The organism is Calditrichota bacterium, assembly GCA_020637445.1.
Classification (GTDB): Bacteria; Electryoneota; RPQS01; order RPQS01; family RPQS01; genus JABWCQ01.
Map to the genome: position 1 here is coordinate 1,268,774 of JACJVZ010000001.1, position 115,343 is coordinate 1,384,116.

The window sequence follows — 115,343 nt, forward strand, 5'->3', positions numbered from 1 at the left end:
GCGAAGTCGATGCTTTTCGATTCGAGCAGGCTCGCCGGAACGGCTGTCATCAACGCAGATGATCCGGAAGCGGACTACTTTCTTCGCCACACAACTCGCCCTTCTTTGTCATATGGATTGAATGATGCCTGCGAGTTCTGCGCCAGTGAAATTCAGCTTCGCGCCGATGGGACGAGCTTTCTCTTACGCACACCAGAAAGCAGCTTTGAAATAAGTTCTCGGTTGATTGGCAAATTCAACGTGTACAATACGCTCGCGGTCGTCGCAGGAGCATATGCGCTGGGAGTCCCGCTTGCGAAAATAGTCGAAGTTCTTCCCGGACTGACTCCTGTTCGAGGTCGCGCTGAAGTGGTTCCTTCATCAGCTTCTTTTGCCGTATTGGTCGACTACGCGCATACACCGGACGCGTTGGAAAAGATTCTCTCGACCATGCGCGATCTAACAAAAGGCAAATTACATTGCGTAATCGGCGCAGGCGGGGATCGGGACAAAGGCAAACGTCCACTTATGGCGCAGGCCGCAGAGAAGTACAGCAACGTTGTTTACTTGACTTCGGACAATCCACGCAGCGAAGACCCGCAAGCTATTCTGGACGATATGTTAGCGGGGGTGGCGTCGTCAAACAAGATTCGCTCCAATCCTGATCGTCGCGCGGCGATTTGTGCAGCCCTTCAGTCGGCGAAAGCAGGCGACGTCGTGGTGGTCGCGGGTAAGGGGCACGAGACTTATCAGGAAATTCGGGGCATCAAGCATACCTTCGACGACGCGGACGTGATTCGCGAGTGGCTTCGCCAGAGCGGCTTTTTGACATGATGCTTCCGACGTTAGGTTGGCTCAAGGCTGAAACGAGCAGTGAATCGGAACTTCCCGAGAATGCTCCGCTTCATGTCTCAATAGACAGTCGAAAAATTCAGCCCGGGGAAACATTTTGGGCATTGAGCGGTACGCGGGACGGGCACGAATTTGTGGAACAAGCAATTCGCGCCGGAGCCGCCGCTGCGGTAGTCAAGCGTTCTTTTTCAGCCGGTGATCCCGACATCGACAGCAAGTTAATCGCGGTCGATGATCCAATGTGCGCGTTAACGGAACTCGCCCGGCGTTGGAGACAAGCACTGAAGTGTCGCGCACTCGGTCTAACAGGATCGGTAGGCAAAACGACGACCAAGGATTTCACTCTTGCCGCGTTTGCAAATGAACAGGGAGTATTCGCGACACACGGAAACTTCAACAACGAGATCGGCGTTCCCTTAACCATTCTTCGAACTCCCCGCGATGCCGCGTTGCTGATATGCGAAATGGGAGCCGCGCGAATTGGAGATATTGCTCATTTGTGTTCAGTAGCTTTGCCGGACAGCGGATTAGTCACGGCGATTGCCGATGCGCATACGGAAAGTTTTGGATCAATTGAAAACGTAATGCGCGGCAAAGGCGAGTTGTATGATTTTGTCGCCAGGCGCGGTACCGCGTTTGTTCCAACTGAAGACATGCGTTGCGTTCAAGCGAGTACTGCTTGCACGAAGAAGATAGGGTACGGGTTTCACTCACAACCTAATGACTGGGAGAGCGGCTATGTACAAGGCAAGGAATTGCTGTTTGACGATGAAGCCTGCGCGAACTTCGTTGCACTGGGTGAACGAATCAAGCTGTGCGTGCCCGGCAGGCCCGCAGCGAAAGCCGCACTTGCCGCAATGACAATCGCATTACATCACGGCATCGCGCCGCACGTAGCAGCTCAGAACATTTCCGCTGCGAGACCGGCAAGCGGACGCGCAAGTGTCAAGAAAGCCGGCGACGTCACGATCATCGACGATTCTTATAACGCCAATCCGGCCAGCATGCGTGCCGCGCTTGAGACTCTCTCGCTCCGACGTGCTGGACGAAAGGTCGTAATTCTCGGCGACATGCTCGAATTAGGTGAAATCAGCGATATCGCACATCGCGAAGTCGTCGAAGAACTTGATCACGCCGGAGTATCGCTGGCCGTGTTAATTGGCCCACGCATGTCTCATGTCGCCGCAGCCAGCATCGTAATGACACAATTAAGAATTTATCCCACGGTCGAGCAAGCGCTACCGACTCTTTCTCAGCTTGTGAAACCGGGCGACCTTGTGCTGGTGAAGGCGTCGCGCGGAATGGCGCTTGACCGCGCTGTAAAACGGATCGAAGAACAATTTAGCTGATGCTTTATCATTTACTGGTACCGCTGCGCGATCACATCATCGGGGCGAATCTCTTTCGTTACCTGACGTTTCGCTCCGCTCTCGCGGCCGTACTTGGTTTAGTGATATCTTTTTGGATTGGTCCCTGGTTGATCCGCCAGCTTAAGTCACATCAGCTTGGCGAAGAAATTCGCGCAGATGGTCCGGCAACGCACTTCAGCAAAGCAGGAACGCCTACGATGGGCGGCCTGATGATTCTTGCTGCCGTCGCGATTCCTACTCTACTGCTTGCGAACCTGAAGAACTTCTACGTGCTGCTCACTTTGCTCGCGTTCTTATGGATGGGAGCCATCGGGTTCTTTGACGACTATCTCAAGACCGTCAAGAAGAAAAAAGCAGGCCTTGTTGCGCGGCAGAAACTCGTTGCGCAAGTCGGGCTTGGTTTAGTGGTCGGAGTTTTTCTCCTCCTCTACTCGCACCTTTTCGGTCAGAATTTTCATCACAGCGTCACTCAGACGACCGTTCCGTTCGTGAAGCACGTCATGTTTGATTTTGGGTGGTTTTATCCGATCGTGGTAATGGTGGTGATCACGGGCACATCAAACGGCACAAATTTGACGGATGGTCTTGACGGCCTCGCGATCGGCGTAACGTCCATTGCTGCCGCTGCGTTCGCTGTAATCAGTTACGTAACGGGCAATGTCAATTTCTCCAGCTACCTTAATATTATTTATCTCGACGGTGCTGGCGAGCTGACGATCTTTTGTTCCGCGCTGCTTGGAGCGGGCCTCGGTTTTCTTTGGTACAATTCGTATCCGGCACAAGTTTTCATGGGTGACACCGGCGCGCTCGCACTCGGAGCGGCACTCGGTACGATGGCGGTCCTCCTCAAGAAGGAGTTTTTTCTCGTTGTGATCGGCGGCATATTTGTCGCGGAAGCGATCAGCGTGATGCTTCAACGCGGGTACTTCAAATACACGAAGAAGAAGTTTGGAGAAGGCCGGCGGATCTTTCGAATGGCGCCGCTGCATCATCATTTTGAACAATTGGGAATGCACGAAACCAAAGTAGTCGTGCGCTTCTGGATCGTGCAAGTGCTGCTTGTATTGATCAGCCTGACAATGTTCAAGGTCCGTTAATGATCACGACATTTTCCGGTATTCGTTTTGGAATACTTGGGCTTGGTAGAAGTGGAATTGGTGCTGCGGGACTTATAAAACGGCTCGGCGGGACTGCACTAATTTCAGACAAGAAAGATGCGGCTCATTTCACCGAGTTGCTTCCGAAACTTGCGGCGCAAGGTATCGACGTCGAAACCGGTGGACATGACCGGTTGTTCTCCGAGTTCTTTGACTTTCTAATCGTCTCGCCCGGAGCAGTTCTCAATGACGATCGGATAAAGCTGCTTCGAGCGAACGGGACGCGGATATGGTCGGAACTTGAGTTGGCGTCACGCTGTTTCGACGGCAAGTGGATCGCGGTCACGGGAAGCAACGGAAAAACGACAACGGTTACTTTGATCGACAGCATACTCCGCGAGGCGGGTCTCAAGTCCGAAGCCGTGGGCAACATCGGCACGGCATGGAGCGAACGCTTGCCGTCCAGCGATACGGACGTGTTCGTCGTCGAAGTTTCGAGTTTCCAGATGGAACATACATTTACCGCGAAACCGACCGTCTGCGTTTTGCTCAATGTACTTGAAAACCATTTGGACCGCCACGGTGACATCGAAACCTACGGCGCGTTGAAGCTAAAACTTGCGGCAAAGCAATCGAGTGAAGAGTTCTTAGTCTTGAATCGCGACGACCGTTTTCTCATGTCTCACGGCAGTGAAATCGCTGCAACGAAGAAGTACTTTGGCAGACAACCAGCCGAATGGAATGTCAAAGGCGATTCCCTTTTCTTAAGAAACAGCGAATCCGAAGAACTTGTGCTTTCGACGAGTGAATGGCCTTTGGTCGGACGGCATAACCTTTTAAATGCCGGTGCGGCGGGAGCTGCCGCACATTGTCTCAGTGTCTCAGTTGCAACAATCCGCGCAGGGTTACGAAAAGCAAAGGCAGTTGAACACCGAATCGAAGTTGTCGCAACGATTAACGGTATTCGATACGTCAACGACTCAAAGAGCACCAATCTTACGGCAACTTTGACGGCTCTGGATGCAATTGACGGCAGTGTTGTACTTTTGTTTGGCGGACGCCCAAAGCGCGAGAGTTTTTCTCCATTGGCAGCGCAGCTTGGCACGAAGATCCGCCGATTGATTGTTTTCGGCGAGGCTCGGGAAAAGATCAAAAGCGACCTCGGATCATCGAAAAATATTGAGTATTGTGATGACATGACAAGTGCGTTGGAAGCTGCGAACCGCGTCGCAAATTACGAAGACACGGTCTTGCTTTCTCCCGGCTGCGCATCATTTGATCAATTTGAAAATTTTGAAGAACGCGGCAAGCAATTCAAGAAGTTGGTTATAGAAAGATGAATCGACAACAAACTTCGGCATACTCTCCTTTCGGACAGGGCAAGTCTCCACTCGACATTCCGTTGATCGGAGCCGTGATGATGTTGTGCATTGCCGGAGTTGTTTTCGTGTTCACTTCATCGGCTGCTCATTCGTGGCAAACGACCAACGGCGATTCGATTACTTTTCTTACGAACCACTTGCAGCGTTTGGCCGCGGGCATAGTTGTGCTCGTGTTTTTCTATCACTTTCGCTATCAACTGATCGAAAAACTCGCACGTCCCGTGCTTCTTGCGGCATTTGTCGGATTGATTGCGGTTTTGATACTTCCAAAATTGCCGGGCACAACCGCGAAGAGGTGGATTGTGCTTTTTGGTTTGAGTATTCAGCCCGCTGAACTTGCAAAGTACGCTCTGATCGCCTATTTGTCGAAAAGGCTCTCAGAGATTGACGACTCCTCCTTCCCCGCCGACCGGAAACGAAAACTGTATGCGTTACTCGGGCTTGTAATCCTAACTCTCGGATTGATCATCATTGAACCGAACTTGTCGATGGTAATTTTGATCAGCGGCGTGACGATGACATTACTTCTTCTGCACGGACTTGAGTGGAAGAAGATCCTGTTATTGCTCCCGATCGGAGGACTCGGCGTCGGCGGAATTCTCATGATCAAACCATACATGGTCGAACGAATTGACGCGTTCGTCAAAGGGATTTCCGATCCGCTCCATGCGAGCTACCACATCCGCCAATCGCTCATCGCCATTGGCCAAGGAGGAGTTACAGGGCTCGGACTCGGACAATCCACTCAAAAACACTATTATCTTCCTGAACCATACAATGATTCGATATTTAGCATCATCGGCGAAGAGACGGGCCTGATCGGCGCATTGTTGTTATTGAGCGCGTTTCTTGTCGTCATCGTGCGCGGCTGGAAGATCGCCATGAATGCGCAGGACAGGTTCTCATATTATCTCGCCGCGGGAATTACATCGTCGCTTGCATGCTCAATGATCGTAAACATTGGAGTAAATTTGGCACTTCTTCCCGCAACAGGTCAGCCGTTGCCGTTTGTGAGTTATGGCGGCACGTCGCTGGTGATGTCAATGGCGGCGGTTGGAGTGTTGATGAATATTGCGAAGCAACAAAACACGTCGACCGCATGGAAAGGCGCGGCGCGACCGCTGTCGCTCTGAGTCATGCGAGTCGTGCTTACCGGCGGCGGAACCGGCGGTCACGTATATCCGGCGTTGGCGATTGCGGAAGCAATTCGAGAAATCGATCACGACGTCGACGTCCATTTTCTTGGGACTCCGACAGGATTCGAAAGCAAGGCAGTACCTCGCGCGGGCGAAACACTTCATCAAATATCCTCCGGTGGAATCGTCGGCAAAGGGATGGCGGCAAAACTCCGTGGGGCTGCCAAGGCGGGACTTGGTGTCGTTCAATCATTGTCCATACTACGAAGTCTAAAGCCCGACGTCATTGTAGGAACAGGTGGTTTTGTGATGGCACCTGTGCTTGTTGCAGCAAGAATTTTGCGCATTCCGTTTTACATTCAAGAGCAAAACTCCTTTCCGGGTCTAACGACCCGCAAGTTTGCCAAAAACGCTCGCACGGTCTTTACTGCATATAGCGAGGCAGGGCAATTTCTCCCCGGTGCAAATGTCGAATTGACCGGGAACCCTTTGCGCAAGTCAATCGTTGATTGCGCGGAAGAGTCTGTCAGCGCCGATTCGTCCGAAGCGCAACTTCTCATAACCGGCGGTTCTCTTGGTGCGCAATCGATTAACAACGCCGTTTCCGGTGCTCTAATGGAGCTTTGCGAATTGGCACAAGTGACTTGGCAGTTTGGCCGCAGCGGAATTCCAAGTTCAACTCCAAATGAATTGGTAAATGAGTTAACAAATTCCGGGAAGTTGATATCTGCGTCCTTTTTCGAGGATATGCCGCAGCGTTACGCGAAGGCAAATCTGATCGTCTGCCGCTCCGGAGCGATGACACTTTCCGAAGTCGCACTGTTTGGATTGCCGGCGGTGCTTGTTCCTTATCCGCATGCGGCACATAACCATCAGGCAACCAATGCAGCGGCATACGTCCGCAGCGGTGCTGCAACGGCCATCGAAGATCGCGTCTTGACTCCAACGACTTTGCTAGAAGCCTGTGCAACGATTGTCGGAAGCAAAGCAAAACAAACCGAGATGCGTTCTGCAATGAGAACGCATTCAAAGCCCGACGCAGCTTTTAGAATCGTCCGGGCAATACTAAAATAGCTCAACTCAATGACAGGATCACTTACGACATTCCGACACGTTCGCCGCGTTCACATGGTGGGAATCGGCGGAGCGGGCATGTGCGGAATCGCGGAAGTACTGTCATCCATGGGATTCGAAGTCAGCGGGTCTGATCTTGCTCGCAGCGACGTGACGGACCGACTGAAATCACTCGGAATTCGCGTGTTTCACGAGCACACGGGCGACCAGGCAGAGGGAGCTGACGTCGTGGTATTTTCTTCGGCGGTAAGACCAGAAAACGCGGAAGTGCGTTATGCTCGCGAACATCACATACCGACAATTCCACGCAGTGAAATGCTCGGCGAGTTGATGCGTTTGAAGCGGGGCATCGCCGTGTCAGGCACGCACGGCAAGACGACGACGACCTCTATCATCGGATCAATTTTCGCACACGCGAATCTCTCGCCGACGGTCATTGTCGGTGGGAAAGTGCGCGCTTTAGGAACGGGTGCTTCGACCGGAGGAGGAGAGTTCCTTGTGGCCGAAGCTGACGAATTTGACAGGTCATTTCTCCGGCTCTCCCCCACTCTTGCGGTTATCACGACTATCGAAGCCGAGCATCTCGATACGTATCTCGATCTCGAGAATATCAAAGATGCATTCGTTGAGTTCGCGAACAAAGTGCCGTTTTACGGGTTGGTCGTCGCGTGCGCGGATGATCCGCACACGATGGAAATTTTGCCACGCATCAAACGTCCGTCGCTTACCTACGGAAGAAGTGAGTCTGCGGCCTTTCGCGTAATTGACGAGAAGTACTCGGGACTTAGCTCGTTGTTCACTCTCAAGACACCTGAAGGCGAATCCATCGATTTCACACTTCAGATTCCAGGCAGGCACAATGTACTGAACGCCGCAGCTTCGGCCGTAATTGCGCTTGAAACGGGAATTTCGCCACACCTGATCCAAGAAGCACTGCAGAGCTTCTCGGGCGTGCATCGCAGATTCGAACGAAAAGGTGAAGTGAAAGGCGCGCTTTTCTTTGACGACTACGCGCATCACCCGACCGAAGTACGCGTGACGCTTGAGGCCGCGCGACGGTGCTGGCCGAACCGCCAGTTGGTGGCCGTTTTTCAACCTCATCTTTATTCCCGCACACGTGATTTCGCGGCGGAGTTCGCATCTTCATTGAGCCTTGCTGACAAAGTTGTTCTGCTCGACATTTATCCCGCACGCGAAAGACCGATTGAAGGCGTAACGTCGAAGCTAATCTTAGAATCGCTGCCTCTTTCGAAAGACAAAGCCATTCATCTCGAAGGCAACGAGAATCTCGACACCCGGATATTGCGAGAGGTCGCGGGCGGCGACATCGTCATTGCGATGGGTGCGGGATCTATCACAAACCACATTGACAAATTGATCCGTGAGCACGGAGTTTGATCAAAAACTCGAGCGGCTAAAATCCGTCGCTACTTGTTCTGTTCGCGAAGATGTTTTGCTTGCACCGCTTACGACGTTTCGAGTTGGTGGCAAAGCGGACATCCTTGCGGAGCCGAAGAACGAAATTGAGTTGCTTGAATTAGTGAATCATCTCAACGAGATTGGGATTCCCTATTTCTATTTGGGACTTGGATCGAATTTATTAGTTTCGGACGCCGGAATTCGTGGAGTAGTGATTCGTTCTCGCGGCGATCTTGCGTCCATGTCAATCGACGATACCATAGTGACGGCGGGACCTGCCGCGAGGCTGCTTTTACTGACGACTTTCGCAGCCCGGCACTCTCTTTCTGGGCTTGAACAGCTCTCGGGAATACCGGGAACGGTCGGGGGCGGTTTGTTTATGAATGCAGGCGCATACGGCGGCGAGATTTCCGACACTTTGATTGATGTGCGCGTGATGACGCCCTCCCTTGAGATTAAAACCTTTTCGAAGAACGACATTTCGTTCGGCTACCGCAGCGCGCCGGAGCTTCGCGACGTCATCGTACTGGCCAGCAGATATCAATTGAAGCGTGCGGAGCAATCTGACATCTTCTCCGAAATGCGGCGGGTGTGGCGCTTGCGCAGGGAAAAGCAACCGATTGAGTTTCCAAGCGCAGGTTCTATTTTCAAGCGCCCCCCCGGGGATTTTGCAGGCAGGCTTATCGAAGCCGCGGGATGCAAGGGCTTGCGCATTGGCGGCGCAACCGTGCCGACGACCCACGCAGGAATCTTCATCAACGATCGCGCGGGAACAGCGACTGAGATTGCAGAACTAATCAGAACAGTACGCACTCGAGTGCGCGATCAATTCTCAGTCATTTTGGAAAACGAGATACTCCCAGTAGGATTCGATGCCGATCCCTTCGAACTCAAAACTTAAGAAACGCAAGCGGAAAGCGCGCCTAAAAGCAGCTCTGTGGCTGATCGGAGTCTGTCTCGCTGTTGTGTTGGTAGTCTTTGCTAACCGCTTTATCAAGCGCGGCGTTGAATCACTGGCAATTCGTACGGTGTCGTGGACATGCGATGAAATCCAAATAATCGGCGGAGTTGAACTCTCGTCTGATTCAATTCTCGTTCTGTCCGGGTGTGAAACCAATCATCCTCTCACGAGCTACTCGACCCAGACAATAAAGGAACGTTTGGAGCTCAATCCGTGGATTCAAAGCGCAACCGTCGAGCGGCGGATTCCAAATGTCCTGTATATCGCAGTAAAAGAGCGAACGGGCGTTGCTTTGGTTAATGATGGCTCCAATCTCGCTGTCAGCGAAGACTTGGTCCTCCTTCCGGCTGAAGACAAATTGTGGAAAACGTCGTTGCCTTGGCTCTCTGTGAGCTCACCGTATTCAAGACAAGCAGGCAAAATGACCGAGCTTGATCCGCTACTTCCAGTTGCCAAAGAATTCATGCGCGTCAAGTCGCTCGCGCCGGACCTTGTCGAAAATTTCGCGGAGCTTTACCGCATCGAAGGGAATTGGGGAGCGGTACTGATGAATCCGGTTTTGTCAGTGACGCTTTCGTCCGACATTTCGACAGAAAATTGGCTCGCGCTTGATGAATTGCTCAGAACTTCATCCTTTCAAGATAGACTGGATTCGAACGCCGTAGTGGATTTGCGGCTTCCCGGATTTGTGACACTTCACTTGCCTGCGCGACAGGCGGAGGAATCTTAACAACATGAAACACTCGCTTTCGCATTCTGAGATTTTGTGCGGTCTCGATATCGGCACGACGAAAATCGCAGTGATCATTGCAGCGCCGAACCCTGACGGTGAGCCGCACCTGCTTGGCATGGGTTGCGTGCCATCGCGCGGCCTAAGGCGCGGCGTCGTAGTCAATCTTGAACAAACTGCGCATGACATCGCCGAAGCGATTGGCATCGCGCAGGAAAAAGCAGGTCTCGAAGTCGAAACTGTTTGGGCGGGCATCGCGGGCGAACACGTCAAGAGTTTGAACTCACGCGGTGTGATTCCGATTACGCGTTGGCGCGGCGAACAAACGGGCGAAGTGACAACAGGCGACGTCGACAAGGTCGTTGAAGCCGCGCGCACGATATTGCTTCCCCCCGACCGCCGAGTGCTGCACGTGCTTCCGCAGGAATACATGGTCGACGCCGAAGGCGGCATTCGCATGCCGATAGGTATGGCCGGTGTTCGTTTGGAGGCGGACGTCCACATTGTCCATTGCGCGGTTTCATCAGCTCAAAACATTATCGCTTGTTGTAAGCGCGCGGGCGTAGCGGTCCACGACTTAATTTTGGAGCCGCTGGCGTCGGCCGAGAGTGTGTTGACGGACGACGAAAAGGAATTGGGCGTCATACTTCTCGACTTCGGCGGCGGCACGACGGACGTCGCTGCGTTTCAAGGCGGGGCGATTCGTCACACGGCAGTAATTGGTTACGGCGGAGATTACATCACGCGCGACATTGCGATGGGTCTGCGCACGCCGATGGATTCGGCGGAAGAAATCAAGATTGAACATGGCGCGGCACATCATCGCGCAATCAGTCAAAACGATTTCCTCGAGATTCCCGGAATCGGAGGACGCGAGCCGCGCGAAATGAGCCGATCCATGCTCGTGTCAATCATCGGACCGCGAGTCGAGGAGATTCTAACGATAGCGCGCGACGAATTAAAGAAGACGCGCGTGCTCGAGCAAATTGGCGCCGGAATCGTATTGACCGGCGGAGGCGCATCCATGTCAGGTATGGCCGAGATCGCGGAAGAAATTTTCGCACTTCCCGTACGAATCGGTGCACCGCAGGAAATGCTCGACGCTAACGATCTCGGGCTCGGCCCCAAGTTCGCGACGGCGGTCGGCCTCGTTCGCCACGGCAACCGCCAGTACGCGGAAATGATTGCCTTAGGCAACAACGCCGAATCGTGGACGGCGCGCACGTCCAACAAAGTGCGCAAGTTTTTCTCAGAAATTTTCTAATAGCTTCACATATTCGAAGGAGTACATCAATGGCAGCCATGCAATTCATGTTCGCGGACAATACTCTTGGCGCAAAGATGAAGGTCGTCGGCGTCGGAGGCGCCGGTGGCAACGCACTGAATTGGATGATCGAAACGGGTTTGAAGAGCGTTGACTTCATTGCCGTGAATACAGACGCGCAAGCGCTCGATACGAACTCGGCGCCCCGCAAGATTCAAATTGGAACGGACTCGACGCGCGGCCTTGGAGCAGGTGCAAATCCCGAGGTTGGACGTGAAGCCGTAGAAGAAAACCGCGAAGAGCTTAAGCAAGCTCTGTCCGGAGCCGACATGGTTTTTGTGACTGCGGGCATGGGCGGTGGAACGGGCACAGGCGCGGCTCCCGTAGTTGCTCAAATCGCCCGTGAGATCGGCGCACTGACCGTTGGAATCGTGACGAAGCCGTTTTCATTTGAAGGCAAGAAGCGAATGACGCACGCGCTTGAAGGCATCGAAAAATTGCGCGAGCAAGTCGACACGTTGATCGTGATTCCAAATCAACGGTTGATTTCGTTGGTTGACCGCAATACGTCCTTGGTCGATGCATTCAAACTTGCCGACAATGTGCTCTTGCACGCGACCCGTGGTATTTCCGACCTGATTACCGAACCGGGAATGGTGAACCTCGATTTCGCCGACGTGCGTACGGTGATGGCTGCCAAGGGCGACGCACTGATGGGCGTTGGCGTTGGCGTCGGAGAACATCGCGCGGTCGAAGCGGCGCAGCAGGCGATCTCGTCTCCCCTGCTCGAAGAAGTTTCCATTGACGGCGCCCGTTCCGTTCTCGTGAATATCACGGGCGGCAGCGACTTAACGCTCATGGACGTCGCAGATGCAACGACAGTGATTACGGAAGCCGCCGGTGAAGAGGCTGAGGTGATTTTTGGAGCCGTTATTGATTCGAACATCCAAGACGAAGTACGCGTCACTGTGATTGCGACGGGATTTAACCATGCGTCGACAAATCAAAAGCCGAATATTTACCGCGCACCGATGGTCACCCGCCAGCAGCAGACTGTCGTCGAAATCCCGACTCCCCTTCGCCGCGAGCCGGTGAAACAAGACCGCTTTGAAGAGTCTTTTCCCGTAAACGTTCAGCCTCTGACTCGCGAAGTCAACGGCCGTATTGAACCAATCGTTGTGGGCGACGACGGCGAAGGATCAATCGACGATTTCGAAGTGCCGACATTTTTGCGCCGCCAGATGGACTGAGCGGTCTGCCTCGATTACAAAAGGCTCCGGGTGACCGGAGCCTTTTTTTCTTGCGTCTGTGCGCTAATTTGACTATTTTCATGAAACGGTGTTAAATACACTAACCACTTTGAGGACTACAATGGATTTCAAACTCCTGAAAAAACTGTGCGAATGCCACGCCGTCTCTGGGCGTGAAGAGGGTATTCGTGCGCTGATCCGCTCTGAATTTGAGAAGCTCGGACTAACCGTCTCCGTCGACGCGATGGGAAATCTCACGGGCCTTAAAAAAGGAACTGGAAAGAAGAAAGTTATGCTTGCCGGGCACATGGACGAAATCGGATTTATCGTGTCCCATATCGAAAAAGAGGGATTTCTCCGTTTTCAGCCGTTGGGCGGCTTCGATCCGCGCACGCTGATGAGCCAACGCGTCTACGTGCACACCGACAAGAAGAGATTGCTTGGCGTAATGGGCACGCGTCCGGTTCACGTTTTGAAGGACGAAGAGAAAAAGAAGAGCCTCGAAGTCACGGACTACTTTATTGATTTGGGAATGTCGGCTAAGGAAGTCGAGAAGCTCGTCGAGATCGGCAATCCGATCACGATGGCGCGCGAGCTTGACGAAATTGGAGATTGCTTCACGGGCAAGTCTATTGACAACCGATTCGGCGTATGGCTGATGATCGAGGCGCTGAAACTTGTCAAGAAGAACTCGGTGAACATCTATGCCGTGTCGACGACGCAGGAAGAAGTCGGCATTCGCGGTGCAATTGCTGCGGCGCGCGACGTGATGCCTGACGTGGGAATCGCGTTGGACGTCACGATTGCCTCGGATATTCCGGGATCATCGGAGAAAGACTACGTGACTCGTGTCGGCGGAGGGGCGTGCATCAAGGTAATGGACGGATCGATGATCTCCAATCCAAAGATCGTGCGCGAACTGAAGGACATTGCCACCAAGAAGAAAATACCGTGGCAATACGAAATTCTTCCGCGCGGAGGCACGGATGGCGGCGGCATGCGGATGGTGTCCGGCAACACGGCCGTCGGCGCGATTTCGGTGGCGCTTCGCTACGTTCACTCAACTGTGGAAACCGTCAGCAAAGAAGACCTTGAGTCGTGCGTGAAACTGCTTGCCGCGTATTTGGAATCGACGTCAGGTACAGGCTACGAGTTGGACGATAAACTGTAATTCCCCAATTCTCAGTAAATGAAAAACCCCGCTGTGAAGCGGGGTTTTTCGATTTCAAGGGCCGACCTATTTCAACAATATGACTCTCTGTGTATTCATATGATGATCCACGGAGACACTCAACCAATAGGAACCGCTGGGCAAACTCTCACCGTTGATTTCAAGTGTGTGCACGCCGGCATTCACGTCGCGGTCTGCAATGACCTGCACCTGACGGCCCAACAAATCATGCAGTGTCGCGCGAACGTGGGAGCGATGTTGAAGTTCGACACTGACCGCAGCACTCGGATTAAACGGGTTGGGATATGCTGGCGAAATCTTGTAATTCGCAGGAATCACTTCAGGATCATCCTCGACACCGGACACAGCACCGAACCAGTCCAAAACACGGCGCACGACGACACGATGATGCTCCGTTCCAGCAGCTCCGCAAGCGGCCTCCAGTGCAAAGCCGAAGTACGCGGATTTGTACGTGCCGTTGTCGTAGCGTACCGCGCCGCCCAAACTATTGGACGCGTACGTATAGAAGACAACTCCGCCATCGACCGCATCCAGAACCGACGGGCTGATGTTTCCGTTGCCTCCGCAGCCGCCGCCTATCAAAATCAGGCTTGATCCATTCGAGACAACGTCGCCGCTGACTCCGTTGACTTGCGTGCCGCCGGACGCTCCTCCGCTTGCCGTGTGGAGGTAGTTTGAATAGAATGGGCTTCCCACGACGTCGGGATCTTCGTCAATACCTTGTCCGACCAACATCAGATTTCCTCCGTTGTTCATGAAGGTTTGAAGCAGGTCACGATCCGATTGAGTCAAAGTACTCGAATCCTCGTTTCCGCACGCCCAGATGACATGGTCATACTCCATCAAGTCCGTCGACGTCAGAGGCGCATCAAGCGTCGAGAACTCGTCGAAGTTGTAGCCGTCTGCGTTCAGTGCCGTGGCAAAAAAGTTAGCATAGTTAGTGCCGTTGTCGTCATCCACGACAAGTGTCGCAGCGCGCCCAACTCTGAGCGCCGCCGTGCGAGTCAGAAATGCTCCGTTTCCCAGATTGAAAACGACTTCCAGCGTCGACGTGTAGGCGAGCGGCACATTTGAACCGCAAGTGACCGTGGCTGACCCGTTCGTCAACTCAACGGATTGACCTCCCGAGAGATTGTCAATCGTATAGGTCGTACCATTCAGAGAAAGATTCGGGTCATCCGACGCAACGGTCACTCCAACGCCGACCGCGGGGAACCAACCGTCGAGATTGCTTACACGCAACGACAAAGTCCCGGTCTCATTGGCTTCCAGCCGCCCGTCACCGTCATTATCGCCGGATATGGCCGTCGCTTCGACGCTGAGATTGGGCAGCAAGCCCGAAATTGCTTTGGCAGCATTCACCCGGCCGAAACCGAGATAGGAAGGATTGATATCGGAATTCAGCTCGGTAAGATCGTCACAATTCTGCAAGACAATGTCGCGCAACTGCCCATTGTTCAAATCCGGGAAAACAGACCACACGAGCGCGAAGACTCCCGTCGCATTCGGACTTGCCATCGACGTGCCGTCGAGCGACGCGTAGCCGTTGTTTACGCTCAAGGAACGGATGTTGACGCCGGGCGCGTAGCATGACACGTGTGTTCCGCGGTTGGAAAAGTCAGCAACAACGTCATTGCAATCCGTTGCGCCAACGCATACGACGTTGCTGTACCCGCACGGATACTGAATCGTGGTTACTCCTTCATTGCCCGAGGCCGCGCAAAGCAAAGCACCGCTGGCCCACGCGGCCTGCACCGCGTTGTTGGTGACATTGCTGAACGTCGGTCCGCCATAAGACATGTTGATCAGATTTACACCGTGCGCGACGGCCCAATTGATACAAGCCGCCGCCGCCGAAGTCACGACCACACCTCCATCCGGAGTCAGATAGCCCGCCCGGCTGGCCATGATCGTCAGATTCCAACAAACGCCGGCAATCCCAATTTCGTTGTTGCCGACGGCGCCGATGATACCCAAGACATGCGATCCGTGGTTGTCGAGGCTGGTGGGATCATTGTCTTGCACGGAAACATCCTCTCCCTGCACTCCCCCGCTGCCGACGTCGACGAAATCCCAAGCAATGAAATCATCCGGCAGTCCATTGCCGTCGTCATCAACTGCATTCAGATCTTCAAGGTCCCCCGGGTAATCGTCGAACGAGTACGGTAATCCGTCGTGATTTAAGTCTTCACCCGGATTCACCCACAGATTGTCATATGCATCCGGATGAGGCCACCAGAATCCGATATCCACAGCGACAGCCAAGAGTTCGCGGCTGCCGTGGCTGTAGTCCCATGCGACCGGACAACCCATGACTTCCTTGTCACACTGTTGATTCCACATGATATCATTGGGCACGGTATCATAGGACTTCATCAGCATGTCAGGTTCTGCGTCCACGACTTCAGGCAGCGTCAGAAAGGCATCGAGCACCGTAAGCACGTCGAAGGATTCCGGGAACGACACGACGACCAAACGCTCAGCGTCCGGCGCAACCGGCATTTTCCGCAGCACTCCGTCCGGAGACACACGCTTAATAGACAAAACGTCGAAGCGCTCAAAGAGCGCATCGACGTTTGTATTTTTCAGACTCAATTTACCGTCAAGCCGGTCCATCGACTGGACTTCGCCAACCGATTCCGCAAAATTGACCAACAGTCTTCCGGGCAGCCATTGGGCACCCTCAGGATACTCACTTGCCGGGAAAGCCGCCAAAGGCAGCAGCAATGCGGCAAGGAACAGGAGTTTTCGTTTCACATTTTTCCCTTTCGGAATCAATAACTCCCCGGGAAAGCAAGAAAGTGAGAGTCTATTTCAGAAGTACCATTTTCGCAGTTTGCGCGAAGTTGGGACCGGAGAGCCGGGCAAAGTAAACTCCGCTCGCCAAGGCCGTGCCGTCGAAACGTGCCGCATGGACACCCGGCTGCACAACGTCATCGACGAGAGTTTCAACCAAGCGGCCCTGGACGTCAAATACGTTGAGCTGAACTTTGGCCGCAGCATTCAGTTCGTAGCGAATTTCGCTGGACGGGTTGAAAGGATTCGGATAGTTGCCCAGCAAGCGAATCGAACTCGGGAGCTCTGCCATGCCGTTTTCTTCGACGCCGGAGGTCGAAACGCCCCACCAGTCCAACGTGCGATCCAGCACAACCGAGAAGTGGTCTGTACCGGCCAAGCCGCACGCGGCCTCAAGCGAGAAAGCGCAGAACAGCATCTTGTAGGTTCCGTCGTACATGACGGCGCCAGTGCCGCCCACGGTCGTGTATTCGAACGCGGCTTCACCGCCGTTTACCGCCGTAATACGGTCGGGACCGACCGTGCCGTTGCCCGCGCAGCTTCCGCCCTGCAGAAGCAGGCTCAGGTCACCAAACAGCGTATTAGACTCAACGCCGCGAACCTGTCTGTCGCCGGGCAAATCGTCATCACTTGCGGAATGCAAGTAATCTCCAAAGAACGACTCGGACGAGATATTGTTGCGCACACCTTGACCGCTAAGCAACAATTTTCCGCCGCCATCCAAGTAGGCCGCGAGAACTTCTTGTTCAGCAATGTTCAGGGCGTTAGCAATTTGATTTCCGCACACCCAAAACACGCCTTGATATTCAGCGATATCGTGAGTCGAAATCGTACCGTCCAGTGAGTTCGTCCACAGATCAGGATTCACACTCAGATCGCCAAGGGCCTCGTAGAAATGTCTTTGATAGTCGTCGCCTCCGTCGTCGTCGATGACCAAAACGAGACCGCGGCCGACACGCATCGTATAGTCTACAATGCGGTGAAAACCTTCGTTGCTTGTAATCTCGGCCTGCAGCGTAAGCCAAAATGCTTCGGGTATTGAACTCGCTGAAATCGAAACCTCAATGTCCTCGGAAGTACCGGACATCAACGCCGGAATGGTATGCGATCCGTTTGAAATCGTCACTGCTGGATTGGAAGACGTCACGTTCAATTCGACGTTGGTTGCGTGCGACCATGCGGGGTCCGCCGTGATCGTCAAAGTCAACGTACCGGATTCACCGGATTCCAGTCGTCCGTCGCCGTCACCGTTAGAGTCGTTAAGATTGCTCTCCGTCACGCTCAAGTTTGGCATGATAAGCTGGGCGGCGCCGTCAATGCTGACGCGGCCATTGCCGAGCAGACCGGCATATCCCGGATTCAGCGCGTCAATGTTTTCGGCCGTCAAGAACATCAAGTCCCGAATCGAAGCATTGTCAAAATCAGGCAAGAGTGCCCACAACAGGGCCGCTGCACCCGCAGCGTTCGGCGAGGCCATCGAAGTGCCGTCCCACTGCTCGTAGCGGCCGTTAATCACCGTACTTGGAATACTCACGCCCGGCGCACAAATATCTGTCCACGTACCGTAATTCGAGAAGCTCGCGCGATGATCCGTGCTGTTCGTGGCGTTCACAGAGATAACATTGGTATAGCCCGCAGGATAGCGAACCCCGCTCGAATTTTCGTTTCCGCTGGCACCAAAGAGCAACAGGCCGGCATTCCACGCGGCGGTTGCGGCTTGCTGGGCAGTCGAAGACGGCACGGTTCCGCCGTATGACATATTGATAATTTTCGCGCCGTTGGCAATGGCGTAATACGTACCGGGAATGGTTGCCGACTGAGGCATATAGCCTTGGCCGTCGCTTGCCAGATACCCGCAACGCAGGGCCATCAGTTTGCCGACCCATGTGAAGCCGGACACTCCGATTTCATTGTTGCCGTTCGCCGCCATGATTCCGCCCACGTGCGTACCATGCGATTCCAGACCGAACATATCGTTGTCTTGCTGGCTGTCGCAGTCTTCTCCGTTTGCACAGCCGCCGATACTTTGAATAAAGTCCCACCCAAGGAAGTCGTCGATGTAGCCGTTGGCGTCGTCGTCGACCGCGTTGAGGTCTTCAATATCGCCGGGATAGTCATCAAACGACCAAGGCAGTTGGTCACCATTCAGGTCTTCGCCCGGATTCACCCAAAGAATGTCTTTCAAATCCGGATGTCGCCAATCGACACCGGTGTCCAAACCAGCACAGATAATATCCGGGTCTCCTGTGGTCAAATCCCAGACCGCAGGCGCGCCCATCAAAGTCTTGTCGTACTGAGTTGAAAATAGGGCGTCGTTGGGGGTCCTGTAGAGCCGCTGCAAGATATCGGGTTCCGCGATCGAGACGTAGTCCGTGCCCAGCATGGCCTCAAGGAACGTCACGACTGGATATTCGGGACGAAACGCAAGATAGTACGTTCTATACGCTTCCTGGCTTGCAGTCGGGACTTTGTTCAGAATCGCATCCGGCATCAGGCGCTTCATGGATGTACATTCAAACTCGGAAAACACGGCATCCACGGAAGGAATACCAACTTCTACAATGCCCGCCTCGTTGACTTGCGGGTTAATTCCCTCAGCGTTTTCTGCCATGACAATGATTGCACGGCCGGATAGGTAGTCAGCACCCATCCACTGGTCGGACGGACCTGCGATTGCAGCACCCAAGATCCCCAAGACTAAGGTAACGAACGAAATGCGTTTGAAAGTCATCCACAAACTCCATTTATGGGTCGAGCACAAAAACACCCTGACCGAGACCCATTCGGTTCGGGCGGACTATCAAGTCTTTTTCGATTAGCAAACTCTAAGCTAACCATAGCGTGCAAGAAAGTCAATGTTTTCATTGACTTTCAGCATATCGCGGGCCATGTTGAGTTCAGAAGCTAAACCTATATAAAACAAGTGGCAAGTTCTCAAAAGAGAACTTGCCACAATGCAAATCATGCGCTATTCAGTGCAAATCTGCTACCGTACCTCCTGTTGGCGCGGCGCCGATTCCGGAATCATCTGTTTGCCATATCCGCCGGAATAACTCGCGGAGTCACGAATACGAGGATTTCAGACTTGTCAGAAGTCTCAACTTCGTAGTCGAACAGCCTTCCAAACAGCGGGATGGCGTGCAGCAGCGGAACACGGCGGTTCAGCTTGCCTTCCTTTGAACGAATCACACCGCCGATCACCACGGTTTCACCGTCTTTTACGAGGAGCGTTGTTTTAACTTCGCTCGTCAAGATGATGATTCCACCGGCGACAGTTGCTTCACCGGAGAGATCCGCAACCTCGGGATTCAGAGTCATCAACACTTCGTTGTTCGGGTTGATGTGCGGAGTGACGTCCAATTTCACGGCCACGTCGTAGAACTCGGTGATGATATTGCCGGATTCATCCAGACGGTTGATCGGGATTCGTTTTCCGGAAGTTATCTGCGCGTCTTCGTTGTCATTGATCAAAACGGACGGCTGCGACAGGACTTCGGCGGAATTGTCTTCTTCAAGAGCGCTGAGCGTCGCATTCAGATCGATTCCGTTTTGGAGCTTGCCAAAAGTGAATGATCCCGTCGGATTGTTGATGCCAAGGTCTACGTTAGCCCCGGCGCGCGTGGTGGCAATCGGATTCTCCAGATTGCCGTACGACCAGTTGACACCGAGCTCTTGGCTGCGCGACGCGTCCACTTGCACGATTTTGGCTTCGACGAGGACTTGCGCCGTCGGTTGGTCAAGTTCGGTGACGATCATGTTCATCGACTCGATAACCGTCGGGATATCCGTGATGATCAACGTATTGGCGCGCTGGTCAGATTCAATTTTGCCGCGATCCGTAAGGAGTTTGGTCAAAGTCTTCTTGAGCGTTTCCGCGCGCGCATATTTGATCTTGTAGATATGTGTTCCGAGGGCTTCGAGTTGCGCCGCGTTCGCAATATCCTTATGGGTCGTGACCCGAATCACGCCTTTGTCTTCAACCGCGACGAAGTCGTTGATTTGGAGCACGTTGTCGAGCGCTTCGCGCCACGGCACATTATTGAGCAGGACGGTCACCGGTCCCGTAACTTCGGAACCCGCGACAATATTTGTACCCGAGAACTCGGCGATACTGCGCAGGACGGTTCGAATGTCCGCCTGCTCGACGTTCATCGAGATCCGGCGTTCGTAGCCGGTATCGTTGGGACCTACCGCCAACACCGGCGAGCAAACCAGTATCGACAAGAAGATGATAGCTATCCAATTCCGCTGCATGATTGCACCTTTCCGCTATTTAAAGCCGGAGCGGTCTCCGTTTGGTTATCCTTGAACTTTCAATGTAACGCGGGCGTAGTCGCCGAATTCCGTGACTTCAAACACGGCTTCGGTCTGACCGACATAAAGTACCTTCCCGCTGTATACGGCGTCTCCTTCGCGAAGGAAGAAGCTCTTGTTTTCTTTGTCTCGCACCATGGCCAGGTACTTTCCGTCGGACCACACGACGCCCGTTAGAACGGCGTCTTCGAGACGCAGAAGATCCGTCTTGATTTCGCCTTCCTTCTTTTCGTCGGCAACCAGTGCCCGGAACGGATCGCGGTAGTTTGTCGCCCGGTAGTAGACCGGTTCGTGACGTTTAAATACGGTGGTTTCGAGTTTGACGCGGCGTGTTCCGCCAAAGGCCTCCGTCTCCACCTCATCAGGAAGAACGTCCAAAGAATCCAATCCTTCGGTCATCGTCGACAGCACTTCGCCTTCTCGATTCAGAATATCCACCTGCGGGACGTCAGGCTCTCGCGGCGCGAGTTTCTTGCGCTTGACCGGATCTTCGTTTTCGGCGTTTGCGAGAGTGAAGATTAGCAATATCGGCAGCAGCCAAAAGAGCTTTTTCATATTATGAATCCTCCTTGGGCTTGCGACGCTTGCCTTTGGTATCGTCTTCCTTCGGTGTCACTTCAACTGGCGAACCAAGTTCCTTGAACACGTAGATCGTCGCCAAGAACTCCGCTTCTACGGTGTTCTGGCTGCGGCCTTTGTTCGGACGGTAAGCGGACAGCTTCAGGTTCTTAACGTTGACGATTCTTTCGAGTCCGGCGATTGACGAAATGAACTTGCCCAAGTCGTGGTATCTCGACAACGTGCGAATTTGAATCGGGTATTCCCAGTAGTACGGCTGCTCTACCGGATCCATCGGGCGGAACAGAAGGAAATTGACGTCCCTTCTGCTTCCTTCCTCAGAGATACTCTTGAGCAACGCATCCATTTCCTGGCGTGTTGGAAGCAATTGAATCGCGATGTCCCAGCTTTCCATCAAGCGCGCGTAATCTTCTTGCACGGACTGATAGTGAGCCGCGACACGTTTACCTTTCGCCAAAGTCGCCTGTTCTTCCGAGATGTATTTCTCAAGTCTTCCGACTTTGTCTTGCCTCGGAATGTAGACGAAATTTGCGTAAGCGTAAACTCCGCCGAACAGCAAGAACAAGGCGATTAGAGCCTTTTGTGTGCCGGGGCTGCGTAAGTTTAGTGACATGAGGCCCTCTCTCAGTTCAAATAGGTCGGCGGCATCGTAAATGACGATCCGGGCGACAGAGTTATGCCGCCGGTGGTATAGACCAACTGATCGTCATAAAAATATTGAATCAGAAAATCGGCCACGTAGTAGTATCGATCGGTTTCGACGTTTTGTCCGAGATACATGTACCCTTCGAAATAACCGTTTTCGTCGGTTTCGAACCAACGATCCGGTCCCAAGTACGGATTTTCAGAGTTAACGTCGCTCTCCAAAATAATTCGCACTCCCCGAACGCCTTGCGGGTCCGAATGGGACATGTAAACGTACCCTGAAACTTTCGCGGAGCTGGGATTGTCGTCGATGCCTTCGTCACACGAGACAACCAGCCCTGCCGCGATAATTAGTAGGCTCATCCAAATTGCGTTCCGCATGGAACCTCCTGCAGCATCTATTTTCATTTGTTATTTGCTTGCTTCGCGCTTGGCTTCATCCAGCGCCTTGTTGTTTTCCTTGATCGCTTCAGCGCCCTTCTTCAGCATGTTCTTCTTTTTGTGCTGAATCTGCTGCATCTCAATAGTTGGAACGGTTACCTGCAAAGTGAAATCCGTAACTTCGGTGTCAGCAATCTTGTTGATTTGTGTCACCAACAGATCCACGGCCTTGACGTTTTCTTCTTTCAACAAAGCAGTCATGAATTCCGCAACCTTGGTGTTTGAACTGGTAATACCGGAAACAAGAATTCCCGGGCCGCTCGGAGTGGGCGCCTCTTTGACTTCGGTGAGCCAAGTCAGCGACGGCACTCTGCGGGCAAGCATTTCAAGCACTTCGACGCGCGCAAATCTGTTTTTGTCCAATTCGCGAATGACATCGATACGCTCGGAGACATCCGCTCTTTTGAGAGTAAGGTCTTCAACAATTGAAATTTTGTCGCGATACAAATCCGTTTCAGCTCGGATAGCTTCGAGCCGGGCTTCGAGACCACTCAACTTATTTTGTTGGCCGAGGTGCAGAATCGTCATACCCAAGAGAACCGCCGAAACGGCCATAATCGGGAGAATCGCTTTTGCTCCAAGGTAATTTGCTCGCTTCGCTTCCGGCCGTTCGTCGCGGAAAACGAGGTTAAATCCCGGATGATCTCCGCCCATCGCGCGCAGTGCAAGACCGACCGCGCACGAATATCCTGCCGCGTCGCCGCCCTCGGGCAGCGTAACGTCTTTTGCGGGCGTTCCCATTCTCCGGAACGGGTAAACTACTTCAACATCCAATCCGAATCTCTGACGGAGCGCAGGCTGAAGCAAAGGCAATTCGGCGCCGCCGCCGCACAGAAGGATTTTTCCAATCGGTTTTTCGGAAAGCACGCCGAAATATTCAGGGAAGCTGCGCTCAATCTGCTCGGCGAGATTGTCGCTTACTGATCGCGCGACCGCGTCAAACGCGTCTTGATCTTCATCAGTGTGCGCACTCTTCGCGAGCATTGCAAGCGCTTTGTCAAAGCCAAGTCCACAGCGGCGGATCAATCCTTCGACGTACGCTTTTCCTCCGATGGGAATACTGCGACTCGTTTCGAACTGCGACAGTTCGTACAACATCACTTCCGTGCTTTGGAAGCCCAGATGCAGTACGCCGATGACGCCCTCTTCATCAAGATATCCGGCTTCAGTGAGCGCGGCTTGTACGGCAAAGGGCGCGGCTTCGAGCGTCTTTGGTTTCATCCCGGCCCAATACATCGGTTCGATGCAATCGAAGACGACTTCGTTCTTCGCGGCGACCAGCAACACTTCCATGCGGCCGCCATCAACGTCCTGATGGAGGCGGGCGTAGTCCAACGACACCTGATCGATGTTAAACGGAAGATTCGCGTCAGCTTCATACTCAATGGCGCCGCGCAATTCATCGTCTGACATGTCATCGGTCGTGATCTTCTTGATCATGAGTTGACGGCCACCGACCGAAACGGCTACGTCTTTGCCCTTCAGTCCGTTGTCCTTCGCGACTTGCTGAAGAATGTCACGGACAGCACCGCCGTCCATCAGCGTACCATCCACGATCGCGTCTTGTGGAAGATCAACACAAACGAGTTTTTCGACGGCAACGCCTTCGCCGACATTTTTAAGCATCGCCACCTTGACTCGTTTGCTTCCGACGTCTATTCCGATGCCAAACTTGCTTCTCTTTGCCATAGCTTGCCCTTGTAAGTCAGCCTGTTACAAATTTAGATTACCGATTGCTCTGCGGATCCTGCACTCTGAATCGTTGAATACAGGGAACGCGGAAGCATTACCGTCAGTTCAAGGCCATTCACTTCGCCCGCGCGAGCAAGAATGCCGCCGCCCAACGATTCCGACAGCAGCCTTGCAACGTCGAAATCGAATTTACTTCCTGTCATGACACCGGTCGCGTCGACATTGGATTTGCTTGAGCGCGTCAACCACTCCAATTGCTCTTGAGAGGCTATCTCTCCATTGTCCCGCAGCGCAATCTCGACGTATTCATCTGAGTCTCTTAGTTCGATGTCGATTTGGCCCGAATGAGTAAGACGCAGAATCATGAAATCGATGAGGTTTCCCAAGATGCGGCTGATAGCCAATGATTGTCCAAAAAAGTTGATTTCGTTCTCGGGACCAGTAAACTGTATAATGATCTGTCTGCGTTCGCTTTCGTTTTTGTGAACTTCGACAGTCTCACGAATAACGTCCGACAAGTCAAACACGGACGATTCTTCGTTGGAGTTGTAATTTCCGCGGCTCATCAAGAGATTATCGATGTTTCGCGACATCGTATCGATTTCCTCTGCCACAATTCTTCCAAACCTGTTCTTCGCATCCGCGGGCATTGCATCCAGCTTATTCAAAGAGAAAACGTATCCCTTGATAAGCCCCATGGATGCGCGCACGGCATATTCCAGTGCGGCTTGTGCGTTCTCTTGAGCCCCCCACAATTTCTCTTCGATATTTGCTTCCTCGGTGACGTCCCTCGCGATGCCGACAATCATGTTTGCGTCCGGACCGCTTAAGACTGGCGACTCAACGACACTTAGAACTTTCGAATCACCTTTCGCCGAACGCAGCCTGCGGATCACTCGTTCGCTCTTGCGGTGATCCGCAACGAGCTGCCACGTTCGCAGTGCAATTGGACGCTCTTCGTCCACAAAATATGAGAGCAGGTTGGTTTTAGTTTCCGGCGGCTGGTTTAGCCCCAGAAACGACCACATTTTATCGTTGCCGCTCTTGATTGCGCCGCCTTTGTCGACGACGTATACTGCGTCAGCGGCCCAATGCTGTATCAGTTCGCCGAACACCGCACTGTCCATTTGCTTTCCTTCGGTTCCGTTACTCATTTCAGTTGACAGATGTAGCAGTCTTTCCCAAAGCCTGCTCGATCGCACTGGTAATCTCCGAGTGCGTAAACGGCTTAAATACTCTATATGAATTTTTGGGGAGCTTTATGTCCCGCGCTCCCGTCCACGCACTTACGAAAATGATCGGTGTATCCGCGGACGATGAAGTCTGTCGAAGCTCATGTGCCAGCGAAACACCGTTTAGGCTTCCCATGAGAACGTCCAAAACGATTACGTGCGGCGCATGACGACTGACGAGTTCGGGAAGTTCGCTGCCGTTTGTTCCCGTCGCGACATCGTATCCATCACTCTCGAGCATCATCCTCAGCAAGTCGAGATAACGCGAGTCATCGTCCATCAGCAAGATTCGAGTTTTCATCCTAATTCTATCAGGTTGCGCTGTGTTCATCCAATATCGTTTTGGTCTTCAATGCGAAGTCTCGCAATGAATTCCAAGTTGCTTCGCCATCTTCACAGGAGTCCAGCACGTTTCGCAGTGCTCCTGCATACTTCGACGGACATCTGGACTCGACAACCATGTCCAGCGTCGCCTTTGACGGCAATTGCATCTGAATAACGGTCCCCGCCGACAACACTTCACGCAGAAGCTGGGAAACCGGACCTTCAAGCTGATCTTCTTGACCGAGACTGAGCACGATGGCGGCACCGTGCTCGCGCATGTTTGCGACACTTCTGGCAAACCATGATTCTGCCTCTTCGTGCCCCCAAAGTCCGGCAAAGTCATCCACCAGCAATGTCGACGCTTCGCGCAGTTCATAAGACAAAGCGTCCAGCAGTCCCGCTAACTTATAATCGGCGTAAAGAGTCTTCAGCTCTTCACCAGAAACAAAGACCCCTTTCAAAACTGGATCCTTCGCCATTCTGTAGTTTCTGATCGCTGCCAGTAAGTGAGTTCTTCCTGAGTGCTCAGGACCGACGAGAACCAATGGGAAATTTATCGCGTCATATTCGCCAGAGGCAATTTGTTTTGCAAGTTCCCGCGCTTGCATGACACCTTCATGAAGCACGAAAGTCTCAAACGACTGCGCCCATGCCGGCCGTAATCCCCACATTCCCACGGACGAATCCCGCTGCGAGACGCTGTCGGAAGTAACAGAACCTGCCACCTGTTCGTCTCCATAGTAGACGTACAAAGCGTGTTCAATCGCGTCGATGTCAGTTGCGAGCAGTACAATGTCATAGTCCGTCACATTCCGCAGCCCGTCCCGCACTCTACCTTCGTCCGCATCCGCGGCAGCCACGACAAGCGTGTTTCCGCTGCGACGAATGGGTACGCACTTTAGGTCGACGGCTACTCTGCGCGGCACGTGCCTAACCGCTTCAAGATCAATTTGTACGTCTTCCAATTTTACGGAGCGTATCTCCTGCAGACTTACAAGTATGCGATCCAGCTCGGCCGCCGAAAGAAGTTCAAGCTCAACCAATGCGTCGCTGAAGCTGATTTCTGATTCTCCCTGCAGCTCTTTGGCGAGTTGCAGCTGTTCTTCGCTAATCAGCTCGGTACTCTGAATCTGCTGTTCGAGCTTGTTCTCTAAAGCACTGCTAATTTTCATTTCTTGAGGTGCTTGTGTTTAGTCTTTCTAACTCATGCCAAAGCTCACTACCCGCCCACATTAGCTCCGTTGTTGAGATTGTCTCATCGGCGATGATCCGCAGTTGGCGGTTGCCATACTGCTGAGTCCATCGGGCACCGCGCGGATCTTTCTCAACCATCGTACGAGCTTCGCTCGAGACACGGCCGCCATCACTTTCTTTCGACTCGTTGGAATTCGAAAGCACACCGCTCTCCATGAGTTTTCTCATCTCAAAACTTTGAAGACCCGTAACTTTTTGTTTTAACTCTCCGAACTTCTTTTGCAGTCGCAAATGAAGCGGGACAGGGACGTGCATCGAGGCGCTCTTCTTGTCAGCGCCTGAAATTCGCATCGCGCGAAGCAGACGCACGGTATCAACTCGGATTGTTCTCTGCGGAGGCAGCGCGTCCGGTTCTTCGCTGAACTCCAACAATGTATGTCCCTTAAGCGACTCGAGCGCTTTCCATCCCGTTTCTCCATCCGGATTTTCTGCGTGCGCCAGGTTTCCCCTAACGAACCACACTAACAACTCTTGCGTATCGGAGCGCAGGCAGACCAACCCTGAATATCTGCTCGTCCGACATCGATCGAGCGTGGTAATCAACGTGCTCCTTCCGTCGGCATTCATCATCCGACCTCCGCCAACCGCGAGCCGGACGATTTTATGCCACGCACGGCCATCTCCAAATCGTTCGGGTTGTTTGCATTCTCAACAGCCGTCTCATACGATATTGCGCCTAAGTTGTACAATCCAAGAATGGACTGATCAAACGACTGCATACCGTGTGTACCTTGGTCGTCCTCGATTAGACCATGAATCAAATGCATCTTGTCCGTTTGGGTAAGACACTCCCTTACTGCTGCTGTATTGATCATGATTTCGACCAACGGGATACGGCCTTTGCCGTCCTTTTTCGGCACGAGACGTTGCGAAATAACGGATTGGAGTGAACCCGAAAGCATAGCGCGGATCTGCGCCTGTTCATTGAGTGGGAAAAACGATATGATACGGTTAACGGCTTCGACGGCGTTCAGCGTGTGGAGCGAAGTGAGAACAAGGTGTCCGGTTTCCGCGGCCTGCAACGCGATCTTCATGGTCATTTGATCGCGGATCTCGCCGACCATAATTATGTCGGGATCCTCGCGAAGTGCATGTGTCAAAGCGGCCAGAAACGACTCCGTGTCAATCATTACTTCTCGCTGCGCGATCAGTGATTTCTTGTTTGAGAACACGAACTCAATCGGATCCTCAATCGTGAGGATATTTACGCTGCGAGTTTGATTGATGTGCTCTATCATCGACGCCATAGTCGTCGATTTGCCCGATCCGGTCGCGCCGGTCAACAAAATAATTCCCCGCATGCTTGAACACATCTTCTCAATGGCGGGCGGAAGCCCCAACTCTTTGAAACCGGGAACCACAGTCTTGATTGCACGAAAAGCCAACGCCGGCGTGCCCTTCTGGAAGTACGCGTTGATACGTACACGACCGTGACCGGGAACCGTTAATGCAAGATCGAGTTCCTTCTCTTTCATGAAGCGGTCCAACTGTCCGGTCGTCAACGTTTCACCGAGCAAAGCGCTCATCTCGCGCTCGCTCACCGGTTCTGGTCGAGTTCCGAAGAGACTGCCGTCAATGCGCAAAACAGGCACGCTGCCCACGCGCAAGTGAAGGTCAGATGCTTTCTTGGTAAACAGCAGCTCGAGTAGCCCTTTTAGTTCCATTGCCCTTTGCCCGTTAGTTTCTATTGTGCTGCACGTAAACGGCTTATAAGCGTCGCGGCATCCGATTCAAAACCGGATCCGGCTCCAACTCTTTCGAGACACGATAAGGCAGCGTCCGTGTTGCCAAGCATCTCGTTAAGCACTCCCATATGGTAGTTTAGCTCGTCTTGAACATCCGACTCCGCATCAACAACGGCGGTTTCTTCTTCAAGCAGTCGCAATGCCCGGTGCGGATCGTTCGAGTTCTTGAAGCACTGCGCAAGCTCAATAGTCGCTTTGCTGCGGAGCGTACGGTCTCTTCGCGCAGTTTGAAACTCGGTGATCGCAGCGTCCCACAATTTCATTTCAGCATAAACGACACCGAGATCGTAGTGGTCTTTACCTTGACCTGCCGGGAGATCCTCTTCCTCTGAAGTTTCCGGAACCTCAAACTCAATTGGTGACACGGGCGTGTCGCCGAAGGAGCCATTTGCCTGAGAGTACGCTGGAGTATCATGTTGTACGAACGTAATGTCGCCGCTATTCCAGTCCGCGTCGAGAGATTGCATGCCATCATCATCGCTCTGCTCCGCCGAAGAGTTGGTCTCCTGCTCGGGGACTTCGAACATCACAGGTTGTTCTTCCGCCTCTTCCCTTTCAGGCTGGATCTGCATACGACTTACATACGCTTGCAGGTCACGCTCCAGCTCGATATCCTCGAGTTTGCACTCGTCAAGAAGCTGCGTCAACTCCTCAAGCAAATGCGGCTGGCGAATCTCGCAGCTTATCACTTTACGGAACCAACTTTTGATTTCCGTGCTCGTAGCGTGTTTCGCAAGTTTTGTAAATGAGCGAAACGCCGAGATAGCATCTGCGAAATAGTCAAGACCAAGGTAGGCTTCGGAGATAACAAGATGTACTCCGGTTTCCTCCGGGCACCTCTTTACCATTTTTCGCCCAATGCCGAGCACGTTTTCGTGCAGACTCTCCTGAGCAAAGCCGTCCAGCGCACGCTGCCACGAAACACTTGCGCCATTGACATCCCCAGAACCATACTGGATGTCTCCGAGCAAATTCCATTGAGCAAAATCCTGCTCATCGGCATGCACTTGCTCTTCGTAATATGGCAGAGCAGTTTTCCACTTTCCGGCACGAAGCGCAAGCCTCGCTTTTATCTCGGGCGTCTTCTTGGTCTTAATCGAGAAGTTCATTTTCGCGTCCTTTAACTAATCTGGCGCCATGCGCCTCTCTGTACTGTGTGAACTTTCGGTGTTCCCGGAGGCCAGTTGTCAGGATCAAGCAGATCCGTGTCAAATCCCCAATTTCGATTTGGGGCCGTGTAATAGCTTCCGTAACTCCATGCGGTAGTCGCAAAGCGGCTGAACCACAAGTCTATCATACTACCTCGGTACGTCACAGTCTTGCCGCTCCAGTTCTCAAGGAATCGCAGCAAATTCTCAAGTCCGCCGCTATACGATCCACCGTCAACAGACGGGACATGACCGGTCATAATGCAAACATTGACGCTCATGTTCGTCGGCGTGCGATTGCCAAGTGAAAGACTTGAGTTGGCGTCGCTCCAATTAGGTGACAAGAACGTGATGGCATCGCAAAGCAATGCAGATCCCTTTTTTGCGACCGTGTTGTAATTTCCCCAAACATATAGCGGAAGATCCGTTGCGATAGTAAGTCCACCCACCGGAAGTGACGTTGCGTTCTTGACGCGCACGGCAGGATCGGACCCGCGGTAGTCGCTGACATAGATAATGCCGTTCGCCGGCCAACTGCTGTCCGAAAGCATGGTTGCCACATTTATTTCAACGACGTCCATCCACTTGTTTTCGCGATCGTCGTAGAATTTGTTCACGGTATATGTGAAGTAGCTTGGAACGGCAAGCGCCGCGCCCGAGCTGTCAAAACATGCACCGTCAACGTAGCGTATTCCGGCTTTGTACCAATACTTCGATTCACGTTCTTGTGCGCCGTCGGTCAGCGTGTCTCCGCGCTCGACGACCTCATGTTGGTCGGCCGCCGGCGGCAACGGCAGCTTGAGTGTTGTCATTCCGTGCGCAGCGTCACGCACTTGGCCGCCCCATAGCGACAAAGATTCCGTTGCCCAATCCGCTTGCCTGTTGTCCAACCAATATGCGCCGCGCCAAACGTTTTGGTAGACTCCAAGCTGGTCCTTTATGCGAACCGAACCGGGAGGATCGACGTGACCGCCGTCTTTGCGGTGATGCCAGTATTTGCCGCCGCAAGTCACATACGAATTGCAGCTAATGCCAGACTCCGCGCCCATATACAGGTTCGCGTTCGAATGGACCCGACCTTCAAAGGTCATGTTTGGGCCGGGGAATATTTCGAGGTCTTCATCGTAGAACACGCCGAACTGAAACAGCGGAATAAACTGGTGTTGAATTTCCCTGTTCAAAGTCGTGGATGTTCTGCCTGATTGAGCACGAGCCGTGATGTTATACCTCGTCACAAATCCGATCAGACCCATGTAGTCCCCGGCCGTAATGATCTCTTGAGTCGGCGCACCGTCTTGACTAATATCAAACAGATCGTACGTATACCCTGACATGTTCGGATAAGGCAAAGAATCAAGCGCCGCTTCCGTCGGATCGAGGTTGTTCTGCAGAAGCTGCTTGAGTTCGCCCGTGCCCCACTCTATCGCGGCCTCCGCCGCATAGAAGGTTCTCGTTTCATCCAGCGTCGTCGTCTCCACCTTTGCGGTGCCCAACGAATTTAGAGACGAAGTCGTGGCAATAAACATTAATCCCGCGAGCATGACGACCGCAGCGATCATGATCATGCCCTTTTGCCGCTCACGAAGCCCTTGCTTGCCCTTCAGTTGTCCATGTCTATTTCGCATGTTCGTCCTCGGGCGTTAAGATTGATTTAAATTCAAATTTCTGCCGCGAATCATAAACCGGTACACTTCACGGTGATAGCCGTCGTACCAGTACTGACCATCGGGCAGCACGACATAGTCGCTGTGTTCTTGGTTTTCGCTTTCTTCTGATCGAACGACGAGCGTGATTTCAATCGCAGTAACCCGCAATCGCTGTCCCAGTGAAAGAACGTAGCCGCCTGATGGAATCGGACCCGACTGCGGCAATTCATCACCGCGATTGTCGTAATATCGAAAGATGATCGCTTCGATGTTTCTGCCGAGTATGCGTTCGGTTCGCTGACCCCATCGTACGGAATCACGTTGCCATTCCCACAAGTCTTGCTGAATGCCATCGTCGTTTTGCCAATACCCAATGGTCTCAGTCAGCGAGTCATTGTCAATATCGCAACTCATTACCAAACTGTAAGTCGAAGCGTATTCGATCGGCTCATGGAAACCATTGCTCCATGTGAGGTCAGGAACGTCACGATCGATGTCATTGCTGTCGCCGTCAATATCTTCAGTCGCGAACAAACCCATCAACCTGATGTCTTTGACGACCCGCATCGCCAGCAAGCGGCCTTCTTTTGTCGCCGCGGCTCTACTCTCTTCCTTGGCCGCCGTTGACGCAGCCACGTAGTAGAGGGAGAACAGCGAGACAAGAATCACCGCGCCGAGCGTCATGGCGATGGTCATCTCCAACAGGGAGCCACCCTTTTGTGCCCGAAGTTTTGCCCAGTTTTCGCCGTTTATGTGGCGGTTCATCTGTTCTTCGTCCTTTAGAGTTGCGCAACCATTGTGGTTGCTTCCGCGAAATGAAGATCATGATCGAAATAGATCTTCACTGTGATACGCTTGACCGTACCCAAGTCCGCCACCGATACGTAGCGCCTGAAATCCGGCTGGTCCGAATAGGAGTCGCCGTAGTCGGAGCTGACGGAAACAATGTTTGAGTATTGCGAGTTGCGTACTGTTTCAAGTTCCAATCTCAGGAGGTTGTTTGCCGTTTCCATTTTTTCGACGTAGCGGTTTGACTTCGCAATACCGACGAATGAAGCCATGACGACCACCAGCCCGCCCGTAACGATGAGTGTCGTAACCAACACCTCAAGAAGCGTTACGCCGGCCTGCCATTTTCGTGCGATTCTCTTCATATTCATGTTCCACCTCCTGTCTGACAAATTTACCGGAGCGCCTGTGACAGGCCAAGCGAAATGCTCCAGTTTCCATTCTCACCGCTTGCCGCTTCACCGGTTATGGAATACCCGTCCGGAAGGTGCCATTCCAGTCCAAGGAGCGGACTGATCGGCTGCTCACCATCCGAATAGGATTCACTTCCGGACGCGGCTTCAAGCAGCGCACCTTCATAAGTTACTTCGTAGTCACGCTTGCCGGTCAAGTATGTTTTGCTCAAACCGAGATAGGGCGTGACTTTGGAAAGATTGTATCCAATAGTGACCGAAGGCTGAACCTCCTGCCACAAATATTTGTTCGAAACTTTGCGGCCGCTTCTGGTAACGTCGCCTTCCGCGTTAAATCCCAAGTAGGAAACACCGGCGTTGAGCTGAAGATTGCTCGTGACGGGGAATCCCGCTTTCAGTCCAGCACCCCATGCGAACGACGGGCTGCTCGAAAACGGCGAAAAGCCGTTGTTGAAATCATCGAAATCAAGATTTGCCGTGCCGAGCCTGACTTGTGCGTCGAGGAAGTCCGCAAGGCCGTAGCGTCCGGTCAAAAACAGTCTTTGCGATTTAGTGCCGCTGTACCCGGAGAGTTCCGAGCTCATCGGCACGTCGAATGCTGCGCGTTCGGCCTCAACGGTCATACTCGTGACGGCGTTGCCGACACAGAAAACCGGTCCGCCGACCATGGCGATTGCCGCGTCACCAATGACGAGAACTACGGCAAGGAGTGTGGTGATGATGTATTTCATGTCTGCCTCGCTTATTGAATGGTCTCATTGCCGGTTGACGCCGGAGGAGCCGCCGTCGGGAATTGCGTCAGAAGCGTGAACGTTTCAGTAAACGCATATGCTGCACCATATTCTGCTTCCACGTTGATCAAGACCGGCGTCGCCGCGTCGTCATCATTCGTGGTCAGATTATTGAAGAAGCTAACCGTGTATGACGTATCGCCCGGGCATCCGATTTCAATTTCCGTCGGATAAACGTTGCCTGAACTTGCGCTGAAACTCACGGTAGTTCCCTGTACCATCGGCCAATAGTTGAAGTCGTAGAGCGAGAAGCGAATCAAAGCGTTCTCGCCGATACGCAGCGTACGCTCGGATGGATCGCCGTTAACCGTAACTTCTCGAATATTCAGAATGGGCTGGCTGTAGTCAAAGATGACATTTGTCGTCGCCCAAACCCAAACGCTGTCGCCAGACTCGTCGACGCCCGCGGTCTTGCACAAGACTTTGGCGACGCCGTTCTGATCTGGTACGTCACTGCACAAGATCGTTGTGCCAAGATTCGGATCGCTAAGCGTGTTGAGCCAACGGTTGATCGTCGGCAGCGGATTTCCGCTGTACAACGTCACGCGCGCAAAACCCGCCGAATCCGTGTAACCGGTCGCTGTAGTCACCACGCCGCCGGACGTCGTGAAATAAACCGCCGTTCCCGGAGTCACGGGGTTGTTGTACTGGTCACCGACGAGGCAAACGATTTCAACGCTCTCACCGACAACATCCATACCGAACATATTGCACGGCGACGAGCCAATAGCCATATGGCTCGACAAGCATCCGTCCGAGATGTTCTCAATGTAAGGCGGTCCCGCATAGATCAAAATCTCGGTTGACACTGCACTGATTCCCGTGCACTGCGCGCGAATACGAGCCGTACCGCTTACCGTGCCGCTGTTGTATGCGACGGTCGCGTTTCCGTTAATCGTCGGAATTGCGCCAGTGCTGGACAAGAAGTCTCCGCCGCCCGGCGAATTATTGATGTTGAAATACACTTCCGTTCCATCAAGCACCGGGTTATTGTTCGCGTCCCGCACCGTTGCGGTCACAAGTAAAGTTTCGTTGCGTCCGCTACCGCGTACGCCGACAGATCCCGGATTAAAACTCAATTGAATACTGTTTGGATTGCCCGGCAGCAAGTACAAAGTGTAATTTCCGACCGCTTGACCAGCGGAAGCCGTGACGATTGCTGTACCGGTCTGGGAAGAACTAAACGGGACGGAAGCGTTGCCCTGCGAATTCGTCACGCGGCTCGCCGTGATGTTACCTATAGTCGTCGTAAACTGTACTTCGACGTTTGGCAGCGGATGACCGACCGCGTCCGTCACTCGCGCCGTAATGCTGTCAGTTGCGATACCGTCCGCGCGCAGGCTGTCGATTACGGCAGACAGAATAACATGTGCCGGATCGCCCACACGATAAATGATTTGTACGCTGTCGCGAACGCTTGAATTTTCCTCTGACCATGCAGATACGTAGAACGTATCCGGCGTGGCACTGGACGTCAAAGTGTTCGAGGCGACGCCGCCGACGGTCGTGCGGAGATTTTCAAGCGAACCGGACTGCGGCGGAATACTGAAACGAACCTGAGTTCCGTTGGGAACCGGGTTTCCGTTTTGATCCGTGACATTTGCCGTGAGAATCGAAGACGAACTGTTGTCCGCGAACAAAATGGTCGGCGAGGCCGTAAGTGAAAGCGTAGTCGGCGTTGAAGCCGCAAACGTAACGTTCGTTTGCGCTGTCAAGGATTGACCGTAGGTCACGGTGATGTTGGCGACACCGGTTTGCGTCGATGCTTGCAGATTTACCGTGGCAACTCCGCTTTCGTTAGTTTCTGCCGAAGCGGGAATCGTTCCGCTGTTCGTTCCGAAATATACGGTCGCTTCGGGAATCGCGACTTGCGAGACCGTTTCGAACACGTGTACATTAATTGCTGACGTTGATATGCCATCGGCAATCACCATCGCCGGAACCGCACCTGCGCTAACCGTGACGCCGCGCAGCGTGACGCTGGCCGTACCTTGAGACGTTCCGGATGCGGCGGTCAGAACAGTTGAAGTATTCGCCGTGCGGCCTTCAGGCGTGAACGTGAGAGTTGCCTGACCGAGGCTGTTCGTGAACGAGTTGACGGGAGTGAAGCTAATGCCGCTTGCCGTCCACGTGACTTGCGCGTTCGAAAGCGGAACGCCCAACGCATCGTACACTGTGGCTTGGACGGGCATCGACGTGATGCCGTCTGAACGCATGGAATTGCTTTGCGGTGCCACACTGATTGCTTGCGGCGTCGGCGAATACATATTCACCATCACCGTATCACCAAGCTGTGGACCGAAACCGCAAATCACCATCGCGTTTCCGCTTTCCGCGGAAGCGACGAGGCTTGCGGTAGCGATGCCGGAAGCACTCGTGACGACGCTATTCGGAATAGAACCAAGGTTCGTACCGAACGACACCGCACGGCCTGAAACCGCTACCAAGCTCGTCGTCTCGCGAACGAGCGCTTGAATCGAGTTGACGGAGACTCCGTTGGCCGGCATCGCCGTATACTGTGCATTGGACAACACTGTGATACCACGCAGCGACACCACGACTGAATCAGAAGCGGATTGTGAATTCACGCGGATCGTGGTTTGAGCGTCGGTCGTGCGACCTGCGGAGCGGAATACGTTCGTGGCATAACCAGCCGAGTCCGTCGTTGTTTGTCCACGAACCAAACTTCCCGATCCGTTCAGGCTCCAAATGATCGCCACGTTAGAAATGGGCGAACCGCTCTGGTCCGTCAAACGACAGGTCATATTGGTTGAACTGACTCCGTCGGCTAAGAGTGAAGTCTCTTCTGACTCGAGATTCAGTCCCGAAGCCGCGGGCGAGAACAACTGAATATGCAGCGTATCGCGAAGTTGATTTCCGTAGCGCACGATGATTTCGGCATCACCGACTTCGTTGCCCGCCGTATAAGTAAATGTGACGACACCTGAAGAGGAAGTCGTTCCGCTCGCAGGAACCGAACCAATCGAAGCTCCACAAAGAATCGTGGCGCCGGGAATGGCGATTGTGCTGCTCGTTTCGCGCAGACTCACAGTGATCGTCGCGGTAGCCGAACCGTTTGCCGGGAGAATTTGTGTGCTCGTTGAAGCCGACAAATGCACACCGAGAAGTGCCAGCGTATCCTGAGCCGCGCTGCGTTCAATCGCAACTTCTATCGGCGCGACCAAGTCTGAGGCCGAAGCGACCGAGGAGAACACGGACATCGCCACGCCGTTTTCATCCGAAACAACCGTTTCAGGACGGAATGCGCCGTTCGCTATCGTTGTGAACGTGACAGCCGTGTTTGGAACGGGGTTGCTCGCTTCATCTAAGACAAACGCCGACACTTGAGTGTTCGCAACGCCGTTGGCGAGCAATTCACGGCTTCCAACTGTTAGCACAATGTCACTGGCTTCCGTATCGGTGAGCAACAACGACGCCTGGGCGCGCAATGTATCACCATATGAAGCGGTGAGCTGGACTTCAACCGGTTCATTGCCGGCTTGATAGACTGCTTCCGCGACTCCGCTTTCGTTGGTTTCAGCATATTGCTGAACTGAACCTTCGCTGGCAGCGAATCGCACGGACGCGTTGGCGACCGCGACGCCGCTCGAAGTCTCGCGTACAATGGCTTGTACGTTGGTCGTACTTTCGCCATTCGCGGGAAGAGTCTCATCATCGACGTTCAATGTGACCAGCACACCGCGCATCGTGACCGCAAAAGAAGCGTTCTCTGATTCAACCTGAGCATTGACCAGTTGCGAAACATCCAACGTGGACGCGCCGCTGTAGAAGACCGCGGTGGCATGTCCGTTTGCATCGGTTTCATCCGAAACAACTTCCAACGTGCCGATGCCGTTGCCCGTGGACCATACGACGTTGCTGCCGCTTACGGGAAGATTGAATTCGTCGCGCACAGTCGCAGTAATGGTCGTTGACGACACACCGTCTGCTAAAATTGAAGAAGAGCTGCTGCCAAGCACCAAGCCCGCGACTTCCGGCGCCATAAAATCGACTTCGCCGTAACCGCTTGCCTCACCGGCGTTGGCAACGATAGCGCAGTTGCCGACTTGGCGGGCGCTCGTTAAGTTCGTAGTGAAAGTTCCAGTCGAGTTCGTGAATCCCGACGCGGGAAGCAACGTACCTATCGTGCTCGTCACGGAAATCGCAACGCCTCCGCGCAGCGGATTACCGTACGCGTCATAAACGCGGCAAACGATCTGTGTACTCGATACTCCGTCTGCCGGAAGCTGCGAAACGCCGGGCGTAACATCCACCGACGAAGCTGTTCCTGCGACGTAGTTTGCGGTTTCCGAAACGCTCAAGTCTCCGGTTGCCGCAGTAATTTCGTCGTCGCCGACGGCCGTGGCGCTCGTCAACGTCGCAAGAGCGTACCCGTCTTGCGTCACGGCGCTGAACACAGCACTGACCGGCGAGCCAAAGCGGTCCGGTCCGCGCTTCGTTCTTGGAGTGTTGAACACCGACGTGTTGGCTTCGCTGCGGCTGAACGTCGCGTTATTCGAGTTCTTCCAAATTTCACGCGTATTTTTTCCGCTGTGTCCAGTGATCGTATAGCCATCAAGTTGACCGGATTCGGACGTAAATGTCACAACCGTTCCGTTCGAGACGGGACGATTTTGGCTGTCCAGAACTTGTGCACGCAAGAGCGCCGTACTTTGACCGTCCGCCACCAACTGACGCGGCGTGATCGTCATCGACATATGAGACGGCGTCGTCATCTGCAGAAATACCGAAGCGCTGCCGTTGATTTCGTTGTTGCTTGCAGTCACTGTCGCGTTGCCCGGATTCAAACCGGCGCGGAAAACGGCGGTGGCATATCCGGACGCGTCTGTCGAAGCGGACTCGGTAACGTCACCGTTTACGCTGCTGAAACCAACGATCGTGCCCGGCGTCGCTGGATTACCGTAGGTATCTCTCGCCAATGCGCGTACTGTCGTTTCACTTGCATTGTCGGCCCAAAGCGAATCAGAGTCCGTCGAAACCGTCAGCGAAGCCAGCGCGCCGGGACTCACCGCGATCGTCGTATTCCCGGTTACTGTTCCCGTTGACGCCGTTATCGTTACCGCTCCGGACGTAACGGGCGCACGGTATTGCGTCGTGGCGATACCGTTTTCCGTTGTGACAGCTTGCGCGGAGAAAGATCCCGAGCTCGCGGAAAAAGTCACCAGCACATTGCTGCGCAGTGTTTGTCCATTCTCGTCCATCACTCTTGCGCTGATCACAGACGTGTCCATTCCTGCGGTCATCGTCGACAAAGACGTGTTTACTTGAACCGAAGACGCCGCGTACGGCTGCAGGAATTCAACAAGTACTGTATCCGAATTATCGTTGTACTGTGCGATAACCATTGCCGTACCGATTACGTCGGTTGACGTCAGAGTCGCCAGCGCCGTTCCAGATTGCGCATCGGTGATGGCCGGTGATGTAATGACGCCGCGGGTCGTGGAAAAGGTCACCTCCACCCCGCCGACCGGATTGTTTTGTTCGTTTCGCACTCGCGCGCGAATCTGCGTGGTTGAAGCTCCATTGTCGGCAAACAATGTATCTTCGTCGGCGGAAACTGCGACCAACCCGCTCAAACTCGCCGCGCCGTCACGCACATTGAATGATCGGGATTGTGCCGTCTGCATGCTGACAAGCTCAACGTGCAGCGAGACGTTTCCGGTATCTTCCGGGGCAGTATACATCGTGCGCGCCACACCGTAATTGTCCGTTTCCACGGTGACATCGGGTCCGGCGTCGTCGAAGCTACCGCGAGTCACGGTAAAACGAACATTTTCGCCGGGCGCAGGTTCATGCTGTTCATTGACGACGTGTGCTTCGACCCATGCGGTGCCGAGCGGGCTGATCACGGGCGGATCGATAATGATCGAGTCGACGAACGCGAGATTGTCCCGTGCGGATGACACGGGGCTTAAATCGCCTTTTTGTTCACATCCATACCACAGGGCAACACTGAGCAGTGTTCCCATGGGCAACCAAAATCCTAATGGCAAACGGCGCTGCATCACATGCACTCCTTGCGCTTTATCCACAGTTTGTTCTAAAACTCAAATTTGTTTCGGCGATCTCGATGAGACTTGAGCAATATCGCCGCGGGCCTTTGGGCAGGCGTCGTAGCGCAATTGCTATAACACCTTTGCCAAAACTCCAACTCTGCGCGCACGCAAGTTGATTTTCGTGTTGGCTTTATTCCCAACCACTTGTTTGCAAGGCATGTGCCATGCAGTTTTTGCCGGACAATATTCTGATTTCTTTGCTCTTCACCAGTTTACGATTGGAGTTGTTTGGCGCGGATTTCAAAATCTTCGTAGAAATTGCCGTACAGGCAGTTCCGAACGTCCAAATCTTGCATGTTGCAAAAGAGAAACCCGCGACTCTTGAGCCGCGGGCTTCTCTTGCAAGCCTAGTTTGCTTACTGGATTCCTTCAGGTGTCGCCGTCAGCGTGGTCCCCGCGTTGTCTTCGCAGGTTACCGCGATGCTGTAGGATGTCGGGCTGGAAGCTCCGTCGTACGTGTAAGCGAACGAAGCGAAGTTATCGCCCGTCGGCAGCGACATATAGGGGTTGCCGTTCGGATCAACAAGAACCGTGGCGGCGCTCGCCAACGTCAGCGTGGCGGGATAGTCGGCATTGTCAATTTCGAACATACCCAGGGCCTGACGGAACAGGTCAAGGTCTGCGCGAGCCGCACCGATACGAGCACGATCCTGCGCACCCATGAAACGCGGAACTGCGACGGCGGCCAAAATACCGATAATCACGATCACGACCAAAAGTTCGATGAGCGTGAAGCCCTTTTGATTCTTCTTGTTACGGATTGCTTTTAACATGATTGTCTCCTGACTTGCGTTAACGGACACTTGGTGGTTCATACGAGTTCTGTTGTCCGATTCAGCAACCCATATGCCAGAATTCTTTTATTTCTAAATAGCTTTATAAATCATAGACTTCCATTATTCCAGACACATTGCGTTTTGCATTGAGGTTGATAACAATCATCGAAAACAACAACACGGTGTCATTGCACAACGCAAAATCTTATTGCGGAGGTTTAATTCCGTATCGCTGCAGCTTGCGGTAAATCGTAGATGGATCGATGCCAAGAATCTCAGACGCACGCTTCTTTTGCCACCCTGACTCTTCCAAGACTTGCAACAAGTATGATTTCTCAACATCGTCTAAAGTACGGGTCGCTGGCATTCGCGACGTTTGGACAACAGGTCCGATGGAACCTCCGAAGCGTTCCGGCAGTCCGGACACGTCGATGACTTCATGGTCACTTAAGATCACAATACGTTCAATTGCGTTTTCCAACTCTCTAACGTTACCCGGCCATGAATACTGAAGAAGTTTCTCCATGGCCTCCGGGCTAAACCGCTTCAAACTGACGTTCATCTTCTTGCAGGCACGTTCAAGGAAGAACTCCGCTAGATCGTGAATATCCGCCCGTCGTTCTCTCAGTGATTTAATGTGAATAGGAATTACCGACAACCTATAATAGAGATCAGGACGAAACTCACCTGTGAGCTGCTTGTTCTCAAGATCTGCGTTTGTGGCGGCAATAACACGGACGTCGATTTTCACGGGTTTCGTGGCTCCGATCGGCAAGACTTCGCGCTCCTGCAATGCCCGCAGCAGCTTGACTTGCAGCGAAGGTGACATATCGCCGATTTCATCCAAAAACAGCGTGCCGCCACTGGCAACCTTAAACAACCCGTCCTTGTCTCGAACCGCGCCCGTAAAACTTCCGCGCCGATGCCCAAACAGCTCGCTTTCGAGCAATGTGTCCGGCAGCGCCGCGCAGTTCACAGTGACGAATTCGCCGTGTGTTCTCTCGGAGTTGTGATGCAGAACCTGTGCAATCAGCTCTTTTCCGGTTCCCGATTCGCCCGTAATCAAAATTGTCGAATCGGAAGGAGCGACGCGCCGTACCAATTCAAGCAGGGACTTTGTTTCCGCCGAATTTCCGATGATCTTGGGCTCGCCGGTCGGTTCATCGAGCTTCGCCTTCAACCGGCGGTTCTCGCGTTTCAGTTCAAGGCTTTCCGCGGCTTTGCGCAAAACGACTTGAATTTCCTGTACGTGAAGCGGCTTTGTGATGTAGTCCATCGCACCAAGACGCAATGCTTCAACCGCTGTTTCAAGCGAAGCGAACGCCGTCATCACAATGACACCGATTTGCGGATCGCTTTCACGGATCTTTCGCAGCAGTTCAAGGCCGTCCATCTCCGGCATCCGAAGATCCGTAATGACCAGCTGAAAACTGTCCACTTCAAGCGCCGCAAGCGCTTCCGCGGCGGATTGCACTTTCTGCGCACGGAACCCCTCTTCGCGCACAACTTCTTCAAGGAATGCGCTCAAGCCCGGTTCGTCATCCACCAGCAGGATTTTTTCTCGCACCATTTATCTTATCTCCACACCCTGCGGTTCATTACTTAATTGCGCCGATCATGTCGAACATCGGCAAATACATCGATACCAACAGACCACCGATTACGGCACCCATTAGCACAATCACGATCGGCTCAATGAGCGACGTCATAGCTGCCACGGCGGCGTCGACTTCTTCGTCGTAGAAGTCCGCGATCTTCTCCAACATTTCGGCCAAACGTCCGGTTTGTTCACCGACGGCGATTAGCTGACACACCATGGCCGGAAACACGGCCGTCTCCATGAGCGGCTGCGTGATGTTCCTTCCTTCACTAACTTCTTTTCTAACCTTGTCAACCGCCTTCTGAATGACGACGTTGCCGGCAGTCTTCGCGGTAATTTCCAAGCCGTGCAGAATAGGCACACCTGACGAAATCAACACACCCAACGTACGCGTGAAACGTGCAACGGCTGTCTTGCGAATCACGGATCCAATGACCGGAGTCTTCAAAAGGAACTTATCTACGGAGGCTTTACCATTGGCCGTTTTGTGCCACTTCTTGAAAACGATGAACGCAACGACTAAGACTCCAAGTCCGGGCAAAAATGTTTTCTGCATGACATCTGAAAGTGCGAGCACAAACTGAGTAGGTTTCGGGAGCTCGGCACCAAGATCTTTGAACATGTTTGCAAAAACCGGAATCACTTTAATCAACAGAAAGACAGTCGCGCCAATCGCGACGCAAGCGATTACTGCCGGGTAAATCATCGCGCCTTTGACTTTTCTTCTAAGCGCGTCGGCCTTTTCGAGATAGACAGCAAGTCTGTTGAACACCATGGCTAAAGCGCCGCCAGTTTCGCCCGCGGCAACCATATGCACAAAGAGGTTGTCAAACACATCCTTGTGTTTGCTCATGGCTTCGGACAATGACTCTCCGCCTGCGACCTGATTGTGAATTTCTGCGATCGTCCGGCGAAAACGCTTATTCTGCATCTGATCGACGAGAATTTGGATGCACTGGTCAATCGGCAAACCGGCGTTGATCATCGTTCCGAACAAGCGCGCGAAAATCTTTAGATCTTTGACTCCGACACCGCCGCCGAGTCCACCGACTTTTATATCTTTCGGCTTTGTGCGAAGCTCAGAGACGACAACGCGCCGCTGTCTGAGCTTGGCCATCGCTTCCTGCTTATCAGTGGCTTCGATTTCGCCATTGACGGACTTTGATCCTGCGCCGCGACCTGTGTAAAGAAATACTGGCATGTGACTGTCCTTTGTGACTTAGCGCGGTTGCACGGAATGCCGTTGCGGCTGGATCGTCGTGGAAACAGCGCCGCCCATCATTCGCTGCAACTCTTCCGGTACATTCGCGACCATTAGCGCGCGTTCCGGACTAATTTGTTTCGTCATCACGAGATCGTACAACGACATGTTCAAAGTCTGCATGCCGTACTTCTGTGAGACTTGCAGAATACCGTACATTTCGTGAACCTTGTTTTCGCGGATCAACGCGCGGATCGCCGGCGTCAAAATCATGACTTCCGCGGCCAATACCACGCCTTGTCCGGATCGTCTCGGAATGAGTTTCTGCGTCATGACCGCTTCGAGCGACATCGAGAGCTGAGCTCGCACTTGGCCCTGCTGGTGCGGAGGAAACACGTCGATGATACGGTTGACGGATTCAGTCGCCGAATTCGTGTGAAGCGTCGCAAAAACAAGGTGGCCGGTTTCGGCGGCCGTGAGGGCCGCTTGAATAGTCTCTTGATCTCTCATTTCGCCGACCAGAATCACATCAGGGTCTTGTCGCAGCACGTACTTTAGTGCAGTTGCAAAACTCTTCGTGTCGGCTCCTACTTCACGCTGGTTTATCAATGCCCGCTTGTGCGCATGGACATACTCGACGGGATCTTCGACTGTAATAATATGTACGGGACGCTCCGTGTTGATTCGGTCAATAACCGCCGCAAGACTCGTAGACTTACCCGAACCCGTCGGCCCTGTTACGAGTATCAAGCCTTTAGGTTTGTTTGGAAAAGTCTGGCAGATTCGCGGAAGACGAAGCTGTTCAATTTGAGGAATAGCAAACGGAATCGCACGAATCACAGTCGTCAAAGACCCCCGCTGAAAGAAGATGTTGCCGCGAAAACGTGACAAACCTTCGATTCCGAACGCAAAGTCCACTTCATACTCGAGTTCGAGTTTCTTCTGCTGCTTGTCCGTAAGAATGCTGTATGCGAGAGCTTTGCAGTCTTCGGGTGTTAGAGGATCGTACTTCAAAGACACCAGCTGCTGGTCCACGCGGACTCTTGGGGGACTCCCGACCGCAGCGTGCAAGTCGCTTCCTCGTGCGGAAATCAACTCTTCGAGAAGTTTCCTGATGTCAATTCCGTTACTCATCTATTTCCTTTCTATCACATTGAAATGGACGATGCTTCTTCGTGCTTGACCAGACCCAATCCCCGGTCACTGATCATTCTCCGAATTCGATCAATCAGGTTGGAGTAGTCACCCAAAGAGCACTTTAGTGTGTATGAGATGTTTCTCATGATCTCGCTGTCGAAAGCCTCAATTGTGATCACGGCACGCGCAACCGGTTTCGACCATGCTCCATTGCTTGACTCCTCCGCTTCTTCACGCAGTAGCGAGTACTTGAGAGTTGTTATGTTCTTTTGCACAATATGGTCGAGAAACTCAGTGAACTTATCTTCGTCTGCCACCTTCTGTGCCGGAATACTGACGGTCGGCGTCACGCGGTAGACAGACACACCTTCGATTTCAATGGGAATCCTTACAGGCTCATTCTTTCTTTCCCATGCTCTTGCGCAATTCTCGTCCATCAACATCGTTCCCGACGGTGCTTTCCAAGCACACTGGCTCGCTCTTCGAACCAGTACGGATTGGCGAACGGATCTCATCGATCCCGCTGCGAGAGTATCATGTCCAGACGAGAGTCCGAGCTTAAGTGCGATGCGATGTTCGCTGCTCCCGTGCTTGCCGTTCATTTCGGCCAATCCGGTCAGAAGCAAGGACGCAGTTTTCGCGGCACTGGGAACATCTTTGAACAGCAGCAGGGAAACGTCCGGTGTGTAAGCAAGCAAAACGCCGCCGCCGGCTACTGAGCACTCGTTTATGAACTTGCGCATATCGCGTGCGAACTGGTTGATCGTGTCCCGTCGAAGGGTCGCAAGTACTTTTTGCTCGGTTTGCACAGCAAGTACGACATGGTCGGCGTTGAACTTACTCTTTCGTTTGTTCAGCTCGGTTTCGAGAAACAGCAGGTCGTCGAGTGACAAGCTCTCGAGGTAAAGGCTGATTCGACTACTCATGCTTAATGCCCTTCTCCAGTGATACGCAGTACTTCCTCAATTGTCGTGATGCCCGCTTTGAATTTCTCGCAGGCGTCCATTCTCAGAGTCAGCATACCTTCTTTGATAGCTGTGCCTTCAATTTCAAACGTGTTTTTTCCGTCAAGAACCATTTCGCGGATCTTTGGAGACATCGGCATCACTTCATAGATACCGGTTCGTCCTTTGTAGCCGCTTCCGTTACACTCCGCGCAGCCCGCTCCGTGGTAAAAAGTTTGTCCTTGCAGTTTGTCCGGATCAAGTCCGACTTCACGCAAGGCTTCGGGGTGGACCTCCACGGGAATCTTGCATTTCTTGCAGATCTTTCTCAAGAGTCGCTGTGCAAGCACCAGATTCACGGACGAAGAAACGAGAAATTTCTCGATTCCCATATCGATCAAACGAGTGACCGTTGCGGCCGCGGAGTTTGTGTGCAGAGTCGAAAGGACCAAGTGGCCGGTGAGCGCGGCGCGCACGGCGATAGAACCGGTTTCCAAGTCACGAATCTCACCGATCATGATGATGTCCGGGTCCTGACGAAGGAACGACTTTAGCGCCGAGGCGAAAGTCAGTCCGACGTCCTCCTTAACCTGCACCTGATTCAAACCGGCGAAGTTGTATTCAACCGGATCCTCAGCGGTCATCGTATTCACCGTCGGGGTGTTAATTCTCGAAAGCACACTGTAGAGTGTGGTGGTCTTACCGGAACCAGTCGGACCGGTCACCAGAATCAGGCCGTGCGGCATTCTAATCGCTTTTTCAAAATCGGCGAGCGCCTTTTCAGGAAAGCCGAATGAATTCAGATCGAGCGTCAAGTTGGATTTGTCCAAAATACGCATCACGATCTTTTCGCCGAATAGAGTCGGAAGAGTAGAAACACGCAAGTCGACCGCGCGCTCGCCAAGCTTCATCTTTATGTGTCCGTCCTGCGGGACTCGGCGCTCGGCGATATTCAACTTCGCCATGATCTTGATACGGGAAGTGATCGCGGCCTTGAGATGGCTGGGCGGCGACATCACTTCAACCAAGACGCCGTCGATACGGAAACGGACGCGGAACTGCGTTTCGTACGGTTCAAGATGGATATCGGAAGCACGCTTGTTGATGGCGTCAGCGAGTATGCCGTCCACAAGTTTGACCACCGGGGCGGTTTCAACTTCTTCTTTAAGCCGTTCAAGTTCCGCATCGTTCGACTGCGAAACCACCTCGACTCCGGTGTCGTCGCCCATGTCGGCGAGAATCTTGTTGAGCGTACCGCCCATTTGGTAGTAGCGCTCAATGGCCCGCAGAAACTGCGTTTCGGTACAAACCACGGGCTGAACATTGAAGCCCGTGATGAACTTGATGTCTTCTAGAACGAAATCAATACTCGGGTCAACCAGCGACACGCGAAGCGTCTTGCCCGAACGACTTATAGGAAGCACCTGATACTTCTGAATAAAGTCCTTAGACAGAAGTTTGAGAACTTGTTCGGGTACGGTGTGCTTCTCGAGGTCGACCAGTTCAAGGCTATAGTAATTGCTAATGAACTGTGCGATCTGATCTTCGGAAATAACACCAAGTTTGGTCAACTCCGTGATGACGGAATTGCCCGAGTCCTTCTGGCGCGACTTGAAGATGAGATATTGTTCCTGCGAAATCAGCTCATTGCTGATCAGGAGATTCGGAAGTCGCGAACTCATTGATGGCCCTGAACGCTGTTGAGCGTTTCCAACGTTTTCGAATTTCTCTTTTGCATCACGCTCAGAATTTGCAAAGTGCGGGCCAGCAAATTGCAAAATTTAGCGCGCATATCGTGGAATTTCGACGAGAAACTGCGAAACGCGATACTTTGGACGTTCGAGACGCTTGAGTTCGTTGTCGTTTTTCGACTTATCGCAAGCTCATTGCAAAAAAAGACCCGGCGCATTTCGCGTCGGGCCTTGAAGTTTTGCTTTAAGTATTCTTCTATCCGCTATGTCTTATGACGAGTATGTCGCCATCTTTCACAACGTAATCTTTGCCTTCCAATCGCACGAGTCCTTTGGCCTTGCAGCCGGGATAGCCGCCTTCGCGGACAAAATCGTCATAGTGAACGACTTCGGCCCGGATGAACCCTTTGGCGAGATCGGAGTGAATCACTCCGGCGGCGTCGACGGCCGTTTCGCCGGCATGAATCGGCCACGCGCGGGTCTCTTTGTCTCCGGTGGTCAGGAAGCTCTGCATGCCCAAAAGCGCATAGCTCGCTTGAAGTACTCTATCGCGCGCTGACTGCGTGACGCCCAAATCTGTCATAAAAAGTTCACGTTCGGCAGCTTCCAATCCTGCGATTTCTGCTTCAATCGCTGCGGACAGACCAATAACTGCCATACCGTCTGCGGCAAATTCTGCGCTCAGTTTCTCAGCCAAACTTACAGCATTGCTCAAGGTATCTTCAGCGAGGTTGAGAACGACCAACACCGGTTTTTCACTCAAGAGCTGAAAACCGCGCAGCGCTTTTTTCTCGTGCACTTCCAAATCGAGAATTCGCAGCGGCTTTCCGTCTTCGAGTTGAGCCTTCGCGCGTTCGAGCACATTCAGTTCGAGAGTCTCTTGCGCGGTCGGCGGTTTCACGCGCACTTGTTTCAGCAGTTTCTCGTGACGTTTTTCAATAACGATCAGATCGCTGAAGATGAGTTCGTCTTGAATGCGGCGAATATCGCGCGGTGGTTCGGCGGATTCCAACGCGCCCGCAAGTTCAAAGCCGCGCACGACCAGCGCAAGCGCGTCGGCGTTCTTGAGTTCGCCTGAGAACACGCCTTCGAACCAGCTTTGCTTGGACGCGCCTTCTTCGAGGCCGGGCGTGTCGAGATATTCGACGGTAGTGTGGATAAGTTTGCGCGATTCACTCATTTCACCCAACTTATCCACACGGGGGTCAGGAACCTGGGTGACGGCGCGCAGCGTTTCGCGCTTGTGCATCGCAGCCGGATCGGGCTCCGTGCCGGTCAAAAGATGAAAAACGGTGGTCTTCCCGGATTGGGGCGCACCGATAAGGCCAATATTCATGTTGTCTTATTGAGGATTGAGAAAGTACTAATAGTTAATGAGGTAGTTGGAAACGCCGGGTGCAATATCATAATGATTAGTCTCGCCGCTCCGTGGCGTGATTCGCAAAATGAAGGGGTTTTCGCACTGCACTTGAATTGAAAGGCCTTCGACTTTGGGCGTACAGATCAGAGAAACATCCTGATCTCGAAAACGCAAATGCTCTATGCCATGCACGTCGGTACGCGCAATGTGCCAGTCTATCGTGTTGTTTGCGCCATCTATTGTCAGCCCCAGCACGTTTTCGATCAACAGCGCAATGGGTCCCAGTCCGCTCCAGCCCACGAAATCTTGCCTGCTGTAGAATATGCCATCCCAGCGCGTTGCAGGCAACATGCGCTCCGGCGAATAGCATTCCCAAATCGTCTTGTAGCCGTCACCGTAGCGCTCCTCGTAAGCAATATGGCTCTCATCCGGTGTAAAGTGCTCGTAAACTTCGAGCATGTTGGAGACGTGGTTAAGCGCGACCTCGTCTGCCAAATCATTTTCCTCTACCGCCTCAAGCCCTTTCACGACCATAAAGTTAGTTGGCGCCCAAACACTTCCCAGCCAGTAGTGTCCGGTGGAATCGTATTCGTTTTGATTTGCCGCCAGCGTCGGCACGCGATGGGGCCGGTTGAATGTCGAGGTGTCTTGAAGCCAATTGACGCACGCGTCAATTTGTTGTTGGTCCGCTATTTCTGCCACAAGCGGCCAAAACCCGCCGACGTGCATCACGGAACTTCGCCCGCCAGATTTGTTCACGTCGAAATAGAACTTTCGCTCGGGATCCCAGCACTTCTTGTTAACAACTGTGGCAATCACGTTCGCACGCTCCCGGAACTTATTCGCTTGCGCACGATCACCTTCGAATTCAAGCATATTTGCTATACACCGTGCGGCCAGCGCCTGCTGGCACGACATGTCAACCCATCCCCCCTGCTCGCAATCCGGTCGCGGTGTGTTGTCCATCCCGCTTCCCAGCGGAGTATTGTAGTAGAGCCCGTCGACAGAGGGCGATGCGCAGTTTGCGTCTATCCATTCGTAGTAATGGGTCAAGTGCGGAAGCACTCGGGTAAGTCGAGTACTGTCACCCGTGATCTGATAGTATCGCCATTCCATCCACGCGAATAGCGGTGGATTTATCAGCGGTTCGTCTGCGGTGGGCTCTGCGGCTTCTCGTCCGTCGCTCTCCCAATATACACGTTGAATGTAGCCGTCGTCACGCTGTTTCGAATAGAAATTGTCGAGCGATCCCATACCCGGAAACGCCCGCGGCGAATACACGGAGAATGCCGACATGAAACATGAGTCCCATTGATAAATCAGTTCATTGAAACCTTCATCCAGATAGCTATTCACAAATCCGTTTTCAGGCGTTCCCGAGCTGATCTTCTGCCACGCCATCGCCCACGCGGCATAATAAAGATTGACGAGTCCCGTATCTGACAGAACAGGTCGCGGCACGAGAGTTGGATCAAATGGCACGCCACGCGACTTTCGCATCGGATGCGGCTCGCCGACTTTCAAGACCGAGTTGCCGTCCGGCGCAACTTCCGGATTGGAAGGATCCGCAATCCATTCGCCGTCGACAACAAATTTATAGTAATACCACCCAATCGGCAGCGTGGTGGAGCTACTCCACGTCAAGCCAGTGCGCTCCATGCGCAGGGCTTTTGCGTCCCAGTTATTGAAACTCCCGGCGACAAACACCTCTTGTATCTCGCGATCCGGCGAATAGTGAAATTCAACGGGCAAGTCCTCAGCGGCCTGAGCCAACCTAATCAGACCCAAGATAAGGAAAATCAGCACGGGAAAAGATTTACAGTAAGACATTGGAGAAAGAAGCACATTCCAAAACTATGAATATACTAAACTTGGCCGGATGTGTCAAGCTGAATTCGTCGCAAACCTTGACAAACCACACATCTTTTCGTATCTTGCAAACAACTTTGAACCACAAACTACTTTGCAGAAACGGAGAATCATATGGAAAGTCATGAGTTAGACATGCTGGAGAAAAGGGTGCTGGCGAGTTTCCACTCGGATGGGGCGGCAGAAACCCTGATGGGCATAGCGCTTGGCCTTGCCGGTTTCCATATGGCTGCTCAGTCAGACGCGCCAACAATCGGCATCCTCCCCGTTATTGTGATTTTACTTGCGCGTGCGTGGAAGAAACGAATTACCTATCCGCGGCTGGGTTACGCAGGCTTCGCGAAGCGCGGCCGCACAAAAAGACTTACGGTAGTGCTGACGCTGCTGACCGTTACCGCCGTCGCGCTCGTGGCGATTCAATACCTACCGACTGGCAGCGGAAAACTAGTTATGGGACTAATTGTTTCCGCCGCAATCACGCTACCCGCTATTCTGAAAGGTATGCGCCATTTCTATCTCTTCGGGTTGCTATGTTTCGGTCTGATTGCAGCCTCAACGTACATTCACGTCAGCGCAGGCTATGCAATTGCCGCGACCGGCGCAATCCTCCTCGTGGTTGGATTGATTCGTTTGAAGAATTTTTTGGACCAGCATCCCAAGCAGATGGGAGAAGCCCCTCTTGGAGCCTGAAAAAGAAAAAAGCGGCGCGCCGCTTCCCGAAGTTGATCCGATTGTCCACGCTCCCGCCCGGCTGGGAGTTCTCGCGCTGTTAGCCGTCGTCGACAGCGCGGATTTCACGTTCCTGCAAAAACAAACTGGGCTAACGAACGGTAATCTCTCCACTCACCTCACCAAATTGGAATCCGCAGGCTATGTCAAGATCGAAAAGAAATTCGTGTCGCGCGTTCCGAGAACTCTGGTGATGCTGACGAAAGACGGGATGAAAGCGTTGACGGACTATCGCAGGCAGATGGAAGAGATTATTCGGGGGTTGCCGAAGTGAGGTCGATAGAATCTGGGCCACAAAATCAAACGGCTCGCCTTTGCAGGCGAGCCGTTTTCTTCCCAGTCATCCCTTTTAAGGGATGACGCTATTCACATAGATTGGCCAAACGGATGTAGGCATCCGAAACTTTGTGCATTTCGGAATACAGCGCGGCGGAGGGCGCGCCGTAGCTCAGCGTGCGCAGCTCTTTGCAGGCGCGCACGAGATCGGCGGCGGCTTCGTTGTAGAACTTCTTCTGATAGGGAGTGCCGTCGTCGAGCGAACCTTTGACGTCACGCGCGTAGCTCAACAGCTCCTTGGAATTTTCGCGCAGATATGCGGACTCGGCAGACCAATTGGCTTCGAGCATAGGAATGAACTTGTTCCAGAACGCTTCCAGTTCCGCCGGAGCGCTGGTGGGCAGATAGTGCGGATCCATGAAGCTGTAGCCCCAATCGGGATCGGCATACGGGTCATCCGCGGCCATCGCGGCGGTTCCGAACAGCAAAAGTGCAAGTAGTGAAATGCGAATAATAGTCATAACAGAATTCCTTACCGAAATACTCCCGAGTTATCGGCTAACCCTTGAAGATACAACTCTCTTGTGTATAAAGCAAGTCTTGCCATTGCGGGTCTGGAGACCCACAACGGCGGCCCGAGTTCCGACTCGGTTGCGCAGACTTTACCCGGCTCGTCGACCAGCGTGGACGCTGGCCCCAGTGTCGCGGTCGCGGTTCCTTCAGGTCAATTCACTACTTCCCTGCCTCTGGCAGGGGCACGCCCGGAAACGGCCTGAGGCCTATAGCAATAGAAAGTAGCTGGCGAACTTATAAAATCCCCGCAAGGGTCGCGCCAATGTTAGAATGCGGCAGCCAACGGAGTTGCGGCCCGGGAATAGGGATGTGCTCCGGGAGGATAAACGGTATCAATCTCGACGGCTTCAGCCGGATCACGCAGGGCCTCTTCCAACGCGCAAATCGCCACCTCGCACATGGGACCTTCAGGCTCCTTGGTCGTGATCTTTTGCAGCCACAATCCCGGCTGAATCAGGGCATTGACAAATGGATTACTCGTATGCCGGGCAGAGAACTTGAGTAGTTCAAAGGATAGCCCAGCCACCAGTGGAATCAACGGGAGGTGGACCAGCAACCGAGTCGCGGCATTTTGATAGGGTCCCCACAGGGCCACCACCGCCGTGTCCACAAGCACAAAGAAGATGATCGCCAAGATGGCGACGATCAATAAAAAGCTCGTCCCGCAGCGGGGATGGAAGCGCGTCTGTTTTAGGACCTGCGCCGGCTCGAGCGGCTGCCCCTGTTCATAAGCGAAAATCGTCTTGTGTTCCGAACCGTGGTATTGGAAGACGCGGAAGATGTCTTTGAACTGTGAAATAAGCCACATGTACCCGACCAACGCGATGATACGGCCAGCACCTGCGACAAGATGGAAGGCCACTTGACCTTGGTCACCGCCGACGAGGAGCTTAGCCAGCACGTAGGGTAAGTAGAGAAACACTCCAACGCCCACGACAATTGCCACCAACGTCGAAAGATAGCCCAAAACTTTGTCTTTTGCCGAGACTGGCTTTTTGTTCGACTTATCTTTGGGATCAGCTTGATCCGCCGACCAGTTCAACGCATTCACGCCGACTTTCATCGCTTCAACCATGCCAATGGCGCCGCGAATGATCGGCAGGCTATAGAACTTATTCCGCCGTGTAATGGGACGATACGGGTATGCCCTCAGGGCAATTCCGCCGTCCGGCGTGCGCGCCGCCATGGCCACTCGGTAGGGGCTGCGCATCATCACACCTTCGATCAATGCTTGCCCGCCCATCGCCAGCTCGGTGGACATGTCCTTGCGGTTTGGGGCGCTTCCGTTATTATTGTTGCTCATAATTGCTCACTCCTTGCCCCCAGAATGCAGAAAAGGCGATGTCTCGCACAAGACACCGCCCGAAAAAACAACTTACGTTCTGCTTACTTGTTCGCAAACTTCTGATATTTCTTGCGAAACTTATCGACACGACCAGCCGTATCTACTAATTTCTGCTGACCCGTGAAGAACGGATGGCAGGCAGAGCAGATTTCGACTTTCCATGGGTCCTCATTGCGGGAGCCACGGGTCTGGAATGTATTGCCACAGGCACATTCCACGGTCAGAAGTCGGTAGGTCGGGTGAAGATCGGGTTTCATGACATACTCCTCGAATTAAGACGTAGAATATATAGATATTCCTCGAAAATGTCAACTCAATAGGGAGACAGCAGGTTCCCGACAGATTTTATTGCGACATCAATTTACTTGATTTTCCCCTCTTCTGCCACTACCTTGCTCAAATGAAAAACATACTGTTTGCCGCATTGGCGCCATTTCTACTCTTCGCAGTTTCCTGTACCTCGGAGGACAGCGAGACTCCCATTCCCACTCCAACCGAATCCGTCAAAGGCATTTCCCTGTCGCCGCGCTCTTTCAGTAGTGCGGATTTCACGACCTTTTTCGAGTTGGTGGACGACGCGGGCCATTATTTGACGTGGGCGGGTGATTGGATGCAGCTTGCCGATTCCAATTCAGCCGCCGCAGTAGTATGCGCGCTGGCCGCACAATACAACTATGAGCCGGCCATCCTGACAAGCTGGTTCCGCACGGAAGACGGATCACCGATACATGACTTGACGACGGCGAACAAACAGCTATTTACTCAGTATGTCAGAGATTTTGCCGCGAGATATCAGCCGCCGATCATGGTGCTGGGAGTCGAACTGAACACAGCCAACGAGTATTCGGCGCAAAACTACACCGAGTTCGCTTCGGCCTTCCCTTCCGCCCGCGACTCCATTCGCCGCGTGTCGCCCAACACAAAAGTCGGCGTCGATTTTCTGTGGGAAACGATGCTCGGCTATCACGGCGGCCTTTTCGGAGGAGTCAATGATACGACTAATACACAATTCGATTTGATTGACAATTTCCCCTCGGCGGACTTCATCGGTTTCAATACTTATCCGAGTCTCATATTCGCCGATCCCGATTCTATTCCCGCCGGCCATTACTCGCGTATCGCCGACGTAACAAGCAAACCGGTTGCGTTCTTCGAGTGCGGCTGGCACTCAGGCGCGAACATTCCCGGTTGGGAGAGCAGCGAAGCAGAACAAGCGAGGTTCGTTTCGAAGTTTTTTGACTCCACGAATTCGCTTGATCCCATAGCAATCATCTGGTCGTACCTGTTTGATCAGCAAATCGCCGAACCGTTTACGACCATGGGCTTGTGGAACAGCAGCACAAACTCACCGAAGGCCGCTTGGACGGTGTGGATGGACGCGGAACAATAGAGAACAGAAATTATGCGCAACGTATTGGCCGTAGTCGTATCGGGAGTTTGGATTATTCTGTCGGAGTTCGTGCGCAACGAATTCTTCTTCAAGTCGAAGTGGATGGATCACTATGCCAAGCTCGGATTGAGTTTTGAGACTTTGCCGATCAACGGCATCCTCTGGACTCTTTGGAGCTTCGGGCAGGCTTATCTCATCTTTCGTTTGCTGAAGAAGTTCTCATTTGTGGAGACGATTTGTCTTACTTGGTTGGTCTGTTTCGTCATGATGTGGTTTGTCTTATATAATCTGCAAGTGCTGCCAACGGGGTTGCTCGTGTTTGCGGTGCCGTTAAGTTTGCTCGAGGTTCTGGTTGCGGCGTGGATTGTGCGGAAGGTTGCGGTCTGAGATTCCGGCGGGGAACCGCGCTGACGCACTTAATCCCCGCTCGGCGAATCGAAGTTCTGCTAACTTCATATTTCATATTTCATACTTCATATTTTCGGAAGCCCCCCTTTTATCCCCCCGGAAGACCGGAGGGAAACAGAAAAAACTCCCGGTGCCGCACACCGGGAGTTTTGTTTTTTGGTCGCGGCCCGGAGGTGTCTGCCAAGTAACACGTCGGGCCGCATTGGAGCATCCTGTTCTCGAACTACATCATCGTGTCAACGCCCGTTCATCCCTTCGAATCTAAATGAAATCGAACCGAATTGGCGGCCCCGCCGAGCCGTGTGAAAGCGATCCTTCGGCCCCAACATATTTCCCGCATAGCCGATCAAATTCGGCCCGAATCTATCCTTGATGTCGTCGCACGCATGAGTCAGCGAATCCCGATCCTGTCTGGGAGCAAACAACTCCTGTTGAAGCACTCGTCCCATCGGCACGAGCTGCGACACGTCGACGCCGATTAATCTTACGGGTCGCGACGGATCATAAATCTGCTCGAAGATCATCTTCGCCGCTATGAAGATATCTGCCTCCATGTGCACGAAGCGCGCGAGTTTCTTCTGCTGATGCACGGTCTCGAAGCCCTTGTAGCGAACTTTCACCGTCACCACTCTGCCCGTCAGCCGCGCGGTTCTCATCCGGCGCGCAACTTTCTCGCTCAAGAGCAGGATGCGGCCCAAGATTGCATCCGCGCTGGTTTGATTTTCGAAGAACGTCGTTTCATGACTCATGGACTTTTCGACCGGAAGATCGTCCGCACGTAATATCGTACTGTTCCCCCCACCCCGCGCCAAAAGCTGCAGTTCCGGTCCGCGCACACCCAATTTGTTGCGCAAAATATCCGTCGGATAGATTGCCAATTCATACAACGTGCGAATTCCCAAACCATTTAGCACGTGCCGAGTCGCGGGACCGACTCCGTTCATCTCCTCGACGGGCAGCGGGCCCATGATTTCGGCGACTTTCGACGGTGGAATGTGCGTGAAACCCCGCGGCTTGTGCATGCCGCTGGCAAGTTTAGCCACGCAGCGCGACGCTCCGGCACCGATGGATGCCGTAATACCCACCTCCTGCTCAATCCGTCTTTGAATTTCGTGTGCGACCGCAGCGACACTCGGCCAATGCCACACGACGTCTGTCATGTCCAAGGCCGCTTCGTCGATGGAAATAAACTCGACTTTGTCCGTGTAGTCGACCAGGATATCGCGCACGCGTCTCGACGCATCGACATAGCGGCTTGAGTCGGAGCGCACGCAGATCGCCTGCGGACACTTCTGCAGCGCTTCGTGCATCGGCATGCCGGACCTGACTCCGTACTTGCGGGCTTCATAAGACGCCGTGGTCACGACTCCCCGGCCACCGGGGCTTCCGCCGACCAGAACCGGCTTGCCGCGCAGACTCGGATTGTCGCGCATTTCGACCGCTGCGAAAAATTGATCGAGATCGAGGTGAAAAATGGTTTTGCTCATGGGTGTTACCCTATCAAGTTCCGGCCGGGTTGCGCTACGCCTAACCCGGCTCGGCGATGCATGAAATCTGAAATATGAAGAATAACGTCGGTCATCCGATTTTCGCCTACGTTTCGTGTCTCAAGCGCTCCATGCGCCACGCCTGCGACTCGTTGTTGAAAGACAGCTCATAGACCTCAGGACCGTCGCAGCAGACCGAGAAATAGTGGTAGAGGGCCGAGCCGTCCTTTTGGCGCCATGTGCCGTTGATGCGAAAGACCTTGTAGACTCGCTCGCGCCAACGGAATTTCAGGGGAGTTAACTTACCATGTTGAAACAGGGCAATAACTTCTATAGGATCAAAGAGTTCGGTATCACTCATTGTCATCTAAACATCTGTTCAAAAGACCCGCCAAAGAAATCCGGCTACGTTTTAGGCCGGAATGAACACTTGTTCAAAAGACAAGATACGACAAGAAACCAGAAAAGTCAAGAGGTACCTGTTGAATCTGACTCTGTGGGATCGCTCTTCTTGACAGAGCTCTGTTCGCGACCGCCTTGAGAATTCGACCATGAAGCCGTATCTTAACAGCGATGTTTTCCCGATGGCCCCTAACCCGACTCCTGCTCTCCACGGTATTTTCCGGTCTCCTGCTGACCGCGAATTTCGCCGTAATCGAACACGGGTGCCACCATCCGGAAGAATCCGCCTCCCACGACTGCGCTCTATGTTGGATATCGTTCTCGCCTGCCGAGAGCATCCCTCAGCAAACCCTCACCCCACCCTCGCGACCGGAACCGGCGGTATCTTTGCCGGACATCCTTCCGGTTCGCTTCGAGCAGCCCTGCTCGCACGCCCCGCGCTCGCCCCCCACTCTGTAACCTCATTTCCTTCTCAGTAAACACCGTCCGCTTGCGTTGATTGCGATGCGGTGCTCTGTGCTTGTTTCATTCAACGAGGTTACACATGTCGTTTCGTTTTTCACATCCATATATATGGCTTGCGTTCGCGTGCTTGACGGTCTCGTCGGCAGTGCGCGCAGGCGTTACCAACCCGGACATTTCGGTTATCGGTCAAATGCGTACGTTTGTGACCGACGACCCTGCCGACGTCAACCGCGACCGTCCGCAAATGTCCTTCGACGAAACCGAACTGATGTTTGATGCGGCTCTGAATCCGTTCGCACGCGGCACATTCGTGTTTGCCGTTGCCGACGAAGCCATCGAAGTGGAAGAAGGATTTCTTACACTGAGCAAGGGCCTTCCCGACGGACTTGGACTGAAGTTCGGTAAATACCGTGTCGGTTTCGGAAAACTCAATGCGGTTCATCCGCACGCCTATCCGTTTCCAGAAAGGTTCAACGTCTTGGCCGAGTATCTTCCGGGCGAAGAATCCTACAATGAAATCGGAGGGCAAGTCTCTTACAGATTGCCTCTCAAATCCGATCTTTCTTCCACGGTATCGCTCGACGTACTGCAGGGAAATTCTTTTCATCCGGACGAAGAAGATGAGTCGCGCTTAGCCGTGTTGGGGCGCTGGGCGAATTTCTTTATGCTGAACGAAGAATCCTCGATGGAGATTGGCGTCTCCGGAACACAAGGAGTGAACAACGTCGCCGCGAAGACCACCACCTCGGTTTACGGTGTGGACGCCAAAGCGAAGCTGTGGTTCAACCAACAAAACGTGCTCGCATTGCAAGGAGAGTTCTTGGCCCTCGACCGTGAAGACGCCGAGATCGACGAGACCACGGGCGAAGTTTCCACGTCGCACGTACGTCCCGTCGGCGGATATCTGTTCGCGGACATGACCGTGAAGAAGCGTTACAATTTCGGCGCGCGCGCGGAACACTACCAGCGCCCCGTCGCCGACAAGCCGTGGGATCAAGCCGTTGGCGTCTTCGCGGGGCTTGCGCTGATGGAAGAGACCACGCTCTTTCGTTTGAACTGGGACAGGTTCATGCCTGATGCCGAGGACGCTTTCAATACATTTACGTTTCAAGCGATTTTCTCCATGGGCCCGCACAAACCGCATCAATTCTAAAGGAGACTCTCATGAAAACTACTGGAATGATCGCGGCGGTGTTGGTGTGCTTGTCCCACTCTTTTGCCGCCTTAACCGTCGGAGCTTCACTGCCTGATTTCGCGTCGATCGCGTCTTACGTCGGCGGTGATCGCGTCGAAACGTTTTCGATTGCCCGCAGCAAGTCCGATCCGCATTCTGTCGAAGTGCTGCCAACCTATATGGTGCGAGTCTCGCGTGCCGATTTGTATTTGAAAGTCGGGCTTGGTTTGGATCAGTGGGCGGATCAAATTATCGAAGGCGCGCGCAACTCCAAACTCAAGATTGTGGATTGCTCGGCCGGAGTTTCAGTGTTGGAAAAACCGACGGGCAAAGTGGATGCGTCGATGGGTGACGTTCATCCGGACGGAAATCCCCACTATTGGCTCGCCCCCGAAAACGGCGTTGCGATCGCTCAGACAATTGCCAACGCACTTTCCGCACTCGATCCGGATCACGCGGAACTTTTTAGTGCCAACGTCGAAAAACTCCGCTCCGAAATCGCGGCCAAACTTCCTTCTTGGCAGGAGATCGCGGATCACATCCCCAATCATGAATTCGTGAGCTATCACTCGTCGTGGAGCTATTTTGCCGAAGCCTTCGACTTGAAGATTGCCGAAAAGATCGAACCCGTTCCCGGAATTCCGCCGACGGCAAGACATCTGGCGAATCTTGTCAATGTAATTGAATCGGAAGGCGTGAAAGTGGTCGTTCAGGAACCATATTTCTCCGATGACGGAGCGAAGTATCTCGCGCGTGAAACAGGTGTGACGGTCCTGAAACTTGCGCCTTCCTGTGAGGATGCCGATGCGTCCTCCTATTTGTCGCATTTCGATCAGATTTTTTCGGCATTTGAAACGGTCCCCGCAAAATGATAGAAGCATTCTCCTATCCGTTCATGTGGTGGGCGCTCGCCGCTTGTTTGGTTTTGGCCGGAATCCACGCGTACCTCGGTTTCCACGTCGTGAAACGCGGCGTGATCTTCGTGGATCTTTCGATGGCACAAATTGCTGCGTTCGGGATGGCGGTAGCCATTGCCACGAACATGCACGATCACCCGGTTGCCGGGTACCTCTTCCCTGTTGCGGCCACGTTGCTGGGCGCGGTGATATTCGCGTGGCTGCGACACCTCGAGCACAAAGTTCCTCTCGAAGCATTCATCGGCATCACCTTCGCATCGGCTCAAGCTCTCGTTTTGCTGTTGCTTGAGCACACGGCATCAGGCACCGAACACCTCAAGGAAACTTTAGTCGGCAACATCTTCACGGTTTCGCCGTCGACGGTCATTCGTACGGCGGCAATCTACGCGGGAATCGGCTTGATTCACTTTTTGATTCGCAAGCCTTTGTTCGAAATCACGAACAACCCCGAAGCCGCCAAGAAAACCCGCAACATGTTCGGGTGGGATGTGCTCTTCTATGGAACCTTCGGAATCGTCGTCACCTCATCCGTGAAAATCGCCGGAGTGCTGTTAGTCTTTGCGCTTCTGGTCATTCCGTCGGTGGCCGGTGTGCTCGTCTCCGACAAAGCCAGCGTGCGCCTGATCGTCGGCTGGTCGTTCGCGTTTGTTTGCAGCGTCCTCGGACTTGCGGCAGCATTTTTGTTTGATGCGCCGGCCGCGCCAATGATTCTGACCGTGCTGACGGCCGCACTGATCGTCCACGGCCTCGCAGTCACGGCCATTGGAAAACTCAGAACACGCTGAAAAGCCGTCTGCAATCAGAAAGGTCGCTCAATTCTGGGCGGCCTTTTTGTTGAATAGCGATTGTTCAAACGTTCAATGCTCTACTTTTGAACAAATCTCGCCACTGGAGGTTAGTCAAATAGAAGGCTAAATTGGGACATGGAGAAAATGGACAAAAGACTCATTTTGGTGATGCTGTTCGCCGCGGTCGGGATGTTTGTCATGGCGAATTGGTCGTGCGGCCGCGAAGAAGTCGTGCGGCCGGAAGAAATTCGCAGTAAACGACTGGTAGTCTATGATCAGGAGAAGTATCAGGAACTCGCCCGACTTTGGGAGAAGTACAATAAAGCGTATCCCTCCGAATTCGCGTACGGCAATTGGGTCTATGCGGAGCGCTATGCGGGTCACGACTTTATTCCACTAGTCAAAAGGGGGTTGAAGAAGTACCCTGACAATCCTTTGCTGCTTTATTTGGCAAGCATGGAGAACCAAGGCAAGCCCGAAGACAGGCAGGCGTTGGAGTATCTTGAGCGCGCGGTCGCAATAGATCCGAATTTCCTTGATCCGTGGTTCAGCTTGGTGACGATTTACATGAGCTTCGGTGACGACGAAAAGGTGAATCTCGCTTTGAGAAAAATTCTTGAAAGCGGTTACGTTCACGACGACATCTACGATTACAATTACAATGTCTTAATCGGACTCGAACAGAACGCCGTATTGATCTCGAACGGTGACAACGACACATATCCGGTGTGGATACTGCAGCGTATACTGAATGTGCGTCCCGACGTCACGCTCGCAAACATGAGTTTGCTCAACACCAAGTGGTATCCGGTCTATCTCGTGGAACACGGTGCGCCACAGTTTGTGACGGCTTCTGAGGTCGAGGCGATTCGTGACAGCTCGGATCAAGCACTTGCCGCTCGCACGGAGAAGACACCGGTCTGGAATCCCTATTCGTATCCCTTGATCACAAAGATGATTGGCGCGGCGGAGCGCGAACGTCGTCCGGTCTATTTTGCTCACACCGTGTACGAAGACGAGTTCATAAAGTCATACAAAGAGCAGGGATGTTTGCTCGGTCTGGCGACGCTCGTTACGCCCTGCGGCGACGACAAAAACAAACGACTTGAAGATGCAATGCGAATATGGGTCAACCAATTTCGCACGGGCGGAATGGATAGTTGGCGGCTGCGGAGCACGAAACCCACGGATGCCGGACGAATGTTGATGCCGAACTACGCTTTTGTCGCGGCCGTCTCAGCGGCAAAGCTAAAAGGCGCTTCGCCTGAACTTCGCGGCGCCTTGTTCAAGTGGTATCGCGCGCATGTCGAACCGATCTTGAACGAGGATATGAAGAAGAAAGTTTGTCAAGTCTGGTGCGAAATCGAAGACGTCCCGGAGATTTCGGAATGGTGCAAGGTTCAGGACTGTCGAATGTGACCGACGAATGGTCGCTGCTCGACCGCGCGCGGCTTGGAGTCAAGTCCGCGTGGGGTGAATTGCTGCGCCTGCACCAGTCGCGCTTGACCGCGATGGCATTGTTGATTACAGGATCCGGCGATTCCGCCAAGGACATCGTGCAGGAAGTCTTCACGCGCTTGATACGCGTCGAGTTTCAGCACCGTCAAGGAACGTTGTCAGGATGGCTTTCCACGGCAACGTGGCGGCTTGCCGTCAAAGAAAAAGACCGGACGACGAAACTGTCCGGTCTTGAGTCATTTGTCGAACCCTTCGAGTCTGAATCACAACTTGATACGTTGATCAAGGACGAGCGTTCGCGACAAATCGCCGTTGCGATTCGCGATCTGAGCAACGAGCATCGCGAATGTTTGATTCTCCGGTTTTATGGAGAGCACAGTTACGAGGAGATTGCCGAGCTGACGGGAGTCCCGCTCGGCACGGTGAAATCACGGTTATTTCACGCTGTCAAGAGTTGTCGTGAAATACTGCGAAGAAAAGGAGTATTGGATTCATGCATCTGACCGACGATACACTGCTTCAGATTTCTTTGGAATTGCTTGAACCTGTCGAGACGGCCGTGGCGATGAAACATTTGAAAGAGTGCCAAGAGTGCCGCGAGCGCTTTGCAATAGTTGGCAACGACGTCTCTGTATTGGGAAGCGTCCGGCCCGACGTTTCACCGATCGCACTGCCTAAGCTGCCCGCAAAGACAGTCCAAAACCGTTCCTATTTGCGTGCGGCCGCGTTGCTGTTGATCGGCTTCGGAGCAGGCGTCGTGTTCACGTGGTCCGCGCAGCGCATGCCGCCGACGGTGACTCCGTACCACAATTCAGGCGGCACACCGTCGGACTCGATTGCTTCGTTTGTGCCCACTGACGGAACGGATGTGAAGCGATTCTGAAAATGTGCACACTTCATCGCAAAAAAAGCCGCTCGAATTCTCGAGCGGCTTTTCAATTTCAAACGGGAGAGATTAGGCTTCGGCCTTTTTGCTCTTCTTGGCCTTCTTTTCGTCCGCGGCGGGCTTGGGAGCGGCCTGCACACCCTCATAGCCGACCAATTCGATAATGGCCATCGGAGCGGCGTCGCCGACGCGTACGCCGAGCTTGATGATGCGCGTATATCCGCCCGGACGTTCGGAGTTCTTAGGACCGATTTCGCTGAAGAGATGCTGCAAGATCGCGGGCTTGCTGCACACCTTCGCGACTTCGCGGCGCGACGCCAGCGTGTCGGTCTTGGCCTTGGTGATGAGCTTTTCGACAAACGGGCGCATTTCTTTTGCTTTGCCCAAAGTGGTTTTGATGCGCTTGTGCTCAAAGAGATCCTGAGCCAAGTTGATCATCAAAGCCTTCTTATGACTGGACGAGCGCGAAAGCTGGCGTCCCTTATTAAGGTGTCTCATTTCTTATCGTAATCTGCGGAAAGGTATTTTTCCACGTCCATGCCGAAGTGCAGGGACTTGGTCTTCAAAATTTCATTAAGTTCGACCAGCGATTTGCGGCCGAAATTCTTGAAGCGCAGCATTTCGTTTTCATCGCGGCGCACGAGGTCGGCGATGGTGCGAATTTTGGCTTCTTTCAGACAGTTGGCACTGCGCACGGAAAGTTCGAGATCTTCAACCGGCTTGCGCAGGAGCTTGCGAATCTGCAGCGTCTCTTCGTCGATGTCTTCGTCGTCTTCCTTCTCGGGCTTCATGTCGAAGCTGATGAAGAGCTGAATGTGATCGCGCAGAATGCGGCCCGCGTTGGACAGTGCGTCTTCCGGCGTAATCGAACCGTCGGTCCAGATTTCCAGAATCAGCTTTTCATAGTCCGTTCGCTGACCGACACGCGTGTTCTCGATCGTGTAGGTGACGTTGCGAATCGGCGAGTAGATCGCGTCGAGCGGAATCGTACCGATGGGTGCGTCCGACGGGCGGTTCTCTTCGGCGGGAACGTAGCCGCGGCCTTTCTTGATGGACAGCTCCATCTTGAGTTCCGATTCGCTGTTCAGCGTGGCAATCAGATGATCGGGATTGAGAATCTCGAAATCATTGTTGCCGATTTGCAGATCACGCGCCGTAAACTCTTTCGGTCCTTTGAGCTGGACGTAAATTTTGTCCGGCTTTTTGTTCAAGAGTTTGAAACGAACGCCTTTGAGATTCAGAATCATCTCGGTGACGTCTTCCGACACACCGGGAATAGTAGAGAACTCGTGCAGGATTCCGTCGATCTTGATCGTGACGATAGCCGCGCCTTGCAGCGTAGAAATCAGAACACGACGAAGGCTGTTTCCGATAGTGACTCCATAGCCTCTTTCAAGGGGTTGGACGATGAATTTGCCATAGGTATCAGTATGGGTAGATTCATCAATCTCCACCGCTTCCGGCATTTGGAAGTTCAAACCGTTCATGGGTCTCCTCGAGGTGAAATTAACGCGAGTAGAGTTCGACAACCAACTGTTCGTTGGCCTCGAAAGGAATGTCGTTGCGCGCAGGCGGTCCAAGGAACACGCCCTCCATCTTAGCGCGGTCGACTTCCAAATTCGGCATCATTTTGCCGTGCGCGGCGAGCTGCATCGACGCGTGAATCACTTCCAGTTTGCGGGAGCGTTCACGAACCTTGACGCGGTCGTTCGCCTTGAGGATAAAAGACGGAATGTTCACCTTCTTGCCGTTGACCATGAAGTGCGAATGCACGACCAATTGGCGGGCTTGACGGCGGGTGGAAGCGAAGCCAAGACGATACACGACATTGTCGAGCCTGCTTTCGAGCATGCCCATCAGGTTCTCGCCCGTGACGCCTTTTTGACGCTGCGCGACGGTAAAGAAGCGATGGAACTGACGTTCGAGCAGGCCGTACGATTCGCGGATCTTCTGCTTCTCGAGGAGTTGCCGTCCGTATTCGGAAACCTTGGCGCGGCGTCCGCGACCGTGCATGCCGGGCGGGTAGCCTTTCTTGTCAAACGCCGATTTGCCGTTACGAACGCGCTGCCCCTTAAGGTAGAGTTGCGCGCCGACTCGGCGACAGATTTTATCCGTTGGACCGCGATTTCTTGCCATAGACTTGCGAGGATATAGTGTTAAACTTAAAGCGGGAAGGAAAAACGATTACACGCGGCGCGCTTTTTCAGGGCGGCAGCCGTTATGCGGCAGGGGAGTGACGTCACGAATGGTCGTGATCGAGAGACCGGACGCGGCGATTGCGCGCACGGCGCCGTCACGTCCACCGCCCGGTCCGCGCACTTCAATGGAGACTTTTTTCAGTCCGAGAGCCATTGCAGCTTTGGCGGCGTTGTCGGCGGCCAACTGTGCGGCGAACGGCGTGTTCTTACGCGAGCCTCTGAGTCCCATCTTGCCGGCGGACGCCCACGAGATGGTATTGCCGTAGTTATCGGTAATCGTGATCAGCGTGTTATTGAAGGAAGACTTGACGTGAACGACGCCAGTATCTTCCACCCGTTCTTTTTTCCGCTTACCTTTTTTCTTGGAAGTTGCCAAGTTTGTACTCCGTGAAGAAACGATCAACCGCGCGTGCGCGGGGGAAAATTCTTACTTACCTTTCTTCTTGACCATCAAGTTTTTCTTGCGGCCTTTACGCGTTCGCGCGTTGTTCTTCGTATTTTGGCCGCGCACGGGCAACCCCTTGCGGTGGCGCAAACCACGATAACAACCGACGTCCATAAGACGCTTGATGTTCAATTGAACTTCGGAACGCAGCGGACCTTCGAGCTTCATGTCGGCGATGATCGCGCGGATAGCGGCGAGTTCGTCGTCATTCAGGTCGTGTGTACGCTTGTTCCAGTCGATCGCGCACTTGGTCAGAATTTTCTGAGCAGTGGGACGACCGACGCCGAAAATGTAGGTCAGGGCGACTTCGATGCGCTTATCGCGCGGTATATCTACGCCGGCAAAACGAGCCATTCTTAAATACCTGTGTTACCGCGAAGGGCTTAGCCCTGACGCTGCTTGTGTTTTTTGGTTCGGGAACAAACTACAAAGATTCGGCCGCGGCGGCGGACGATTTTGCAGTGTTCACAGATCTTCTTGACAGAAGTACGGACTTTCATGATCTTTATCGCAAGTGTGCTTGAGATTATTTGTATCGGTAGGTAATTCGCCCGCGGCTGAGGTCATACGGGGACAGTTCCACGGTGACTTTGTCGCCGGGCAAGATTTTGATAAAATGCATGCGCATTTTGCCCGAAATGTGACAGAGGACTTTGTGGCCGTTCTCAAGTACTACGCGGAACGTAGCATTGGGCAGGCACTCCTCGATCACGCCGTCAACCTTGATGGACTGTTCTTTTGAAATACGAAACCTCGAAAATTACAAAACGGTCAAAATATCCGCATCACCGTCGGTTATGACGATGGTGTGTTCAAAATGCGCGGCGGTTTTTCGATCGCGAGTCAGGACGTCCCAATCGCCGATCATGTCCACTTCCGGTCCGCCCATCGCGATCATCGGCTCGATAGCGATGACCATGTTCTTTCTGAGCAAAGGCCCTTTGCCGGGAAGTCCGTAGTTCGGGACTTGCGGGTCTTCCCACAGGCTTTTACCGATACCGTGTCCGACCAACTCACGAATCACGGAGAAACCGTGTTTTTCGGCATGGGTTTGAACGGCGTGTCCGATGTTGGAAAGTCTCGCGCCGGCTCTCGCCTGAGCAATTCCCAAATCGAGGCATTCGCGCGTCACGCGCAGAAGTTCTGCTTCGCGCTCGCTGATTTGCCCGATTGCAAAAGTGCGCGCGCTGTCGGCATAGTAGCCTTCAAAGATCACACCCAAATCCAGTCCGATAATCTGTCCGTTCTCGATCTTGCGTCCGCGCGGCATGCCGTGCACGACTTCTTCGTTGATCGAAAAACAAACTGAATAGGGAAACTTGACTCCGTCCGCATTCGGATGATTTTTGAACGCGGGAATCGCGTTGTTGGATCGAATCGTCTCTTCAACGATCTTGTCCACGTCGTCGGCATTGGTCCCCGCGACCATCAGCGGCGCGGCGGCTTCAAACGCTTGCGCGAGAATTTGCCCGGCTTTGCGCATCAGGCGAATCTCCGCGTCCGACTTGATATGAATCATTCTCCGATGCCGTCCAGCTCAATCAGGACGCGGGCAAACACTTCGTTCGTTGTGCCGGTACCCGACACCGTTTTCAGCGCCCGCTTCCGTTTGTAATAATCCAACAGGGGAGCCGTTTTATCCCGGTAAACCTGCAGGCGGGTTTTCACAGTCTCGGGCTTGTCGTCTTCGCGCTGTACGACGTTTGGCGTTTTCCCATCCGGACATTTATGCGAACTGATCGCAGTTTGATCCAAATTGAGATTGAAAGTCGCACCGCAACTCAGGCAAACCCTGCGCGAGGCAAGTCGTTCGACGATCTCTTCGTCCGGAACTTCAATCGACACGACAAAAGGCGTCGGCAAGTCGAATTCGGAGAGGAGATTTTCCAGCGCGTCCGCTTGCGGAATCGTGCGGGGGAATCCGTCAAAGATCGCACCGCGTGCCGTATCCGGCTTGGAAAGGCGGGAGCGTACCAAATCAATCAAAAGGTCGTCACCTACCAGCTCACCGCGGCCCATGACTTCCTGAACTTGCTTTCCCAACTCAGACTGCGCTTGCACTTCCGCGCGGAGAATATCTCCGGTTGAAATATGCGGAACCTTGAGTGATTCAACCAGCTTCTTAGCTTGGGTCCCTTTACCTACACCGACCGCTCCCAGCAAAATAATCGAATAGCGGCCAATCGACAACGCAGAGCACATAGCGGAATTACATTCTTCGGCGCCCGCGGATACGACCGGACTTCATAATTCCGTCGTAGTGCCGCATCACCAAGTGAGATTCAATTTGCTGAAGAGTATCGAGCGCAACACCCACGATAATCAGAAGTCCCGTGCCGCCGAAGAACTGCGCGACGTTGTAGGACACTCCGAATTGCCGAATAAAGATCGTCGGCAACATGGCGATGATGCCCAAGAAGATCGCGCCCGGAAGCGTGACCTTCGACAAAATATTGTCAATAAAATCTGAAGTCTGCTTGCCCGGACGGATACCGGGAATAAACCCGCCGTTCTTCTTCATATTGTCGGCCAAATCGACGGGGTTCAAAATGATGGCCGTGTAGAAGTACGTGAAGAAGACGATCAGCAGGAAAGTCATCGTCATATATACGAAACTCTGCACACCGAAGGCCTCCACGAGATAATCACGGAAGCCGCCTTCGGGAAGGAAAGTTGCGATGGACGACGGAACGAACATGATCGACTGCGCAAAGATGATCGGCATCACGCCAGCGGAATTGACGCGCAGCGGGATGTGCGTCGAGACGCCGCCGTATTGCTTACGCCCGACGTTGCGCTTGGCATACTGCACCGGAATCTTGCGCACGCCCTGAGTCAAAACGACGACCGAAGCCGTGATGACGAACAGCAGGACGAGGAAGATGGCTTCCATCACGATATGACGCTGACCAGTGGCCACCATCTGGAATTCTTCGATGATCGCCTGTGGCAGGGTATTGATGATACCCACCATGATGATCAACGAAATACCGTTTCCGATACCGCGTTCCGTGATCTGCTCGCCGAGCCACATGATAAACGTGGTACCTGCGGCCAGCGTGATCATCGTCAACATGTTGAAGCCGAAGCCAGCTTCCGGAACAACCGGAACACCCGACGGCGAAACGAGACGCGTCAAGAACACGGACACACCACCCGCCTGCATCGCGGACAAGATGACGGTGCCGTAACGGGTAAGCTGGGTAATTTTCTTGCGGCCCTCTTCCCCTTCCTTTTGCAATTTCTGGAAGTAGGGAACGACCGACCCCATCAACTGGAAGATAATCGAGGCCGAGATGTAGGGCATAATACCGAGGGCGAAAACGGTTGCGCGTTCAAACGCACCACCGACGAACATGTCATACAGGCCGAACAGCGTGGTGCGATTGGCCGCCATGAACTCGCCCAAGGCGCTGGCGTTGATTCCGGCCAGCGGAACGTGACCGCCGATGCGGTACACGAACAAAATCAGCAACGTGAACAGAATGCGGTCACGCAGCTCAGGAATTTTGAAAATGTTCGAGAAACGGTCTAGCATTAGGCGGCCACGCTACCACCGGCGGCGGTGATTTTTTCTGCGGCTGCCTTAGAGACGGTGCACAGCGAAATCTGATACGCGCGATCGGCGTCGCCCATCGCGAGAACTTTCACGGCAGAGTCTGCGTAACGGATCAAACCGGCTTTTTTGAGGGCTTCGGGAGTCACAGTAGTATCCGGGAGCTTTTTCAGATCACGCAGATTGACCACTTCCGTGAACTCGGCCCAAACATTGGTAAAGCCGCGTTTGGGGAGACGGCGATACAAAGGCATCTGACCGCCTTCAAAACCGCGCCTCAGCACGGAACCCGAGCGGGAGTAATATCCTTTTTCACCACGACCGGAGGTACCGCCGACGCCGGAACCGGGGCCGCGGCCAAGTCGCTTCTTCGAGTGCGTGGAGCCCTTCGCGGGGGTGAGCTTATCCATTCCCATTAGCGTGAAGCTCCTTCGTTGACTTGCTTCCATTCAAGCATGTGCGGAATCTTGGCAATCATGCCGCGAACCGCTTCATTGTCAGGAAGCACGCGCGTTTCATTCAGGCGGTGAAAACCGAGCGCCGTGACGATCTTCCTGTGGAAGTAAGGCCGGGTAGCGACGCTGCGGACAAGTTTGACTTCGAGCTTTGCCATGATACGAGATTAGAAGTGAGCGAACAGCAAAGCTGCGCACTCGGACTTTCTTAGAGAGTGAATACTTCTTTTACGGTGATTCCGCGACGCGACGCAACCATACGCGCGTCATTCATTTCGTCCAGCGCGCGGAAGACGGCTTTGACGACGTTATGAGGATTGTTCGTTCCCATCACCTTGGTCAACACGTCACGAACACCCAAGCACTCCATGACCATACGCACGGAACCACCGGCAATCACGCCGGTACCGGCGGAGGCGGGGCGAAGCAGGATTTTGCCTGCGCCGAACTTACCGTGGGTGGCGTGCGGCAGAGTCTGTCCCAGCAAGGGATAGCGCTTCATGCTGCGTTTTGCGGCTTCTGTGCCTTTACGAATTGCATCGGCGACTTCATTGGCTTTGCCCAGTCCGAAACCGGCACGGCCATGACCGTCACCCACGATGACGATGGCATTAAACGAAAAATTTCGACCGCCCTTAACGACTTTGGCGACACGGTTAACCGCTACGAGTTTTTCGAGCAGGGATTCGCCGCCGGCATATTCGGCGGGTCGGTCTTCGCGGTCGCGTCCGCGGCGAGGATTGTTACCGTTCATCTACGCTTGCTGTGGATTAGAATTTCAGGCCGCCCTTGCGCGCGCCTTCGGCCACTGCTTTGACGCGGCCATGATAGGGGAAACCGTTGCGGTCAAACACGACGGTTTCAATGGATTTTTCGCGAGCTTTCTTGGCGCACATTTCACCGACGATCTCGGCGACTTGAGTCGGGTTCTTGCCGCTGACTTCGGCCTTCAAATCAGGCGAAAGCGACGAAACACCCAACAGCGTCTGCCCGGACACGTCATCGACGAGCTGCGCGTACATGTGCGCGACACTGCGATAGATAACCATGCGCGGACGGTCGGCCGTGCCGTTGACGACCTTACGAATGTGAAGTTTGCGGCGCTCGCGGGCGCGCGTACGAATGGCGATTTTTCTGGACACGGATGGATCCGTTATCTACAATGAATTAAAACTTACTTGCCTGTCTTGCCGGCCTTGCGGTGAATCCGCTCGCCGGTGTACATAATGCCCTTGCCTTTGTAAGGCTCCGGCTTGCGGACCGAACGAATCGTGGCGGCGACTTGTCCGACCATTTCACGGTCGGCGCCGCTGACGGCGATCGTCGTCGGGCCAGTCACGTCCGCCTTGACTTCAGGTGGAATCACCACAAAAACCGGGTGGCTGTAGCCGACGTTCAGAAGAATGCCGCGCTTTTTGGCTTCAACCTTGAAGCCGACGCCGACGATTTGCAGTTCCTTTTTGAAGCCATCGGTGACGCCGACGACCATGTTATTCAACAAGGCGCGCGTCAATCCGTGAAGCTGACGATGTTCCTTACCATCAGTGGGACGATGACAGGTGAGGACACCTTCATCGAGCTTGATGGCGATATCGCGATGGAACGTGCGCGAAAGCTGGCCCTTGGGTCCCTTGATCGAGACTTCTGAGCCGTTTAGCTTGATTTCAACCCCTTTGGGGACTTTTATGGGAGCGCGACCGACGCGTGACACAACTTATCTCCGTAGAAATTGAATTACCAGACTTCAGCCAGAACTTCGCCGCCGATGCCCGCGCGACGCGCTTGATTGCCCGTGAGCAAACCTTGCGGCGTCGTCAAAATAGCGGTACCCAAACCGTTCAGCACACGCGGAATTTCGGTGTGGTTAACGTAACGGCGAAGGCCGGGTGTGGAAACACGGCGCAGTCCGCGAATGGCGGACTCACCGTTCGTATATTTTAGATAGACACGAATAAAACCCTGCGGGCCTTCATCGACGTGCACGTAGTCACGGATGTAATAGGCCTCAAGCAGCACACGTGCGAGACTGTGCTTCATTTTCGAGTAAGGAATATCCACGTGGGTCTTACGCGCGTTGATCGCGTTTCGTACGCGAGTCAGGAAATCAGCAATCGGATCTGTTGTCGGCATGGTTGTATTTCGTGCTTACCAACTTGACTTTACGACACCCGGAATATCACCGGCGTGGGCGAGATCGCGGAAACAGAGACGGCACAGGCCGAACTTGCGATACACGGCACGGGGACGGCCGCACTTACGGCAGCGCGTGTAGGCACGCACTTTGAATTTCGGGGTTTTCTTCGCTTTCGCGATCATGCAGGCTTTAGCCATGGTACGGAATAGCTATTTAGATTATGCCGCGGCAGCGACTTTCTTTTCTTCACGCTTGCGGAACGGAAGGCCGAGTTGTTTGAGCAGCTCGTAGGCTTCCTTGTCCGACTTGGCAGAGGTGACAAACGTAACATCCATTCCGCGAATCTTCTCGATCTTGTCGAGGTCGATTTCGGGGAAGATAATTTGTTCGCGCAATCCCAACGAGAAGTTGCCGCGTCCGTCGAAACCACGATCGGGCAAACCGCGGAAGTCGCGGATACGCGGCGTAGCCATCGAGATGAAGCGGTCAAGGAACTCCCACATCTGCGTGCGGCGCAGCGTGACGAACACGCCCACGGGCATGCCTTCGCGCAGCTTGAAGTTCGAGACCGACTTGCGCGCCTTGGCGACGGCGGGTTTTTGTCCGGTGATCGAAGCGACTTCTTTGACGATACTCTCGACTACGCGCGGGTTTTGCGTCGCATCACCGCAGCCGACGTTAATCGTAATTTTCAAGAGGCGCGGAAGCTCCATCGGATTGGAGTATCCGAAGGTCTTCTTTAAGCCGGGAATCACGTTGTCGTTGTAGTGCGCGAGCACGCGGGGAACGTAGCCTTTCGGAAGAGCCGGACGCTCACCGGCGACATTCAGTCCGCCGCCCTTGCTTCCACCCTTCGCGGGCTTGCCTTGCGGCGCTCCGCCGCCCTTTGCTGGTTTGGCCTTTGCCTTATCTGCGCTCATTATTCGGGAATCATTTCGTTAGACACGCGGGCCACACGGACTCGCTTGTTGCCTTCTGCGGTCTTCAACACGGCATGGCCCACACGGGTCGGCTTGCCGCTTTTGGGATCAATCAGCATCACGTTGGAAACGTGAATAGTACCTTCGCGCTTGACGATGCCGCCCTGCTGGTTTTGCTGGTTGGGCTTGGTATGGCGCATAATGAAGTTCACGCCTTCGACGACGATGCGCTTCTTGTCGGGAAAGACCTTGAGGACTTTTCCGCGCTTGCCGCGATCGTTACCGGCGGTGACTTGCACCATGTCATTCTTACGGATTTTCATAGCGGTTCCTTAGAGCACCTCAGGCGCCAGCGAAACGATCTTCATGAACTGCTTATCGCGCAATTCGCGCGCGACCGGTCCGAAGATACGCGTTCCAATGGGCTCATTATCCTTGTTGATCAACACCGCGGCGTTTTCGTCGAAACGGATGTACGATCCGTCGGGACGGCGCACTTCCTTCGATGTGCGCACGATTACGGCGCGCGCCTTCGAGCCCTTCTTCATATTCGAATTCGGGATCGCGGTACGAACGGAAACCATGATGATATCGCCGACCGAAGCCGAGCGACGGCCCGTGCCGCCGTAGATACGGAAACAGCGGACTTTCTTTGCGCCGGTGTTATCGGCGACATTGAGAACTGTATATTCCTGAATCATGGCTTACTTCTTCTTCTCAATGATTTCGACCAGACGCCAGTTTTTGCGCTTCGAGATCGGGCGCGTTTCCATGATCCGCACCTTGTCCCCGATATTGCATTCGTTCTGGCTGTCTTCGGCCATGAACTTTTTGGTCAACTTGATGTATTTGCCGAACAAGGGATGTTTGACGCGGCGCTCGACTTTGACGACGATCGTCTTTTGCATTTTGTTCGAGACCACGACTCCGACGCGGGTCTTGCGCAGGCCGCGAGCTTCGCTGACGGCATTGTCTTTTAGAACGGCGACTTCGCTCATTTCGCATTCCCTTTCGCTGCACGCAAACCGAGTTCGTGTTCGCGAATCACGGTGCGCAGGCGCGCGATATCGCGGCGAACGCCTTTGACGCGCGCGGTGTTGGGCAACTGACCGGCATCAAGCTGAAAGCGCAGTGCTTCCAGATTATCTTCGGTCTCAACGAGTCTGTTTTGAAGCTCGTTCGGAGTGAGTTCCTTCAACTCCGTCATTCTTTGTGGTCTTGCGTTTCCTGATGCCATACTTGCTTACGAGTGAGCGATTTCGCGCTCGACAAACTTGGTTTTAATGGGCAGCTTCTGTGCTGCAAGGCGAAGCGCTTCGCGCGCGAGATCGCGGCTGACGCCTTCGAGTTCAAAAAGGATACGACCGGGGCGAATCACGGCCGCGTAAAATTCCGTCGCGCCCTTACCCTTACCCTGACGGACTTCGAGCGGCTTCTTAGAAACCGGCTTGTCCGGGAAGACGCGAATCCAAACCTTACCGCCGCGCTTGATGTGACGGGTCATGGCGATACGGGCCGCTTCGATTTGACGCGACGTCATCCAGCAATCGTCCATCGCTTTCAAGCCATATTCACCGAAGGAAACATCACAGCCGCAGTAGTCATACCCCTTGCGGCGGCGGCGCTGTTGCTTACGGAATTTAAGTCGTTTGGGAGTCAGCATTGCTATTCAATATCAGTTGGATTGACGACGGTCACGATCCCGTCCGCGTCCCCGGTCACGACCGCGGTCGCGTTCCGGACGGAAATTATCGGGCGCGTTGTCAGGACGCTCGATCGCGTCCGGACCGTTAACTTTGCCCTTGCCGATCACTTCACCGCGGCAGATCCAGACCTTGACGCCGATGGTGCCATAGGTCGTGCGGGCGACCGACAGCGCGTAATCGATGTCGGCACGCAGTGTGTGCAATGGGGTGCGGCCTTCTTTGTAGCCTTCGGTACGGGACATTTCAGCACCGCCCAAACGGCCGGACACGAGCACCTTGATGCCTTCGGCGCCCATGCGCATCGTGGTTTGAATCGCCTTCTTCATCGCGCGGCGGAAGGAAACACGTCCTTCGAGCTGCTGCGCAATCATGTCGGCCACGAGTTTGGCTTCAAGCTCGGGACGCTTGATTTCGTAAATATTTACCTGTACGTCGCGCTTGGTGAGCTTTTTCAGCTCCGCCTTGAGCTTATCGACTTCGGAACCTTTGCGACCGATGACGATACCCGGACGCGCGGTGCGAATCGTGAGCGTCAGCATCTTCGGCGTGCGCTCGAACGTGACTCCCGCAACCGAAGCGCCTTTCAAGCGCTGCATCAAATACTTGCGGAGATAAAGGTCTTCTTCGAGCTTGTCGGCGAAATTGCGTTCATCGAACCAGTGACTGTTCCATGTGCGAATAATGCCGGTGCGAAGGCCGATGGGATTAACTTTTTGACCCACGATTACTCAGACTTGCTTTTCTTACTGGAGGATTTTTTAGCCGCGGCTTTCTTGGTCGCGGTCTTCTTGGCAGCCGTTTTCTTGGCGGCTTTCTTCACGGGCTTCTCTTCGACCGCTTCAACGGTCTCGACGACTTCTTCTTCACCGTGCGGAGCGGCGACAATCACCGTCAAATGCGTCATGCGCTTTTTGATCGGCGTGGCTCGGCCCTGTGCACGCGGCATGAATCGGTGCATGGTCGGACCTTCGTCGGCGAAGATCTTGTACACCGTCAGCGAGTCAATTTCCGCCGAAGACGCGTCGTGCATCTGCGCGTAATTGGAGACCGCGGACTGTATTGCCTTCAGCGTCGGCATCGAGGCCGAGCGGTGAGTGAACTTCAGAATATTGATAGCTTCGTTGACGTTTTTGCCGCGCACGAGATCAGCGACCAAGCGCATCTTGCGGGGAGTAACGCGAACAAAGCGTGCGACGCAACGTGCTTCCATCGGGATACCTTACTTCTTCCTTGCGGCGGCTTCCGCCTTCTTTTCCGTGTGTCCCTTGAACGTGCGGGTCAGCGCGAATTCGCCGAGCTTGTGTCCGACCATATTTTCCGTGATGTACACGGGCAGGAACTTGCGGCCATTATGCACGGCAAGAGTGTGTCCGACAAAATCCGGAGAGATAACGCTGCGGCGCGACCAAGTCTTGAGCACCTTCTTCTCGTTCTTCTCGTTCATTTGCAGAATTCGCGTTTCCAACCGCGAATCGATATACGGACCTTTTTTAAGCGAACGGGCCATTGCGGAATATGTTATGAGAGTTGCGTCTTGTCGCGACGGCGACGGACGATCAGTTTACTTGATTTCTTGCGCGGATTACGAGTCTTGAGACCCTTGGTGATCTTACCCCACGGTGTCGTCGGATGACGGCCACCGGACGTACGACCTTCACCACCACCCATCGGGTGGTCGACCGGGTTTTTCACGACGCCGCGAACGTGACCGCGACGACCCAGCCAGCGCGTACGGCCGGCTTTTCCGGACACCACGCTTTCGTGATCCAAATTGCCGACCTGGCCAATCGTCGCCAAACACTGAGCCGGAACGCGGCGAACTTCACCCGAAGGAAGTTTCAGCAGCGCGAACTTCTCATCGACGGCCATCAATTGGCAGGCAGCTCCCGCGGAACGGGAAATTTGTCCACCCTTGCCGACACGCATTTCGACGTTATGCACAAACGTCGCCAGCGGAATCTTGTTCAGCGGCAATGCATTGCCCACGCGGATATCGGCTTCCTTACGCGACGACATGACCTTGTCACCGACTTTCAGTCCGTCGGGAGCAAGGATGTAGCGCTTTTCGCCGTCCGCATAGAACAGCAGAGCGATATTCGCCGAACGGTTCGGATCGTATTCCAAACGCTCGACCTTCGCGGGGATGTCGTATTTGTTACGACGGAAATCAACAATTCGGTAACGGCGCTTGTGGCCGCCGCCGATATTGATATTTGTTGCCCGGCCGAGGTTGTTGCGGCCGCCGGTCTTGGCCAGCGGAGCAAGCAAGCTCTTCTCGGGTTCACCCTGCCACAAGCCGTCGCGCACCAGAACGGTACGGTAACGTTGTGTTGGTGTTAGGGGGCGAAACTTCTTCAGCGGCATGATTCAGTCAAACTCTTAGACGTTTTGCGCCAGTTCGATCGAGTCACCCTTTTTCAGAGTAACGATCGCTTTTTTCCAGTTGGGGCGACGGCCTTCAAAACGGCCCAGTCGCTTCGTCTTGCCGCGGACGTTCATGGTTTGAACGCCGGTGACAGTGACTTCGTATTTTTTCTCGACCGCACGCTTGATCTCGATCTTGTTAGCCTTCGGATCCACTTCAAAGAAGTACTGGTTGAAGGCATCCTGCGCGGCGGTGATTTTTTCAGTCAGCAGCGGACGACGGAGAACACTTCTCTTATGCAGCATGGCTCAGTCCTTTCAACAGCGCTTCGACCGCGCTTTTTTGAATCAGGATGGTCGAGCAATTCAGCATATCACGCGTAGAAGCGGACGCAGCGCGGGTCGCACCGGCGCCCGGCAGATTGCGCACGCTGCGCGCGATGTTGTCGTTGTAATCCGGAGTCAGGAACAAGACTTTTTGGTCAGCCAGTTCCATTTTGGCGATCATCTTCGCCATGTCGCGCGTTTTGGGAGCGTCGAGGCTAAAATCTTCCAGAACGCGGATGCGGTCTTCGCGGGCTTTCAGCACAAACGCGCTGCGGCGGGCCAAGACTTTCACTTTTTGCGGAACGCCGACCGCATAGGTGTGCGGCATCGGTCCGAAGATCGTACCACCACCGGGGTTCAGCGGCGAACGGCTCGAACCTTGACGGGCAACACCGCGGCCTTTTTGCTTAAACGGCTTGCGACCACCACCGCGGACATAGCTGCGGCTTTTGGTTTTGTGCGTTCCCTGACGACCGGCAGCTTCTTCAGCGCGCACGGCCAACCAGATCGCATGTTGGTTCGGCTCAAGCGCAAGCAGGCTATCCGGAATTTCCACCGAATCGCTGCCAACGGAGCCGTCGCGTTTATAGATTTTGAGATTCATCAGGATTGCTTCTCAACAATTACGATCCCGTGATTCGGTCCGGGAATAGCGCCGCCGATCATAATCAAATTGGCGTCCGCATCGACACGGACAATCTTAAGATTGCGCACGGAAACACGGTCGGCACCCATACGGCCCGGCATACGCAAACCGGGAAGCGTACGACCCGGGAACGTGTTTGAACCGATTGAACCGCCGTGACGGAAGAACTCGTGCGTACCGTGAGTCATCGTCTGACGGCCGAAGTTGTGACGCTTGATCACACCGGCGAAACCGCGGCCTTTCGAGGTGCCGACGACTTTGACCTTTTCGCCGACCGCAAACAGATCGCAACTCAGCGAGTCGCCGACCTTCTTGCCGTCGATCTTCATGCCACGGAACTCGCGCTCGATTTTCGGAGCGGTGATGCCGAGTGACTTATAATGCCCTTTTTGCGGCGAGCGTACGAGCTTGTCACGCTTTTGGCCGAAGCCCAAGCACACAGCCTCGTAGCCGTTTTTCTCGACGGTACGGACATTGGTTATCTGGTTGGGGCCGAGTTCAATGACGGTCACCGGGATCATGGTGCCCTTTTCATCGAAGACACGGGTCATACCCACTTTTTTGCCGATCAGGCCTGTCATGTCTTGATCTCGATGTCAACTCCCGCGGGAAGTTCGATGCGAATCAAGGCATCGATCGTGCGCGGCGAGGAGTTATGGATGTCAATGAGACGCTTGTGAACGCGCGTCTCAAACTGTTCACGCGATTTTTTGTCCGAGTGCGGCGAGCGGTTCACAGTGTAAACGCTACGGCGCGTCGGCAGAGGAATCGGGCCGGAAATCACGGCGCCCGTCTGCTTTGCCGTTTGGATAATTTTCTCGGTTGATTTGTCGATCAGGTTATGATCGTAACTTTTCAGCCGGATCCTGATTGAGGATTGTTGTGCCATGCCTGAGGTGGGGTTTTATGCGGATCGGCGGTGGGTCAGCGCTTCTCGAGAATCTTTTCCGAGATGGACTTGGGCACTTCCATGAAGTGGTCAAACTGCATGGAGAAGATAGCGCGGCCCTGAGTCAACGAGCGCAGGCTGGTCGCATAACCGAACATTTCCGAAAGCGGAACCATCGCGTTGACGACTTGACCGTCGGCGCGCGGATGCATGTCTTGAATGCGGCCGCGGCGCGAATTGATATCGCCAACGACATTTCCTAAATACGAATCGGGAGTCACGACCTCCACCTTCATGATCGGCTCCATCAGGGCGGGGTTGCCCTTTTGGACGGCTTCTTTCAAAGCCATGCCGCCACAAATCTTGAAGGCCATTTCATTGGAGTCGACTTCGTGGTACGAACCGTCGACAAGTTCGACTTTGACGTCCATGATCGGATAGCCCGCAAGCGGACCGTTGCTCATGGCGTCTTCCATACCCTTGTGAAGCGCGGGGATGTATTCCTTGGGAATCGCACCACCGACAATCTTGTTCTCAAAGACCAATCCGCTGCCGGGGGCACCGGGTTCGACATTGATCACGCAATGCGCATACTGACCGCGGCCGCCCGACTGCTTGGCGAACTTGTGGTTCACGGTGCAGGCCTGACGAATGCACTCTTTGTACGAAACCTGCGGTGCGCCAACGACGGCCTCGACCTTAAACTCTCGCATCAAACGATCCACGAGGATTTCAAGGTGCAGCTCGCCCATACCGGCGATCACCGTCTGACCGGTATCTTCGTTGAACTTCACAAGGAAGGTGGGGTCTTCTTCGGCCAGCTTGCCGAGCGCTTCGGAAATCTTATCTTGATCGGCGCGCGTCTTAGGCTCGATGGCGATCTCGATCACCGGCGTCGGGAAGTCCATCTTCTCGAGCAGAATCGGCGATTTAGGATCGCACAGCGTATCGCCCGTGCGCACGTCTTTCAAACCGACTACAGCACAGATATCGCCCGCTTCCACCGCTTGCATTTCTTCGCGCTTGTCGGCGAACATACGAACGATTCGGGAGATTCTCTCGCGCTTGTCACGGCTCGAATTGTAAACCGCGGAACCCGCGTCGAGTTTGCCTGCGTAGACACGGACAAACGTCAACCGTCCCACGTAAGGATCAGTCATGATCTTGAATGCCAACGCCGAGAACGGTTCTTCGACGTTCGGCTCGCGCTTGACTTCTTCTTCCGTATTGGGATTAATACCGTTCGTGCTGCCGACGTCCAGCGGCGACGGAAGCAGTTCCACGATCGAATCCAGCAGTTTCTGAACACCTTTGTTCTTGAACGAGGCACCGCACAGAACGGGGAAGCACTTCAAGGAAATCGTCGCTTTCCGAAGCGCGGTCATTATCTCTTCTTTGAGCAGCGGCTCGCCTGCCAAGAACTTCTCGAGCAAATGATCGTCGAATTCTGCGACCGACTCGAGCAGTTTTTCGCGCCAATGATTGGCCAAGTCGAACATGTCCTTGGGCACGTCGAATTCTTCGAAGTGCATGCCGTGCGAATCTTCCACCCACACGATCGACTTGAAGGAAACCAAGTCAATAATCCCTTGGAACATGTCCGCCGAACCCATCGGAATCGTAATCGGAACCGGGTTGGCGTGGAGGTTTGTGCGAATCATTTCGACGGCGCGGAAGAAATCTGCACCGGAGCGATCCATCTTGTTCACGAAGCAGATGCGCGGAACTTTGTAACGGTTAGCCTGACGCCAAACCGTTTCGGACTGCGGTTCAACGCCGCCGACCGCACAGAACAGGGCCACGGCTCCGTCGAGGACGCGCAAGCTGCGCTCGACTTCGACGGTAAAGTCCACGTGCCCGGGAGTATCAATAATGTTAATTCGATGGTCGCGCCATTCGCAAGTCGTGGCGGCGGACGTGATCGTGATTCCGCGTTCTTTTTCTTGTTCCATCCAGTCCATCGTCGCGCCGCCTTCATGGACTTCGCCCATGCGGTGCAAACGGCCTGTATAGAAGAGAATACGCTCGGTCGTCGTCGTCTTACCCGCGTCGATATGGGCCATGATGCCGATATTGCGCGTGTGGGTCAGAAGGTCGGCGGAAGGAGTAGCTTTCTTCTTGCTTTCTGTTGCTGTGGAACTCACGATCTAATTCACCGTTGTCGATTCAATTTCACGAATTGCAGGATTTACCATCTAAAATGAGCGAATGCTCTATTGGCTTCAGCCATCTTGTGCGTGTCGTCGCGCTTCTTCACCGAGTTGCCTTCGCCCTTGGCGGCTGCAATCAATTCTCCGGCGAGTTTTTCGGCCATGGTCTTTTCACCACGAGCCTTGGAGTAGCCGATGATCCAGCGGATCGCCAGCGCCTGGCGGCGGGACGGATTGACTTCAACCGGCACCTGATAGGTCGCACCACCCACTCGGCGGCTTTTGACCTCAACGACCGGGGCGACATTCTTCATCGCCTTGTTGAAAATCTCCAGAGGATCGGACTTAGCCTTGCTCTGGATAATATCAAATGCACCGTAGAACATGCGTTCGGCAATCGAACGCTTGCCGCGGCGCAGAAGACCATTGATGAAGCAAGCCACCTGCTCCGAGCCGTATTTCGGATCGGCAGGGACTTCTCGATTAAATATGCGTTTACGACGAGGCATAATTCACTTACGCTTTCAGCTACTTCTTGCCCTTGCCCGCGGCAACAGCTTTCTTCTTCGTGCCATACTTCGAGCGGCCCTGCTTGCGGCCGTCCACACCCGCCGTATCCAGAATACCCCGGATAATATGATAACGGACACCCGGCAAGTCTTTCACACGACCGCCGCGAATCATCACAAGCGAGTGTTCTTGCAGGTTGTGGCCTTCACCGGGAATGTAGGCCGTAACGACGATACCGTTGGTAAGTTTCACACGAGCGACCTTCCGGAGGGCCGAATTCGGCTTTTTCGGGGTGGTCGTATAAACACGCGTGCAAACTCCCCGGCGCTGCGGGCAGTTCATCAGAGCCGGTGCTGACGACTTAAATTGGACAGCTTCCCGACCGGAACGGATGAGTTGTTGAATTGTGGGCACGTTTCGAAGAAAATTTGTGGCGTAGATTGGCTAATGTAATGAACCGGCTCTCGAATGTCAAGTTCTGCGAAAACAGACCCCGGGCGGCTCAAAAGCCGCCTGGGGTCCTAACACAAGCCTAATATCCGAAAAAACAGTTAGTTCTGTTTATTCCTGTGAAACCGGGGGATTTGTACCTTCCGCAGCTTCTTGTCCCATGTCCTCCTCCAAGCCTCCCGCTCTGTTCTCAAGGCTCTGCATCAATTCGGACATTTCAATACGGAAATCACGGGCCAGCTCTTCTTCTTCCTCCTGGGGCCGTACGATTTCCAGACCGGAATATTTGGTCAGTCCCGTACCAGCCGGAATCAAGTGACCGAGGATCACGTTTTCCTTCAAACCGGACAACGAATCCACCTTATTCGAGATCGCGGCATCGGTCAGAACGCTGGTGGTCTGCTGGAAGCTCGCCGCCGAAATGAAGCTGTCGGTCGAAAGACTGGCCTGGGTGATACCCAGAAGCACGGGTGAATAGGTTGCGGGATGCGCTCCTCGCGACTTGGCGGGTTCGGCACCGTCTGCCTTAAGGGCCCGATTCGCACGGTTGAACTCGGTCTTTTCCAAAATCTGTCCAACCTTGAAACTTGAAGCACCAACCTCTTCCACCACGACCTTAGTCACCAACTGCTCGTTTTCACGCGTGAACTTGATTCTGTCCACGTGATCGCCTTCGAGGTGACGGGTATCGCCCGGATCGTCGATGCGAACTTTCTGGAGCATCTGCCGCACGATGACTTCGATGTGCTTATCGTTGATCGACACACCTTGTGAGCGGTAGACTTCCTGTATTTCCTTGGCCAGGTATTCCTGTACTCTGTTTGGACCCTGAATGGCCAAAATGTCCTGCGGTGCAACGGAACCTTCCGTGATTTTTTCACCTGCGGACACACGGTCGTGATCGTGGACCAGAATGTGCTTACCGTAAGGAATCGCGTAGTTCTTCGACACCGAGCCGTCTTCAGACGTCACGGTCACGATACGCACGCCGCGCTTCAAACCACCGAAGCGCACGACGCCATCGATTTCCGTCACGATGGCCGGATCTTTGGGTTTACGTGCTTCGAAGAGCTCGGTTACACGCGGCAAACCGCCGGTGATGTCGCGAATCGCTTGTGATTTACGCGGCATCTTTGCCAACGGATCACCGATCTTCACTTCGGTACCGTCTTCCACCAACAAGTGCGCTCCAATAGGTAGCACGTGGTTGGCCAAACGGTTGCCTTCTGCGTCGATGATCAAAATATGCGGATTCATCTTGCGGTCGCGCGACTCCACGATCACTTTGTGCTTCATGCCCGTCGCTTCGTCCACGTCTTCATGGAAAGTCAAGTCTTGCTTGATATCGATGAAGTGCAGCTTGCCGGACTTCGACGCGAGAATTGAATCGGCATACGGGTCCCACTCAAACAGCAGGTGTCCAGACTTGACGACTTCTCCTTCGTCGACATAAACATACGCACCGTACGGCAGCTTGTAGCGTGCCACCTGACGGTTGTTCTCGTCGAGCAGCTTGATCGTACCGGAACGGCGAATCGAAATACGAGTACCGTCTTCGCGCACGATGAAGTCCACGTTTTCAAAGACCACGCGTCCCGGCTTCTTGGCGATTCTCTGCGATTCGGACACGTCACGCGACGCGGCACCACCGATGTGGAACGTACGCAAAGTCAGCTGAGTGCCCGGTTCACCGACCGATTGTGCGGCCATCACGCCGACGGCTTCGCCCATATCCACCATTCTGCCGGTGGCGAGGTTGATGCCGTAGCAGCGCGCGCAAATTCCGCGGGGGCTTTCGCACGTAAGCACCGAACGAATCCGTAAACGCGTGATACCGGCCTTCGCCAACAAGTTGGCTTCGGCTTCACGCACGAGCGTGTTAGCGTCAAGAATCTTTTCGTTCGACACCGGATCGAAAACGTCATCGGCCAACACACGGCCCATAACGCGTTCGTGAAGCTGTTCGGTGACTTCTTCACCTTCTTGAACTTCTTCGAGCTGAATTCCGCGCAGCGTGCCGCAGTCGAACTCTCGCACAATGACATCCTGTGCGACGTCAACCAAGCGGCGCGTCAAATAGCCCGCGTCCGCCGTCTTCAAGGCGGTGTCAGCGAGACCCTTACGGGCACCGTGCGTCGAAATAAAGTACTCGAGCACCGTCAAACCTTCTTTGAAGTTCGCGGTGATCGGGCTTTCGATAATTTCACCTTTTTGACCGGTCAACGACTTCTGCGGCTTAGCCATAAGACCGCGCATACCGGCGAGCTGGCGAATCTGTTCCTTCGAACCACGAGCACCCGAGTCGGCCATCATGAACACGGAATTGAAACCGTCCTTGGAGTCGCGCAGTTTCGCAAACATCACTTCCGCGATGTCGGTCGACGTGTGCGTCCAGATGTCGATGATCTTGTTGTAGCGTTCGCCGTCCGTGATGATACCGTCTTCGTATTGACCTTGCACCTCGTCGACTTTTTTGTACGCGGCTTGGATCAAACGGTCTTTTTCCGGCGGAATCTCGATGTCGGCCAAGCCGATCGAGATACCCGACGACGTCGCGCTCGCGAATCCGAGCTTCTTGAGATTGTCGAGGAAGATTGACGTATCGGCGATACCTACAGCTTGCACGCAGTAGTGAATGATCTCTTCGATACGCTTCTTGGCAAGCATTTCATTGAAGTAACGGCGGCTCTTTACTCCTTCGGGCAGAATCTGATTAAAGATCACACGACCAATCGTGGTTTCGATCAATCTGTCTCCGACGCGCAGGAAAATCACCGTATGCAATCCGATGCGCCCGTCGTTTTGAGCGGACACCACTTCAGCGGGATTGGCGAAGACCTTCCCTTGGAACGGCTCGCCGAGCTTACGCTTGGTCAAATAGTACAACCCGAGCACCATGTCCTGGTGAGGTACGGTGATCGGACGTCCGTTTGCCGGATGCAAAATGTTGTTGGCCGCAAGCATCAGCAAGCGCGCTTCAATTTGCGCTTCAAACGACAGCGGCACGTGCACAGCCATCTGGTCACCGTCGAAGTCGGCGTTGAATGCCTGACAGACGAGCGGATGCAAACGAATCGCCTTGCCTTCAATCAGCAGCGGCTGAAACGCCTGAATACCCAATCTGTGCAGCGTCGGCGCGCGGTTCAGAAGCACGGGATGGTCCTGAATGATCTCTTCGAGGATCGCCCACACTTCGTCGGTCTTGCGCTCGACCAATCGCTTGGCCGACTTGACCGTTTTTGCATATTCGTATTCAATGAGCTTGCGAATAATGAACGGCTTGAAGAGTTCAACCGCCATTTCTTTCGGCAAACCGCATTCATGCAATTTGAGTTCGGGACCGACGACGATCACCGAACGGCCGGAATAGTCGACACGCTTTCCGAGCAGGTTCTGACGGAAGCGGCCTTGCTTACCCTTCAGGTTGTCGGACAAGCTCTTCAGCGGTCGGTTGCCGTCCGAGCGCACAGCCACGGACTTGCGGCCATTGTCGAACAGAGAATCTACGGCTTCCTGCAGCATCCGCTTTTCGTTGCGCAAGATAACCTCAGGTGCGCGAATCTCGATCAATCGTTTGAGACGATTGTTGCGAATAATCACGCGGCGGTAGAGGTCGTTCAAGTCCGACGTGGCGAAGCGTCCGCCTTCCAGCGGCACCAACGGACGCAGGTCCGGCGGCACGACTGGAACGACCGACATCACCATCCAGTCAGGCTGGTTGAGCTTGCCGTTTTCCGCCTGCTTGAACGATTCGATCACGCGGAGTTTCTTGATCGCGTCGGCCTTGCGCTGCGCACTGGTCTCAACTTTGATCTGCGCGCGCAATTCGTTGGACAACTCATCGACGTTTTCCGTCGACAACAAATCACGAACCGCGTCACCGCCCATCTTGGCGATGAAACGCTCTTCCGGCGGCAACGCTTCCTGCGGACCGAGTGCCTGCAACACTTCGAGATACTCGTTTTCAGACAGCAAGTCCTTGCGGCGCAAATCCGCGCGGCCCGGCTGAATCACGCAGTACGACTCGTAGTAGATCACCTGCTCGAGTTCGCGCGTACTCATGTTGAGCACGTACGAAATTTTCGACGGCAAACTGCGGAAGTACCAGATGTGCACGACGGGCACGGCAAGCGAGATATGTCCCATGCGCTTGCGGCGGACGTCTTTCTTCGTGACTTCCACACCGCAGCGATCGCAGACGATTCCTTTGTAACGAATTCCGCGATACTTGCCGCAATGACATTCCCAGTCCTTGACGGGACCGAAGATTTTTTCGCAGAACAGACCGTCTTTTTCAGGTTTGTAGCTGCGGTAGTTGATCGTTTCAGGCTTGGTCACTTCACCGTGCGACCATGACAAAATCATGTCCGGCGAAGCGAGGCTGACAGAAATTTCGGAGTACCTGCGGGGTTCGTGCTCGGCTGCAGCAGCGAAATGCAGCATGTGGGGCTCCTTATTCTTATGACCGCCTATGTGCGGTCGAAATTAACTAAACAAAAAAGAATCGGACGAAACGGAAACGAACTCAGCGAAGTTACTCGCGCAAATCGACGTCGATACCCAGACCGCGAAGTTCGTTCACGAGAACGTGAAACGACTCAGGGATTCCGGGCGCGGGCAGGTTGTCGCCCTTGACGATAGCTTCGTAAGTCCGCGCGCGACCGTTCACGTCGTCGGACTTGATCGTGAGAATTTCCTGCAGGATGTGCGACGCGCCGTATGCTTCGAGCGCCCACACTTCCATTTCACCGAATCTCTGGCCACCGAACTGCGCCTTGCCGCCGAGCGGCTGCTGCGTAATCAAGCTGTACGGTCCAATCGAACGCGCGTGAATTTTGTCGTCCACCAAGTGCGACAGCTTCAGCACGTACATGAATCCGACGGCGGTCTCTTCACGGAAACGTTCTCCCGTGCGACCGTCGAACAAGTAAGTTTTGCCTGTTCGCGGCAGACCTGCCCGATCCAGCCATTCTTCCACGTCGGCGGTTTTCGCGCCGTCAAACACGGGAGTCGCGAAGTGCACACCCAAACGATGCGCGGCCCAACCGAGCGTCGTTTCGAAGAGCTGGCCGATGTTCATACGCGACGGCACCGACAACGGATTCAGAATGATGTCAACCGGCGTACCGTCCGACAGGAACGGCATGTCTTCCACGGGAACGACTTTACCGACGACGCCCTTGTTACCGTGACGGCCAGCCATCTTGTCACCCACTGAAAGTTTGCGCTTTTGAGCGACGTACACGCGGACGAGCTGCACGATTCCCGGCGGCAATTCGTCGCCGACTTCGATGCGGTAGCGCTCGTTCTTCAGTTCGGTTTCATGCTCAAACAGACGTTCGCGGAATTTGTCGAACGACTGCGCGATCATTTCGTTGATACCTTCGTTGTTCGTCCACTCGAAGCCCGATTCGACGCGGTCGACGTCGAGCGTCTGCAGCAGTGATTCGCTGAACGCGGCGCCTTCGGAAACCAAAATTTCCGTCTGATCGCGGTCCCGGATTTCACGCGCTTTGTGCCCGCGCAAGACCGAGTAGAGCTCTTCGGCCAGCTGCTTGCGCAAACGCTGGCGCTCGCGCTCGTACTTGCCTTCGAGATCCTCGATCAGCTTTTTGTCTTCCTTGCGCGTCTTGGCGTCTTTTTTCTTGCGGCTAAACAGCTTCGTGTTGATGACGATACCGTACATACCGGTGTGCGCCTTTAGACTTGCGTCCTTCACGTCGCCGGCTTTGTCGCCGAAGATCGCCTTCAAGAGTTTGTCTTCCGGCGTCAGGTCGGTTTCACCCTTCGGCGTCACCTTGCCGACGAGAATATCGCCCGGACGAACAATCGCGCCGACACGAATCACACCGATTTCGTCGAGATTCTTCACCGCGTCTTCGGACACGTTGGGAATTTCGCGAGTCAACTCTTCTTCACCGCGCTTGGTTTCGCGCACCTGGAGTTCGAGTTCTTCGATATTGATCGACGTGTAAACGTCATCATACACGATGCGCTCGGAGACGATAATCGAGTCTTCGAAGTTATATCCGTGCCACGGCATGAACGCCACAAGCGTGTTGCGCCCCAGCGCAAGCTCGCCGCGGTCCGTCGCGCATCCGTCTGCCAACGTCGCACCGGCTTTCACCTCGTCGCCTTCCAACACGGAGGGCTTTTGGTTGATGCAGGTATCTTGGTTGGTGCGGACAAACTTCTTCAGCTTAAAAGTAACAACTTCCGGGGTTGAAACCGTTTCGCCGTTTTCGTCGACGACCGGATTCGGGCGGAAGATAATCTTGTTACTGTCCACATATTCGACCACACCGTCACTCGGCGCGACGATCATCGTGCGCGAATCGATGGCGGCCTTCTTCTCCATGCCGGTACCGACGTACGGAGCTTCCGGACGCAAGAGCGGCACGGCCTGACGCTGCATGTTTGAACCCATGAGCGCGCGGTTAGCGTCGTCATGTTCGAGGAACGGAATCAAGGCCGCGGCGACCGACACGATTTGCGACGGAGCTACGTCCATGAATTCGATACCGTCCGGATGCGCGACCGGGAAGTCGGCACGGTTACGGCACTTCACGCGATCCGTCTGGAATTCGCCTTTCGGATTGATCGGCGTATTCGCCTGCGCGATGGTCACGCGGTCTTCTTCGTCGGCTGAAAGGAACTTGATCGCCTTCGACACCTTGCCGCTCTTCACTGAGCGGTAGGGAGTTTCGACAAAGCCCATTTCGTTGATGCGCGCGAACGTGCAGAGCGACGAAATCAAGCCGATGTTCGGACCTTCAGGTGTTTCAATCGGACACAGACGGCCATAGTGCGTATAGTGCACGTCGCGAACCTCGAAGCCTGCGCGCTCACGCGTCAGACCACCGGGACCAAGCGCGGACAAGCGGCGCTTGTGAGTCAACTCCGTCAACGGATTGACCATATCGAGGAACTGCGAGAGCTGGTTGGTTCCGAAGAAGCTGTTGATCACGGACGAAATCGTACGCACGTTGATCAAGTCTTGCGGAGTTAGCGCATTCGAATCGCGCAGATTCATGCGCTCCTTGATCGTGCGCGCCATACGTGACAACGCGACGCTGAACTGATTGGCGAGCTGTTCGCCCACAGTACGCACGCGGCGGTTACCCAAGTGATCGATATCGTCGGGAGCGGCGCGGCCTACCCGCAGTTTCAGAACGTGCTTCATAATCGCGACGATGTCTTCCGGCGTCAATACGGCGCAGTCGGACGGCACGTCGAGCTCGAGCTTGTTGTTCAAGCGGTAGCGGCCGACGGCACCGAGGTCATAGCGCTTTTCGTCGAACAGCAGACGTTCGAGGAATTTGCGCGCCGTGTCGATGTCGGGCGCGTCACCACTTCGCAATTCGCGGTAGATCACTTCCAACGCATGATCTGTGGAAGTCGACTTGTCTTTGTTCAGCGTATTGATCAGGATGTCGTAGGACGTGTCCTTTTTCTTCGGCTTTGACAAATCGATGTTTTGCACACCGGCGGCAACGAGCTTCTCGATCAATTCGTCGGTAAGTTCGGCGCCCGCGGTTGCGGCCACTTCACCCGTCGACGGATTCACGGCGTCGGAAACCAGCCTGCGTCCGACTTCCTTGTTCAGGTCTTTGCGGTTCGTCGGAACGGTTTCAACAAAACCGAACAAGTCGAGTACGTCGCGGTTCGTCTGACTTCCCATCGCGCGCAACAGAGTCGTGGCGGGGAATTTTTTACGGCGGTCGACGTAGACGTTCAGCACGTCGTTGATGTCCGTGGAAATTTCAATCCACGATCCGCGGAACGGAATGATGCGCGCGGAATAAATTTTCTTTCCGTTCGGGTGAGTGTCTTCGCCGAAGAACACACCCGGGCTGCGGTGCAATTGCGAAACGATCACGCGCTCGGCACCGTTGATGATGAACGTACCGGACGTAGTCATCAGCGGAAGGTTGCCGAGATAGACGTCGCTCTCGATGGTCTGGTCGAACGAACCCGCTTCGCTCGTCTCGTCACGCGACGACAAGCGCAGCTTGGCCTTCAGCGCGGCTTGGAACGTGACGCCGCGTTCGCGGCATTCGTCTTCGTCGTACTTCGGGCGTTCGACCTGATAATCGACGTATTCGAGAATGTGCGTCTCGCGGTTGTCGATGATCGGAAAAATGTTGCGGAAGACCGCCTCGAGTCCGTAGGCCCGGCGACGGTTAGGTGGCACATCAGCCTGCAAAAAGTCACGGAAGCTCTTGAGCTGGACTTCCAACAAGTCCGGCATTTCATGAACTTCGGGGATTTTCGAAAAGTTGATGCGTTGAATGGTTCTCTGCGGATCGCGCACGAAAGGCTCCCTTAGAATAACCGCAATGGATCTTGCAATGGTCTTGTCACGACTTCGTCAAACCCGTCCATTTCAACGAACTGGGCTGGTTTTCGAGAGTCGAACAAGGAAAAAACAGCTAAAAAGACACGTGCTTATTAAACGCAAATTGCCAAGTCTGACTTCTGCGCCTGCGCGGCGCGGAAGGGACTCGGCAACCCGAGGGAATTACTCGGGAAAGCGCGGCGAAAGCAAGCGGCAAACCGCCTTACTTGATTTCGACTTTGGCTCCCTGCTCTTCGAGCTTGGCCTTGATCTTTTCGGCTTCGTCCTTCGGCATGCCTTCCTTAACCGGCTTCGGCGCGCCGTCGACGAGGTCCTTGGCTTCCTTGAGGCCCAGACCGGTCAGTTCGCGCACGACCTTGATGACCTGAATCTTCTGTGCGCCGGCTTCGACGAGAATGATATCAAACTCGGTCTTTTCTTCGGCGGCTGCAGGAGCGGCACCACCGGCCATCGGCATCGCACCCATCATCATCGGGGCGGCAGCGGTCACGCCGAATTTGTCTTCCAATGCCTTCTTAAGCTCGACGAGCTCAAGCACGGTCATTTTTTCGATTGCTTCGATAATCTGTTGCACGGTTGTTCTCCGTTATGGTTTGTTAATTATTCTTGAAAAGAAAAATGGGAAACGGCATTAACCTTCCTTCTTGATCGCAATTTGGTCGACGACCGACACGAAATCGCGCAAGACGGCGTTGATGACGTTGTAGAAGCCTTGAACCGGTCCAAAGATCGCGCCGACCAAACCGGACAGAGCCTGTTCGCGCGTCGGGAGATCCTTAATGGCGGCAAGTTCGGAGGCAGGCAGCACCTTGCCGTCAAAGATCACGCCCTTGACAACAAGCTTGTCGGTCGTGCCGACGAATTTATCGAGAATACGGGCTGGCGTCGCGCCGTCGTCGTAACCGATGGCGATGGCCGTTGGGCCTTCGAGATGCTTCAGAATTTCTTCATAGCCTTTTTCCTTCAGCACCATACGGGAGAAGGTATTCTTGACGACCATGAAATCGACATTGTTCTGGAAGCACTCGCGGCGCAAGGCGGTCATTTGTTCGACCGACAGTCCGAGATTGTCCGTAAGATACACGCCCGACGCACGCTCCATTTTCTCGCGGAAGTCCGCGACAATGGCCGCCTTTTCGGGGCGAATCACACGGTTTTGAAGATCAGCTAATGACATTGTTCCGTTCCTTTAGGGCTTAGTGAAGTTTGGCGCTCTCGACTTCGGAACGTTGAACCCGGATTCCCGGGCCCATCGTGCTCGTCAGGAACACGGACTTGACATATTGCCCTTTGGCCGTAGCGGGCTTATTGCGCATGATGTTTTTGAAGAACTCTTCGATGTTCTCATAAAGCTGCGCGTTGGTAAAACTGAGTCGGCCGACTCCGAGATGCAAAATGCCGTACTTGTCGACACGAAACTCGACCTTACCGCCTTTGACGTCGCGCACGGCGTTGCCAATGTTCGGGGTCACGGTTCCGGCCTTAGGGTTCGGCATCAATCCGCGCGGGCCCAAAATCTTACCGAGCTTACCGAGATCGGCCATAACCTCGGGCGTCGCCACGAGCACGTCGAAATCCGTCCAACCGCCCTTGATGCGCTCGAGCAAATCCTCGAAACCTGCATGGTCGGCGCCGGCTTCCTGCGCTTCGCTGATTTTGGTTTTCGTCACAGCCACGACACGCACCGTTTTACCGGTCCCGTGCGGCAGCACGACGGTTCCGCGAACAATCTGATCGGCCTTCTTGGGATCGACTCCCAAGCGCACGGCGACTTCAACCGTTTCGTTGAACTTCGCGTGCGAAGTGCTCTTGAGCGAGTTAATCGCGTCCGACAGAGGCATTTCGGTATTGCGATTGACGTGCTCGCGATTCTTCTTTACGCGTTTTGAATAGGGCAAATTTGCTCCTTGGTGGTTCTTTCGTGCGGCGTCCACACTCCCACCCGTTTATGAAAAGGTACTATTGTCCGACGTTGACGCCCATGGAGCGGCAAGTGCCTTCGACCATCCTCATGGCCATTTCCACGGTGTTGGCGTTCAAATCTTTCATCTTGATTTCGGCGATTTCGCGGATAGCAGCTTGCGTAATCGTGCCAATCTTGTTTCGATTGGGTTCGCCCGAGCCTTTGTCCAGCTTGATCGCTTTTTTAATCAAAATCGCCGCGGGAGGAGTCTTCGTGACAAAGCTGAAGCTCTTGTCCTTGTACACCGTGATGACGACTGGAATAATCATTCCCTTGTCTTTTTCGGTGCGGGCGTTGAACTGCTTGCAGAAGTCCATGATGTTGACCTGCTTCTGACCCAGAGCAGGACCAATCGGCGGAGCCGGCGTCGCGGCACCCGCGGGAATCTGCAAACGGATGAATCCGGTAATTTGTTTTGCCATGATGTATCTCGAATTCGAAAAAAAATTACTTCTGATATGTCATTCTGAAGCCCTCTGTGGGCTGAAGAACCCTTCTGAGAGTTCCTTCACTACGTTCAGGATGACGACCGCACATTTAGGATGTCAGCGCGCCAAACTAACTGGTTCCCAGCTCGGTCGAAATCTGCAGGAAGTCCAATTCAATCGGAGTGGATCGTCCGAAGATAGAGACCATCACCTTGACCTTGCGCTTCGGCATATTGATTTCGCGCACGATGCCGGTGAAATCTTTGAACGGTCCGTCAATCACTTTGATCGTGTCGTTCACTTCAAACGGCAGCTCGATCAATTCCATTTCTCCGGCCTTGTCCTGCTGTCCCAAAATGCGGTCGACTTCGTGACGACGCAGCGGAACGGGACGGTTTTTCGGACCGACGAAGTTGATGACTTGCGGAGTGTTGAGGATCAAGTGCTCGGTGGTTTTGTTGAGAATCATCTCCACGAGCATATAACCCGGAAAGAACGTGCGCGTCTTGGCTTTTTTCTTGCCGTCGCGCATTTCAATCACGTCTTCCTTTGGAATCAGGACCTGCGTGATCTGATCGGCAATCCCCAACCGCTTGGATTCTTCCTCCAAGAAAGTCTTGATTTTTTCTTCCTGTCCGGTAAAGACGTGGATGACATACCATCCTAATTCGCCTTCGCGGATCGGTGCATCGGTTGGATGAAGCATTTAGCTAAAGACTACTCACAATGAACGATTGATTCCAATATACAACTCAGACGAACCGGGCCCTCCGAGCAGACCGCTGGTGTAGCTGAGCATCCCCCTGTACGCGCCGCGCACAAGACCTAAGGTCGAACGCGGTTCTGACAAAATACTGTGGTAAAACGCGTCAAACGCCACGGCTCCCAGACTTCTCGGATCGAATCCAGCGCGAATCAAAAGATCCAGCATGACCGGCGGTTCGAAGTGATAAAGATGTCTCGGAGTGTCCCACGCGACCCATTTGTCACCGTAGGCTTTCGCGTCAAGGGACAGCGGATTGGGGACTGCGACTGCAATTTTGCCGCGCGGGGAGAGCAACTTCCTTGCAATCTCAAGCGTTTCGCGCAGCTTGTGAACGTGTTCCATTACGTGCCAGAACGTAATCAGTTTGTACGGTCCGGCGTGCGTGGGAACAGAATCGATTCCGCCTGTCCAGATTCTCAACCCGTACTTGTCGCGGGCATACTGCGCGGCCTTTTCACTCGGCTCGCAGCCATCCGCTTCAAAACCGCGTCGTTTCAATTCAACAATAAACTCACCCGTCGCGCAGCCTACGTCGAGACATTTATCGGCGGGTTTCAGACCTTCAGTGACTCGCGCTGCTTTGCGGCGAATCGACAATGGACGAAACTTTTGATATAACTTCGTCGACGTCGATTGCGGGCCGCCTTCCGTGGATCCAAATGGATCGTATTCGGCGGTGTCATAGAACGCACCAATCGACTTTTCGTCGGGCCGCGGGTTGAGATAGATCAATTTGCACATTTGACACCGCACCAACGAATAAGTGCGGTCGCCAAGCACACGAAACCTGTCTTCGACAATTCTTTCCGGCTTGTATTCGGCGCAAGAACAGACCGGGCAAGGAATAGTCTCGAAATTCACGCGCGGGAAACTACAGCAGTTGCTGCAGACCCAAGCTGAGGAGACGGTCCACCGCAAAGACGGCGACGCCAAACAACAGCGTCAAACCCAGCACGATCCACGTGCTTTCGATCACTTCAGGCCGGGAAGGCCACGTGACCTTTGTCATTTCCGAGCGGACGTCGGAGAAGTAGTTTACGATCTTATTGAACATAATTTTGTATCTGGAGAGGAGGTCCTCAGTCTGGCACGGCAGGAGGGACTCGAACCCCCAACAACCGGTTTTGGAGACCGGGACTCTACCAATTGAGCTACTGCCGTATTTTTGCTGCCGCCGCGACTCTTCGGAGCGGCAGCTAAAAGGAACAGAAGGCCGGGGCTATCAAAACCAGCCCCGGCCCGTCGGTCTGTCGTATACTTACTCGATGATCTTGGTCACACGACCCGCGCCGACGGTCTTGCCGCCTTCACGGATAGCGAAACGCAGACCTTCGTCCATAGCGATGTCCGTGATCAACTCGACGGTGATCGTCGTGTTGTCGCCGGGCATGATCATTTCCGTGCCTTCGGCGAGCACGATTGCACCCGTCACGTCGGTGGTACGGAAGAAGAACTGCGGACGGTAGTTGTTGAAGAACGGAGTGTGACGGCCGCCTTCGTCTTTCGAAAGCACGTACACCTGAGCTTCGAACTTCTTATGCGGCTTGATCGAGCCGGTCTTGCAAAGCACCATACCACGCTCGAGTTCGTCCTTTTCAACACCACGCAGAAGCAAACCTGCGTTGTCGCCCGCGAAACCTTCGTCCAGCAGTTTGCGGAACATTTCGACGCCCGTGACGACGGTCTTTTTGTGCTGTCCCATACCGACGATTTCGACTTCTTCGCCGACTTTGATCTTGCCGCGCTCGATACGACCCGTACCCACGGTACCACGGCCGGTGATCGAGAACACGTCTTCGATCGGCATCAGGAACGGCTTGTCCAGCGCGCGTTCCGGTTCCGGAATGAAGCTGTCCACGGCTTCCATCAAGTCGGTGATACACTTCGTCTTTTCCGGATCAGTCATGTTCGACAAAGCGTCGAGTGCGCTGCCGCGAATCACGGGGCAAGTATCGCCGGGGAATTCGTAGGAAGAAAGCAATTCGCGAACTTCGAGTTCAACGAGGTCGAGCAATTCGGGATCGTCGACTTGGTCGCACTTGTTCAGGAACACGACCAAAGCGGGCACGTTCACCTGGCGGGCCAGCAGCACGTGTTCACGCGTCTGCGGCATGGGGCCGTCGGCGGCGGACACGACGAGGATTGCGCCGTCCATCTGGGCGGCACCGGTGACCATGTTCTTGATGTAGTCAGCGTGGCCCGGGCAGTCGACGTGAGCGTAGTGACGCTTTTCGGTTTCGTACTCAGCGTGGTGGACGTTGATCGTAACGCCGCGCTCTTTTTCTTCGGGGGCGTTGTCGATTTCGTCGTAGTTACGTGCTTGGGCCAGACCCTTGGCGGCGAGCACCTGGGTGATGGCGGCAGTGAGAGTGGTCTTGCCATGGTCAACGTGACCGATGGTACCGATGTTCACATGCGGTTTAGTACGTTCAAATTTGGCTTTAGCCATTGCCGGACAACCTCCTTAGGGGTTCAGCATTATATGATAATTGTGATTGTGTCAAAGGGACTGCCAGCGAAGGCAGCGGAGCTCGTGAGCGGGATTGAACCGCTGACCTCGTCCTTACCAAGGACGCGCTCTACCATCTGAGCTACACGAGCGGGGCAGAAAATAGAAAATGGAAAATTCAAAATAGAAAAATCTCTGCTCTTTTCTATTTGCTATTTTCTATTTGCCATTTTCACGCGGAGCGGGCGACGAGACTCGAACCCGCGACCCTCAGCTTGGAAGGCTGATGCTCTACCAACTGAGCTACGCCCGCATACGAAAACAAATGAAGAAACAGCCTAAAAAGGGTGCACGCCTCTCGGGCGACCACTTCTAAGGCCACTAAGAACAAAGACTAACGATGTAATCTTCGGGGGAATACCCGGTGGTGGCAGATGGATTCGAACCACCGTAGGCGTCTGCCAGCAGATTTACAGTCTGCCCCCTTTAGCCACTCGGGCATGCCACCAGGAGTTAGTCGGGAAAAATCAGAACTCAGTTGTAGTAGAGCTGGCGACAGGACTTGAACCCGCAACCGGTTGATTACAAATCAACTGCTCTACCAGTTGAGCTACGCCAGCAGTTGGGTACCGCCGAAAACCGCAGACCCAAAGTTAAGAACTTGTGAAATGGCTGTCAAGCGGCCTGCTGGCGATTTTAGGGGTGAAATAGCGGTTTTTTCGGGGTTTTGCCTCTCAAGTCGGACCGGACGCCTCTCCTATTTCCTCCTCCAAATCGTCTTTCCTGCCCTATCTTCAAGGATAATCCCCCGCTCGGTAAGTTCATCGCGTGCCCGATCGGCCTCTGCCCAGTTTTTGGCCTTCCTGGCTTCGTTACGCGCCTCGATGAGGGCTTCTATTTCGGCGGCCTCTGGATCTGCCTGCACGATTGGCTTCAAAAATCCTAACACCGAGTCGAATTTGTCCATCGCCTCAGTCGCGAGTTCCTTCTCGGGCTGACCGATCTTGTTGTCTTGGCAAAGAGTGTTTGCGTCGCGCACAAAATTGAACACGGCAGCAAGTGCTTCCGGATAATTCAGATCATCGTCAAGCGCGTCGCGGAATTCCTGCTCGCGCTGCGCAATCAGATCCTTGAGCTCCGCGCGTCCCCCCTGCCCTGCCGCATGTTCGATATTCACTGCGCATGCTTCAAATCTTGCCAGCGATTGCTTGATACTGTCGAGTCCGCTTGCTTGAAAATTTGTCCGCTGACGATAGTGTCCTGCCAAAAGTCCGAAACGAATTTCCCGCGGCTTCCACCCTTTCTCAAGCATGTCAGTCACGGTGTAAAAATTCCCCAGTGACTTAGACATTTTTTGTCCGTCGACAAGTAGATGCTCCGAGTGTACCCAATAGCGCGCAAGCGCTTCGTGCGTTACGCCTTCCGTTTGCGCGATCTCATTTTGGTGATGCGGAAAGATTAAGTCAACGCCACCGAGATGAATATCGAAACCTTTGCCGAGGTACTTCAACGACATCGCGGAACACTCAAGATGCCAACCCGGTCTGCCTTTGCCTAAGCTCGTATCCCAACCAACAGGCCCGTCCACCTCTTCCCAGTTCTTCCACAGCGCAAAATCGCGCACGTCTTCCTTCTCGTATTCGTCCCTGGCCACACGCTCGCCAACGCGCATCTCTTCCATGTTCAGTCGAGCAAATTGACCGTACGTCGGAAACGATTCTATTTTGTAGTAAGCCGATCCGTCGACGACGTAAGCATGTTTAGCCGCTATCAAGTCCTCGACCATCTTCGCCATTTCAGGAATATGTTCCGTCGCGCGCGGATACATCGTCGAATCCGTGATGCCGATGGTTTTGCGGTCTTCGTGAAACTTCGCGATATGACGGTCCGTAAATTCGCGGAGCGAAATTCCCTCGGCGTTCGCGCCCTTAATGGTCTTGTCGTCGATGTCCGTCAGGTTCATCACCCACGTGACGTCGTAACCAAGGTATTTAAGATATCTGTGCAGTAAATCCGACACGAGAAACGTCCGGAAATTCCCGATATGCGCGCGCGCATAGACCGTCGGGCCGCAGGTATACATCGCGACTTTTCCAGCATCGCGCGGCACAAAGGTTTCGACTTTTCGCGTCAGAGTATTGTAGAGTTTAAGAGACATAAGTTCTTTGACAAAAACTGCGCGTGAGCGAACTCACGCTTCGGGAGATGGCGCGGGCATGTCTTTCCCGCTGCTATAATGCAAGAAGCGCACACCGTATTGCACGCCTGAAATCATAACGAAACCGAATGAAATCCAAACCAGACTCTTGGGTGTGAAAGACGGACTGAATTCCGGCACCCAATTTACCGTGTAACTGATCAAAGTTACGGCAATCACGAACATTGTGAACTTGCCTAAATAGTTTGACGTCACTACCAGTCCGCGTTTCTTGAAAACGTAGTAGGACCCCGCGAGAATTAAGACGTCCCGCAAGAGAATCAATCCCAAGAACCACGCGGGCAACGGGTTCGCGCGCGACGGCAGAGCGAGAAAAATCGCCAGTGCGCCAAGCCAAATCTTGTCGGCAAGCGGATCGAGCACACGGCCCCAGTCGGTCTCGACGTGGAACCAGCGCGCGATCAATCCGTCGATCATGTCGCTGACGAGCGCCGTCGCCATCACCACCAAAGCCCAAAAGTTTCCATTCTCTTTCGGACCGAGCTTCAAATAGTGAAACAGCGGAATCAGCAAGAAAATCCTGGCGATGCTCAACAAATTCGGCACCGTCAGGAATTTTCTCGGTCGCGGTTTCGGTTCGAAAGCGAACCGCTTTGGTCTGGGCAGTAATCTGTCCGGGCGACTGATTTCGACCACCGTCACTCCATGGTTTTCAGAACTCGTTCGAGTTCCGCGCGCGCCCATTCTTTATCGGGCTCGGTCAGTTCGGCAAGCTGCGCGGGATCTTTCAGCGGCACGGCATAGCGTCCCGAGAAACATGCCGTGCAATAATTCGTCGGCGTGTCACGCGTCGCGGCAAGCATGCCTTCGTGCGACAGATAGCGTAGCGAATTCACTCCAAGATAGCTTTCAATCTCTTCTGGAGTGGCAAAGGCTGCAATTAGTTCCCGTCGCGTGGGGTAGTCCATGCCGTAAAAACACGGCCAGCGAACCGGCGGCGACGCGATGCGAACATGCACCTCCGTCGCACCAGCGGCCTTGATGACTCCGACCAGTTTTTTCAGAGTCGTCCCGCGGACGATCGAATCGTCCACCAAAATCACGCGCCGTCCTTCCAGCACTCCGCGCACCGGATTGTATTTGATCCGGGAGTTGTAGGAGCGCATGAACTGCGAGGGATTGATGAACGTCCTGCCAATATAGTGGTTTCGGATTAAGCCGATTTCAAACTTCAAATTGCTCTGCCGGGCAAATCCGATAGCCGACGTGTTTGAAGAGTCAGGCACGGAAATGACGACGTCGCCTTCAGCGGGCGATTCTTCGGCCAAGATCTTGCCTAACTTGCGGCGTACCTTGTCCACCGACGTGCCGTAGATATGACTGTCGGGCCGGGCAAAGTAGATCAGCTCAAAGACGCACATATTCAGATTTGCTTCGGCATACTGGATGGACTCCATGCCGCGCGAAGAGATGGTTACGATTTCACCGGCGTTTACGTCCCGCTCATACGTCGCGCCGATAATATCAAATGCGCACGTTTCCGACGCAAACACATAACCGTCGCCCATCCGTCCCATTGCCAACGGGCGAAAACCGTGGGGATCGCGAGCGGCAAGAACTTCGTCTTTTGTGATCAGCACGACAGAGAATGCGCCCTCCAAGACACTCACGGCATCGGCCAACCGCTGCGCACTCGTCGTTTTTTTTGAGCGAGCAATCAAATGCACAAACAATTCGGAGTCCGACGTCGTCTGGAAGATCGCCCCTTCGCCCTCAAGTTCCTTTCGCAAGGCCCGTTCGTTGGTAATATTCCCGTTGTGGGCCACCGCCAAGGGACCGTCTTTGGTGATAACCATTAACGGCTGAACGTTAGTCAACGATGAGGAGCCCGTCGTCGAATAGCGGACGTGACCAATTGCCCAGTTTCCGCGCAATTCCTCAAACTTGGACTGGTCGCGAAAGACGTCCGCGAGGAGACCCATGCCTCTGTGAGAATACAGTTTTTGGCCGTCGGAGCTCACGACTCCGGCAGATTCCTGACCCCTGTGTTGGAGCGCATAAAGCCCCAAATAGGTCAGTTCTGCGGCCCGTGGATGGCCGAAAAGGGCCATGACCCCACATTTGTCGCGGGGTTTGTCATCGAAGAAATCTGGGAGATTGGACATAAGACCCGTAATATAACCCCCTTAGACTGCCTTGTCAACTTCTGACCCATGTTTTTTGGCAGGCCTGCCTTCTTGAAAGTCCCGAAAGGGTTTTATATCTTAGAAATCTTGAATTAAGCAGAGACCGCCGGAATGCCCCGGCGGGCACCAATGAGCCAATTTAGAGCGGAGAATTAGTGAAAGTATTGATTACAGGCGGCGCGGGCTTCCTCGGGTTGCACACCGCGCTGTGTTTTGCGGAGCATGGCTGGGACTTGATTCTGACGGATATTGCTCCCTTTGAGACGTCGGAATACCCCGAAGGGTCGGTTTTTCTTGAACACGACGTCCGCGACAAAGCAGGTTTAGACAAGATTTTATCTGAATACAAGGTCGACGTAATCGTTCACGGAGCGGCCGCCTTGCCTCTGTGGAAGCCGAAGGACATATTTGAAATCAACGTGGACGGCACGCGCCGCGTCCTCGAGTCAGCCAAGCAGGCCGGAGTCGACCGCGTAGTGTTTGTTTCTTCGACGGCCGTCTACGGCATTCCCGATCACCACCCCTTGGTCGAAACGGATAAAGTCATGGGCGTCGGCCCCTACGGAGAGAGCAAGATTCAGGCGGAAGCCGTCTGTGTGGAATTCCGCAGCGCGGATTTCTGTGTCCCCGTGATCCGCCCCAAGACGTTTATCGGCACGCACCGTTTAGGTGTGTTCCAGATTCTCTACGATTGGGTCGAGAGCGGCAAGCGCATCCCCATGATCGGCAACGGCAAGAACAAATACCAGCTTTTGGAAGTCGATGACCTCGCCGAAGCGATCTATCTCGGCGCGACCGTCGAGGCCACGCGGGCCAACGACACGTTTAACGTCGGCGCCGAAGAATTTAAGACCGTCCGTGAAGATATGGGCGCGATGTGTCAGTTTGCAGGTAACGGCGCGCGTCCGTGGGGCACTCCCGCGGGCCCGGTCAAGCTGGCTCTAATGACCTTCGAAGCGATGGGTCTATCGCCTCTGTACAAATGGGTCTACGGCACAGCCGATCAAGACAGCTTTGTCTCAATTGACAAGGCCAAACGCGAATTGGGTTGGAAGCCCAAATATTCGAATGCGCAGGCCTTGATTCGCAGCTACCAGTGGTACTTGGACAACAAACACACGATCCCCGAAGGCAGCGGCATCACTCACCGCATCGCATGGAATCAAGGTATTCTGAAGTTCTTCAAGCGGTTTATGTAAGTTGACTTTTCGCCGAGTCGGGTTAAGGTCCGCCGCAATCCGACCGGAATTTGCAGAAGTTCGCCGAGTCGGGTTAAGGTCCGCCGCAACCCGACCGGAACAAAGGGAGGACAGCATGACTCACAAACTTCACGTCACGTTAGCTTTCTGCTGCATATTTTTGCTGCAGACGGTCTCGTATGCCACTCCCTTCTGGACTCAGGAACAAATCGATTCCGCGCGTGCCGAGAATTTTTCGGACGTTATGCCGCAAAACATCGAGACGGGACAACGCGCCCGCCGTCGCGCGTTGGATGACATTGCCTATTTTGTCAAGTACCGCCAGCTTTGTGATTTTCTGGCGAACATGCAGGTGACGACTGCCGGCGCCAATTTCGGCGGCATGCGCGAAGGTGAAGTCGGCGGCGATTACAACATTATTCAGACGGACAACACGCAGGAAGCGATTCGCGTGTGGTCGCAGTACGGCATCTGGACGGGTGACACAGCCCACTATGCGCAGAATATCCGCAATGCGTGGACATACTGCACCGTGTGGCCCGCGTGGCGCGAAGAAGGCGGCGGCTACTACGCGATGCACAACAGCGGCTGGGGTTTTGAAGCAACCGCAAAGTACCGCGAAGCCTACAATGATACGAGCATGAATTGGTATGCCGATTCTTGCGCACTGTGGGTTGCGGCGCATCCTCTTTCCCTGACGGGAACATTGAATATCGCGGCGGAAGGCTTAGGTATCGGCGGCATGTATCCGCACGCCGTCTATCGTGGCCGCACGGATTGGCAAACCCACACGCTTACTCAGGCTCGTCAAATTCGCGACTGGTTCACCGCACAACCGTCCCGTTTGAACACGTCGACCGAGTGGGCGCTGTGCGGCGGCACGGCTATCTGGGGAGTCTGCAATTCACTGTGGATCGCCGATCCCGATAGCGGCGCGATGTGGATCAACCAGTACGGTACGCAGTTGGAAACGTGGGAATCCCCTTCCAATTGGTACAATGCCTACAACACATGGTACTCAAACGCGACGTTTAGATTCTGGGAAATCACGGGCGATTCGCTCTATTGGAATCGCGGCGTATTTTATGCGGACTCGCTGGTCGGTTTTGACGTCGACGATGACGGCGCCATTCCGCCGGGAACTTGCTGCATCAGCAACGGCAACGACCATTCGTGGGTCAGCGCCTACATGGGTTGGATGGGACTGGAGAGAATTATTTCCTCAGGGCCGATAGTTCTTGCCGGACCGCAGGGAGTGGTTGTCCCGGATTCCGCGCACCCGCTCCTTGAAGGCGACACGACTCCTGTACGCGTCAGAGTTGCCAACATGGGCACGGAACCTCTGACGGCTCTCATCGAAGTCTTCGCCGATTTTCAGTATTATGACTCGGCGTACATAGACTTGATGGCCGGTGAAATCGCGGACATGGACATGGACACTCTGTGGAACCTGCCTCCAAAGGACAGTCTCCACGGCGTGCCTTTGGGCATGGAAATTTCCATGCGCTACTGGTCACCCGCTGCGGAAGACACGACCACCGAGTTCATGTTCATCAGCTTTGATCTCCGCCACCAAACGAGCGTATCCGGACTCAACACCGGCGAATACGATCAAACGGGAGTTCCTTGCCATATCGATTTCTATTCGGCGGATTACCCTGATTCGATTTGGACCTCCGTGGACGTGGCGGAGGGACAGCTTTACTCCAACGGCGCGCGACCGCTTATGGAAGGTTTGAACCGTATGGTCATCACCCCTCCGGCGCGCTATTTGGTCAAAGAAGTGAACTTTGTAACCGATCCGAACGAACCCAGCGAAATCGACAACTGGCTTTTCTCATCGGACGTCGTGCTGGTCGACGACGACAGTGGTGAAGACTACGAGTCGTATTTGCTCTCGTCTCTCGATGAAAACAACCTCGACGTTCGCGTGTGGGACAGTCAAAGCTCTGAAGTTGGCGATTTGACTCATGTCCCGTGGATGATCTGGATGACCGGAGATGACGCCGCGTCGACGTTAACGGCAACGGATCAGCAAGCACTGACTGACTATATGTCGGACGGCGGCGGACTGTTATTGACGGGACAGAACATCAGCGACGATCCTGACGCTGCGACGTTCCTGCACGATGTTTTGTACGTGATTCCCGAAGAAGAGGACACCGATAGGCTGCGGGCCTTTGGAATCGGCGACAATCCCGACGTGGACGGTGAATTCTTGCTGCTGCTGGGAACGCAAGGCGCGGGCAATCAATCAAGCCCGTCCTCGATAATTCCGTTGGGCGGTGCAACGGCGATTTTTATCAATGACACCACAACCGAAGGTGTGTGCGGCGTCGCCGGGCAGTACGGTGCTGGCAAGTTTATCTTTCTAAGTTTTGGACTGGAAGCCGCATCAGGACAAGCCGGAAGCACGTCGCGCGCAGTGTTTCTTTCTGTCGCGGAGCAGTGGCTGACGGAACTTACGGACGTCGCGCCCGCGGCTCCCGTCGCGTCGCGCTTTGAGCTCCTCCCAAGTTTCCCCAATCCATTCAACGGCGAAGTTCAGATTCGTTGGTTTGCTCCCAATTCGACGGAGAAAACAAGCATAGAAGTCTATGATGTGTTGGGACGCCGTATTACCACTCTTTTTGATGGCGTAAGCAATCTGGGCGACAACATAGTAACGTGGAACGGCGCGACGTCCAAGGGCGTGAATGTGAGCAGCGGAACTTATCTCGTGCGCTTGACTACTTCAGAGTGGTCAAAGTCGCAAGCCATTCGCTACATTCGTTAAGTCCGTGAGCGGATTTTTCTCGTTCCGCCGCAAGAACCCGGGCCAAGTCTTCGCTTGGGCCACGTATGATTTCGGCAACTCGGCCTTCGCCACGACCATTCTCGCCGTAATTTTCAATAAGTATTACGCGGGTGTTATTGCAGGCGGAGCGGACGGCGTTTCGATTTTAGGCTCCCAAATACCCGGCACGACGGTTTTCAGCTTCTTTGTTTCTGCCAGCATGATTCTGGTGGCCCTGTTTGGGCCGATTCTTTCCGCCCTTTCCGATCTTGGCCAACTAAAGCGCCGTATGTTGCTCCTCCATACCGGACTTGGCGTTTTCGCAACTGCGATGCTTGCCACGCTGGGCCGGGGAGACTGGTTGGTTGGCGGAATGTGGTTTGCGCTTGCACAATTCGGTTTCGCGGGCGGAGCGATTTTTTACAATGCGATGCTGCTTGATATCGCCGAACCGCAAGACTATGCGAAAGTCTCGAGCATCGGTTGGGCATGGGGCTATTTGGGCGGCGGACTACTGCTTGCTCTAAACCTCGTGATGCTGCAATACCCGCAGTTTTTGGGTGCACGACCGGACAGTTTTACGGTTCAGGATTGCTTTCTTAGCGCCGCAATCTGGTGGGCAATTTTTACGATTCCCGTTGCGCTCTCCGTTAAAGGCAAAACGACAACCAACCGGGTCAACATCAGGCAGGCATTTGTCGCTCTGACCGATAGCCTGAAAAGTCTCAATAGACTGCCCAGCTTCGCCCGTTTCTTTTTTGCTTATTTGCTCTACAACGACGGCATCGAAACGGTGATCGTCATGGCCTCGATTTTCGGCGATCAAGAGCTGCATCTGGCAACCGGCGAACTTGTCCTGTTCTTTTTGATGGTCCAAGGCGTCGCCTTTGTCGGTTCCATACTTTTCGGTGTGGTGGCCAATAAATGGAACAACAAAAACGCCGTTCTGTTGGGCATCTCAATTTGGAGTTTGGTCGCGCTGTGGGGTTGGCAGCTTGGCTGGATGGGCAACGCAGTACGAGAATATTGGCTCTTGGGAATCTTGGCCGGATTAGTGATGGGGGGAACACAGGCGGCGTCTCGTTCGTTACAAGCGATATTGATCCCTCCTCAAAAGTCCGCGGAATTCTTCAGTTTTTTTGCAATTTCAGGCAAGTTCGCCAGCGCAGTTGGACCCGCAATCTTTGGATTGGCCGTTTGGATTACAGGAAGTTTGCGCGTCGGCATGCTATCGCTATTGATCTTCTTCGTGCTCGGGGGCTGGTTGCTCTGGGGAGTTTCGGAAGAGCGCGGCCGCCAAGAGGCTCTGGCCTTTCGCGCGGTGCGTGATGAATAACAATTGATGCTTCGACTAAAACACGGGAGAGTACATGCACGTGGTTCGAATATTTTTGGCTTTGCTGCTGACCTTCGGCGCGACCGTTCAGGCACGGGCGGAAGACATGCCCGAACTGGCAACACTGCTCTCTCTTTTTAGTGCAAATGCGATGGAGGGCGGTACGATCCGCGTCAATTGGACTTTGGATCAACAATCTCCTGCCGTCGTGAAATTTCGCGTGTACCGCGGCTATGAGGAGCTCGGAAACTTCTCGGTTTTGTGCGAAATTCCCTTTCACGCCGAAAACGGCGCGGCGGAGTATCTTTACAACGATACCTCCGCTATTCCGGGAGTGACTTACTATTACAAACTCGCCGCACAGGGACAACTCAACGAATCCGTATTTCCGGTCGTGATATCGGCTGGGATTCCCATCGGCGACAGTGACAGCGGGCAAATTACCGAAGCGCCCGCAACGGTGCTTCCCGGCAAGAACGTTCGCCTGTACGTCCGCAAGTCCGGCCACTACAAATTGGAACGAACCGCTCCGGACAAGTCCTTGCTCGTTGAAGGTGACTTGAATGCGGGGGTCTACGAATTCACGGCCGACTCCGGTGCGCAGACTTTGAAGCTGACGGCCGATCCTGCCTATGAGCAGACCATAAGCTGGCCCATTCAATAGGACCAAAATAAGAAAGAGCCACTTCTCGAGTGGCTCTTTTAATGAGGCTGTTGTACTTGCTCAGCGTCGTGCTTGAGAGATTAGTTCGATGATTCGTTTCTGAATCGGCTCCGGAGCTCCGAGGATATTTCCCGATTCGAGGAACTTTTCTTCACCTGCAAAATCGCTGCAGACTCCGCCGGCTTCCCGCACAATGACGACTCCGGCGGCGATATCCCACGGCGACAGCCGGTGTTCCCAGAAGCCGTCGAATAACCCCTGCGCGGTCCAACATAAGTCGAGTGCCGCGGCACCCGCTCTACGGATAGCACGGCAGTTCCGGAAAATCAGCTCAAATTCTTTGAGATAGGGTGACAGTTCTTCGGAATGTCTGCGCGGGAATCCCGTCGCCAGCACCGCGTCCCCGAAATTACTCTTTTGCGAAACCTGAAGCCTATCCGTATTCAGATAACTTCCGCGGTTCTTTGCACCCCAAAACAGCTCGCCTGACACAGGGTTGTAGACCACTCCGCACAGCAGGTCCGGCGGCGCATTTTCGCGTAGTTCGGCCAGCCCTAAACTGACTGCGAACACCGGGAATTTTTGTACGAAATTAGTGGTTCCGTCCAACGGATCAAGATACCACACGAGTCCGTTGCCTTCGCGGGCTGTGCCTTCTTCGCAAACGACTCCCGTTTCGGGCATGTGCTGCAGCAGAAATTCAGAAACGGTTGCTTCAGACTCGACGTCCGCCCGGGTGACGAGGTCTCCTCTGCCCTTTTCGCGGATATCGGTGCTCGAGAGTTCTTGCCAGTAAGTCATAAGCACGCGGCCGGCTAACAAGCAGGCGTCCAGAGCGAGCAACGCGCGCTCATCGGCCTGATTAGCCAATTTGCGCGCGTCGAAAAAATTGCGGTCAGGTGTTGTCACGGTTTGCCGAAATCGGTTGGAAGGAAAAGTTACTCTCCTACGATACGATTTCGCAAGCAGACAATCAAGCCTTCGGAGCGTTGCGCGGAAGTGTAACGGTTACGTTAAGTTTGCCGGTCTCCTTGCTCATCTCGTAAGCGGCGTAATTTTCACCCAACCGGGCAAGGTAGAGCTCAAGCGAATCAGTCTGAAGCGGTTCCTCCTCCGTTTCAAAATACTTCGCTTCGAGTTCGAGCACACCGTTGCCGTTGATGTAGTTCGTGGTCACGTTCAACTCAACCAATCCGCGCGAAAAGTCGTGAGCGGCCAGAGCACGCAGCACGAACTCGTCGATCGCGGCGGCCAAATGTTTGTAGACGCCGTATACCGTGTAAGCGTCGTTGGCCAGATCGAATTTCTTGCGGACTTTGTGTTTGTAAGTCAAGTTCGCGTCAAGGAACTGCAGCTCGTTGCTGACCAGTTCGAACAGCGACATCGGTCCCGGCGTTTCTTGTCCACAACGGTGGAAACGGCGGATAATGACTTGAAGAAGCTCCGTCAAGTGCCGCGCGTTGCGTGACATGATGTCAATATTCGACGTGCTTTTCTGATGCTGTACCTTGAGAGCTTCGGCGGACTGCGATGCCCCTCGTTCGATTTCGGAGATCAAACGTTCCTGTTCTCCCACGCGCATCTCGAGGAGCTGCGTCGCGCCGATGACGCCTGACAATGGCGTCGCCAAGTTGTGAACGATGCCCGGAAGCAGACTGCCCAGGAACTCCAATTCGAGAGCGTCGTAATTCACAGGTGTCTTTTGCGTCGATTCAGCTTGCATTTCCTGAAGAAAGTCTGTAAGTTGCAATAGTAATTCCTAATGTAGTCGGGGCTTTTGGCTTATCAGGACCTTTGATAACCCTCGTGCCGCGATCACGAATTGCAAATTCGATTCCCAAGTTGTACTGAACCACCTCAAAACTAAGAAGCTGCTGCCGGTGTTGACGAGTGCGAACGGATTGTGCCGCAAGTTGCCACAAGCCGGATGCAGAGGGGACTATTCAGACAAGATTCATGCAGAATACGGCAACATCACGTAAAGCCAATATGGAAATTTCGGGAAAGCGCGCAACGCGAAGTTGCCGAAGTCTCCACACATGGTTGTAAAGCATACACGTCAGTAAGTTGAGTCGTTTATTTGAACCACGGCGCGACGTCGTCGCCACGTTTTCGGAACAGACCGCACTCTTCATCTCGCTGGTTCGCTGGACGATACTTGCGCTGATTGTCGGAGTGGTGGTCGGTGCGTCGACGTACGGCTTCGTGACGCTGCTGCAATGGTCGTCGGAACAAACCTCGCAGCATCCGTACTACTATCTCGCCATTCCGTTCGCTTTTTTGCTCTCCGCGGGAGTAGTCAATTGGCTTGCACCGGACGCGGAGGGACACGGCACCGAACGTATTATTGAAGCCGTCCACAAACACAATGGAAGAATTCGACTGCGCATCGTGCCGGTCAAACTCATTGCGACGGTCTTCACGGTGGCAGGCGGCGGCAGCGCCGGCAAAGAAGGTCCGGCCGCACAGATCGGCGGCGCTTTGGCGTCAGGTTTTGCGTCGATCCTCAGACTGAGCGAACGTGATCGCAAGAAGATTGTGGTTTGCGGAATTTCCGCGGGTTTTGCGTCGGTATTTGGAACACCCGTGGCCGGTGCGCTGTTTGGAATCGAAGTTTTGTTTCTGGGTCAGTTGTTGTACGACGTGCTCGTGCCGTCATTTATTGCGGGCCTAACGGCCTATCAAGTTGCTTCATCGCTTGGCTTGACATTTTGGTCGCACGCCGTCGTTGACATACCCCCTCTGGATCACGGCTATGTCCTGCAGTTAGTTCTGACGGGTGTCGTGTTTGGATTGGTCACGGTGATTTTCATTGAATTGGTCAGGACTTTGAAGCGCGCGCTTCCCGTCCTGTGGCCCAACCACTATGCTCGCGCGTTCGTCGGCGGATTGATCGTGGTCGGCATTGCGACGCTCTTCGGCCACGAGGTCACCGGTCTGGGCACAAACTACATCGAGCGCGTATTTGAAGATGAGCCCGTTTCGCCGGTCTTATGGTTGGGCAAGATTCTCGCAACTGCGATGACCCTTGAGTCAGGTGGGTCAGGTGGAATTGTGACGCCCATCTTTTTCGTCGGCGCGACTTTCGGAAGTTTCTGGGCGACGGTTATCGGCGCCAATCCGGTGACTATGGCAGCATTGGGAACGACTTCAGTTTTGTCGGGAGCAGCCAATACTCCGATCGCGGCCTCCATGATGGCCGTCGAGATGTTCGGCCCGAGCATCGGCCCGTATGCCGCCGGATGTGCAATGGTCTCTTTCATCATGACCGGGCATCGAAGTATCTATCCCAGTCAAGTTTTGTCGCAATCCAAGAGCGACTCGCTTGTCGCTCCGCTCAACCAGCCGCTCGCTCCCTCCGTACGTTCGAGATTGAGCACGGAAGGCAAAGAGGAATTCGAAAAAGTCTACTCTTTCCCGGTTCGATTATGGAAACTTCTAAGCAGCGGTATTTGGCAGATGATACCCAAAAACAAGAAACACTAAAAAAGCCGCCCTCAGGCGGCTTTTTTATTTTGCGCAAAACAACTCTTAGTTCGAGAGCACGTCAACTTCATATCGGCCCGCGAGGACCTCAACGGGTCTTCCCCATGTATGAATCCTCGAATCGCGGGTGAAGAGCAATACCTGTCGGTCGCGGGCAAGGTGATCGATCAACTGTTTTGAGATCCCCAAGTGGTGATCGTCCAACTGCGAAAGCACGTCATCCCAGAAAACGGGCGCGAGCTCTGCTTCCGTACTGGCAAACAGCAAACCGGAATTCAAACAGAGTGTGACAAGCTCCGCGATACCGCGTGAAAGAGTACGCAAGGATCGCCGCTGTCCGTCCTCTGTCACAACATCCCACTCGCCATCGCGCCACTCTACTGCCGCAAATCGCTCGCCGATTGCCTCGAACACGACGGAACGCAGAATTGTAAACAAGCGTCCACGGGCATGCTCGCGCTGTTCGGAAAGCTCGGCTTCCAGCGCCTCGCACATGTCTCTTGCGGTTTGAATGCTGCGCTCCACATCTTCAAGTTTGGACTGACGTTCCGCCCGTTCGTTCAGCAACCGCTCCTCCAGCGGCAGCACGTCGACTTGCGACGCGAGTCCATCAAGCTGCAGTTCGTCAATCTCAGCGGACAACTCTTGGATCAAATGTTCGCGCTCGACATTCTGTTTGGCAAGTTGCGTCATCTGATCACGGTACTTCGTGAGTCCCTGCTCGCGCGTACCCACGGACGCAAACAACGGATCTATTTCCTGCAAACGCGACGTAACTTCCTTAAGCTCTTCTTCTATCAGCGTCGTACGCGACGCGAGCTCTTGCGGCGTGTGTTCCGTACTAAGTCTTGACTTCGTTTCCCTCAATTGAGTCTGCAAAGCGTCGCGTTCCTCAATACCGCGCAAAATCGTGTCCGCGCCGTTCTTGGAAAACGCTCCTCCTGCCGTCGCATCCAAAGTCTCAATCTTGCTCAAAATCTCTCTAAGACGAGCGCGTTCCGTTTCAGTTTCAGGAATCCTGGCAAACTCAGAGTCCAAGCGCGCAATTTCCGAAGAAAGTTCTTTGGTGCGCAGGTCCCGTTCACGACGGCGCTCTTCCGCGCGGCTTTCGATGTCGTGAATCAGCTCCCGCAGCCTCTGTGCTTCGTGTTCAAGTTCGGACTTGCGCGACTGCGGGCCGTCTTCTTGGTCAAATGAGCTAAGCTCCACAGTGGCGTCCGTCAGTTCTGCGGTCAAGCTCTTGTATTCGGCAACTCGCCTGCGAATATCTTCGCGTTCAAGTTTGCGCAGCACGGACGGAACCGTGTCGCTTCTCTCTTCTTCGGTGGCAAGCAGCGCGCACGCCGCCTCAAGTTCCTTTTTTCGATCCGCGAGCTTCAAATATTCGCGCCACTTTGTTTGCGCGCTGCCAAGATCAGGCAAACTTGCGAACAGCTCAAGCTCGCGCCGCAACGCTTCCCGCTCTGATAGGGCTGCTTGCTGCAAGTGTTGTAAGGATTCAATCCGTGAAACAACGTCTTGGTAGTTTCCCTCGGGCTTCGGCGTCATCATTTGGCCAATGCCGTAGCCCGCGCCGCCTCCCAACACAGCAGCAAAAAATCCGACGTCCCAACCGAGAAACGCTCCGGTTGGCACGCCCGCGGCACCCGCACCCAAGATACTGAGCACGGCTTTTAACCCGGCGCCTTTCCCCGCATGCTGCAATTCGACGGCCTTGCTGCGCAACGCCGCAAGTTCTGCTTCGCGCGCCGTAACGGACTCACGCGCCAAAAACAGTTTGCTGATACGGGCAGGAGTTTCGGAATCGAGCTTTTCAAATCCCGCGAATTCCTTCGCCAGCCGCTCTCCGATGCGCGCAAGCTCCGCACGTTTGCGCTCAAGCTCCGCCGCTCTCGCCGGACTCATGTCACCGCCGTTCGACGCCTCAAGAAATTTCTCTAGTGCCAGCCATTCGTCCGGTCCCAAGGCCGATAGCTCGCCGAATTTCTCCAAACGCTTCCGTTCCAGCCCTTCCCGTTTCCTCAACAAGTCAATTCGTCTGCGAGACAAATCCGTAATTTCACGCTCGACGTCACCAAGTTTTGACCTAAGATCCTCCGAGGTTGAATCCGATTCACGGTTCCCTTCGAGGTCTCGCAGCTCCGATTGCAGTTTGCTTCGTTGCTCGCCTAAGCTTGCAACCAGTTGTTCCGATTCTTTGAGTCGTGCGGCAACTTGCTCGCGTTCGGCTTGCAGCGCGAGGTAATCGCGGGCCATTTCCGCCGCCGTGTCCGGCAGTCCGCGTGTCATTTCTTGCAATTCTTCGAGCCGTTCCTGCAAATCCGCGAACTGGGTGCGCGTGTTTTCGACGGATGACCATGATGAACGAAGCTCGTTGGCCCAGTTTTCCAAATGCAGGCAGCGTTCCGCCATGTCAATTTTATTGACAAGCTCCTTTTCCTCTGCTGCGGAAATCTCAATCGCCATCTTCGCATCGCCGATCTGCATTTGCAAATCTTCCCGCTTTTCTTCGGCTCGTTTCAAATCCGCGCGTATGCTTCTGCCGTGCTCAATCTGCGCCTCCAAACCTGCGATTTCAGTTCGCAAATCTTCGGGCTTGGGCTGCGCTTCGCCCAGCAAGTACGACTGCAGCCGCGCATCCCAATCCAATTGTTCGCGCTCAAGTGGAACGGTCAGCATATTTTCTGCCCACGCAAGCTGATCCTCGCCCGGCGCATTCCACTCGCCATTGACCACGAAGTGCGGGACCTGAAAATCATCAGACTCAGGCACCTGTAATAGATTGGAGAGCGGCGTAGTCCGCGCGGCTTCTTCTTCTACGATTCGCGGACGATTGATGACTTCGCCGCTGCGCAGATCCAAGCTCCACTCGCGACGCATTGGCCCGACCTGTCCCACGACTGTAATCCCGTGCAATCCGGCAATTCTCAAATCATGAATCAACGACTCATGCTGCCGAGGGAGGGTGGCGGCCAAGATCGCAGAGCACAGCAAGGATTTCCCGCTGCCGTTTCCCCCCGAAACCACATTGATGCCTGTTCCCGACAGCTTCCACGTAACTTGTTCGGCTCCAAGCAGCTTGGGAGCACCAGAAAGCTGTACAAGATGGAGTATGAAAATCGGTGTTTTTTCAGAACGATTGGGAAAAGTATCTGTGGGCACGACGGATACGAAGGTTGTGGATAAGATCTACTAACTATAACAGCCAATATACGCTGAAGCCTCCGTAAAGACAAGTAATCTAAGCATCTCCAGACCTTTGCCTGACCATCGCTCTCGTGATTTATTACTCAAGGGCAGTTGTTTTTTAGCAACTTGAAATAGACCAAAAAACTGGGCCGCGTTCGCGCCTCTCTCTAACAACTTTGTCGTAATTTCTTCCGCTCCTGTAGTGTGTCTCCCGAAAAATCCGTAACATTGTGTGGGCTCCCGATTTCTGTAACCTAAGTGACCCATATGCGACTTGCCCTCTTTCTCCTTGTCAACATTTTTGCAATTTGGAGTCAGGCTCACGCATTTGACTACGTGAGACTGCGCAACGGACGACTAATCGAAGGTGCGGTCATCCGGCAGGACACATCCGCCGTTTTCGTAGTTCCATGGGAGCAGCGAAGCCTTCGGCAACCGGACGTTCAAGTTTTTGCCCACTCGGAAGTAGAGTCCATTTGGCTCGGCCAAAAACCTGCCCGCGTAGCCGTCCGTAAGTACATCCCGCGCACCGGTATGTTTGAAGTTGGCGGCGGACTCGACATGCAAACATGGGCATCGTCGCTGCATGAACGCCGATACTTGCTGCAGTTTTCCGGACTCGTCGGTACGTCGATCACGAACTACTTGGCCACCGAACTGGTCGGCAATATCTCGGCTCCCTTCGCCAGCGCAGCCGACTCAAGCTACGACTCGTTGAATTTTGCCTATCAACTTGCTTTGCATGTCTTGGCAAATGTAGATATCAACCGGGCCTTCATTCCGTTCGCATTCGTTGGAGCCGGAGTGGGTCGCGACGTGCCAAAAGCGGGAGTAATAGAATCGGTAACCTATGACGACCGCAGTTTGCTCGAAATAGGCGCCGGACTCAAAATGGGCATTAATGGCATAGGCGTGCGCGTTGAACTCAAGCACGCATACTACCACTGGAACAAAAAACAACTGGTCGGCACCTTCAACGGTGAAGACTTGTATACAGAAAGACAGTCTGAGGACGCAACCAGTCTGCGCGTCTTTCTCTTCACGTACTTCTGATATTGGAGATAGTCATGGACCCGCGAAAATTATTTACATCAACTCTCCTTCTGCTGCTTGCGAATTTCGCCTTCGCATCGCAAGAATATTCGATCAGCAAGTTGGTCACCGGCTTGCATGAGGGCCCCGCACTGAAATCCGGAGATTTTTCCGGCTGGACTTGCATGCGCGCTCGAGATTTCGACGGCTACGCCCTCTACATTGGGAGTCCGGTTGATTTTTCAGCGGCTCTATCGGACGAATCGCTCGTGCAGTCCGTTGCGGCTTCCTTTGGAATTTCGTCGCAACTCGAACAGATAAAGTCGAATACGACGCCCACTCGCCGCTACTTGATCAATCGAGAGATGCGCGACCACCTCCCTGTTATTGGCGGACGGTTCGACGTGGCGCTAAACACCAAACACCAAGTTGCGCGAGTTTCCTACACGACTTTTCAGGACTGGCAGACAACCGGAAGTTTTTCGCTGACTCAATATGTCGCGGCAACCTATCTTGCTCCGGTGCTTGAACCTGCGAACTGGCAAGTTGACGATGAAGAGACGTTCGCTTGTTGGTATCCCGACGCGGATGCCCGGGTCTTGCGCGCCGCGTATTGGATCAGAGTTGCCGGACCGCGACCGCACCAACGTCACTTCGGGATCGTGGATGCGTCAACGGGTGAAATCCTGCTCGAATGGCCGGGCATTGCGCATGACGTGATCGACTTGAACGTGAAAGCGCCGTTTTGGCAACCCTATGACCACAGCGAAACGGAGTATGCTCCCTGCTCGTATCAGCGAGTGACCGTGAATGGTTCAGCAATTTCGACGGACGTGAACGGCAATTTGTCGCGCGAAGCCGCGACGCTGGCAAACGTCACGGCGCGTCTCGAGGGACAATATGTCGAAGTCGGCGAGCGCGACGAAGGGAATACACCCGACCACCTCGAACAATTTGCTGCGCCCTTCAACGGCGACACCCTCGCTTGGACGACCGAAGACGCCACCCGTCCCGCTCTGAATCTCTACTACCATACGAATTTCGTTCACGATTGGTACAAAGTACTTGATCCGCCGTACAACTCGCTTGACTATCCCGTTCCCGCTGTAGCCAACTACGGCGGCAACTACGACAATGCGTTCTGGAACGGATTCGGCACCTACTATGGCGGCGGCATGAATTACGGCAATTTCGGTATGTACTCGGACGTTATCTACCATGAGTACACGCACGGCGTCACCGACGGTATATATCCCGTTGGACTGTTGCCCTATGTCGATCAACCAGGGGCGATGAACGAAGCGTGGTCGGACTACTTCGCGTGCACTATTAACGGTGATCCGTTGATGGGCGAATGGTTGACGGGAAATGCCCGCAGCAACTTCCGCGATCTCGAGAGCATGATGGTTTATCCGCTCAATTGGGTCGGCGAAGTGCACGGCGACAGTCCATTCATTTCTGCGCCGCTGTGGACGATTCGCGAAGAACTTGGCGCCGGATACTCCGACTCGCTCGGTCACTTTGCGCGCTATGCCTTGACTGAGTTGTTTTATGATTACTTCGTCGCCGTACTTGAAACTGATGACATTGACGGGGATTTGAGCAACGGCACTCCTAACGACTTTGTGATTTATGACGCCTTCGGAGTGCACGGAATTGGCCCCGGCGCGCGCCCGCATTTCGTCGTGCAAAACGTCGTCTTTGACGACAATCTTACCGGAAACAACAACGGATTCGCCGAGCCCGGCGAGACGGTCATGCTGACGTTTACACTCTTTAACGACGTCACTCTTTACCCTCCCGCTGCCACCAACGTCACATTAACCGCCACCGCCGCAGACAGCACGTTAAACATCGGCAGTGCGTCGTTCTCGCTCGGCACACTCGCGCCGCGTGACTCCATCTCAGTCGGTCCGATCGAAATCAATATCGACTGGGAAGCGCAGGATCACTGGGGTGTTCTTAACCTGAGCATCGCCGCGGACCAGATCGAAGAACCTTATGAATATCCGTTTGAATTCAGCGTCGGTATTCCCAAAGTTCAGGTCGTCACTCGGTCGCTCACATCAAACGTGGACGCTTTTGTAACGTCAACCTTGCGTTCGATGGACAAAGTCTTTGAGCACAAGCGTCT

111 protein-coding genes and 5 tRNA genes (2 of these 116 running past the window's edge) are annotated in these 115,343 nt (G+C 54.0%); 30 read left to right on the forward strand and 86 right to left on the reverse strand.

Going from position 1 to position 115,343, the window contains the following annotated elements:
* The 12 genes from H6507_05305 to H6507_05360 all read left to right on the forward strand — a co-directional run.
* On the forward strand, window positions 1–813 hold the 3' portion of the coding sequence (locus tag H6507_05305; protein ID MCB9368504.1) for a UDP-N-acetylmuramoyl-L-alanyl-D-glutamate--2,6-diaminopimelate ligase. 654 nt of this gene lie to the left of the window's left edge; only the last 813 of its 1,467 coding nucleotides appear in the window; the start codon falls outside the window, past its left edge; its stop codon occupies window positions 811–813.
* Window positions 810–2,180, forward strand: a complete 1,371-nt coding sequence (murF, locus tag H6507_05310) for a UDP-N-acetylmuramoyl-tripeptide--D-alanyl-D-alanine ligase (GenBank protein ID MCB9368505.1) — start codon at window positions 810–812, stop codon at window positions 2,178–2,180. The genes H6507_05305 and murF overlap by 4 nt, the downstream gene beginning before the upstream one ends.
* Complete coding sequence (locus tag H6507_05315; protein MCB9368506.1) at window positions 2,180–3,298, forward strand: phospho-N-acetylmuramoyl-pentapeptide-transferase; 1,119 nt, start codon at window positions 2,180–2,182, stop codon at window positions 3,296–3,298. Before murF ends, H6507_05315 begins: the two co-directional genes overlap by 1 nt.
* Entirely contained in the window at window positions 3,298–4,638 is a 1,341-nt protein-coding gene (gene murD / locus H6507_05320; protein MCB9368507.1) for a UDP-N-acetylmuramoyl-L-alanine--D-glutamate ligase, read from the forward strand. Before H6507_05315 ends, murD begins: the two co-directional genes overlap by 1 nt.
* Window positions 4,635–5,813, forward strand: a complete 1,179-nt coding sequence (locus H6507_05325) for a cell division protein FtsW (protein MCB9368508.1) — start codon at window positions 4,635–4,637, stop codon at window positions 5,811–5,813. The genes murD and H6507_05325 overlap by 4 nt, the downstream gene beginning before the upstream one ends.
* A gap of 3 nt (window positions 5,814–5,816) precedes the next feature.
* Window positions 5,817–6,890, forward strand: a complete 1,074-nt coding sequence (gene murG / locus H6507_05330) for an undecaprenyldiphospho-muramoylpentapeptide beta-N-acetylglucosaminyltransferase (protein ID MCB9368509.1) — start codon at window positions 5,817–5,819, stop codon at window positions 6,888–6,890.
* Window positions 6,891–6,899: 9 nt separating this feature from the next.
* The gene (locus H6507_05335; protein ID MCB9368510.1) at window positions 6,900–8,288 is read left to right on the forward strand and encodes a UDP-N-acetylmuramate--L-alanine ligase; all 1,389 of its coding nucleotides are present in this window, start codon (window positions 6,900–6,902) and stop codon (window positions 8,286–8,288) included.
* On the forward strand, window positions 8,272–9,210 hold the full coding sequence (murB, locus tag H6507_05340; GenBank protein ID MCB9368511.1) for a UDP-N-acetylmuramate dehydrogenase: 939 nt from the start codon (window positions 8,272–8,274) through the stop codon (window positions 9,208–9,210). The genes H6507_05335 and murB overlap by 17 nt, the downstream gene beginning before the upstream one ends.
* Window positions 9,182–10,000 (forward strand): FtsQ-type POTRA domain-containing protein, encoded by an 819-nt coding sequence (locus H6507_05345; protein MCB9368512.1) that lies wholly within the window; start codon window positions 9,182–9,184, stop codon window positions 9,998–10,000. Before murB ends, H6507_05345 begins: the two co-directional genes overlap by 29 nt.
* A 4-nt stretch (window positions 10,001–10,004) precedes the next feature.
* Window positions 10,005–11,264: a cell division protein FtsA gene (gene ftsA, locus H6507_05350; GenBank protein MCB9368513.1), complete on the forward strand. Its 1,260-nt coding sequence runs from the start codon at window positions 10,005–10,007 to the stop codon at window positions 11,262–11,264.
* A 38-nt stretch (window positions 11,265–11,302) separates the two neighbouring features.
* Window positions 11,303–12,514 (forward strand): cell division protein FtsZ, encoded by a 1,212-nt coding sequence (gene ftsZ / locus H6507_05355; protein ID MCB9368514.1) that lies wholly within the window; start codon window positions 11,303–11,305, stop codon window positions 12,512–12,514.
* A 121-nt stretch (window positions 12,515–12,635) separates the two neighbouring features.
* On the forward strand, window positions 12,636–13,685 hold the full coding sequence (locus H6507_05360; protein ID MCB9368515.1) for a M42 family metallopeptidase: 1,050 nt from the start codon (window positions 12,636–12,638) through the stop codon (window positions 13,683–13,685).
* A 66-nt stretch (window positions 13,686–13,751) separates the two neighbouring features.
* Here the strand turns inward: H6507_05360 and H6507_05365 are convergent, their stop codons facing one another.
* From H6507_05365 to H6507_05490, 26 genes are all read right to left on the reverse strand, one after another.
* Window positions 13,752–16,463, reverse strand: a complete 2,712-nt coding sequence (locus tag H6507_05365; protein ID MCB9368516.1) for a S8 family peptidase — start codon at window positions 16,461–16,463, stop codon at window positions 13,752–13,754.
* Window positions 16,464–16,515: 52 nt separating this feature from the next.
* Complete coding sequence (locus tag H6507_05370; protein ID MCB9368517.1) at window positions 16,516–19,233, reverse strand: S8 family peptidase; 2,718 nt, start codon at window positions 19,231–19,233, stop codon at window positions 16,516–16,518.
* 293 nt (window positions 19,234–19,526) lie between these two features.
* Complete coding sequence (locus tag H6507_05375) at window positions 19,527–20,756, reverse strand: hypothetical protein (GenBank protein ID MCB9368518.1); 1,230 nt, start codon at window positions 20,754–20,756, stop codon at window positions 19,527–19,529.
* 45 nt (window positions 20,757–20,801) lie between these two features.
* Window positions 20,802–21,371, reverse strand: coding sequence for a hypothetical protein (locus tag H6507_05380; GenBank protein MCB9368519.1), 570 nt, complete (start codon window positions 21,369–21,371; stop codon window positions 20,802–20,804).
* A 1-nt stretch (window position 21,372) separates the two neighbouring features.
* Entirely contained in the window at window positions 21,373–22,008 is a 636-nt protein-coding gene (gene pilO, locus H6507_05385; protein MCB9368520.1) for a type 4a pilus biogenesis protein PilO, read from the reverse strand.
* An 11-nt stretch (window positions 22,009–22,019) separates the two neighbouring features.
* Window positions 22,020–22,421 (reverse strand): hypothetical protein, encoded by a 402-nt coding sequence (locus tag H6507_05390; GenBank protein ID MCB9368521.1) that lies wholly within the window; start codon window positions 22,419–22,421, stop codon window positions 22,020–22,022.
* A 30-nt stretch (window positions 22,422–22,451) separates the two neighbouring features.
* Window positions 22,452–24,170, reverse strand: coding sequence for a type IV pilus assembly protein PilM (gene pilM / locus H6507_05395; GenBank protein ID MCB9368522.1), 1,719 nt, complete (start codon window positions 24,168–24,170; stop codon window positions 22,452–22,454).
* Window positions 24,171–24,202: 32 nt separating this feature from the next.
* On the reverse strand, window positions 24,203–25,327 hold the full coding sequence (locus H6507_05400; GenBank protein MCB9368523.1) for a PAS domain-containing sensor histidine kinase: 1,125 nt from the start codon (window positions 25,325–25,327) through the stop codon (window positions 24,203–24,205).
* 1 nt (window position 25,328) lies between these two features.
* On the reverse strand, window positions 25,329–25,706 hold the full coding sequence (locus H6507_05405; GenBank protein MCB9368524.1) for a response regulator: 378 nt from the start codon (window positions 25,704–25,706) through the stop codon (window positions 25,329–25,331).
* Window positions 25,707–25,716: 10 nt separating this feature from the next.
* Complete coding sequence (locus tag H6507_05410; GenBank protein ID MCB9368525.1) at window positions 25,717–26,901, reverse strand: hypothetical protein; 1,185 nt, start codon at window positions 26,899–26,901, stop codon at window positions 25,717–25,719.
* Entirely contained in the window at window positions 26,891–27,553 is a 663-nt protein-coding gene (locus H6507_05415) for a DUF4388 domain-containing protein (protein MCB9368526.1), read from the reverse strand. The genes H6507_05410 and H6507_05415 overlap by 11 nt, the downstream gene beginning before the upstream one ends.
* On the reverse strand, window positions 27,550–28,647 hold the full coding sequence (locus H6507_05420; GenBank protein MCB9368527.1) for a PilT/PilU family type 4a pilus ATPase: 1,098 nt from the start codon (window positions 28,645–28,647) through the stop codon (window positions 27,550–27,552). The genes H6507_05415 and H6507_05420 overlap by 4 nt, the downstream gene beginning before the upstream one ends.
* 20 nt (window positions 28,648–28,667) lie before the next feature.
* On the reverse strand, window positions 28,668–29,837 hold the full coding sequence (locus H6507_05425; GenBank protein ID MCB9368528.1) for a hypothetical protein: 1,170 nt from the start codon (window positions 29,835–29,837) through the stop codon (window positions 28,668–28,670).
* 11 nt (window positions 29,838–29,848) lie between these two features.
* Window positions 29,849–31,501, reverse strand: a complete 1,653-nt coding sequence (locus tag H6507_05430; GenBank protein ID MCB9368529.1) for a hypothetical protein — start codon at window positions 31,499–31,501, stop codon at window positions 29,849–29,851.
* A gap of 15 nt (window positions 31,502–31,516) precedes the next feature.
* The gene (locus tag H6507_05435; protein MCB9368530.1) at window positions 31,517–32,287 is read right to left on the reverse strand and encodes a hypothetical protein; all 771 of its coding nucleotides are present in this window, start codon (window positions 32,285–32,287) and stop codon (window positions 31,517–31,519) included.
* Between the two features lie 14 nt (window positions 32,288–32,301).
* Entirely contained in the window at window positions 32,302–32,682 is a 381-nt protein-coding gene (locus tag H6507_05440) for a type II secretion system protein (protein ID MCB9368531.1), read from the reverse strand.
* 23 nt (window positions 32,683–32,705) lie between these two features.
* Window positions 32,706–33,455: a hypothetical protein gene (locus H6507_05445; GenBank protein ID MCB9368532.1), complete on the reverse strand. Its 750-nt coding sequence runs from the start codon at window positions 33,453–33,455 to the stop codon at window positions 32,706–32,708.
* An 11-nt stretch (window positions 33,456–33,466) separates the two neighbouring features.
* On the reverse strand, window positions 33,467–39,541 hold the full coding sequence (locus H6507_05450; GenBank protein MCB9368533.1) for an Ig-like domain-containing protein: 6,075 nt from the start codon (window positions 39,539–39,541) through the stop codon (window positions 33,467–33,469).
* A 407-nt stretch (window positions 39,542–39,948) separates the two neighbouring features.
* Window positions 39,949–40,365 carry a prepilin-type N-terminal cleavage/methylation domain-containing protein gene (locus H6507_05455; GenBank protein ID MCB9368534.1) on the reverse strand — a complete coding sequence of 139 codons (417 nt, stop codon included), beginning with the start codon at window positions 40,363–40,365 and terminating at the stop codon, window positions 39,949–39,951.
* Window positions 40,366–40,573: 208 nt separating this feature from the next.
* Window positions 40,574–41,938, reverse strand: a complete 1,365-nt coding sequence (locus H6507_05460; GenBank protein ID MCB9368535.1) for a sigma-54-dependent Fis family transcriptional regulator — start codon at window positions 41,936–41,938, stop codon at window positions 40,574–40,576.
* Between the two features lie 28 nt (window positions 41,939–41,966).
* Entirely contained in the window at window positions 41,967–43,169 is a 1,203-nt protein-coding gene (locus H6507_05465; protein ID MCB9368536.1) for a type II secretion system F family protein, read from the reverse strand.
* 18 nt (window positions 43,170–43,187) lie between these two features.
* Window positions 43,188–44,303, reverse strand: coding sequence for a type IV pilus twitching motility protein PilT (locus tag H6507_05470; GenBank protein MCB9368537.1), 1,116 nt, complete (start codon window positions 44,301–44,303; stop codon window positions 43,188–43,190).
* Between the two features lie 14 nt (window positions 44,304–44,317).
* Window positions 44,318–45,232, reverse strand: coding sequence for a hypothetical protein (locus H6507_05475; GenBank protein ID MCB9368538.1), 915 nt, complete (start codon window positions 45,230–45,232; stop codon window positions 44,318–44,320).
* 2 nt (window positions 45,233–45,234) lie between these two features.
* Window positions 45,235–46,932, reverse strand: coding sequence for a type IV-A pilus assembly ATPase PilB (gene pilB, locus H6507_05480; protein MCB9368539.1), 1,698 nt, complete (start codon window positions 46,930–46,932; stop codon window positions 45,235–45,237).
* A 265-nt stretch (window positions 46,933–47,197) separates the two neighbouring features.
* The gene (ychF, locus tag H6507_05485) at window positions 47,198–48,277 is read right to left on the reverse strand and encodes a redox-regulated ATPase YchF (GenBank protein MCB9368540.1); all 1,080 of its coding nucleotides are present in this window, start codon (window positions 48,275–48,277) and stop codon (window positions 47,198–47,200) included.
* Between the two features lie 27 nt (window positions 48,278–48,304).
* On the reverse strand, window positions 48,305–50,131 hold the full coding sequence (locus H6507_05490) for a hypothetical protein (protein MCB9368541.1): 1,827 nt from the start codon (window positions 50,129–50,131) through the stop codon (window positions 48,305–48,307).
* Window positions 50,132–50,284: 153 nt separating this feature from the next.
* Here H6507_05490 and H6507_05495 point away from each other — a divergent pair, with 153 nt between their 5' ends.
* Window positions 50,285–50,860: a hypothetical protein gene (locus tag H6507_05495; protein ID MCB9368542.1), complete on the forward strand. Its 576-nt coding sequence runs from the start codon at window positions 50,285–50,287 to the stop codon at window positions 50,858–50,860.
* On the forward strand, window positions 50,850–51,173 hold the full coding sequence (locus H6507_05500) for a transcriptional regulator (protein ID MCB9368543.1): 324 nt from the start codon (window positions 50,850–50,852) through the stop codon (window positions 51,171–51,173). Before H6507_05495 ends, H6507_05500 begins: the two co-directional genes overlap by 11 nt.
* Before the next feature lie 88 nt (window positions 51,174–51,261).
* Here the strand turns inward: H6507_05500 and H6507_05505 are convergent, their stop codons facing one another.
* Window positions 51,262–51,696 (reverse strand): hypothetical protein, encoded by a 435-nt coding sequence (locus H6507_05505; protein MCB9368544.1) that lies wholly within the window; start codon window positions 51,694–51,696, stop codon window positions 51,262–51,264.
* A gap of 63 nt (window positions 51,697–51,759) precedes the next feature.
* Between H6507_05505 and H6507_05510 the strand changes: the two genes are divergently transcribed.
* Window positions 51,760–51,951 carry a hypothetical protein gene (locus H6507_05510; protein ID MCB9368545.1) on the forward strand — a complete coding sequence of 64 codons (192 nt, stop codon included), beginning with the start codon at window positions 51,760–51,762 and terminating at the stop codon, window positions 51,949–51,951.
* 62 nt (window positions 51,952–52,013) lie between these two features.
* Here the strand turns inward: H6507_05510 and H6507_05515 are convergent, their stop codons facing one another.
* Both H6507_05515 and rpmE read right to left on the reverse strand, forming a co-directional pair.
* Entirely contained in the window at window positions 52,014–53,051 is a 1,038-nt protein-coding gene (locus H6507_05515; protein ID MCB9368546.1) for a DUF1385 domain-containing protein, read from the reverse strand.
* A gap of 83 nt (window positions 53,052–53,134) precedes the next feature.
* Window positions 53,135–53,350, reverse strand: a complete 216-nt coding sequence (rpmE, locus tag H6507_05520; protein ID MCB9368547.1) for a 50S ribosomal protein L31 — start codon at window positions 53,348–53,350, stop codon at window positions 53,135–53,137.
* A gap of 143 nt (window positions 53,351–53,493) precedes the next feature.
* Here rpmE and H6507_05525 point away from each other — a divergent pair, with 143 nt between their 5' ends.
* Complete coding sequence (locus H6507_05525) at window positions 53,494–54,483, forward strand: hypothetical protein (GenBank protein ID MCB9368548.1); 990 nt, start codon at window positions 53,494–53,496, stop codon at window positions 54,481–54,483.
* A gap of 12 nt (window positions 54,484–54,495) precedes the next feature.
* A complete protein-coding gene (locus H6507_05530) occupies window positions 54,496–54,870 on the forward strand; it encodes a hypothetical protein (GenBank protein MCB9368549.1) in 375 nt (124 codons plus the stop codon).
* A 257-nt stretch (window positions 54,871–55,127) separates the two neighbouring features.
* Here H6507_05530 and dinB read toward each other — a convergent pair whose 3' ends face one another.
* Window positions 55,128–56,378, reverse strand: a complete 1,251-nt coding sequence (dinB, locus tag H6507_05535) for a DNA polymerase IV (GenBank protein ID MCB9368550.1) — start codon at window positions 56,376–56,378, stop codon at window positions 55,128–55,130.
* A gap of 106 nt (window positions 56,379–56,484) precedes the next feature.
* Complete coding sequence (locus tag H6507_05540) at window positions 56,485–56,739, reverse strand: hypothetical protein (GenBank protein MCB9368551.1); 255 nt, start codon at window positions 56,737–56,739, stop codon at window positions 56,485–56,487.
* Between the two features lie 585 nt (window positions 56,740–57,324).
* Between H6507_05540 and H6507_05545 the strand changes: the two genes are divergently transcribed.
* The 6 genes from H6507_05545 to H6507_05570 all read left to right on the forward strand — a co-directional run bounded on the left by H6507_05545 (window position 57,325) and on the right by H6507_05570 (window position 62,465).
* Window positions 57,325–58,398, forward strand: a complete 1,074-nt coding sequence (locus H6507_05545) for a hypothetical protein (protein MCB9368552.1) — start codon at window positions 57,325–57,327, stop codon at window positions 58,396–58,398.
* A gap of 11 nt (window positions 58,399–58,409) precedes the next feature.
* Entirely contained in the window at window positions 58,410–59,291 is an 882-nt protein-coding gene (locus H6507_05550; GenBank protein ID MCB9368553.1) for a zinc ABC transporter substrate-binding protein, read from the forward strand.
* Window positions 59,288–60,121 (forward strand): metal ABC transporter permease, encoded by an 834-nt coding sequence (locus H6507_05555; GenBank protein MCB9368554.1) that lies wholly within the window; start codon window positions 59,288–59,290, stop codon window positions 60,119–60,121. The genes H6507_05550 and H6507_05555 overlap by 4 nt, the downstream gene beginning before the upstream one ends.
* A 147-nt stretch (window positions 60,122–60,268) precedes the next feature.
* Complete coding sequence (locus H6507_05560) at window positions 60,269–61,543, forward strand: hypothetical protein (protein MCB9368555.1); 1,275 nt, start codon at window positions 60,269–60,271, stop codon at window positions 61,541–61,543.
* Window positions 61,513–62,085, forward strand: a complete 573-nt coding sequence (locus H6507_05565) for an RNA polymerase sigma factor (GenBank protein ID MCB9368556.1) — start codon at window positions 61,513–61,515, stop codon at window positions 62,083–62,085. The genes H6507_05560 and H6507_05565 overlap by 31 nt, the downstream gene beginning before the upstream one ends.
* Entirely contained in the window at window positions 62,076–62,465 is a 390-nt protein-coding gene (locus H6507_05570; GenBank protein ID MCB9368557.1) for a hypothetical protein, read from the forward strand. The genes H6507_05565 and H6507_05570 overlap by 10 nt, the downstream gene beginning before the upstream one ends.
* A 72-nt stretch (window positions 62,466–62,537) precedes the next feature.
* On the opposite strand, the gene rplQ is transcribed toward H6507_05570, so the two are convergent.
* The 52 genes from rplQ to H6507_05830 all read right to left on the reverse strand — a co-directional run bounded on the left by rplQ (window position 62,538) and on the right by H6507_05830 (window position 99,506).
* Window positions 62,538–62,966, reverse strand: a complete 429-nt coding sequence (rplQ, locus tag H6507_05575; GenBank protein ID MCB9368558.1) for a 50S ribosomal protein L17 — start codon at window positions 62,964–62,966, stop codon at window positions 62,538–62,540.
* Window positions 62,963–63,955 carry a DNA-directed RNA polymerase subunit alpha gene (locus H6507_05580; GenBank protein ID MCB9368559.1) on the reverse strand — a complete coding sequence of 331 codons (993 nt, stop codon included), beginning with the start codon at window positions 63,953–63,955 and terminating at the stop codon, window positions 62,963–62,965. Before H6507_05580 ends, rplQ begins: the two co-directional genes overlap by 4 nt.
* A gap of 19 nt (window positions 63,956–63,974) precedes the next feature.
* On the reverse strand, window positions 63,975–64,604 hold the full coding sequence (gene rpsD, locus H6507_05585; protein MCB9368560.1) for a 30S ribosomal protein S4: 630 nt from the start codon (window positions 64,602–64,604) through the stop codon (window positions 63,975–63,977).
* Between the two features lie 48 nt (window positions 64,605–64,652).
* A complete protein-coding gene (gene rpsK / locus H6507_05590) occupies window positions 64,653–65,042 on the reverse strand; it encodes a 30S ribosomal protein S11 (protein MCB9368561.1) in 390 nt (129 codons plus the stop codon).
* Between the two features lie 51 nt (window positions 65,043–65,093).
* Window positions 65,094–65,465, reverse strand: a complete 372-nt coding sequence (gene rpsM / locus H6507_05595) for a 30S ribosomal protein S13 (GenBank protein MCB9368562.1) — start codon at window positions 65,463–65,465, stop codon at window positions 65,094–65,096.
* Window positions 65,466–65,494: 29 nt separating this feature from the next.
* Entirely contained in the window at window positions 65,495–65,611 is a 117-nt protein-coding gene (gene rpmJ / locus H6507_05600) for a 50S ribosomal protein L36 (GenBank protein ID MCB9368563.1), read from the reverse strand.
* A 26-nt stretch (window positions 65,612–65,637) separates the two neighbouring features.
* On the reverse strand, window positions 65,638–65,856 hold the full coding sequence (gene infA / locus H6507_05605; GenBank protein MCB9368564.1) for a translation initiation factor IF-1: 219 nt from the start codon (window positions 65,854–65,856) through the stop codon (window positions 65,638–65,640).
* 15 nt (window positions 65,857–65,871) lie between these two features.
* Window positions 65,872–66,630 carry a type I methionyl aminopeptidase gene (map, locus tag H6507_05610; GenBank protein ID MCB9368565.1) on the reverse strand — a complete coding sequence of 253 codons (759 nt, stop codon included), beginning with the start codon at window positions 66,628–66,630 and terminating at the stop codon, window positions 65,872–65,874.
* Window positions 66,627–67,313, reverse strand: coding sequence for an adenylate kinase (locus tag H6507_05615; GenBank protein MCB9368566.1), 687 nt, complete (start codon window positions 67,311–67,313; stop codon window positions 66,627–66,629). Before H6507_05615 ends, map begins: the two co-directional genes overlap by 4 nt.
* A gap of 7 nt (window positions 67,314–67,320) precedes the next feature.
* Window positions 67,321–68,649 carry a preprotein translocase subunit SecY gene (gene secY, locus H6507_05620; GenBank protein MCB9368567.1) on the reverse strand — a complete coding sequence of 443 codons (1,329 nt, stop codon included), beginning with the start codon at window positions 68,647–68,649 and terminating at the stop codon, window positions 67,321–67,323.
* Window positions 68,649–69,083, reverse strand: a complete 435-nt coding sequence (rplO, locus tag H6507_05625) for a 50S ribosomal protein L15 (protein ID MCB9368568.1) — start codon at window positions 69,081–69,083, stop codon at window positions 68,649–68,651. The genes secY and rplO overlap by 1 nt, the downstream gene beginning before the upstream one ends.
* Window positions 69,083–69,280 carry a 50S ribosomal protein L30 gene (gene rpmD, locus H6507_05630; GenBank protein MCB9368569.1) on the reverse strand — a complete coding sequence of 66 codons (198 nt, stop codon included), beginning with the start codon at window positions 69,278–69,280 and terminating at the stop codon, window positions 69,083–69,085. The genes rplO and rpmD overlap by 1 nt, the downstream gene beginning before the upstream one ends.
* Window positions 69,281–69,330: 50 nt before the next feature.
* Window positions 69,331–69,876 (reverse strand): 30S ribosomal protein S5, encoded by a 546-nt coding sequence (gene rpsE, locus H6507_05635; GenBank protein ID MCB9368570.1) that lies wholly within the window; start codon window positions 69,874–69,876, stop codon window positions 69,331–69,333.
* A 16-nt stretch (window positions 69,877–69,892) separates the two neighbouring features.
* Complete coding sequence (locus H6507_05640; GenBank protein MCB9368571.1) at window positions 69,893–70,252, reverse strand: 50S ribosomal protein L18; 360 nt, start codon at window positions 70,250–70,252, stop codon at window positions 69,893–69,895.
* 44 nt (window positions 70,253–70,296) lie between these two features.
* Window positions 70,297–70,833 carry a 50S ribosomal protein L6 gene (rplF, locus tag H6507_05645; protein MCB9368572.1) on the reverse strand — a complete coding sequence of 179 codons (537 nt, stop codon included), beginning with the start codon at window positions 70,831–70,833 and terminating at the stop codon, window positions 70,297–70,299.
* Between the two features lie 23 nt (window positions 70,834–70,856).
* A complete protein-coding gene (gene rpsH, locus H6507_05650; GenBank protein ID MCB9368573.1) occupies window positions 70,857–71,252 on the reverse strand; it encodes a 30S ribosomal protein S8 in 396 nt (131 codons plus the stop codon).
* A 15-nt stretch (window positions 71,253–71,267) separates the two neighbouring features.
* The gene (locus H6507_05655; GenBank protein MCB9368574.1) at window positions 71,268–71,453 is read right to left on the reverse strand and encodes a type Z 30S ribosomal protein S14; all 186 of its coding nucleotides are present in this window, start codon (window positions 71,451–71,453) and stop codon (window positions 71,268–71,270) included.
* Between the two features lie 21 nt (window positions 71,454–71,474).
* Window positions 71,475–72,176: a 50S ribosomal protein L5 gene (rplE, locus tag H6507_05660; GenBank protein MCB9368575.1), complete on the reverse strand. Its 702-nt coding sequence runs from the start codon at window positions 72,174–72,176 to the stop codon at window positions 71,475–71,477.
* On the reverse strand, window positions 72,176–72,499 hold the full coding sequence (gene rplX / locus H6507_05665; protein ID MCB9368576.1) for a 50S ribosomal protein L24: 324 nt from the start codon (window positions 72,497–72,499) through the stop codon (window positions 72,176–72,178). Before rplX ends, rplE begins: the two co-directional genes overlap by 1 nt.
* 9 nt (window positions 72,500–72,508) lie before the next feature.
* A complete protein-coding gene (rplN, locus tag H6507_05670) occupies window positions 72,509–72,877 on the reverse strand; it encodes a 50S ribosomal protein L14 (protein ID MCB9368577.1) in 369 nt (122 codons plus the stop codon).
* 3 nt (window positions 72,878–72,880) lie between these two features.
* Window positions 72,881–73,174, reverse strand: coding sequence for a 30S ribosomal protein S17 (gene rpsQ, locus H6507_05675; GenBank protein ID MCB9368578.1), 294 nt, complete (start codon window positions 73,172–73,174; stop codon window positions 72,881–72,883).
* A complete protein-coding gene (gene rpmC / locus H6507_05680) occupies window positions 73,171–73,413 on the reverse strand; it encodes a 50S ribosomal protein L29 (protein MCB9368579.1) in 243 nt (80 codons plus the stop codon). The genes rpsQ and rpmC overlap by 4 nt, the downstream gene beginning before the upstream one ends.
* A 6-nt stretch (window positions 73,414–73,419) precedes the next feature.
* The gene (gene rplP / locus H6507_05685; GenBank protein MCB9368580.1) at window positions 73,420–73,839 is read right to left on the reverse strand and encodes a 50S ribosomal protein L16; all 420 of its coding nucleotides are present in this window, start codon (window positions 73,837–73,839) and stop codon (window positions 73,420–73,422) included.
* 12 nt (window positions 73,840–73,851) lie between these two features.
* Window positions 73,852–74,604 carry a 30S ribosomal protein S3 gene (rpsC, locus tag H6507_05690; GenBank protein ID MCB9368581.1) on the reverse strand — a complete coding sequence of 251 codons (753 nt, stop codon included), beginning with the start codon at window positions 74,602–74,604 and terminating at the stop codon, window positions 73,852–73,854.
* 2 nt (window positions 74,605–74,606) lie between these two features.
* On the reverse strand, window positions 74,607–75,092 hold the full coding sequence (gene rplV / locus H6507_05695) for a 50S ribosomal protein L22 (protein MCB9368582.1): 486 nt from the start codon (window positions 75,090–75,092) through the stop codon (window positions 74,607–74,609).
* 9 nt (window positions 75,093–75,101) lie between these two features.
* Entirely contained in the window at window positions 75,102–75,389 is a 288-nt protein-coding gene (gene rpsS, locus H6507_05700; GenBank protein MCB9368583.1) for a 30S ribosomal protein S19, read from the reverse strand.
* Window positions 75,390–75,400: 11 nt separating this feature from the next.
* Window positions 75,401–76,246, reverse strand: a complete 846-nt coding sequence (gene rplB / locus H6507_05705) for a 50S ribosomal protein L2 (GenBank protein ID MCB9368584.1) — start codon at window positions 76,244–76,246, stop codon at window positions 75,401–75,403.
* A gap of 15 nt (window positions 76,247–76,261) precedes the next feature.
* The gene (locus H6507_05710) at window positions 76,262–76,549 is read right to left on the reverse strand and encodes a 50S ribosomal protein L23 (GenBank protein MCB9368585.1); all 288 of its coding nucleotides are present in this window, start codon (window positions 76,547–76,549) and stop codon (window positions 76,262–76,264) included.
* A complete protein-coding gene (gene rplD / locus H6507_05715) occupies window positions 76,542–77,177 on the reverse strand; it encodes a 50S ribosomal protein L4 (protein MCB9368586.1) in 636 nt (211 codons plus the stop codon). Before rplD ends, H6507_05710 begins: the two co-directional genes overlap by 8 nt.
* Complete coding sequence (rplC, locus tag H6507_05720) at window positions 77,177–77,800, reverse strand: 50S ribosomal protein L3 (protein ID MCB9368587.1); 624 nt, start codon at window positions 77,798–77,800, stop codon at window positions 77,177–77,179. Before rplC ends, rplD begins: the two co-directional genes overlap by 1 nt.
* On the reverse strand, window positions 77,797–78,108 hold the full coding sequence (gene rpsJ, locus H6507_05725; GenBank protein ID MCB9368588.1) for a 30S ribosomal protein S10: 312 nt from the start codon (window positions 78,106–78,108) through the stop codon (window positions 77,797–77,799). The genes rplC and rpsJ overlap by 4 nt, the downstream gene beginning before the upstream one ends.
* 35 nt (window positions 78,109–78,143) lie before the next feature.
* Complete coding sequence (gene fusA / locus H6507_05730) at window positions 78,144–80,171, reverse strand: elongation factor G (GenBank protein ID MCB9368589.1); 2,028 nt, start codon at window positions 80,169–80,171, stop codon at window positions 78,144–78,146.
* 125 nt (window positions 80,172–80,296) lie between these two features.
* Window positions 80,297–80,767: a 30S ribosomal protein S7 gene (gene rpsG, locus H6507_05735; protein ID MCB9368590.1), complete on the reverse strand. Its 471-nt coding sequence runs from the start codon at window positions 80,765–80,767 to the stop codon at window positions 80,297–80,299.
* Window positions 80,768–80,786: 19 nt separating this feature from the next.
* Entirely contained in the window at window positions 80,787–81,182 is a 396-nt protein-coding gene (locus tag H6507_05740; GenBank protein MCB9368591.1) for a 30S ribosomal protein S12, read from the reverse strand.
* Window positions 81,183–81,329: 147 nt separating this feature from the next.
* Window positions 81,330–85,661 carry a DNA-directed RNA polymerase subunit beta' gene (gene rpoC, locus H6507_05745; GenBank protein MCB9368592.1) on the reverse strand — a complete coding sequence of 1,444 codons (4,332 nt, stop codon included), beginning with the start codon at window positions 85,659–85,661 and terminating at the stop codon, window positions 81,330–81,332.
* A gap of 91 nt (window positions 85,662–85,752) precedes the next feature.
* Window positions 85,753–89,469 carry a DNA-directed RNA polymerase subunit beta gene (gene rpoB / locus H6507_05750; protein MCB9368593.1) on the reverse strand — a complete coding sequence of 1,239 codons (3,717 nt, stop codon included), beginning with the start codon at window positions 89,467–89,469 and terminating at the stop codon, window positions 85,753–85,755.
* 310 nt (window positions 89,470–89,779) lie between these two features.
* Window positions 89,780–90,121 carry a 50S ribosomal protein L7/L12 gene (gene rplL / locus H6507_05755; GenBank protein MCB9368594.1) on the reverse strand — a complete coding sequence of 114 codons (342 nt, stop codon included), beginning with the start codon at window positions 90,119–90,121 and terminating at the stop codon, window positions 89,780–89,782.
* An 87-nt stretch (window positions 90,122–90,208) separates the two neighbouring features.
* Window positions 90,209–90,754 carry a 50S ribosomal protein L10 gene (locus tag H6507_05760; protein MCB9368595.1) on the reverse strand — a complete coding sequence of 182 codons (546 nt, stop codon included), beginning with the start codon at window positions 90,752–90,754 and terminating at the stop codon, window positions 90,209–90,211.
* 19 nt (window positions 90,755–90,773) lie between these two features.
* Window positions 90,774–91,475, reverse strand: coding sequence for a 50S ribosomal protein L1 (locus tag H6507_05765; protein ID MCB9368596.1), 702 nt, complete (start codon window positions 91,473–91,475; stop codon window positions 90,774–90,776).
* Between the two features lie 61 nt (window positions 91,476–91,536).
* Window positions 91,537–91,962, reverse strand: a complete 426-nt coding sequence (gene rplK / locus H6507_05770) for a 50S ribosomal protein L11 (GenBank protein MCB9368597.1) — start codon at window positions 91,960–91,962, stop codon at window positions 91,537–91,539.
* 136 nt (window positions 91,963–92,098) lie between these two features.
* Window positions 92,099–92,674, reverse strand: coding sequence for a transcription termination/antitermination factor NusG (gene nusG / locus H6507_05775; protein ID MCB9368598.1), 576 nt, complete (start codon window positions 92,672–92,674; stop codon window positions 92,099–92,101).
* A 15-nt stretch (window positions 92,675–92,689) separates the two neighbouring features.
* Window positions 92,690–93,475: a class I SAM-dependent methyltransferase gene (locus H6507_05780; protein ID MCB9368599.1), complete on the reverse strand. Its 786-nt coding sequence runs from the start codon at window positions 93,473–93,475 to the stop codon at window positions 92,690–92,692.
* 130 nt (window positions 93,476–93,605) lie between these two features.
* The gene (gene secE, locus H6507_05785; protein MCB9368600.1) at window positions 93,606–93,788 is read right to left on the reverse strand and encodes a preprotein translocase subunit SecE; all 183 of its coding nucleotides are present in this window, start codon (window positions 93,786–93,788) and stop codon (window positions 93,606–93,608) included.
* A 31-nt stretch (window positions 93,789–93,819) separates the two neighbouring features.
* A tRNA-Trp gene (locus tag H6507_05790) sits at window positions 93,820–93,895 on the reverse strand.
* 97 nt (window positions 93,896–93,992) lie between these two features.
* Entirely contained in the window at window positions 93,993–95,183 is a 1,191-nt protein-coding gene (tuf, locus tag H6507_05795) for an elongation factor Tu (GenBank protein MCB9368601.1), read from the reverse strand.
* A 79-nt stretch (window positions 95,184–95,262) separates the two neighbouring features.
* Window positions 95,263–95,335 (reverse strand) — tRNA-Thr (locus tag H6507_05800).
* A gap of 88 nt (window positions 95,336–95,423) precedes the next feature.
* Window positions 95,424–95,496: transfer RNA gene (locus H6507_05805), tRNA-Gly, on the reverse strand.
* 112 nt (window positions 95,497–95,608) lie between these two features.
* Window positions 95,609–95,691 (reverse strand) — tRNA-Tyr (locus tag H6507_05810).
* Window positions 95,692–95,730: 39 nt separating this feature from the next.
* Window positions 95,731–95,803 (reverse strand) — tRNA-Thr (locus tag H6507_05815).
* 137 nt (window positions 95,804–95,940) lie between these two features.
* Complete coding sequence (locus H6507_05820) at window positions 95,941–97,341, reverse strand: cysteine--tRNA ligase (protein MCB9368602.1); 1,401 nt, start codon at window positions 97,339–97,341, stop codon at window positions 95,941–95,943.
* Between the two features lie 33 nt (window positions 97,342–97,374).
* On the reverse strand, window positions 97,375–97,935 hold the full coding sequence (locus H6507_05825) for a CDP-alcohol phosphatidyltransferase family protein (protein ID MCB9368603.1): 561 nt from the start codon (window positions 97,933–97,935) through the stop codon (window positions 97,375–97,377).
* A gap of 104 nt (window positions 97,936–98,039) precedes the next feature.
* A complete protein-coding gene (locus H6507_05830) occupies window positions 98,040–99,506 on the reverse strand; it encodes an amidophosphoribosyltransferase (GenBank protein ID MCB9368604.1) in 1,467 nt (488 codons plus the stop codon).
* Between the two features lie 176 nt (window positions 99,507–99,682).
* Here H6507_05830 and H6507_05835 point away from each other — a divergent pair, with 176 nt between their 5' ends.
* From H6507_05835 to H6507_05850, 4 genes are all read left to right on the forward strand, one after another.
* Window positions 99,683–100,726 carry an NAD(P)-dependent oxidoreductase gene (locus tag H6507_05835; GenBank protein MCB9368605.1) on the forward strand — a complete coding sequence of 348 codons (1,044 nt, stop codon included), beginning with the start codon at window positions 99,683–99,685 and terminating at the stop codon, window positions 100,724–100,726.
* Window positions 100,727–100,841: 115 nt separating this feature from the next.
* A complete protein-coding gene (locus H6507_05840; GenBank protein MCB9368606.1) occupies window positions 100,842–103,502 on the forward strand; it encodes a T9SS type A sorting domain-containing protein in 2,661 nt (886 codons plus the stop codon).
* A 4-nt stretch (window positions 103,503–103,506) separates the two neighbouring features.
* Window positions 103,507–104,838 (forward strand): MFS transporter, encoded by a 1,332-nt coding sequence (locus tag H6507_05845; protein MCB9368607.1) that lies wholly within the window; start codon window positions 103,507–103,509, stop codon window positions 104,836–104,838.
* Between the two features lie 34 nt (window positions 104,839–104,872).
* Window positions 104,873–105,502: a hypothetical protein gene (locus tag H6507_05850; protein ID MCB9368608.1), complete on the forward strand. Its 630-nt coding sequence runs from the start codon at window positions 104,873–104,875 to the stop codon at window positions 105,500–105,502.
* Window positions 105,503–105,562: 60 nt separating this feature from the next.
* Here the strand turns inward: H6507_05850 and H6507_05855 are convergent, their stop codons facing one another.
* Together H6507_05855 and H6507_05860 are read right to left on the reverse strand one after the other, a co-directional pair.
* The gene (locus H6507_05855) at window positions 105,563–106,411 is read right to left on the reverse strand and encodes an inositol monophosphatase (protein ID MCB9368609.1); all 849 of its coding nucleotides are present in this window, start codon (window positions 106,409–106,411) and stop codon (window positions 105,563–105,565) included.
* A gap of 64 nt (window positions 106,412–106,475) precedes the next feature.
* Window positions 106,476–107,252 (reverse strand): hypothetical protein, encoded by a 777-nt coding sequence (locus tag H6507_05860; protein ID MCB9368610.1) that lies wholly within the window; start codon window positions 107,250–107,252, stop codon window positions 106,476–106,478.
* 317 nt (window positions 107,253–107,569) lie between these two features.
* On the opposite strand from H6507_05860, the gene H6507_05865 reads away from it, so the two are divergent.
* Window positions 107,570–108,988 carry a chloride channel protein gene (locus tag H6507_05865; GenBank protein ID MCB9368611.1) on the forward strand — a complete coding sequence of 473 codons (1,419 nt, stop codon included), beginning with the start codon at window positions 107,570–107,572 and terminating at the stop codon, window positions 108,986–108,988.
* Window positions 108,989–109,033: 45 nt separating this feature from the next.
* On the opposite strand, the gene H6507_05870 is transcribed toward H6507_05865, so the two are convergent.
* A complete protein-coding gene (locus H6507_05870) occupies window positions 109,034–112,150 on the reverse strand; it encodes a hypothetical protein (protein ID MCB9368612.1) in 3,117 nt (1,038 codons plus the stop codon).
* A 363-nt stretch (window positions 112,151–112,513) separates the two neighbouring features.
* Here H6507_05870 and H6507_05875 point away from each other — a divergent pair, with 363 nt between their 5' ends.
* Both H6507_05875 and H6507_05880 read left to right on the forward strand, forming a co-directional pair.
* On the forward strand, window positions 112,514–113,230 hold the full coding sequence (locus H6507_05875) for a hypothetical protein (protein MCB9368613.1): 717 nt from the start codon (window positions 112,514–112,516) through the stop codon (window positions 113,228–113,230).
* A 14-nt stretch (window positions 113,231–113,244) separates the two neighbouring features.
* A protein-coding gene (locus H6507_05880) for a T9SS type A sorting domain-containing protein (GenBank protein ID MCB9368614.1) crosses the window boundary here: on the forward strand, window positions 113,245–115,343 show its 5' portion. Its footprint extends 820 nt past the window's final position; 2,099 of the gene's 2,919 nt are visible here — the first part of the coding sequence; the start codon lies at window positions 113,245–113,247; the stop codon falls past the right edge of the window.

Excerpts from the sequence above, each read along its gene's own strand:
- murF (MCB9368505.1), top strand. The coding sequence starts at position 810 with ATGATGCTTCCGACGTTAGGTTGGCTCAAGGCTGAAACGAGCAGTGAA.
- H6507_05315 (MCB9368506.1), top strand. The coding sequence starts at position 2,180 with ATGCTTTATCATTTACTGGTACCGCTGCGCGATCACATCATCGGGGCG.
- murD (MCB9368507.1), top strand. The coding sequence starts at position 3,298 with ATGATCACGACATTTTCCGGTATTCGTTTTGGAATACTTGGGCTTGGT.
- H6507_05325 (MCB9368508.1), top strand. The coding sequence starts at position 4,635 with ATGAATCGACAACAAACTTCGGCATACTCTCCTTTCGGACAGGGCAAG.
- murG (MCB9368509.1), top strand. The coding sequence starts at position 5,817 with ATGCGAGTCGTGCTTACCGGCGGCGGAACCGGCGGTCACGTATATCCG.
- H6507_05335 (MCB9368510.1), top strand. The coding sequence starts at position 6,900 with ATGACAGGATCACTTACGACATTCCGACACGTTCGCCGCGTTCACATG.
- H6507_05345 (MCB9368512.1), top strand. The coding sequence starts at position 9,182 with ATGCCGATCCCTTCGAACTCAAAACTTAAGAAACGCAAGCGGAAAGCG.
- ftsA (MCB9368513.1), top strand. The coding sequence starts at position 10,005 with ATGAAACACTCGCTTTCGCATTCTGAGATTTTGTGCGGTCTCGATATC.
- ftsZ (MCB9368514.1), top strand. The coding sequence starts at position 11,303 with ATGCAATTCATGTTCGCGGACAATACTCTTGGCGCAAAGATGAAGGTC.
- H6507_05360 (MCB9368515.1), top strand. The coding sequence starts at position 12,636 with ATGGATTTCAAACTCCTGAAAAAACTGTGCGAATGCCACGCCGTCTCT.
- H6507_05370 (MCB9368517.1), bottom strand. The coding sequence starts at position 19,233 with ATGACTTTCAAACGCATTTCGTTCGTTACCTTAGTCTTGGGGATCTTG.
- H6507_05375 (MCB9368518.1), bottom strand. The coding sequence starts at position 20,756 with ATGCAGCGGAATTGGATAGCTATCATCTTCTTGTCGATACTGGTTTGC.
- H6507_05380 (MCB9368519.1), bottom strand. The coding sequence starts at position 21,371 with ATGAAAAAGCTCTTTTGGCTGCTGCCGATATTGCTAATCTTCACTCTC.
- pilO (MCB9368520.1), bottom strand. The coding sequence starts at position 22,008 with ATGTCACTAAACTTACGCAGCCCCGGCACACAAAAGGCTCTAATCGCC.
- H6507_05390 (MCB9368521.1), bottom strand. The coding sequence starts at position 22,421 with ATGCGGAACGCAATTTGGATGAGCCTACTAATTATCGCGGCAGGGCTG.
- pilM (MCB9368522.1), bottom strand. The coding sequence starts at position 24,170 with ATGGCAAAGAGAAGCAAGTTTGGCATCGGAATAGACGTCGGAAGCAAA.
- H6507_05400 (MCB9368523.1), bottom strand. The coding sequence starts at position 25,327 with ATGAGTAACGGAACCGAAGGAAAGCAAATGGACAGTGCGGTGTTCGGC.
- H6507_05405 (MCB9368524.1), bottom strand. The coding sequence starts at position 25,706 with ATGAAAACTCGAATCTTGCTGATGGACGATGACTCGCGTTATCTCGAC.
- H6507_05410 (MCB9368525.1), bottom strand. The coding sequence starts at position 26,901 with ATGAAAATTAGCAGTGCTTTAGAGAACAAGCTCGAACAGCAGATTCAG.
- H6507_05415 (MCB9368526.1), bottom strand. The coding sequence starts at position 27,553 with ATGATGAATGCCGACGGAAGGAGCACGTTGATTACCACGCTCGATCGA.
- H6507_05420 (MCB9368527.1), bottom strand. The coding sequence starts at position 28,647 with ATGGAACTAAAAGGGCTACTCGAGCTGCTGTTTACCAAGAAAGCATCT.
- H6507_05425 (MCB9368528.1), bottom strand. The coding sequence starts at position 29,837 with ATGAACTTCTCGATTAAGACCAAGAAGACGCCCGAGATAAAAGCGAGG.
- H6507_05430 (MCB9368529.1), bottom strand. The coding sequence starts at position 31,501 with ATGCGAAATAGACATGGACAACTGAAGGGCAAGCAAGGGCTTCGTGAG.
- H6507_05435 (MCB9368530.1), bottom strand. The coding sequence starts at position 32,287 with ATGAACCGCCACATAAACGGCGAAAACTGGGCAAAACTTCGGGCACAA.
- H6507_05440 (MCB9368531.1), bottom strand. The coding sequence starts at position 32,682 with ATGAATATGAAGAGAATCGCACGAAAATGGCAGGCCGGCGTAACGCTT.
- H6507_05445 (MCB9368532.1), bottom strand. The coding sequence starts at position 33,455 with ATGAAATACATCATCACCACACTCCTTGCCGTAGTTCTCGTCATTGGT.
- H6507_05450 (MCB9368533.1), bottom strand. The coding sequence starts at position 39,541 with ATGCAGCGCCGTTTGCCATTAGGATTTTGGTTGCCCATGGGAACACTG.
- H6507_05455 (MCB9368534.1), bottom strand. The coding sequence starts at position 40,365 with ATGTTAAAAGCAATCCGTAACAAGAAGAATCAAAAGGGCTTCACGCTC.
- H6507_05460 (MCB9368535.1), bottom strand. The coding sequence starts at position 41,938 with ATGGTGCGAGAAAAAATCCTGCTGGTGGATGACGAACCGGGCTTGAGC.
- H6507_05465 (MCB9368536.1), bottom strand. The coding sequence starts at position 43,169 with ATGCCAGTATTTCTTTACACAGGTCGCGGCGCAGGATCAAAGTCCGTC.
- H6507_05470 (MCB9368537.1), bottom strand. The coding sequence starts at position 44,303 with ATGAGTAACGGAATTGACATCAGGAAACTTCTCGAAGAGTTGATTTCC.
- H6507_05475 (MCB9368538.1), bottom strand. The coding sequence starts at position 45,232 with ATGAGTAGTCGAATCAGCCTTTACCTCGAGAGCTTGTCACTCGACGAC.
- pilB (MCB9368539.1), bottom strand. The coding sequence starts at position 46,932 with ATGAGTTCGCGACTTCCGAATCTCCTGATCAGCAATGAGCTGATTTCG.
- ychF (MCB9368540.1), bottom strand. The coding sequence starts at position 48,277 with ATGAATATTGGCCTTATCGGTGCGCCCCAATCCGGGAAGACCACCGTT.
- H6507_05490 (MCB9368541.1), bottom strand. The coding sequence starts at position 50,131 with ATGTCTTACTGTAAATCTTTTCCCGTGCTGATTTTCCTTATCTTGGGT.
- H6507_05495 (MCB9368542.1), top strand. The coding sequence starts at position 50,285 with ATGGAAAGTCATGAGTTAGACATGCTGGAGAAAAGGGTGCTGGCGAGT.
- H6507_05505 (MCB9368544.1), bottom strand. The coding sequence starts at position 51,696 with ATGACTATTATTCGCATTTCACTACTTGCACTTTTGCTGTTCGGAACC.
- H6507_05515 (MCB9368546.1), bottom strand. The coding sequence starts at position 53,051 with ATGAGCAACAATAATAACGGAAGCGCCCCAAACCGCAAGGACATGTCC.
- rpmE (MCB9368547.1), bottom strand. The coding sequence starts at position 53,350 with ATGAAACCCGATCTTCACCCGACCTACCGACTTCTGACCGTGGAATGT.
- H6507_05525 (MCB9368548.1), top strand. The coding sequence starts at position 53,494 with ATGAAAAACATACTGTTTGCCGCATTGGCGCCATTTCTACTCTTCGCA.
- H6507_05530 (MCB9368549.1), top strand. The coding sequence starts at position 54,496 with ATGCGCAACGTATTGGCCGTAGTCGTATCGGGAGTTTGGATTATTCTG.
- dinB (MCB9368550.1), bottom strand. The coding sequence starts at position 56,378 with ATGAGCAAAACCATTTTTCACCTCGATCTCGATCAATTTTTCGCAGCG.
- H6507_05540 (MCB9368551.1), bottom strand. The coding sequence starts at position 56,739 with ATGAGTGATACCGAACTCTTTGATCCTATAGAAGTTATTGCCCTGTTT.
- H6507_05545 (MCB9368552.1), top strand. The coding sequence starts at position 57,325 with ATGTCGTTTCGTTTTTCACATCCATATATATGGCTTGCGTTCGCGTGC.
- H6507_05550 (MCB9368553.1), top strand. The coding sequence starts at position 58,410 with ATGAAAACTACTGGAATGATCGCGGCGGTGTTGGTGTGCTTGTCCCAC.
- H6507_05555 (MCB9368554.1), top strand. The coding sequence starts at position 59,288 with ATGATAGAAGCATTCTCCTATCCGTTCATGTGGTGGGCGCTCGCCGCT.
- H6507_05560 (MCB9368555.1), top strand. The coding sequence starts at position 60,269 with ATGGACAAAAGACTCATTTTGGTGATGCTGTTCGCCGCGGTCGGGATG.
- H6507_05565 (MCB9368556.1), top strand. The coding sequence starts at position 61,513 with ATGGTGCAAGGTTCAGGACTGTCGAATGTGACCGACGAATGGTCGCTG.
- H6507_05570 (MCB9368557.1), top strand. The coding sequence starts at position 62,076 with ATGCATCTGACCGACGATACACTGCTTCAGATTTCTTTGGAATTGCTT.
- rplQ (MCB9368558.1), bottom strand. The coding sequence starts at position 62,966 with ATGAGACACCTTAATAAGGGACGCCAGCTTTCGCGCTCGTCCAGTCAT.
- H6507_05580 (MCB9368559.1), bottom strand. The coding sequence starts at position 63,955 with ATGAACGGTTTGAACTTCCAAATGCCGGAAGCGGTGGAGATTGATGAA.
- rpsD (MCB9368560.1), bottom strand. The coding sequence starts at position 64,604 with ATGGCAAGAAATCGCGGTCCAACGGATAAAATCTGTCGCCGAGTCGGC.
- rpsM (MCB9368562.1), bottom strand. The coding sequence starts at position 65,465 with ATGGCTCGTTTTGCCGGCGTAGATATACCGCGCGATAAGCGCATCGAA.
- rpmJ (MCB9368563.1), bottom strand. The coding sequence starts at position 65,611 with ATGAAAGTCCGTACTTCTGTCAAGAAGATCTGTGAACACTGCAAAATC.
- map (MCB9368565.1), bottom strand. The coding sequence starts at position 66,630 with ATGATTCATATCAAGTCGGACGCGGAGATTCGCCTGATGCGCAAAGCC.
- H6507_05615 (MCB9368566.1), bottom strand. The coding sequence starts at position 67,313 with ATGTGCTCTGCGTTGTCGATTGGCCGCTATTCGATTATTTTGCTGGGA.
- secY (MCB9368567.1), bottom strand. The coding sequence starts at position 68,649 with ATGCTAGACCGTTTCTCGAACATTTTCAAAATTCCTGAGCTGCGTGAC.
- rplO (MCB9368568.1), bottom strand. The coding sequence starts at position 69,083 with ATGGGAATGGATAAGCTCACCCCCGCGAAGGGCTCCACGCACTCGAAG.
- rpmD (MCB9368569.1), bottom strand. The coding sequence starts at position 69,280 with ATGGCAAAGCTCGAAGTCAAACTTGTCCGCAGCGTCGCTACCCGGCCT.
- rpsE (MCB9368570.1), bottom strand. The coding sequence starts at position 69,876 with ATGAACGGTAACAATCCTCGCCGCGGACGCGACCGCGAAGACCGACCC.
- rpsH (MCB9368573.1), bottom strand. The coding sequence starts at position 71,252 with ATGCCGACAACAGATCCGATTGCTGATTTCCTGACTCGCGTACGAAAC.
- H6507_05655 (MCB9368574.1), bottom strand. The coding sequence starts at position 71,453 with ATGGCTAAAGCCTGCATGATCGCGAAAGCGAAGAAAACCCCGAAATTC.
- rplE (MCB9368575.1), bottom strand. The coding sequence starts at position 72,176 with ATGAGCGCAGATAAGGCAAAGGCCAAACCAGCAAAGGGCGGCGGAGCG.
- rplX (MCB9368576.1), bottom strand. The coding sequence starts at position 72,499 with ATGAAAATCCGTAAGAATGACATGGTGCAAGTCACCGCCGGTAACGAT.
- rplN (MCB9368577.1), bottom strand. The coding sequence starts at position 72,877 with ATGATTCAGGAATATACAGTTCTCAATGTCGCCGATAACACCGGCGCA.
- rpsQ (MCB9368578.1), bottom strand. The coding sequence starts at position 73,174 with ATGAGCGAAGTCGCCGTTCTAAAAGACAATGCCGTCAGCGAAGCTCGC.
- rpmC (MCB9368579.1), bottom strand. The coding sequence starts at position 73,413 with ATGGCATCAGGAAACGCAAGACCACAAAGAATGACGGAGTTGAAGGAA.
- rplP (MCB9368580.1), bottom strand. The coding sequence starts at position 73,839 with ATGCTGACTCCCAAACGACTTAAATTCCGTAAGCAACAGCGCCGCCGC.
- rplV (MCB9368582.1), bottom strand. The coding sequence starts at position 75,092 with ATGGAAGCACGTTGCGTCGCACGCTTTGTTCGCGTTACTCCCCGCAAG.
- rpsS (MCB9368583.1), bottom strand. The coding sequence starts at position 75,389 with ATGGCCCGTTCGCTTAAAAAAGGTCCGTATATCGATTCGCGGTTGGAA.
- rplB (MCB9368584.1), bottom strand. The coding sequence starts at position 76,246 with ATGCCGCTGAAGAAGTTTCGCCCCCTAACACCAACACAACGTTACCGT.
- rplD (MCB9368586.1), bottom strand. The coding sequence starts at position 77,177 with ATGAATCTCAAAATCTATAAACGCGACGGCTCCGTTGGCAGCGATTCG.
- rplC (MCB9368587.1), bottom strand. The coding sequence starts at position 77,800 with ATGACAGGCCTGATCGGCAAAAAAGTGGGTATGACCCGTGTCTTCGAT.
- rpsJ (MCB9368588.1), bottom strand. The coding sequence starts at position 78,108 with ATGGCACAACAATCCTCAATCAGGATCCGGCTGAAAAGTTACGATCAT.
- fusA (MCB9368589.1), bottom strand. The coding sequence starts at position 80,171 with ATGGCCCATATCGACGCGGGTAAGACGACGACGACCGAGCGTATTCTC.
- rpsG (MCB9368590.1), bottom strand. The coding sequence starts at position 80,767 with ATGCCTCGTCGTAAACGCATATTTAATCGAGAAGTCCCTGCCGATCCG.
- rpoC (MCB9368592.1), bottom strand. The coding sequence starts at position 85,661 with ATGCTGCATTTCGCTGCTGCAGCCGAGCACGAACCCCGCAGGTACTCC.
- rpoB (MCB9368593.1), bottom strand. The coding sequence starts at position 89,469 with ATGCCGGACTTGTTGGAAGTCCAGCTCAAGAGCTTCCGTGACTTTTTG.
- rplL (MCB9368594.1), bottom strand. The coding sequence starts at position 90,121 with ATGACCGTGCTTGAGCTCGTCGAGCTTAAGAAGGCATTGGAAGACAAA.
- H6507_05760 (MCB9368595.1), bottom strand. The coding sequence starts at position 90,754 with ATGTCATTAGCTGATCTTCAAAACCGTGTGATTCGCCCCGAAAAGGCG.
- rplK (MCB9368597.1), bottom strand. The coding sequence starts at position 91,962 with ATGGCAAAACAAATTACCGGATTCATCCGTTTGCAGATTCCCGCGGGT.
- nusG (MCB9368598.1), bottom strand. The coding sequence starts at position 92,674 with ATGCTTCATCCAACCGATGCACCGATCCGCGAAGGCGAATTAGGATGG.
- H6507_05780 (MCB9368599.1), bottom strand. The coding sequence starts at position 93,475 with ATGTGCAAATTGATCTATCTCAACCCGCGGCCCGACGAAAAGTCGATT.
- secE (MCB9368600.1), bottom strand. The coding sequence starts at position 93,788 with ATGTTCAATAAGATCGTAAACTACTTCTCCGACGTCCGCTCGGAAATG.
- tuf (MCB9368601.1), bottom strand. The coding sequence starts at position 95,183 with ATGGCTAAAGCCAAATTTGAACGTACTAAACCGCATGTGAACATCGGT.
- H6507_05820 (MCB9368602.1), bottom strand. The coding sequence starts at position 97,341 with ATGTCTCTTAAACTCTACAATACTCTGACGCGAAAAGTCGAAACCTTT.
- H6507_05830 (MCB9368604.1), bottom strand. The coding sequence starts at position 99,506 with ATGTCCAATCTCCCAGATTTCTTCGATGACAAACCCCGCGACAAATGT.
- H6507_05840 (MCB9368606.1), top strand. The coding sequence starts at position 100,842 with ATGACTCACAAACTTCACGTCACGTTAGCTTTCTGCTGCATATTTTTG.
- H6507_05850 (MCB9368608.1), top strand. The coding sequence starts at position 104,873 with ATGCACGTGGTTCGAATATTTTTGGCTTTGCTGCTGACCTTCGGCGCG.